This is a genomic window from Pseudoalteromonas phenolica (assembly GCF_001444405.1).
Classification (GTDB): Bacteria; Pseudomonadota; Gammaproteobacteria; order Enterobacterales; family Alteromonadaceae; genus Pseudoalteromonas; species Pseudoalteromonas phenolica.
This window is the reverse complement of record NZ_CP013187.1, coordinates 2,998,917-3,114,259: the sequence shown is the minus strand read 5'-3', so window position 1 is coordinate 3,114,259 and position 115,343 is coordinate 2,998,917. Positions and strand designations below refer to the sequence as shown.

107 protein-coding genes, 11 tRNA genes and 1 riboswitch (2 of these 119 cut by a window edge) are annotated in these 115,343 nt (G+C 41.9%); of the genes, 64 read left to right on the top strand and 54 right to left on the bottom strand.

Annotation, left to right across the window (positions count from 1 at the left end):
* The 12 genes from PP2015_RS13910 to ung form a co-directional block, all read left to right on the top strand.
* Nucleotides 1-746: the 3' portion of an FAD:protein FMN transferase gene (locus PP2015_RS13910; RefSeq protein WP_058030884.1), read on the top strand. Its footprint begins 271 nt before the window's first position; only the last 746 of its 1,017 coding nucleotides appear in the window; its start codon lies beyond the left edge, outside the window; its stop codon occupies nt 744-746.
* A gap of 123 nt (nt 747-869) precedes the next feature.
* A complete protein-coding gene (nqrM, locus tag PP2015_RS13905; protein WP_058030883.1) occupies nt 870-1,082 on the top strand; it encodes a (Na+)-NQR maturation NqrM in 213 nt (70 codons plus the stop codon).
* Between the two features lie 67 nt (nt 1,083-1,149).
* A complete protein-coding gene (locus tag PP2015_RS13900) occupies nt 1,150-1,752 on the top strand; it encodes a histidine phosphatase family protein (protein WP_058030882.1) in 603 nt (200 codons plus the stop codon).
* An 11-nt stretch (nt 1,753-1,763) separates the two neighbouring features.
* A riboswitch (cobalamin riboswitch) is annotated at nt 1,764-1,885 on the top strand.
* A gap of 86 nt (nt 1,886-1,971) precedes the next feature.
* Complete coding sequence (locus PP2015_RS13895; protein ID WP_083496595.1) at nt 1,972-2,787, top strand: ABC transporter ATP-binding protein; 816 nt, start codon at nt 1,972-1,974, stop codon at nt 2,785-2,787.
* Complete coding sequence (locus PP2015_RS13890) at nt 2,784-3,773, top strand: FecCD family ABC transporter permease (protein WP_058030881.1); 990 nt, start codon at nt 2,784-2,786, stop codon at nt 3,771-3,773. The genes PP2015_RS13895 and PP2015_RS13890 overlap by 4 nt, the downstream gene beginning before the upstream one ends.
* A 3-nt stretch (nt 3,774-3,776) precedes the next feature.
* The gene (gene cobT, locus PP2015_RS13885; RefSeq protein WP_058030880.1) at nt 3,777-4,838 is read left to right on the top strand and encodes a nicotinate-nucleotide--dimethylbenzimidazole phosphoribosyltransferase; all 1,062 of its coding nucleotides are present in this window, start codon (nt 3,777-3,779) and stop codon (nt 4,836-4,838) included.
* Nucleotide 4,839: 1 nt separating this feature from the next.
* Entirely contained in the window at nt 4,840-5,613 is a 774-nt protein-coding gene (locus PP2015_RS13880; RefSeq protein ID WP_058030879.1) for an adenosylcobinamide-GDP ribazoletransferase, read from the top strand.
* A gap of 18 nt (nt 5,614-5,631) precedes the next feature.
* Nucleotides 5,632-6,165, top strand: a complete 534-nt coding sequence (gene cobU, locus PP2015_RS13875; RefSeq protein ID WP_058030878.1) for a bifunctional adenosylcobinamide kinase/adenosylcobinamide-phosphate guanylyltransferase — start codon at nt 5,632-5,634, stop codon at nt 6,163-6,165.
* A gap of 9 nt (nt 6,166-6,174) precedes the next feature.
* Nucleotides 6,175-7,647, top strand: coding sequence for a cobyric acid synthase (locus tag PP2015_RS13870; RefSeq protein WP_058031650.1), 1,473 nt, complete (start codon nt 6,175-6,177; stop codon nt 7,645-7,647).
* A 10-nt stretch (nt 7,648-7,657) separates the two neighbouring features.
* A complete protein-coding gene (cobO, locus tag PP2015_RS13865; RefSeq protein WP_058030877.1) occupies nt 7,658-8,251 on the top strand; it encodes a cob(I)yrinic acid a,c-diamide adenosyltransferase in 594 nt (197 codons plus the stop codon).
* A complete protein-coding gene (locus PP2015_RS13860) occupies nt 8,251-9,135 on the top strand; it encodes a cobalamin-binding protein (RefSeq protein ID WP_058030876.1) in 885 nt (294 codons plus the stop codon). The genes cobO and PP2015_RS13860 overlap by 1 nt, the downstream gene beginning before the upstream one ends.
* On the top strand, nt 9,135-9,794 hold the full coding sequence (gene ung / locus PP2015_RS13855) for a uracil-DNA glycosylase (RefSeq protein WP_058030875.1): 660 nt from the start codon (nt 9,135-9,137) through the stop codon (nt 9,792-9,794). Before PP2015_RS13860 ends, ung begins: the two co-directional genes overlap by 1 nt.
* A gap of 85 nt (nt 9,795-9,879) precedes the next feature.
* Here the strand turns inward: ung and PP2015_RS13850 are convergent, their stop codons facing one another.
* Nucleotides 9,880-10,071 carry a DUF3545 family protein gene (locus tag PP2015_RS13850; protein WP_058030874.1) on the bottom strand — a complete coding sequence of 64 codons (192 nt, stop codon included), beginning with the start codon at nt 10,069-10,071 and terminating at the stop codon, nt 9,880-9,882.
* 235 nt (nt 10,072-10,306) lie between these two features.
* A complete protein-coding gene (gene tal, locus PP2015_RS13845) occupies nt 10,307-11,257 on the bottom strand; it encodes a transaldolase (RefSeq protein ID WP_058030873.1) in 951 nt (316 codons plus the stop codon).
* 247 nt (nt 11,258-11,504) lie between these two features.
* On the opposite strand from tal, the gene yaaA reads away from it, so the two are divergent.
* Together yaaA and PP2015_RS13835 are read left to right on the top strand one after the other, a co-directional pair.
* Complete coding sequence (gene yaaA, locus PP2015_RS13840) at nt 11,505-12,284, top strand: peroxide stress protein YaaA (RefSeq protein WP_058030872.1); 780 nt, start codon at nt 11,505-11,507, stop codon at nt 12,282-12,284.
* A gap of 95 nt (nt 12,285-12,379) precedes the next feature.
* The gene (locus PP2015_RS13835; RefSeq protein ID WP_058030871.1) at nt 12,380-13,537 is read left to right on the top strand and encodes an MFS transporter; all 1,158 of its coding nucleotides are present in this window, start codon (nt 12,380-12,382) and stop codon (nt 13,535-13,537) included.
* A gap of 16 nt (nt 13,538-13,553) precedes the next feature.
* Here PP2015_RS13835 and PP2015_RS13830 read toward each other — a convergent pair whose 3' ends face one another.
* Both PP2015_RS13830 and srmB read right to left on the bottom strand, forming a co-directional pair.
* Nucleotides 13,554-14,339, bottom strand: coding sequence for a hypothetical protein (locus PP2015_RS13830; protein WP_058030870.1), 786 nt, complete (start codon nt 14,337-14,339; stop codon nt 13,554-13,556).
* A 69-nt stretch (nt 14,340-14,408) separates the two neighbouring features.
* On the bottom strand, nt 14,409-15,641 hold the full coding sequence (srmB, locus tag PP2015_RS13825; protein WP_058030869.1) for an ATP-dependent RNA helicase SrmB: 1,233 nt from the start codon (nt 15,639-15,641) through the stop codon (nt 14,409-14,411).
* A 68-nt stretch (nt 15,642-15,709) separates the two neighbouring features.
* Between srmB and PP2015_RS13820 the strand changes: the two genes are divergently transcribed.
* On the top strand, nt 15,710-16,420 hold the full coding sequence (locus PP2015_RS13820; protein WP_058030868.1) for a tRNA1(Val) (adenine(37)-N6)-methyltransferase: 711 nt from the start codon (nt 15,710-15,712) through the stop codon (nt 16,418-16,420).
* A gap of 122 nt (nt 16,421-16,542) precedes the next feature.
* Complete coding sequence (locus PP2015_RS13815) at nt 16,543-17,106, top strand: phosphoribosyltransferase (protein WP_058030867.1); 564 nt, start codon at nt 16,543-16,545, stop codon at nt 17,104-17,106.
* Between the two features lie 66 nt (nt 17,107-17,172).
* Here PP2015_RS13815 and PP2015_RS13810 read toward each other — a convergent pair whose 3' ends face one another.
* Nucleotides 17,173-17,784 (bottom strand): TIGR04211 family SH3 domain-containing protein, encoded by a 612-nt coding sequence (locus tag PP2015_RS13810; protein ID WP_058030866.1) that lies wholly within the window; start codon nt 17,782-17,784, stop codon nt 17,173-17,175.
* Nucleotides 17,785-17,949: 165 nt separating this feature from the next.
* Here PP2015_RS13810 and PP2015_RS13805 point away from each other — a divergent pair, with 165 nt between their 5' ends.
* The 3 genes from PP2015_RS13805 to PP2015_RS13795 are packed head-to-tail and all read left to right on the top strand — an operon-like array spanning nt 17,950 to nt 21,044.
* Nucleotides 17,950-19,470, top strand: a complete 1,521-nt coding sequence (locus PP2015_RS13805; RefSeq protein ID WP_058030865.1) for a CYTH and CHAD domain-containing protein — start codon at nt 17,950-17,952, stop codon at nt 19,468-19,470.
* A gap of 2 nt (nt 19,471-19,472) precedes the next feature.
* Nucleotides 19,473-20,147, top strand: a complete 675-nt coding sequence (locus tag PP2015_RS13800; RefSeq protein ID WP_058030864.1) for an SRPBCC family protein — start codon at nt 19,473-19,475, stop codon at nt 20,145-20,147.
* A gap of 51 nt (nt 20,148-20,198) precedes the next feature.
* On the top strand, nt 20,199-21,044 hold the full coding sequence (locus tag PP2015_RS13795) for an HDOD domain-containing protein (RefSeq protein WP_058030863.1): 846 nt from the start codon (nt 20,199-20,201) through the stop codon (nt 21,042-21,044).
* A gap of 282 nt (nt 21,045-21,326) precedes the next feature.
* On the opposite strand, the gene metK is transcribed toward PP2015_RS13795, so the two are convergent.
* Nucleotides 21,327-22,514, bottom strand: a complete 1,188-nt coding sequence (metK, locus tag PP2015_RS13790; protein ID WP_058030862.1) for a methionine adenosyltransferase — start codon at nt 22,512-22,514, stop codon at nt 21,327-21,329.
* 263 nt (nt 22,515-22,777) lie between these two features.
* Here metK and tkt point away from each other — a divergent pair, with 263 nt between their 5' ends.
* Together tkt and PP2015_RS13780 are read left to right on the top strand one after the other, a co-directional pair.
* Nucleotides 22,778-24,772, top strand: a complete 1,995-nt coding sequence (tkt, locus tag PP2015_RS13785) for a transketolase (protein ID WP_058030861.1) — start codon at nt 22,778-22,780, stop codon at nt 24,770-24,772.
* Nucleotides 24,773-24,836: 64 nt separating this feature from the next.
* Nucleotides 24,837-25,286, top strand: coding sequence for a GNAT family N-acetyltransferase (locus PP2015_RS13780; protein ID WP_058030860.1), 450 nt, complete (start codon nt 24,837-24,839; stop codon nt 25,284-25,286).
* On the opposite strand, the gene PP2015_RS13775 is transcribed toward PP2015_RS13780, so the two are convergent.
* Nucleotides 25,283-26,155, bottom strand: a complete 873-nt coding sequence (locus PP2015_RS13775; RefSeq protein WP_058030859.1) for an AraC family transcriptional regulator — start codon at nt 26,153-26,155, stop codon at nt 25,283-25,285. The genes PP2015_RS13780 and PP2015_RS13775 overlap by 4 nt on opposite strands.
* 166 nt (nt 26,156-26,321) lie before the next feature.
* Here PP2015_RS13775 and PP2015_RS13770 point away from each other — a divergent pair, with 166 nt between their 5' ends.
* A complete protein-coding gene (locus tag PP2015_RS13770) occupies nt 26,322-27,476 on the top strand; it encodes an iron-containing alcohol dehydrogenase (protein WP_058030858.1) in 1,155 nt (384 codons plus the stop codon).
* A gap of 73 nt (nt 27,477-27,549) precedes the next feature.
* Here the strand turns inward: PP2015_RS13770 and rdgC are convergent, their stop codons facing one another.
* Both rdgC and PP2015_RS13760 read right to left on the bottom strand, forming a co-directional pair.
* On the bottom strand, nt 27,550-28,461 hold the full coding sequence (rdgC, locus tag PP2015_RS13765) for a recombination-associated protein RdgC (RefSeq protein WP_058030857.1): 912 nt from the start codon (nt 28,459-28,461) through the stop codon (nt 27,550-27,552).
* Nucleotides 28,462-28,576: 115 nt separating this feature from the next.
* Nucleotides 28,577-30,340: a sensor histidine kinase gene (locus tag PP2015_RS13760; protein ID WP_058030856.1), complete on the bottom strand. Its 1,764-nt coding sequence runs from the start codon at nt 30,338-30,340 to the stop codon at nt 28,577-28,579.
* A gap of 224 nt (nt 30,341-30,564) precedes the next feature.
* On the opposite strand from PP2015_RS13760, the gene PP2015_RS13755 reads away from it, so the two are divergent.
* The 14 genes from PP2015_RS13755 to PP2015_RS13690 all read left to right on the top strand — a co-directional run bounded on the left by PP2015_RS13755 (nt 30,565) and on the right by PP2015_RS13690 (nt 46,494).
* Entirely contained in the window at nt 30,565-30,930 is a 366-nt protein-coding gene (locus PP2015_RS13755) for a response regulator (RefSeq protein WP_058030855.1), read from the top strand.
* A gap of 297 nt (nt 30,931-31,227) precedes the next feature.
* A complete protein-coding gene (gene thrA / locus PP2015_RS13750; protein ID WP_058030854.1) occupies nt 31,228-33,642 on the top strand; it encodes a bifunctional aspartate kinase/homoserine dehydrogenase I in 2,415 nt (804 codons plus the stop codon).
* Nucleotides 33,643-33,651: 9 nt separating this feature from the next.
* Complete coding sequence (gene thrB, locus PP2015_RS13745) at nt 33,652-34,590, top strand: homoserine kinase (RefSeq protein WP_058030853.1); 939 nt, start codon at nt 33,652-33,654, stop codon at nt 34,588-34,590.
* 3 nt (nt 34,591-34,593) lie between these two features.
* Entirely contained in the window at nt 34,594-35,877 is a 1,284-nt protein-coding gene (gene thrC, locus PP2015_RS13740; RefSeq protein WP_058030852.1) for a threonine synthase, read from the top strand.
* A 253-nt stretch (nt 35,878-36,130) separates the two neighbouring features.
* The gene (glyA, locus tag PP2015_RS13735) at nt 36,131-37,387 is read left to right on the top strand and encodes a serine hydroxymethyltransferase (protein WP_058030851.1); all 1,257 of its coding nucleotides are present in this window, start codon (nt 36,131-36,133) and stop codon (nt 37,385-37,387) included.
* Nucleotides 37,388-37,470: 83 nt separating this feature from the next.
* Nucleotides 37,471-37,920, top strand: coding sequence for a transcriptional regulator NrdR (nrdR, locus tag PP2015_RS13730; RefSeq protein ID WP_058030850.1), 450 nt, complete (start codon nt 37,471-37,473; stop codon nt 37,918-37,920).
* Nucleotides 37,920-39,038 (top strand): bifunctional diaminohydroxyphosphoribosylaminopyrimidine deaminase/5-amino-6-(5-phosphoribosylamino)uracil reductase RibD, encoded by a 1,119-nt coding sequence (ribD, locus tag PP2015_RS13725; protein ID WP_058030849.1) that lies wholly within the window; start codon nt 37,920-37,922, stop codon nt 39,036-39,038. Before nrdR ends, ribD begins: the two co-directional genes overlap by 1 nt.
* A gap of 5 nt (nt 39,039-39,043) precedes the next feature.
* Nucleotides 39,044-39,700, top strand: coding sequence for a riboflavin synthase (locus tag PP2015_RS13720; protein ID WP_058030848.1), 657 nt, complete (start codon nt 39,044-39,046; stop codon nt 39,698-39,700).
* A gap of 23 nt (nt 39,701-39,723) precedes the next feature.
* Nucleotides 39,724-40,836 (top strand): bifunctional 3,4-dihydroxy-2-butanone-4-phosphate synthase/GTP cyclohydrolase II, encoded by a 1,113-nt coding sequence (gene ribBA / locus PP2015_RS13715; protein WP_058030847.1) that lies wholly within the window; start codon nt 39,724-39,726, stop codon nt 40,834-40,836.
* A gap of 153 nt (nt 40,837-40,989) precedes the next feature.
* Nucleotides 40,990-41,454 (top strand): 6,7-dimethyl-8-ribityllumazine synthase, encoded by a 465-nt coding sequence (ribH, locus tag PP2015_RS13710; RefSeq protein ID WP_058030846.1) that lies wholly within the window; start codon nt 40,990-40,992, stop codon nt 41,452-41,454.
* 11 nt (nt 41,455-41,465) lie between these two features.
* A complete protein-coding gene (nusB, locus tag PP2015_RS13705) occupies nt 41,466-41,876 on the top strand; it encodes a transcription antitermination factor NusB (RefSeq protein ID WP_058030845.1) in 411 nt (136 codons plus the stop codon).
* A gap of 44 nt (nt 41,877-41,920) precedes the next feature.
* Nucleotides 41,921-42,883, top strand: coding sequence for a thiamine-phosphate kinase (gene thiL, locus PP2015_RS13700; RefSeq protein WP_058030844.1), 963 nt, complete (start codon nt 41,921-41,923; stop codon nt 42,881-42,883).
* Nucleotides 42,884-42,891: 8 nt separating this feature from the next.
* Nucleotides 42,892-43,377: a phosphatidylglycerophosphatase A family protein gene (locus PP2015_RS13695; RefSeq protein WP_058030843.1), complete on the top strand. Its 486-nt coding sequence runs from the start codon at nt 42,892-42,894 to the stop codon at nt 43,375-43,377.
* Between the two features lie 24 nt (nt 43,378-43,401).
* Entirely contained in the window at nt 43,402-46,494 is a 3,093-nt protein-coding gene (locus PP2015_RS13690; RefSeq protein ID WP_058031649.1) for a diguanylate cyclase domain-containing protein, read from the top strand.
* An 80-nt stretch (nt 46,495-46,574) separates the two neighbouring features.
* On the opposite strand, the gene dxs is transcribed toward PP2015_RS13690, so the two are convergent.
* The 3 genes from dxs to PP2015_RS13675 all read right to left on the bottom strand — a co-directional run bounded on the left by dxs (nt 46,575) and on the right by PP2015_RS13675 (nt 49,679).
* Nucleotides 46,575-48,434, bottom strand: coding sequence for a 1-deoxy-D-xylulose-5-phosphate synthase (gene dxs / locus PP2015_RS13685; RefSeq protein WP_058030842.1), 1,860 nt, complete (start codon nt 48,432-48,434; stop codon nt 46,575-46,577).
* Nucleotides 48,435-48,539: 105 nt separating this feature from the next.
* Nucleotides 48,540-49,427 carry a (2E,6E)-farnesyl diphosphate synthase gene (ispA, locus tag PP2015_RS13680; RefSeq protein WP_058030841.1) on the bottom strand — a complete coding sequence of 296 codons (888 nt, stop codon included), beginning with the start codon at nt 49,425-49,427 and terminating at the stop codon, nt 48,540-48,542.
* Nucleotides 49,428-49,436: 9 nt separating this feature from the next.
* Nucleotides 49,437-49,679, bottom strand: coding sequence for an exodeoxyribonuclease VII small subunit (locus PP2015_RS13675; RefSeq protein WP_058030840.1), 243 nt, complete (start codon nt 49,677-49,679; stop codon nt 49,437-49,439).
* 326 nt (nt 49,680-50,005) lie between these two features.
* On the opposite strand from PP2015_RS13675, the gene pomA reads away from it, so the two are divergent.
* From pomA to PP2015_RS13660, 3 genes are all read left to right on the top strand, one after another.
* The gene (gene pomA, locus PP2015_RS13670; RefSeq protein ID WP_058030839.1) at nt 50,006-50,773 is read left to right on the top strand and encodes a flagellar motor protein PomA; all 768 of its coding nucleotides are present in this window, start codon (nt 50,006-50,008) and stop codon (nt 50,771-50,773) included.
* A 1-nt stretch (nt 50,774) separates the two neighbouring features.
* Nucleotides 50,775-51,704: a flagellar motor protein MotB gene (locus tag PP2015_RS13665; RefSeq protein ID WP_058030838.1), complete on the top strand. Its 930-nt coding sequence runs from the start codon at nt 50,775-50,777 to the stop codon at nt 51,702-51,704.
* Nucleotides 51,705-51,917: 213 nt separating this feature from the next.
* On the top strand, nt 51,918-52,418 hold the full coding sequence (locus PP2015_RS13660) for a hypothetical protein (protein ID WP_058030837.1): 501 nt from the start codon (nt 51,918-51,920) through the stop codon (nt 52,416-52,418).
* A 27-nt stretch (nt 52,419-52,445) separates the two neighbouring features.
* Here the strand turns inward: PP2015_RS13660 and PP2015_RS13655 are convergent, their stop codons facing one another.
* The 15 genes from PP2015_RS13655 to leuS form a co-directional block, all read right to left on the bottom strand.
* Nucleotides 52,446-53,309: a hypothetical protein gene (locus PP2015_RS13655; RefSeq protein WP_128724916.1), complete on the bottom strand. Its 864-nt coding sequence runs from the start codon at nt 53,307-53,309 to the stop codon at nt 52,446-52,448.
* Between the two features lie 56 nt (nt 53,310-53,365).
* Entirely contained in the window at nt 53,366-54,571 is a 1,206-nt protein-coding gene (locus PP2015_RS13650; protein ID WP_058030835.1) for an aromatic amino acid transport family protein, read from the bottom strand.
* A 183-nt stretch (nt 54,572-54,754) separates the two neighbouring features.
* A complete protein-coding gene (gene lipA / locus PP2015_RS13645; protein WP_058030834.1) occupies nt 54,755-55,720 on the bottom strand; it encodes a lipoyl synthase in 966 nt (321 codons plus the stop codon).
* Complete coding sequence (gene lipB, locus PP2015_RS13640) at nt 55,717-56,370, bottom strand: lipoyl(octanoyl) transferase LipB (protein WP_058030833.1); 654 nt, start codon at nt 56,368-56,370, stop codon at nt 55,717-55,719. The genes lipA and lipB overlap by 4 nt, the downstream gene beginning before the upstream one ends.
* A gap of 9 nt (nt 56,371-56,379) precedes the next feature.
* The gene (gene ybeD, locus PP2015_RS13635) at nt 56,380-56,658 is read right to left on the bottom strand and encodes a DUF493 family protein YbeD (RefSeq protein ID WP_058030832.1); all 279 of its coding nucleotides are present in this window, start codon (nt 56,656-56,658) and stop codon (nt 56,380-56,382) included.
* A gap of 133 nt (nt 56,659-56,791) precedes the next feature.
* On the bottom strand, nt 56,792-57,952 hold the full coding sequence (locus tag PP2015_RS13630; RefSeq protein ID WP_058030831.1) for a serine hydrolase: 1,161 nt from the start codon (nt 57,950-57,952) through the stop codon (nt 56,792-56,794).
* Between the two features lie 47 nt (nt 57,953-57,999).
* On the bottom strand, nt 58,000-58,761 hold the full coding sequence (locus tag PP2015_RS13625; RefSeq protein WP_058030830.1) for a septal ring lytic transglycosylase RlpA family protein: 762 nt from the start codon (nt 58,759-58,761) through the stop codon (nt 58,000-58,002).
* Entirely contained in the window at nt 58,758-59,864 is a 1,107-nt protein-coding gene (gene rodA, locus PP2015_RS13620; protein ID WP_058030829.1) for a rod shape-determining protein RodA, read from the bottom strand. The genes PP2015_RS13625 and rodA overlap by 4 nt, the downstream gene beginning before the upstream one ends.
* The gene (mrdA, locus tag PP2015_RS13615) at nt 59,864-61,735 is read right to left on the bottom strand and encodes a penicillin-binding protein 2 (protein WP_058030828.1); all 1,872 of its coding nucleotides are present in this window, start codon (nt 61,733-61,735) and stop codon (nt 59,864-59,866) included. The genes rodA and mrdA overlap by 1 nt, the downstream gene beginning before the upstream one ends.
* 10 nt (nt 61,736-61,745) lie before the next feature.
* Nucleotides 61,746-62,216, bottom strand: a complete 471-nt coding sequence (gene rlmH / locus PP2015_RS13610) for a 23S rRNA (pseudouridine(1915)-N(3))-methyltransferase RlmH (protein WP_058030827.1) — start codon at nt 62,214-62,216, stop codon at nt 61,746-61,748.
* 2 nt (nt 62,217-62,218) lie between these two features.
* Nucleotides 62,219-62,536 (bottom strand): ribosome silencing factor, encoded by a 318-nt coding sequence (gene rsfS, locus PP2015_RS13605; RefSeq protein WP_058031648.1) that lies wholly within the window; start codon nt 62,534-62,536, stop codon nt 62,219-62,221.
* Nucleotides 62,537-62,592: 56 nt separating this feature from the next.
* Nucleotides 62,593-63,222, bottom strand: a complete 630-nt coding sequence (gene nadD / locus PP2015_RS13600; protein WP_058030826.1) for a nicotinate-nucleotide adenylyltransferase — start codon at nt 63,220-63,222, stop codon at nt 62,593-62,595.
* Between the two features lie 5 nt (nt 63,223-63,227).
* Complete coding sequence (gene holA, locus PP2015_RS13595) at nt 63,228-64,265, bottom strand: DNA polymerase III subunit delta (protein WP_058030825.1); 1,038 nt, start codon at nt 64,263-64,265, stop codon at nt 63,228-63,230.
* Nucleotides 64,265-64,777 (bottom strand): LPS-assembly lipoprotein LptE, encoded by a 513-nt coding sequence (locus PP2015_RS13590; protein ID WP_418054968.1) that lies wholly within the window; start codon nt 64,775-64,777, stop codon nt 64,265-64,267. Before PP2015_RS13590 ends, holA begins: the two co-directional genes overlap by 1 nt.
* Nucleotides 64,761-67,349, bottom strand: coding sequence for a leucine--tRNA ligase (leuS, locus tag PP2015_RS13585; RefSeq protein ID WP_058030824.1), 2,589 nt, complete (start codon nt 67,347-67,349; stop codon nt 64,761-64,763). The genes PP2015_RS13590 and leuS overlap by 17 nt, the downstream gene beginning before the upstream one ends.
* A gap of 268 nt (nt 67,350-67,617) precedes the next feature.
* On the opposite strand from leuS, the gene PP2015_RS13580 reads away from it, so the two are divergent.
* The 6 genes from PP2015_RS13580 (at nt 67,618) to PP2015_RS13555 (ending at nt 75,502) form a co-directional block, all read left to right on the top strand.
* The gene (locus tag PP2015_RS13580; protein ID WP_058030823.1) at nt 67,618-69,753 is read left to right on the top strand and encodes a TonB-dependent receptor; all 2,136 of its coding nucleotides are present in this window, start codon (nt 67,618-67,620) and stop codon (nt 69,751-69,753) included.
* Nucleotides 69,754-69,950: 197 nt separating this feature from the next.
* Nucleotides 69,951-70,409, top strand: a complete 459-nt coding sequence (locus PP2015_RS13575) for a zinc ribbon-containing protein (protein WP_058030822.1) — start codon at nt 69,951-69,953, stop codon at nt 70,407-70,409.
* A 38-nt stretch (nt 70,410-70,447) separates the two neighbouring features.
* Nucleotides 70,448-72,859 carry a Lon protease family protein gene (locus tag PP2015_RS13570; protein WP_058030821.1) on the top strand — a complete coding sequence of 804 codons (2,412 nt, stop codon included), beginning with the start codon at nt 70,448-70,450 and terminating at the stop codon, nt 72,857-72,859.
* 5 nt (nt 72,860-72,864) lie between these two features.
* A complete protein-coding gene (locus tag PP2015_RS13565) occupies nt 72,865-73,347 on the top strand; it encodes an FKBP-type peptidyl-prolyl cis-trans isomerase (protein WP_058030820.1) in 483 nt (160 codons plus the stop codon).
* A 336-nt stretch (nt 73,348-73,683) separates the two neighbouring features.
* Entirely contained in the window at nt 73,684-74,007 is a 324-nt protein-coding gene (locus tag PP2015_RS13560; protein WP_058030819.1) for a hypothetical protein, read from the top strand.
* 313 nt (nt 74,008-74,320) lie between these two features.
* Nucleotides 74,321-75,502: a DUF5009 domain-containing protein gene (locus PP2015_RS13555; RefSeq protein WP_058030818.1), complete on the top strand. Its 1,182-nt coding sequence runs from the start codon at nt 74,321-74,323 to the stop codon at nt 75,500-75,502.
* Between the two features lie 105 nt (nt 75,503-75,607).
* Here the strand turns inward: PP2015_RS13555 and lnt are convergent, their stop codons facing one another.
* Genes lnt through miaB form a run of 5 tightly spaced genes read right to left on the bottom strand, consistent with a single transcriptional unit; the run spans nt 75,608 to nt 81,084 of the window.
* Entirely contained in the window at nt 75,608-77,104 is a 1,497-nt protein-coding gene (gene lnt / locus PP2015_RS13550) for an apolipoprotein N-acyltransferase (RefSeq protein WP_083496651.1), read from the bottom strand.
* Between the two features lie 58 nt (nt 77,105-77,162).
* Complete coding sequence (corC, locus tag PP2015_RS13545) at nt 77,163-78,041, bottom strand: CNNM family magnesium/cobalt transport protein CorC (RefSeq protein ID WP_058030816.1); 879 nt, start codon at nt 78,039-78,041, stop codon at nt 77,163-77,165.
* Nucleotides 78,042-78,084: 43 nt separating this feature from the next.
* A complete protein-coding gene (gene ybeY, locus PP2015_RS13540) occupies nt 78,085-78,546 on the bottom strand; it encodes an rRNA maturation RNase YbeY (protein WP_058030815.1) in 462 nt (153 codons plus the stop codon).
* Nucleotides 78,547-78,551: 5 nt separating this feature from the next.
* Nucleotides 78,552-79,595: a PhoH family protein gene (locus tag PP2015_RS13535; RefSeq protein ID WP_058030814.1), complete on the bottom strand. Its 1,044-nt coding sequence runs from the start codon at nt 79,593-79,595 to the stop codon at nt 78,552-78,554.
* A gap of 55 nt (nt 79,596-79,650) precedes the next feature.
* Nucleotides 79,651-81,084, bottom strand: a complete 1,434-nt coding sequence (gene miaB, locus PP2015_RS13530; protein WP_058030813.1) for a tRNA (N6-isopentenyl adenosine(37)-C2)-methylthiotransferase MiaB — start codon at nt 81,082-81,084, stop codon at nt 79,651-79,653.
* Nucleotides 81,085-81,318: 234 nt separating this feature from the next.
* Between miaB and PP2015_RS13525 the strand changes: the two genes are divergently transcribed.
* Nucleotides 81,319-82,482, top strand: a complete 1,164-nt coding sequence (locus PP2015_RS13525) for an FAD-dependent oxidoreductase (RefSeq protein WP_058030812.1) — start codon at nt 81,319-81,321, stop codon at nt 82,480-82,482.
* A gap of 147 nt (nt 82,483-82,629) precedes the next feature.
* Here PP2015_RS13525 and PP2015_RS13520 read toward each other — a convergent pair.
* The 17 genes from PP2015_RS13520 to lolB all read right to left on the bottom strand — a co-directional run bounded on the left by PP2015_RS13520 (nt 82,630) and on the right by lolB (nt 89,041).
* A tRNA-Leu gene (locus PP2015_RS13520) sits at nt 82,630-82,714 on the bottom strand.
* Nucleotides 82,715-82,736: 22 nt separating this feature from the next.
* Nucleotides 82,737-82,811 (bottom strand) — tRNA-Gln (locus tag PP2015_RS13515).
* A gap of 46 nt (nt 82,812-82,857) precedes the next feature.
* A tRNA-Leu gene (locus PP2015_RS13510) sits at nt 82,858-82,942 on the bottom strand.
* 79 nt (nt 82,943-83,021) lie between these two features.
* Nucleotides 83,022-83,096: transfer RNA gene (locus PP2015_RS13505), tRNA-Gln, on the bottom strand.
* A 40-nt stretch (nt 83,097-83,136) separates the two neighbouring features.
* Nucleotides 83,137-83,221 (bottom strand) — tRNA-Leu (locus tag PP2015_RS13500).
* A gap of 5 nt (nt 83,222-83,226) precedes the next feature.
* Nucleotides 83,227-83,301 (bottom strand) — tRNA-Gln (locus PP2015_RS13495).
* 43 nt (nt 83,302-83,344) lie between these two features.
* Nucleotides 83,345-83,429, bottom strand: a tRNA-Leu gene (locus PP2015_RS13490).
* A 20-nt stretch (nt 83,430-83,449) separates the two neighbouring features.
* A tRNA-Met gene (locus PP2015_RS13485) sits at nt 83,450-83,526 on the bottom strand.
* A 3-nt stretch (nt 83,527-83,529) separates the two neighbouring features.
* Nucleotides 83,530-83,604 (bottom strand) — tRNA-Gln (locus PP2015_RS13480).
* 38 nt (nt 83,605-83,642) lie between these two features.
* Nucleotides 83,643-83,727: transfer RNA gene (locus PP2015_RS13475), tRNA-Leu, on the bottom strand.
* A 47-nt stretch (nt 83,728-83,774) separates the two neighbouring features.
* Nucleotides 83,775-83,851 (bottom strand) — tRNA-Met (locus tag PP2015_RS13470).
* Nucleotides 83,852-84,075: 224 nt separating this feature from the next.
* On the bottom strand, nt 84,076-85,167 hold the full coding sequence (ychF, locus tag PP2015_RS13465) for a redox-regulated ATPase YchF (RefSeq protein WP_058030811.1): 1,092 nt from the start codon (nt 85,165-85,167) through the stop codon (nt 84,076-84,078).
* A gap of 43 nt (nt 85,168-85,210) precedes the next feature.
* Nucleotides 85,211-85,795, bottom strand: coding sequence for an aminoacyl-tRNA hydrolase (pth, locus tag PP2015_RS13460; RefSeq protein WP_058030810.1), 585 nt, complete (start codon nt 85,793-85,795; stop codon nt 85,211-85,213).
* A gap of 19 nt (nt 85,796-85,814) precedes the next feature.
* Nucleotides 85,815-86,426, bottom strand: coding sequence for a 50S ribosomal protein L25/general stress protein Ctc (locus PP2015_RS13455; RefSeq protein WP_058030809.1), 612 nt, complete (start codon nt 86,424-86,426; stop codon nt 85,815-85,817).
* A gap of 149 nt (nt 86,427-86,575) precedes the next feature.
* Nucleotides 86,576-87,523, bottom strand: a complete 948-nt coding sequence (locus PP2015_RS13450) for a ribose-phosphate pyrophosphokinase (protein WP_058030808.1) — start codon at nt 87,521-87,523, stop codon at nt 86,576-86,578.
* Nucleotides 87,524-87,606: 83 nt separating this feature from the next.
* On the bottom strand, nt 87,607-88,455 hold the full coding sequence (gene ispE, locus PP2015_RS13445) for a 4-(cytidine 5'-diphospho)-2-C-methyl-D-erythritol kinase (protein ID WP_058030807.1): 849 nt from the start codon (nt 88,453-88,455) through the stop codon (nt 87,607-87,609).
* The gene (gene lolB, locus PP2015_RS13440) at nt 88,448-89,041 is read right to left on the bottom strand and encodes a lipoprotein insertase outer membrane protein LolB (protein WP_169792727.1); all 594 of its coding nucleotides are present in this window, start codon (nt 89,039-89,041) and stop codon (nt 88,448-88,450) included. Before lolB ends, ispE begins: the two co-directional genes overlap by 8 nt.
* 85 nt (nt 89,042-89,126) lie before the next feature.
* On the opposite strand from lolB, the gene hemA reads away from it, so the two are divergent.
* The 11 genes from hemA (at nt 89,127) to rlmM (ending at nt 99,257) form a co-directional block, all read left to right on the top strand.
* The gene (gene hemA, locus PP2015_RS13435) at nt 89,127-90,386 is read left to right on the top strand and encodes a glutamyl-tRNA reductase (RefSeq protein ID WP_058030805.1); all 1,260 of its coding nucleotides are present in this window, start codon (nt 89,127-89,129) and stop codon (nt 90,384-90,386) included.
* A gap of 4 nt (nt 90,387-90,390) precedes the next feature.
* The gene (gene prfA, locus PP2015_RS13430; RefSeq protein ID WP_058030804.1) at nt 90,391-91,476 is read left to right on the top strand and encodes a peptide chain release factor 1; all 1,086 of its coding nucleotides are present in this window, start codon (nt 90,391-90,393) and stop codon (nt 91,474-91,476) included.
* 2 nt (nt 91,477-91,478) lie between these two features.
* Nucleotides 91,479-92,330, top strand: a complete 852-nt coding sequence (gene prmC / locus PP2015_RS13425; RefSeq protein WP_058030803.1) for a peptide chain release factor N(5)-glutamine methyltransferase — start codon at nt 91,479-91,481, stop codon at nt 92,328-92,330.
* 31 nt (nt 92,331-92,361) lie between these two features.
* Nucleotides 92,362-93,915 (top strand): DUF3369 domain-containing protein, encoded by a 1,554-nt coding sequence (locus tag PP2015_RS13420; RefSeq protein ID WP_058030802.1) that lies wholly within the window; start codon nt 92,362-92,364, stop codon nt 93,913-93,915.
* Nucleotides 93,916-93,919: 4 nt separating this feature from the next.
* On the top strand, nt 93,920-94,294 hold the full coding sequence (locus PP2015_RS13415; RefSeq protein ID WP_058030801.1) for a SirB2 family protein: 375 nt from the start codon (nt 93,920-93,922) through the stop codon (nt 94,292-94,294).
* Nucleotides 94,295-94,466: 172 nt separating this feature from the next.
* Nucleotides 94,467-95,267 carry a tetratricopeptide repeat protein gene (locus tag PP2015_RS13410; protein ID WP_058030800.1) on the top strand — a complete coding sequence of 267 codons (801 nt, stop codon included), beginning with the start codon at nt 94,467-94,469 and terminating at the stop codon, nt 95,265-95,267.
* Between the two features lie 94 nt (nt 95,268-95,361).
* Nucleotides 95,362-96,216, top strand: coding sequence for a 3-deoxy-8-phosphooctulonate synthase (gene kdsA / locus PP2015_RS13405; RefSeq protein ID WP_058030799.1), 855 nt, complete (start codon nt 95,362-95,364; stop codon nt 96,214-96,216).
* Nucleotides 96,217-96,268: 52 nt separating this feature from the next.
* Nucleotides 96,269-97,165 (top strand): transcriptional regulator GcvA, encoded by an 897-nt coding sequence (locus tag PP2015_RS13400; protein ID WP_058030798.1) that lies wholly within the window; start codon nt 96,269-96,271, stop codon nt 97,163-97,165.
* The gene (locus PP2015_RS13395; protein WP_058030797.1) at nt 97,162-97,788 is read left to right on the top strand and encodes an alpha/beta fold hydrolase; all 627 of its coding nucleotides are present in this window, start codon (nt 97,162-97,164) and stop codon (nt 97,786-97,788) included. The genes PP2015_RS13400 and PP2015_RS13395 overlap by 4 nt, the downstream gene beginning before the upstream one ends.
* A complete protein-coding gene (locus PP2015_RS13390) occupies nt 97,781-98,149 on the top strand; it encodes a DUF423 domain-containing protein (protein WP_058030796.1) in 369 nt (122 codons plus the stop codon). Before PP2015_RS13395 ends, PP2015_RS13390 begins: the two co-directional genes overlap by 8 nt.
* Before the next feature lie 22 nt (nt 98,150-98,171).
* Complete coding sequence (gene rlmM, locus PP2015_RS13385) at nt 98,172-99,257, top strand: 23S rRNA (cytidine(2498)-2'-O)-methyltransferase RlmM (protein WP_058030795.1); 1,086 nt, start codon at nt 98,172-98,174, stop codon at nt 99,255-99,257.
* 75 nt (nt 99,258-99,332) lie between these two features.
* Here the strand turns inward: rlmM and PP2015_RS13380 are convergent, their stop codons facing one another.
* Together PP2015_RS13380 and PP2015_RS13375 are read right to left on the bottom strand one after the other, a co-directional pair.
* Nucleotides 99,333-100,058 (bottom strand): SIR2 family NAD-dependent protein deacylase, encoded by a 726-nt coding sequence (locus PP2015_RS13380; protein ID WP_058030794.1) that lies wholly within the window; start codon nt 100,056-100,058, stop codon nt 99,333-99,335.
* An 11-nt stretch (nt 100,059-100,069) separates the two neighbouring features.
* Nucleotides 100,070-102,073 (bottom strand): spermidine synthase, encoded by a 2,004-nt coding sequence (locus tag PP2015_RS13375; protein WP_058030793.1) that lies wholly within the window; start codon nt 102,071-102,073, stop codon nt 100,070-100,072.
* A 210-nt stretch (nt 102,074-102,283) separates the two neighbouring features.
* Between PP2015_RS13375 and PP2015_RS13370 the strand changes: the two genes are divergently transcribed.
* A complete protein-coding gene (locus PP2015_RS13370; RefSeq protein ID WP_058030792.1) occupies nt 102,284-103,612 on the top strand; it encodes a hypothetical protein in 1,329 nt (442 codons plus the stop codon).
* 79 nt (nt 103,613-103,691) lie between these two features.
* Here the strand turns inward: PP2015_RS13370 and cysZ are convergent, their stop codons facing one another.
* The 3 genes from cysZ to PP2015_RS13355 all read right to left on the bottom strand — a co-directional run bounded on the left by cysZ (nt 103,692) and on the right by PP2015_RS13355 (nt 107,197).
* Nucleotides 103,692-104,423 carry a sulfate transporter CysZ gene (gene cysZ, locus PP2015_RS13365; protein ID WP_058030791.1) on the bottom strand — a complete coding sequence of 244 codons (732 nt, stop codon included), beginning with the start codon at nt 104,421-104,423 and terminating at the stop codon, nt 103,692-103,694.
* Between the two features lie 115 nt (nt 104,424-104,538).
* Entirely contained in the window at nt 104,539-104,889 is a 351-nt protein-coding gene (locus tag PP2015_RS13360; RefSeq protein ID WP_237113194.1) for a hypothetical protein, read from the bottom strand.
* A gap of 235 nt (nt 104,890-105,124) precedes the next feature.
* Nucleotides 105,125-107,197, bottom strand: coding sequence for a TonB-dependent receptor (locus tag PP2015_RS13355; RefSeq protein WP_058030789.1), 2,073 nt, complete (start codon nt 107,195-107,197; stop codon nt 105,125-105,127).
* A gap of 278 nt (nt 107,198-107,475) precedes the next feature.
* On the opposite strand from PP2015_RS13355, the gene PP2015_RS13350 reads away from it, so the two are divergent.
* From PP2015_RS13350 to msrB, 6 genes are all read left to right on the top strand, one after another.
* Nucleotides 107,476-108,222: a TrmH family RNA methyltransferase gene (locus PP2015_RS13350; protein WP_058030788.1), complete on the top strand. Its 747-nt coding sequence runs from the start codon at nt 107,476-107,478 to the stop codon at nt 108,220-108,222.
* A gap of 204 nt (nt 108,223-108,426) precedes the next feature.
* Nucleotides 108,427-111,819, top strand: coding sequence for a chromosome segregation SMC family protein (locus PP2015_RS13345; RefSeq protein ID WP_058030787.1), 3,393 nt, complete (start codon nt 108,427-108,429; stop codon nt 111,817-111,819).
* 17 nt (nt 111,820-111,836) lie between these two features.
* Nucleotides 111,837-112,523 carry a cell division protein ZipA gene (gene zipA / locus PP2015_RS13340; protein ID WP_058030786.1) on the top strand — a complete coding sequence of 229 codons (687 nt, stop codon included), beginning with the start codon at nt 111,837-111,839 and terminating at the stop codon, nt 112,521-112,523.
* 70 nt (nt 112,524-112,593) lie between these two features.
* The gene (gene ligA / locus PP2015_RS13335) at nt 112,594-114,612 is read left to right on the top strand and encodes an NAD-dependent DNA ligase LigA (protein WP_058031646.1); all 2,019 of its coding nucleotides are present in this window, start codon (nt 112,594-112,596) and stop codon (nt 114,610-114,612) included.
* A gap of 99 nt (nt 114,613-114,711) precedes the next feature.
* Nucleotides 114,712-115,197, top strand: a complete 486-nt coding sequence (locus PP2015_RS13330; RefSeq protein ID WP_058030785.1) for a DUF2919 domain-containing protein — start codon at nt 114,712-114,714, stop codon at nt 115,195-115,197.
* A gap of 3 nt (nt 115,198-115,200) precedes the next feature.
* Nucleotides 115,201-115,343, top strand: partial view of a peptide-methionine (R)-S-oxide reductase MsrB gene (gene msrB, locus PP2015_RS13325; protein WP_058030784.1) — the 5' portion only. The gene runs 298 nt beyond the window's last position; only the first 143 of its 441 coding nucleotides appear in the window; its start codon is at nt 115,201-115,203; its stop codon lies off the right edge, out of view.

The following is a 115,343-nucleotide window of genomic DNA, read 5'->3' as shown; positions in this document are numbered from 1 at the left end:
TTATGCCTATCAGTGATGACTTTAAGTCAGTTGTGAAAGAGTCAGTTCGTTTAGGTGTTTCAACAACAACACTAGATGTCACCATGGGCCCACTCATAGATTTATGGGGGTTTGGCCCAGATAAACGCCCAACAAAAACACCTTCACAGTCTCAACTTGATGAAATGAAGGCTCACATTGGTGTTGATAAGCTGGTGTTAACAGACGAAGGGTTAGCGAAAACCATTGACGGTTTAGAGTTATCTTTTTCAGCGACAGCTAAAGGCTTTGGTATCGATAAAGTTGCTGAGCTTCTAGAAGCCAAAGGGATGACAAATTACATGGTTGAAATTGGTGGTGAGCTTAGAATTGCCGGCACTAAAGCGCAGTCACAACCTTGGCGTATTGCGATTGAGCAGCCAGATGCGCCAGCAGGGCAGAGGCAAGTGCATAAAGTTATTGAACCAGGCAATAACGGCATGGCGACTTCAGGTGATTACCGTATTTTCTACGAAATGGATGGCGAGACCTATACGCACTTGATTGATCCAGGCACAGGCAAACCAGTTAAGCATGATTTGGTGTCTGTGACCGTTTTACACCCTTCTGCAATGACTGCTGATGGCTTGGCAACAGCACTTACTGTCATGGGCACAGAGCGAGCAAAAGCTTACGCAGAAAAGCACAATTTAGCTGTATATTTAATTAGTAAAAGTAATGAAGGGCTAGTGACCTATTCAAGCCCGGCTTTTGCGCCTTATTTGTAAATAAGGCAATTTTGATTAATTAGTCGAAATAGTACACTAAGCGCGTTATAATGACGGCTGTTTAAATGCCGTCATTTGGTTCAGATATATTGAGCCGTTAAACTGTTTTTAAGGGGCCTGTGCATGTCACTATTTTTCCTAACTTTTGGGTTACTTATTTTAATTGTTGCAGCTATGGCTGTCGGTGTAATCGTGCAAAAGAAATCTATGGCAAGCAGCTGTGGCGGTTTAGGCGCGGTTGGTATTGAAAAGTCATGTGATTGCGATGATCCATGTGACCGACGTAAAAAGCGTATGGCGAAAGAACAAGCTTGGAAAGAGAACCAGATTCTTTAAGATAAACTAAGCAAGTAATCTTTAATCAAATGCGAGCTGAGGCTCGCATTTTTGATCTGAGGCTAAAATGACGAAGACATGGTATTTCCTAAGGCACGGTAAACCTGTTACTACAGGTATTCTCACTGGTTCTAAAACTGACGTTGCCGTGTCTGAGTTAGGGGTAGCAGCGATGGAGTCTGCTTTACCAAAAACAGTCCAATTTGATGCTTGCATTTCTTCCCCCATGCAGCGTTGTCTGAGCTTTGCTAGAAAGCAATCCAGGCAATCAAACTTACCACTGGTGATAGCAAAGCAACTTCAAGAAATGGATTTTGGGGATTGGGATGGTCGAACTTATGAGTGGCTTTGGGAGAACACTCAGAATCCAAGTATAGGTGAATTTTGGCAGGCGCCTTGGCAACATACACCGCCAAATGGAGAGTCCCTTTGTGCTTTCAGGTCTCGAGTTAAGCAATGGTGGGAGGCTGAGCTATCAACCCGGCATACCACACACAACCTAGTGGTGACTCATGCCGGTGTTATCAAACAAATTTTAGCTGAAGTCATTAACTTACCTTTAGATTCTCTGTCCTCTATCAATAGTTTAGAAGTTGGCTATGCTAAATTGGTAAAGATTGAAGTTTACTTTGATGAAGCATATAAGCCGTGGCCTAAAGTTGTGTTTTAGACATCTAGACTTCATAATATGGTTTTTCTGATTAATCTTGGGAATAAGCTGAAACTGCTTAACTGTCCCCGCAACTGTGAAGTGCATTTAAATGCACGAAGTCAGATACCAAGGTCAGAAAAATCCTCTTGAGCGGGCGTACTCAAGAGCACACAATTTTAGCCGTAATTCGGTTAGGACTGTGCGTTTGTGTCTGCCCAACCGTTAGTAAGGGTACGAATGCAATCAGCTTGTCAGCACTCTAAATTTGCACTGCAAGTTTCAAACTTAGATTTGGTACTAGATAAACATCAAATATTACACAACATCTCTTTTGATGTTGCTGAGGGGCAGTTTATTGGTTTATTGGGTCCTAATGGGGCTGGTAAGTCATCGCTGCTTCGTTGCCTTTACCGTTTTTTTACCCTTTCAAGCGGACAAATAACCCTTTTTAACAAAACGATTTCAAGTTTCTCGCATAACGAATATGCCCAACAAGTTGCAGTGGTTCTGCAAGAAATGCCTGAGCATTTTAATCTATCGCTTTATGATGTGGTTGCAATGGGTATAACACCTCATAAAAGTTTATTTTCACCATTAAATAAAGCTGATCATGAACTAATTGCAAAGTCTATTGAACAGGTTGGTCTGACACACAAAATCAACGAGTCATTTGCTCACCTTTCTGGTGGTGAAAAACAAAGGGCACTGATCGCTAAAGCCATGGCACAAAAACCTAGGCTATTGATCATGGATGAGCCAACCAGTCACTTGGATGTGAAATACCAAATACAAATTATGGAGCTTGCCAAGGCAATGGGGATCACTGTGGTTGCTTCTTTCCATGACTTAAACCTTGCGGCAGCTATGAGCGATAGCTTGTTGGTGCTCCAACAGGGGGAGCTATATAAAAGTGGAACGCCAACTGATGTGCTAGATGCGCAATTACTCAGTGATGTATTTGATGTCTGTGCTGAGGTCACGCAAGTACCTTGCCCGTATAGAGACAAAACCCATATTCCTCATATCCGCTACCACTTTGGATATCAACTATGAAGCCGCTTATTTCGCTGTTAATTTTGCTGATAAGCTGCTTTTTTAGTGCTTTAGTTGCCATTAAGCATGGCGCGATTGATATTAATGCGAGTGCTGTTTGGCAAACTTTATTTGCTTATGATGCCAAGGCCTTTGAGCAAAAAATTGTTATGGAATTACGTATTCCCAGAGTGATTTTAGCATTTGTTGCTGGTAGTGGTTTGGCGTTGGCGGGCATTATATTGCAAACCGTGACTCGTAATCCTTTGGCAGATCCCTACCTTTTTGGTATTTCATCAGGCGCGTCATTTGGTGTCGTGTTACTCATCACATTTACAGGCATCACAGCTGGCTGGGCGATGTCAGGGGCGGCGTTTTTAGGCAGTGCGCTGGCAATGACCCTATTATTGTTGATTGCTTATGGACAAAGGGCGAGACAGGTAGAAGCGATGTTACTCGCCGGTGTTGCCTTGTCTTTTTTATTTAGTGCATTTACCAGTTTGCTGCTGTATTGGAGTGATCCACAAGCCGTGAGTGCCATTATGTTTTGGAACTTAGGTAGCTTTAGTCGCGCTGATTGGCAATGGTTGTGGTTGCCCTGTTCAATTGTATTGCTATGTATGGCTTGTATGCTGTTGTTTAGGCGTGGTTTAAACGCACTATTACTGGGTGATGAAAGCGCTGCAACATTAGGTATTCAGGTGGCTAAATTACGTTTAGTCATGTTGCTATTGAGTTCATTGCTGACCGCTGTATTGGTTGCTATGTGCGGTGGCATTGGCTTTGTCGGGTTAATGATCCCGCATTTGGTACGTTTTTTCATTTCACAGGCAACTTCAATTGGCCTGCTGTGTACTGCTTTAAGTGGTGGGTTGATGATGATATGGGTAGATTTATTTGCCCGTACTATTCTTGATAATCAAGAGCTTCCCATTGGTGTTATCACTGCTGCAATAGGCAGTGTGTTCTTTTTAACTTTACTGACTCTCAAACAAAAAAGGCCTTAGCGTATGTTCTCAGTTAAAGCACTTGATACGCGTTCTCGCGAACTTATCGAAAAAAAAATAAACCTGAAAACTAAGCCTTTGGGTGCGTTAGGTGAGCTAGAAACATTGGCTAAACAGCTGGTGACTATTTTCTCTCAGGGTATAGAACCTGAGCAGCTTTCAGCATTTCGACCACAAATCAGCAAACCCACTCTAACAGTGTTTGCAGGCGACCATGGTATCGCTGCAAAAGGTGTATCTATCGCGCCTAGTGAAGTAACAGCCCAAATGGTAGCGAATTTCGCGTCAGGAGGCGCTGCAATTAATGTTTTCAGCAAACAATTAGGGTGGCAACTCGAGATAGTCGATTGCGGTATTCTAAGTGAACCCGACCAGGCCTTAGGTGTTACCTCACAGCGTTTGGGATCAGTTACGCGTTCATTTGATGAATGTGAAGCGTTAACCCAAGCTCAAGAAGCGCAAGGTTTTGAGTTTGCTAAGAAGCTTGTTCATAAACAATATCAGCAAGGTTGTAACACTTTTGCATTTGGTGAGATGGGCATTGGCAATACCAGTGCAGCATCGGCTATTTTTAGCGCGTTGAGTGGGCTCTCTGCTGAATACACGGTTGGGCTTGGCACGGGCGTCTCAAACGAAGTGGTAGATAAAAAAGTGGAGCTGATTAATACCGCGCTTAACTTACACCGAGATAAACTGAATGACCCACATGCAATCTTACGTTGTTTGGGTGGGTTTGAGATCTGTCAAATGGTCGGCGCCATGTTGGCTGTTGCGGAGTTACAGCAGGTTATTATTATTGATGGATTTATTGCAACGGCCGCGGCATTACTGGCTATTCGTATTGAGCCAAACAGTCAAAGCTATATGGTGTTTGCCCATTGCTCTTCTGAGCAAGCGCACCTGCAAATGTTAAATTCAATTAATGCTAAGCCTCTTTTAGATCTTGGTCTTAGATTGGGCGAAGGGACGGGGGCGGCATTGAGCTTACCCTTGTTACAAAGTGCTCTGGCGTTTTATAACGACATGAATAGTTTTGATGACGCAAATGTCACGAAAGTTGTTTAACATGAATAAGCAGCACTTTTTATTGGCTGTGAGCTTTTTAACTCGTGTGCCTGTACATTTTGAACAAGAGATTGAAAACAATGCACTCAGTGAAGCAAGTGGCTATTTTGCCTTAGTTGGTTTGTTGTTGGGGGTTACCTTAGCTGCTGTATATGGTGTTGCGTCTTTGATTTTTCCGCCAAGCGTTTGTGTGATCCTTACCCTCTCTCTGGGTATTTTAATTACTGGCGCATTTCATGAAGATGGTTTTGCCGATGTCTGGGACGGTTTTGGTGGCGGTTGGACTGTCTCGCAAAAGCTGTCGATTATGAAAGACAGTCGTTTAGGCACGTATGGTGCCAGCGCACTTATTTTATTACTGTTATTAAAGTTTCAACTACTGAGCCTACTGAGCAATAGCTTTACACAAGTGCTTTGTGCACTAGTTTTAGGCCATACTCTTAGCCGTGCAATGGCGACGAGTATCATTGGTAAGCTTGCTTACGTGCAAGAAGATGCGCAATCAAAGGTAAAGCCAGTCGCCATGTCGCTTTCTTCTCATGCAAAAGACTTCCTTGCTTTAACCTCACTGTGTGCGCTATTTGTGCTTTGGCTTTTTACACCGTTGTCTTTAATGGGTGTGATTATTTTAGTGGCTGTTTTATTTTTAACTCGCCAGCTGTGTATAAACTGGTTTAAGCAACAGCTTGGTGGGTATACGGGAGATTGCTTAGGCGCTGCGCAACAATGCTGTGAAATCATGATTTATTTAACTTTAGTGGCGCTCTGGGTGTAATGAGGCAAGTGACTAGCTATGACTCAAAATAATATTCATCTCATTTTAGGTGGCGCACGCTCTGGAAAAAGTAGTTTCGCAGAACAAACGGCATTGGATTTATATACTTCAGGTAAAGTGAGTAAATTTGTATACATCGCCACGGCAGAAATTAAAGATGCTGAGATGGCTCAGCGCGTATCTCATCACCGCGCCACACGAGATAAACGCTGGCAAGTGATTGAAGAGTCATGGTACCTAGCCGACATATTACAAAAGTTTGGTCGCGACACTTGCGTATTAATCGACTGTTTAACCTTATGGTTAACGCATGGGTTATGTGAAAAATCAGAGTCTGAATTACAAGTACAAAAGCAGCGTTTGCTCGAGGCATTACAACATACACGAGCATCTGTTTTGCTAGTCAGCAATGAAGTAGGTCATGGCATAGTGCCCCTCGGCGAGTTAAGCCGGGTGTTTGTCGACCAGTCTGGCTGGTTAAATCAAGATATCGCTAAAGTTGCACAGCGTGTTGACTTTATCATGGCTGGCTGCCCGCTAAGGATTAAATAAGTGAGTAAGATGAAAACGTTAATGGTGCAGGGCACTACATCTGATGCGGGTAAAAGTACCTTGGTTGCGGGGTTATGCCGCGTGCTTGCAAGGCTTGGGGTTAAGGTTGCGCCATTTAAACCTCAGAATATGGCACTCAATAGTGCGGTAACCCCTTGTGGCGGCGAAATAGGCCGTGCTCAAGCACTGCAAGCCATCGCTGCGAAACAGCCTTTAAGCACTGATTTTAATCCTATTTTACTCAAGCCCAATAGTGATACCGGTGCGCAAGTTATTATTCATGGCCGCGCCATAAGCAATATGGAAGCGGCAAAATACCATGATTATAAAAAAGTTGCGATGCAGGCTGTGCTCGAATCGCATCAAAGATTAGCGTCTGATTTTGATGCCATCATGGTAGAAGGCGCGGGAAGTCCTGCGGAAATCAATCTACGCGAAAATGATATCGCTAACATGGGGTTTGCTTGTGAAGTAGATTGCCCTGTGATCATCATTGCTGACATTGATAAAGGCGGCGTGTTCGCACACCTTGTCGGCACCTTAATGTTACTCAGTGAGTATGAACAGTCCTTGGTGCAAGGCTTTGTGATCAACCGCTTTCGTGGCGATATTGCTTTGCTGCAGTCGGGTCTTGATTGGCTCGAAGAAAAAACGGGTAAACCTGTGTTAGGTGTGTTGCCCTACATGCATGGCTTAAACATCGACGCTGAAGATGCCGTCGCAATGAATAATGTAGTGACAGACAAACAACTCACGGTCAGTGTGTTGTTACTGCCGCATATTAGTAATCACACTGACTTTGATAGCCTGCGGTTAAACCCTCAAATTGATTTACGTTATGTAAAACATACCGAGCAAATCGGACAAACTGATCTGATTATTATCCCGGGCAGTAAAAACGTCATCAACGACTTAGCTTTCTTGCAGACGCAAACATGGCAAACCGAAATAAAGCGTCACTTACGTTATGGCGGTAAGGTGCTAGGCGTGTGTGGTGGTTTACAAATGTTAGGCAAACGCATTTGTGACCCTGATGCTATAGAAAGCTCTCAATCTGAAATCACAGGATTGGGGTTAGCTGATTTTGAAACAAAACTTACGCAAACCAAAACCCTGACTCAAGTGCAGGGTAAGTGCGTTATCAATCAGCAAAGCGTGGACATTAAAGGCTATGAAATTCACTGCGGGCAAAGTAGTGGTCCCGCCCTTGAAAGGCCATTTATGTATTTTTCTGACCATCCACAAGGTTTTCTGAAAGATGGTTTTATATCAGATGATAACCTAATTGTTGGTACTTACTTACATGGTTTGTTTGATGAGCCCAAAGCGGCTGCAGCCATTTTAAACTGGGCAAGTAATGGCAGGCTAACAGAAACGAATTTTAGTCTAGATGAGCACCGTGAAAAACAGCTAGAGTGGCTGGCAGATGAATGCGAAGCGCATTTAGATATGAACAAAATTAAAGCATTAATCAATTTATAGGGTGTGAATTATGAGCGAACAAGATAGACATCAACAGAGGCAACAAAAAGTTAAAGAGAAGGTGGATGAAAAGGTCGCTGCTGCCAATATCGAAAAGGGCATTTTTCAGGTCATCACAGGGAATGGCAAGGGGAAATCGACGTCTGGTTTTGGGGTTGTGACGCGTTGTGTCGGTCACGGTCAAAATGCAGCTGTAGCTCAATTTATTAAAGGTATGTGGGACTGCGGTGAGCGTAACTTACTTGAAAAAGTAGGTGTCCCTTTTGCGGTAATGAAAACCGGCTTTACATGGGAAACGCAAAACCGTGAAACAGACACGGCTGCAGCGGAGGAAACTTGGCAGCAAGCTAAAAAGTGGTTAGCAGACGATAGCATAGATTTAGTGTTACTTGACGAGCTGACCTATATGGTGAGCTACGATTATTTAGACTTAGATGAAGTTATCAGCGCCATCGAGAATCGTCCGAAAATGCAGTCTGTGATCGTGACTGGTCGTGGTGCACACCGTCGTTTAACTGAGCTTGCTGATACAGTAAGTGAAGTGCGAAACGTGAAGCATGCTTTTGAATCTGGTGTTAAAGCACTAAAAGGATTTGACTACTGATGTGGTTAAACAGGACTTTATTGATCAGCTTTCTGCTGCTTACAAGTCAATATGTTGCAGCAAATCAATCACATAACTCGTCACAACCAGATATTCAACATAAAGCACAACGTATTGTGGCTTTAGCGCCGCACATTGTTGAAAACTTATTTGCCATAGGTGCGGGCGGTAAAATTGTCGGTACCGTTGAATATGCAGATTATCCAGAGCAGGCGCTTGAGATCTCAAGAATTGGTGGCTATCACGGTATTCAACTTGAGAAGTTATTGGCTTTAAAGCCAGATTTGGTGATCGCGTGGCAAACTGGCAATAAAAAAGCCGATCTTGAAAAAATCGAGAAGCTAGGCATTAGAGTGGTTTATAGTGAAACCAATGACTTAACTAAAGTATCTGAGCAACTAATAAAGTTTGGTAAGCTAACAGGTCATCAAGCACAAGCCAAACAAGTGGCTAAAGAATTTGATGCGCGTTTAGCCAAGCTACAGAGCCAATATCAAGATGCAAAGTCGCTGGATGTATTTTATCAACTTTGGCCTGAGCCTATGATGAGTGTCAATAAAAACACCATGATCCATCAGGTATTGTCAATTTGCCAAGTGAATAATGTGTTCGCTCAAAGTCGAGCGGATTATCCGCAAATTAGTATTGAAAATGTACTCAAGTTTAAACCGCAAGTAATTGTATTACCTGAGGAGAAAACAAAGAAAGACGTACAGCATACTAATTGGCAAGACTGGCCTCAGATCCCGGCTGTTGAGCATCAGCAGTTTATTAGGGTAAATGCCGATCTATTACACCGATTTAGTGTACGCGCGCTCGATGGAGTTGCTGACTTATGTGATAAACTGTCGCAATCTCGCCGTTACTATCAAGAGCAATCATAATGAAGACTTGGTCAGACTTTATCGCTGAACAAAGCCAGCAACCCTACCTTAAAGACACGCTAGAGTATGTCGCTCAAAAGCGCAGTGAAGGTGTGACTGTTTTCCCCCCCGAGCAACAGGTATTTTCAGCATTTGATGCCACGCCTTTTGAGCAGGTTAAGGTGGTCATTTTGGGCCAAGACCCTTATCACGGACCAGATCAAGCCCATGGTTTATGCTTTTCGGTGTTGCCGGGTATTAAACCGCCTCCGTCACTGGCAAATATGTATAAAGAGCTGGTGCAGGACATAGAAGGGTTTAATATTCCTGATCATGGTTATTTAATGTCATGGGCTGAGCAGGGTGTGTTATTACTTAATACTGTATTGACGGTTGAACAAGGACAAGCACATTCGCATAAACATCTAGGTTGGGAAAAGTTCACTGATAAGGTGATTGATGAAATTAACCAACATAGAGAAGGCGTCGTGTTTTTACTGTGGGGCGCCCATGCTCAGAAGAAGGGCAAAAATATAGATAAAAACCGCCATCATATTTTACATGCACCTCATCCTTCCCCTTTGTCTGCACACAGAGGTTTTTTCGGCTGCCAGCATTTTTCAAAGACCAACGAGATACTTGATAGTATGAGTAAAACTCCAATTAACTGGCAAGTGTAATATCAACCTCTTAATCTAAGTATTAATGAGGGTTGCTATTAGTTCACTGAAAAAAACGAAAAATGGCTCCATAAGGAGCCATTTTTTAAATTAAATCTAGTTCTTCTAGATCTAAATTGTCTGCAAAATAATCGAGATCTTGTAGCTCTTTACGAAGACGTTGTTTGTCTTTAAAGGCTTCAATTTCGCGCCATTTTCGTTTTTGTTTTTTTGAAGAGGTGCGTTTTGTTGTTTCAGGACTTTCTAATACTGCAATGATATCGTCTAGGCTATCCATGATGTTCTCCCATTGATTATTGACCTCAAATGACGGTTTTTCGTCAGCTCTGTATATTTGATATACGTTTTGAGCAACTTCGGTATACCATAACTCGCTTAAAAATAAAACAACTATGTGTTGCTTTTGTTACAGTAAGGTAACAGTTTGATGAAGATGAAACGCGGGGGAACATAGCTTTTGGGCATAAAAAAACGCCGCATAATGCGGCGTTTATATTGAATATGTTTATTAACTATAGTGCTTTAAAACGCGCTTCTAGTGTTTCTTGTGCCTCAGCAAAAGCACGAATACCTTCAGCAAGCTTTTCAGTGGCCATAGCATCTTGGTTATGCTGCCAGCGGAATTGCGCTTCGGTTAATGGCGCAGGCTTAGCTTGTACTTCATAGTCGTTTTCAAGTAAGTACTCTTGTGCATCGGTAAGCTCACCAAGCTCTTCAAGCAGTGCAGGGCTAATGGTTAGCTTGTCACAACCCGTTAATGCAATGATTTCACCAGTATTTCGGAAGCTAGCACCCATTACCACAGTATTATAACCATGCTGCTTATAGAAAGAGTAGATGCTGCGAACAGACTGCACACCAGGGTCTTGCAGTGGATCAGTTGGTTTTTCTAAGCCGTTAGCAACGTGCCAGTCAAGAATACGACCCACAAATGGTGAGATTAGGAAAACATTGGCATCAGCACATGCACGGGCTTGTGCACTGCTAAATAATAGCGTTAGGTTACACTTAATACCTTCTTTCTCTAGCTGTTCAGCCGCTTTGATACCTTCCCAAGTCGATGCAATCTTGATTAAAATTTTGTCTTGGCTGATACCTTGCTCTTTGTACAGTGCAAGTAAGGTTTTGGCTTTAGCAATCGTCGCTTCTGTATCAAAAGATAAGCGCGCATCTACTTCAGTTGAGATGTAACCCGGGACAATATTGGCAATCTCTTTACCAATTAATACGGCAAAGTAATCACACGCTAATTCGACTTGTTTGTCTGCGTCAGACTCATTCGATTTTGCGTAATCCCAAGCTTGTGTTAAATAGGCTTGATAGGCTGGCATTTCAGCTGCTTTTAAAAGCAGTGAAGGGTTAGTGGTTGCATCTTCTGGTTGATGCTTACGAATGGCTTCAATGTCACCCGTGTCGGCAACGATTGATGAATGCTGTTTTAGCCTATCTAATGCTGATGTCATTATGTTTCCTCATTCCTCTTACAGCTTATGGGCAAACTCTACTTCTCCTATGTTGCAATAGCGTGAATGGCATGAATAGGTCAATTGTCCTTATTTGACACTCACAAGTTGAGAATTAAATAAATATTCAAAGGAAGAAGAAGAGCACATATCCCGCTTTACTTGCTACTTAACAATCTTCACTTGCAGTAACAAAGGGATAGTGTTGAAATTGACACTAATTAATTTTTAAGTCAATAGGTAAGCCATGATCACAGTGATCTCTCCCGCGAAAAACTTAGATTACGATACGCCAGCGCATATCGACACTTTCACGCAACCTGAGTTACTTGAACACTCAGAAGAGTTAATGACCGTGTGTCGTGAATTATCACCGCAGCAAATTGGCAGTTTGATGAAAATTAGTGACAAGCTTTCAGGCTTAAATGCCGCACGTTTTAGCGAGTGGGAACAGCCTTTTACACCTGAGAATGCGAAACAGGCTGTACTGGCATTCAACGGCGATGTATACACTGGGTTAGACGCTGCTTCATTAAATGAAGACTCGTTAAACTACGCGCAATCACATTTACGTATTCTTTCTGGTTTATATGGCGTACTAAAACCGCTAGATCTGATGCAGGCCTATCGCTTAGAAATGGGTACTAAGCTTGAAAATACCCGAGGCAAAAATCTTTATGAGTTTTGGGGCACAGTGATCGCTGAAAAGCTGAATGAAGCGTTAGCCGCTGAAAGTGCGACGCAATTAGTAAATCTTGCCTCGAACGAGTATTTCAAAGCCGTTAACAAAAAAGCGCTTAAAGCAGACATCATCACCCCAGTCTTTAAAGACTGTAAAAATGGTCAATACAAGGTGATCAGCTTTTATGCAAAGAAAGCCCGCGGCATGATGGCGCGCTATATCATGGAAAACCAAGTGACATCGCTTGCAGCGTTAAAAGAATTTGACGTAGCTGGTTACTATTTCAGTGCAGAAGCAACTCAAAAAGAAAATGAGCCGGTTTTCTTACGCGCTGAACAAAACTAAGAAACAACTCATAATGCACTGACCTGTGCGGGCTAAACACCGCTCGCACTGTTACCCCTTTATGACAACTTACCTTTATACAATGCAGAGTAACAATGAATAGAAACGTCCTTTTGTTGGCTATCTGTCAGGGCTTAATGACCACAGGTAATATCTTATTAGTGACGATTTCTGCGCTTGTAGGCCAAGCATTAAGTCCATCGAGTGCACTCACAACTTTACCGGTAGCAACACAAATGCTGGGGCTATTACTGACAACGGTTCCCGCCTCATTACTCATGGCGAAAATAGGCCGTAAAAAAGGCTTTAGCTTGGGAAATCTTATCGGTATCAGCGGTACCGTTTTAGGGTTTTATTCATTATTGAATAGCCAGTTTTGGCTATTTGCGTTAGCCACTTTCTTTATCGGCGTTGGTATTGGCTTCGCAACTCTATATCGTTTTGCTGCCATTGAAGCGAGTGACAACCCTGCCACTGCAATTTCTGCGGTGATGGCCAGTGGTGTCGTGGCCGCGGTGTTAGGTCCAAATTTAGCGGTGTGGGTGAATAATCATTACCCTGAAATTAATTATGCCAATGCTTTTGTTGCCTTGATGGGGCTGTATATTTTGGCTTTGTGTTTATTACAGCTTGTGAAGTTTAATGAACTCAGTCAAGCAAGTTCAGATAAACCTCAACGGCCTCTATCTGAGATTATGACGCAGCCTAAGTTTTTGCTCGCAGTACTGATTGCGATGATCAGCTACACCACAATGAACTTATTGATGACCGCCACACCTTTGGCGATGCACCGCCATGGTTATGATCTTGCTGAATCAGCACTTGTGATTGAATGGCATGTTTTAGGGATGTTTGTACCTTCATTTTTTACCGGTAAGCTAATTAATCGCTTTGGTCAGAGCAATATCATGCAAGCGGGTGTAGTCATTGTATTGCTATGTTGTTTGGTGAATTTAATGGGGCTAAGCCACTGGCATTTCTTAGTTGCATTGTGTTTATTAGGGGTTGGCTGGAACTTTATGTTTATTGCCGCGACTCAAATGGTGAGCGAGAGCTATTTGCCTCATGAGCGGGCTAAATCACAGGCCAGTAATGAGTTTCTCGTTTTTAGTATGGTAACGATTTCCTCACTGGGGGCAGGCTGGCTTGAAGCTGAAATAGGGTGGCAGTTATTAAATATGTTCACTATCCCTGTGATGCTTTTAGCTGCGGCTATTATTTGGCGATTAAAGCCTAAATTAACACCCATATAGCCTGTAGCGTAAAAACCTATAGCGTAATTGCAGCTGGTAACTTAAAAAAACTACTCACTATGCTATCGCGTTGCTTTAAATCTTTGGCTTTATTTTTATATTGTTCGATAAACTGCTCAGGCAATCCCGTTTTTTGTAATAGCGACTCAGTATCACATATTGTCAAGCTGCGCCATTTATTTATGGCTTGTTCTGGGCATGGAGGTAGCAAAGACAATATATGCTTACTCTGATTAAATTCGCTACTCATAGCGAGTTCCAACATTTCATTGGTTGCTGCCCCAAACCAGCAACTGTTATTTTCGCCGATACATACAATCGGGAAGTAAGGCGCAAGCGCTGGAAAAACATCATTTCTGTAGAGTGTTACTTGCCAATACCTTTTCGCAATAGTACAGAACTGTTCGAAGCTGGTGATGGCAGAGAAGCCTGAATTAGCAACTGGTGTTATCTCAACCCTAGGTTTATTCGGGTTAACGGTATCGTTAGCAACATCAATATAGAGATCATCGACTATCATGGCGTTTTGAAAGTATTCGTCTCTTAAAGAGCCCCATACTTGTTTAATTTCATGACCTGCTTGTAGCTTTGTAATTAGCGGTGATAGAGCTTGATGAGAGTTTGAAGCCAATTCTTTTTTCAAAACCTTAAATACGGCATTGCGAATTTCTTTACAGCGTCCAAGTGGGTAAGGTTTGCCTGAAAAGTGTGGATAATCTTTTATAAGATCAATATCGGCCTTAATGCGCAGGTGAGCTAAATACTCCGCTAATTCAGTATGCTGTTGCTCAGTTAAGGTCATAACAATATCCTTATTGGAAATTAAAAAGGGTCCATTCTCGGACCCTTTTACTATAAGTTAATTGTAGAGCTATTTCTTCTTTTTAACTTTGGCTTTTGCCTTTTTCTTCGCTTTTATTTTCGCTGGGTCTTTTTTCTTCTTAGGTAGCTTAGCTGGTTTATTCTTTGGTTCTAAGCCTTTAATAACGCGTGATTTTAGTTGCTGTTCAGTGTAGCGCTGAACTTTGCCTAAAATTGCCATGTCGTGGGCTTCAACTAAAGAGATTGCTGTGCCTTTTTTACCTGCGCGACCTGTACGGCCAATTCGATGTACATAAATGTCAGCAGTACGCGGCATATCGAAGTTAAATACATGGGTAATGTCTTGAACATCAATACCTCGCGCGGCAACGTCAGTCGCAACAAGGATACGCGTACGACCTGCTTGGAAGTTGGCCATGGCTGTCATGCGTTTGTCTTGAGGCATCTCACCCCGGAGCCAAGTGGTTTTAATATCGTGAGAGTATAGCTCACCAACCAGCTTCTCTAGTCGCTCACGGGTTTTAACGAAGACAATGGCTTTTTGAACTTCTTCTTCGTTTTTCAGTAATTCAACAAGTAGTTTTAGCTTGTGATTATAGTCATCAGCTAGGTGCACCCATTGATGAATTTTTCCTTTCTCTTTGCGCGATGGCTCAGCTTCAAGTAAGGCTGGGTCATTTAGAATGCGATCTGCGAATAACTCAACACTGTCGCCTTCAAGGGTGGCTGAGAATAAGAAACACTGACGGCGGTTTTTAGCTTCATCACAAATACGTAGCATTTCTTTTTTGAAGCCCATGTCTAGCATGCGGTCGGCTTCATCAAGAATAAGTAGTTCCACGTTTTCTGCGTGGAAGTTTTCTGTTTCAAGATATTCCATCAAACGACCCGGCGTCGCAATTAGGATATCGTTGTTTTTTTCGAAGATTTCTTTGTGGCTGCCGTAGTTAATACCACCGGTTACTACACCAATTTTAAGGTGAGTATTTGCCGCAAGTAACTGACATTGTTCGTGTACTTGGTAAGCAAGCTCACGGGTAGGCGTCATAATTAATACACGTGCAAAGCCTGGATCGCGACGTGGAAAGTCTAACAAATATTGGATTGCAGGAATTAAAAACGCAGCTGTTTTACCCGTGCCTGTCGGTGCTGAGGCAAGAATATCTCGACCCATCAAACCCTCAGGAATAGAAAGTTGTTGAATGCTGGTGGCGGTTTTGAATCCCATTTTATCAATAGCTGAGAGGACTTTACCGTCTAGATCAAATTCAGAAAATTGCATAGTGCATCATAAATAAAGGACAATGTGCTCAATTATACGCGTGATAGTGAATTTGGAAAAGCGAGATTATGGCAGGCTTTGTGTTTAAGCAGTTTTGTATTGAGCAAGAGAATACCGCAATGAAGGTCTCAACCGATGGAATTTTGCTTGGTGCCTGGGTGAATTTGTCAGGGGTAAAAAGCATGTTAGATATCGGTGCAGGTACGGGGCTGTTGTCTTTGATGTGCAAGCAACGTGCTGAGTGCTTAGCTGTGACAGCCGTTGAGATTGAATCTGGCGCGTTTCAAGATGCAAATTTGAATATTCAAAACAGCCCGTGGGAGGATGATATTTTTGTACATCAATCTGCTATTCAAAATTTTCAGAGCGATATTCAATATGATTTAGTGATCAGTAATCCACCTTATTTTAACGATAGCTTAAAAGGTCCATCGGCATCGCGAAATTTAGCGCGTCATACGGATTCATTGAGTTTCAATGCGTTACTGAATGAATTTAAGCGTTTATCTCATTCTAGAAGTCGTCTGGCTGTAGTCTTACCTTATCAAGAAGGAACAGAGTTTATTGAGCTGGCGCAAAAACAAGACTTGCATCTTGTGCGTAAATGCGAGGTGAAAACGACAGAACGCAAAGCGATAAGTCGATTATTGCTCGAGTTTGAGTATACAGCCAACAGCGGTTTTGTTGAACCTGAGCATACGTTGTTATGTATTCATGAAAATGGTCAATATAGTGCGGATTTCATTGTGCTTTGTCGTGACTTTTACTTAAAAATGTAAAGTTGTTCCTTTATTGGGTAGTTTGCGCATTTTTGATTTAGATGCGCTAGAATACAAGGTTATATCTAGCTATTTTAATTGCTGGATACCTTTTCTTTTTATAAATATTTCACGGGGTTTGTATGTCAGATAAGTGCTATATCACAGCACAGCAGTTGCTTGAGGATTCTTTTCGTTTAGCCGCGCAAGTTTATGATGACGGTTTCCGTCCTGACTTCATTATTGGTATTTGGCGAGGTGGTGCACCTATCGGTATCGCTGTACAAGAGTATTATGATTACAAAGGCATAGAGACAGATCACATTGCTGTGCGCACATCTTCTTACTACGGTATCGGCAAGCAATCTAAAGAAATTAAAGTGCATGGTCTTCATTACATCATCGAAAATGCGAATGCAGATGACTCACTATTAATTGTGGATGATGTTTTTGATTCAGGCCGCAGTATTTTCGCGTTAAAAGAAAAGCTTTCTGAGCTGATGCGTTTAAATTTGCCTAAAGACATTCGCACAGCGTGCCCTTATTACAAGCCAAAGAATACCAAGGTACCTATGAAGCCTGATTATTTCATCCATGAATCAGATGAGTGGTTAGTGTTCCCGCACGAACTATCAGGTTTAACCCCAGATGAAATTGCAGAGGGCAAATCAGATTTGAGTAATATCAGTGAGTTATTCACTAAATAATTTTGCAGATAAAAATAAAAAAACCGCATTTTGACATGCGGTTTTTTTAATATTTATTTAGTTGAACTAAGCCCAACCATCGTAACGTTTCCTACGTGATAAGAATAGGGTTAGTACAACCCCAATGAGTAATCCACCAACACCAACACCGCCGCCGTAGGTGAGCATTAAATGTTGTTCTGCTTGTTCAGAAGAGAGCGCTTTTTGTTTTTCATCTGTCACCGCCTTTTCTAAACGCTGAATAGTTTGCTGTAAGTTTTGATTTTCAGCTTGTAAATCTTGATTAAGTTGTTGCAAGCGAGGTAAGTCAGTTTGGGCATCGTTGAGTGCTTGCTGTGATTGTTGTAGTTGTTGACCTAGCTCATCCAATTGGTGTGCAAGCCCAGGTTGGGTTGAAACAAATTGGGTTTCAACCCATACCTCACGGCCCTTATCATCGGTGATCTGTTGAAAGCCATTTTCATTACCCGCCATAATTTCAATTTGGCTGCCAGCATTTACAGAACCAACAATACGGAAGTTTTTACCCGGTCCAGAATGTACATAAACGAATAAGCTATCTGAGATATATGCTGTATTTTCGCTGCTGTTACTATTTTCTATGGTTTGAATGTCTTCAGCGAGAGAATAGTGTGAAAAAAGTGCGAAAAGTGTCGGCACCAAGATACGTTTTAACATCCGTGACCCTTTATAGAGAGTTATTTGTTGAGATAGTATGAATTTCAAGGAGTAATATCAAGTGAAGCACTAAACTTCCTTGAACTTGCTGCAAAAAGATTGCAAATACCCGCTGCTTTGTATATTTTTACCGTTCTACAATTATATAGGTAATGACTTGCCCTAATGGACACTGAAATAGAACTGAAGTTTTTACTTTCAGATAATGAAGTTCCTCTTATTCCAGGACTCATCATGCAGTTTGCAAAAACTGTGAAAAATAAACCCGCCAAGAATCTAAAAAACGCCTACTTTGATACACCAAACCGTGAGCTAAGAGCATTAGATATCGGTTTAAGAACACGTTGTTGTGATGAACAATGTGAGCAAACAATCAAGTTGGCAGGGCAAGTAGTCGGTGGTCTTCATCAGCGTCCTGAATACAACTTACCTATTGATACGCCGCGTCCAAATATTTTGGCGTTTAAACAAGAAATCTGGCCACATGGCATGCAGATCACAGCCATTAGTGACAACTTATTTCCAATTTTTAGCACTAATTTTATTCGTCGAACTTGGCTTATTGAAACAGAGCATGGCTCAAAAATTGAGGTTGTACTCGATAAAGGTGAAATTGTTGCACAGGGTCAGGTTGAAGTTATTTCTGAGTTAGAGATTGAACTCGTTGAAGGTCAGCGTAGCGATCTATTTTTACTTGCCGAGCATTTAATTAGCTTAGGCGGATTGCGACTAGGTTTATATTCAAAGGCAGCTAGAGGTTATCGCCTTGCTGACGATAAGCCATTGAAGCCTAATAAATACATTGGTGTTGTGAAGTTAAATCGTCATGCAACGCAAGAACAAGCGCTTGTGCAGTGTGTGAACTATGGTATTGAGTTCGTGCAAAAACATGAGCAGTGTTACTTTAATAAACCAAGTTTGAAGACACTTAAACGTGTCATAGACGGCATTAACCTGATTAAACATGCATTTAAATTATTCGAGCCCATTGTTGAAGGCCATGCTACGGAGCGCTTACTCGGTGAAATGAATTGGCTTCTAAATGAGCTAGATTGGGTCGAAGATGCGATTCATCTAAAAACTTACACGTCAAAGCGTCATGCCTATTATAAAAAAATAAATAATGCGGATGAATTAGCAACACTTATTGATGATTTAAAAACACAGCAGCCTAGCATCACAGATTTAGAAGACTTATTCCACAGTCCACGCTATAACAAGCTATTGTTAGCTTTAACTCGTTGGTTAGTTGATAAAGGATGGCGTCAGGAGTGGAGCCAGCATGCAGTATCCGCGGCTGAGTTGCCTATCAAAGAGGTGGCGACAGCAGCTTTTGAGAAAGACTGGAGAAAACTTCAATCAGAATTGCCTGAGGGCAAAGATTTATGCACGCAAGATTATCTTTCGCTGCGTTCTTTGTTAGATTGCGCTTTGCTGAGTGGTAATTGTTTAGGGTCTTTATATGACAAAGAAACAAGACAAGCATTCCGAACACCTTGGATTGATATCGCCTATGGCATCTATGAGCTAGAGACATTGTCTTACTTAAAAACCCTCTGCGAGCAACAAAACCTCCCTGAGCTTGAAGAAATAGAGTTATGGCTTTCTAAAAAAGCAGACTTTCTTGTTCAAGCGATGGAACAAAGCCGCAGAGCTTCGCTCAATAGCATGCCGTATTGGCGTTAATTATGAAAATGCTCCATAAATACCTTTTGTGGAGTTTGCTCTTATTGCCTTCCTCACAAGTCTATGCCAATTGGCAAAGTTGGTATAGCAAAGACAATCTATCTATCAGCTATCAAAAACAGGCGTCTGGCTTAATCGCAATTAAGGCTCAAGCCAGCTTCACTAACACAAATCGTCAAGCTTTTTTAAACCTTCTAAACGATACAGATAATGCGCCCGAGTGGTTAAGTAATGTCGAAAGTGTTAAATCCCTTCCGTTGTTTAAAAAAGCTGAAAATATAGTTGTTACTAGATTGAATGCGCCTTGGCCTGTGAAAGATAGAATAATGCTCACACACTCTTGTCATCAACGCGTATCAAAGACGACATCTAAGTTATTGATAAAGTCCGTAGACGAGCTGAAAAGAGCGCAACTTTTGCCATTAGAACAATTTAAGAAATATATCTTTGTTTCACCCATAGAAGGAAGTTGGTTACTTGAAGAAACTTCAAATACCTTGCTTATAAGACATCAAATTTATGCTGATCCACAAGGTAAAATCCCCACTTGGTTGAGCAACAAAACCGCACTTAAAGGGGTAAAGAAGACCTTTCAAAATATGGCTAAGCAAATCTATAAAAAAGAGTATCAGGCTGAGAATAACTTTATCACTTCTTCTTGTTCGACTTTTGAGTAATCACTTCTCCTCTACTACACTCAGCTAACCTATAGCGAAAAGATTCCACCTATGATCGACATTGATGACAAGGTATTGGCAGATCTGAAATCTGGTTTTAGTTTGCCTTCAAAGCCTGAAGTACTGCAAAACTTACAAAATGAATTAAATAGTGATGAACCTGAGTTGGGGAATATCGCAGAAATCATCAGTGAAGATGTAGGCACTGCGGCAGCCGTATTAAAAGTGATCAACTCTCCCGCATATGGTATGTCTCGAACAATTACCGATATTCGACAGGCGGTGATGTTTTTGGGGGTAAACTGTATTACACAATTAGTGACGGGGCACTTACTTAAAAATGCCTTTAAACAAGAGGATTGTTGTATTTCATTGCAGCGATTCTGGGATCATGCCAGCGATATGTCTCAATTAGCTATAGCGATAGGAAAACAAATTAAAGCAACTGTACCACTCGAAAACCTGCAGTTACTTGGTTTATTCCATGACTCTGGTATACCCGCAATGGCGATGCGATTTGGAAATTATAATGAATTAATGTCGCGAGCTTATCAAAGAGGTGAGCAAAGTCTCTTATACTACGAAGAGCAAATTTATCCAGTTAGCCACACTATTGTAGGGTATTATTTGGCAACGTCATGGCATCTTCCTAAGCCTATCTGCCAGATGATTCTACGTCATCATGATGAGTCATATCTAAAGGAAGAAACGGACCCTACACTGAAAGCGACTTTTGCGACGATGAAACTCGCTGAGAATTTAGCTTTCGAAGCAAAATACTTTAGGCCGTGTGGTGATTGGCATGTATTTAAAGATTTAGTGATGATTGCATTAGAACTGAGTGATGATGAATATGTTGATTTGAAAGAAGACGTAGAAGAGTATTTTATTCATTAATACCAATCCGCTTAATTAAATGGTCTATTTCGAGGCAAGAAAGCCTTGTTGGTAACATCGTTCACGTGTCCTGCTATCGCTGAGGTACCTACATCTATGTAGGCAAGGCAAATATTTCGTTATTTAGTTGTTCTAAATGAGAAATCTTTAACGCAGCTATCATCAGGTTTAATCCCTCGAAATGATTAAGTGTTATTGCGGATTGGTATAAGTAAATTAATTACAGACATTAAAAAAGGCGCTCCTTTTCAGGTAAGCGCCTTTTTAACAGATGACTTAAAATTATAAGCCAGCAGCTGCTCTTAGTGCGTCTGCTTTGTCTGTTTTTTCCCAGCTAAATGCTGTGAATGTGTCATCACCAACCGTCATTTCAAACGGCTCACGACCGAAGTGACCGTACGCAGCAGTCATTTGGTACATTGGGTGAAGTAGGTCTAGCATCTTAGTAATGCCGTAAGGACGTAGGTCGAAGTGCTCACGCACTAACTCAACTAACTTCTCTTCAGACACTTTACCAGTACCAAATGTATCAATTGTTATTGACGTTGGTTCAGCTACACCGATAGCATAAGAAACTTGGATTTCACACTTATCAGCAAGGCCTGCTGCAACAATGTTCTTAGCAACATAACGACCAGCGTATGCTGCACTGCGGTCAACCTTTGATGGATCTTTACCAGAGAAAGCACCACCACCGTGACGTGCCATACCACCGTATGTGTCAACGATGATTTTACGGCCTGTCAGACCACAGTCACCTACTGGACCACCGATCACGAAACGACCCGTTGGGTTAATGAAGTATTTAGTATCTTCAGTTAATAACTCTGCAGGTAGCGTGTGTTTGATGATGTTTTCCATAACGGCATCAACTAGTGCATCTTGCTCGATGTCTGGGTTATGCTGAGTTGAAAGTACAACTGCATCGATAGCAACAGGTTTACCATCTTCATATACGAAAGTTACCTGAGACTTAGCATCAGGACGTAACCAAGGTAGGATACCTGATTTACGCGCTTCAGCTTGACGCTCTACTAACAAGTGTGAGTAGTAAAGAGGCGCAGGCATAAGCGTTGGTGTTTCGTTCGTTGCATAACCAAACATTAGACCTTGGTCACCCGCACCTTGCTCTTCAGGCTTAGAGCGGTCTACACCTTGTGCAATTTCAGGTGATTGTTGACCGATAAGGTTCATGATGCCACATGTGTCGCCGTCAAAACCTACATCAGAAGACGTGTAACCGATATCTGTGATTACTTTACGCGTGATTGACTCTAGGTCTACCCAAGCATCTGTTGAAATTTCACCAGAGATGATCGCAACGCCTGTTTTAACCATAGTTTCACAAGCAACACGTGCGTGTTTGTCTTGCGTAATGATTGCATCTAGTACCGCGTCAGAGATCTGATCAGCGATTTTATCCGGATGACCTTCAGAAACAGACTCAGAAGTAAATAAGTGTTTTGCCATTGTATCTATGCTCACAAATATTGCGCTTCACGAACATCGGGGATAGCGCGAAAAAATAAGGGGCGTATTCTATCTAAAACAAATTAACTTGCCTAGTTTTTTTACGCCTAGACGTCTGAATTAGATTTTTTCAATTGCAGATCCTGAAATATACAAGTTTAGCCCTCGTTTTCTCAGGTATATACGTTGCAGTAAGTACCATAAATGAGTCAGAATGAAGGCACTGACATTTCAGCGCAACACAATTAAAGGTAGGAGAATTCATGCCGTCACGCAAAGAACTTGCAAATGCCATTCGCGTTCTGTCTATGGACGCAGTACAAAAAGCTAAGTCTGGTCACCCGGGAGCACCTATGGGTATGGCTGATATCGCAGAAGTACTATGGCGCGATTATTTAAAGCACAACCCAAGCAACCCAGAGTGGGCTGACAGAGACCGCTTTATTCTGTCAAATGGCCACGGCTCTATGCTTATTTATTCTTTGTTGCACCTGAGCGGTTATGATCTTTCTATTGATGATCTGAAAAACTTCCGTCAAATGCATTCTAAAACACCGGGTCACCCAGAATATGGCTATGCACCAGGTGTAGAAACAACAACTGGCCCACTTGGTCAGGGTATTACTAATGCGGTAGGTATGGCGATTGCTGAAAAAGCACTTGCAGCTCAATTCAACCGTGACGAATTTGATATTGTGAACCACTTCACTTACACCTTCTTAGGCGATGGCTGTTTAATGGAAGGTATTTCGCATGAGGCTTGTTCATTAGCCGGTACACTAGGCCTTGGTAAGCTTATCGCATTCTGGGATGACAACGGCATCTCAATCGATGGTGAAGTAGAAGGCTGGTTCAGCGATGATACACCTAAGCGTTTTGAATCTTACGGCTGGCATGTAATTGCTGACGTAGATGGTCACGATAGCGATGCAATTAAAGCGGCAATCGAAGCGGCACGTGCAGAAACTGACAAGCCAACACTTATTTGCTGTAAGACAGTGATTGGTTATGGTTCACCAAACAAATCAGGAAGCCATGATTGTCACGGTGCACCATTAGGTGATGAAGAAATTAAAGCAGCACGTGAATTCCTTGGTTGGGATCACGATGCGTTTGAAATCCCTGAAGATATCTACGCGAAGTGGGATGCTTCTTCTCGTGGTCAACAAGCACAAAGCCACTGGTTAGTGAAATTCACAGAGTACCAAATGGCATACCCTGAGCTTGCGGCTGAGTTTGAGCGTCGCATGAAAGGCGAACTCCCTGCAAACTGGCAAGCTGAAACTGAAAAGTACATTGCAGAGCTTCAAGCAAATCCAGCTAACCCTGCGACACGTAAAGCGTCACAAAATGCATTGAATGCATTTGGTCCAATTCTACCTGAGTTTATGGGCGGCTCAGCTGACCTTGCAGGTTCTAACCTTACACTATGGGAAGGTTCGAAGGGCTTAACGGCTGATGATGCATCAGGTAACTACATCTTCTACGGTGTACGTGAATTTGGTATGTCGGCAATCATGAACGGTATTGCACTGCACAAAGGTTTCGTACCTTACGGCGCAACTTTCTTAATGTTCATGGAATACGCGCGTAACGCGGTACGTATGGCAGCATTAATGAAGCAGCCAAGCATCTTTGTTTATACTCACGATTCAATTGGTCTGGGTGAAGATGGTCCGACGCACCAGCCGGTTGAGCAAATTGCCAGCATGCGTTTAACACCTAACCTAGTGAACTGGCGTCCATGTGACCAAGTTGAGTCAGCTGTTGCTTGGCAGCAAGCGATTGAACGTAAAGATGGTCCAACGTCACTTATCTTTACTCGTCAAGGTTTAGAGCAACAAGCTCGTGATGAAGCACAAGTTGCTGCAATCAAACAAGGTGGTTATGTACTTAGCTGTGACGGCAACCCTGAGCTTATCTTGATTGCAACAGGTTCTGAAGTACAACTCGCTGTTGATGCAGCAAAAGCGCTTCGTTTACAAGGCAAAAAGGTACGTGTTGTGTCTATGCCTTCTACAGATGTATTTGATGCACAGTCAGCTGAATATAAAGAAAGCGTTTTACCAGCAGCAGTAACACGTCGTGTTGCGGTTGAAGCGGGTATTGCTGACTACTGGTTCAAGTATGTTGGCTTAAATGGTGCTGTAGTGGGTATGTCAACATTTGGTGAGTCAGCACCTGCTGGTGAGCTATTTGAGCACTTCGGCTTCACAGTTGATAATGTGGTAGCACAAGCTAACCGTTTATTTGCTTAATCTATAAAGCATATTAAGTAATTTAAAACCCGCACATGTTGCGGGTTTTTATTTAGGAAAAATTATGTCACAGCTGAACATTAAACTGTTTCCAACTCTTGCAGCGCATTTAGATGATTTGGTGGCGTGGGAGCAGCAGGCTGATGTGGGCGAATTTATCTTGGCTAACTCCAAAGAGCAGCACTTGAACAGTATGGAAGAGCCCACAATTCAATACTTGTCAGTTTTTCAAAATGAACAGTTGGCTGGTTTTATTATTCTCGCTTTAGAGTCAGAAACAATCGTTGAATTTAGGCGCATCGTCATCGGCCAGCGTGGTGCAGGGATAGGGCAGTTGGCGATTCAAGCTATGGAACAATATTGCCTTGAACACTATGCATGTCAACGGATCTGGTTAGATGTGTTTGACTTTAATGAGCGAGGGCAACACATCTATCGTAAGCTTGGCTATCGAGAATTTAAGCGCTGTCGGCATGGTGAACATCAGTTACTATTTTTCGAAAAGCACTTTTAATTCGCTTTGGCATAATCGCTGGGTGAGATACCAAAGTAGCGAGTAAATTCGCGGCTAAACTGGGTGGCGCTTTCATAACCTACTTGCGCAGCAGCTTGTTTTACTTTGATCCCTTGGTCTTGCAGTAAATCTTTCGCTTTAGATAACCGAAGCTTTTTTACGTACTGAATAGGTGACGAGGCCGTTATCTGTTTAAAGTTACGGTGAAACGTTGAGGCGCTCATATTTGCCATACTGGCGAGTTGTTCAACATCTAGCTTGTCATTATAGTTATTATGTAGATGTTTTAGCGTGCGCTCCATTTTAGACATGTGCGTATTGTGTGAGACGAGATCAAATAAAGGCGACGCTTGTGGGCCTTGCAATACATGAAAAAAGACTTCCCGTACCAATCCTTTTCCAATAATGTCAGATTGTAACTTTGAGCTTAAACAGTTAACTAATCGAGTGAGCGTGCAAGATAAAGCATCCGTATTTTCGCTGACGAATAGGCCCTTTGCATTGCTCATTTTATCACTGCTATTCAGTTTTCCATGTTCATCAAAAACTCTTACTAATTCTCCGAGTACAGGTATGTCAAAATCGATGATTAATGACAGTAATGGGTTGTTGTTTGTGAGTTGTGTTTCACATTCAGCAGGTAAAGGTACGGTGAGCACTAAATAATTATCTGGGTTATAGGTATAGATCTGCTCATCGAAAAAGACCCTTTTTTGGCCTTGCAAAACAAAAATAATGCCTTGGCTATAACACAGAGGCGTTCTTACTGCGCTTTCACTACTTTTATAGATACCAACACCATGAATGAAGGTGTGATTATAACCCTCAGAGGGCGCCAATTGTTCAAGTTGTGTAATGAGTGATTGCATCGTTTGTCACCAAGTTATTTGATGGATTTAGTATAGCAAGTGGGGAAGTGTTTTTAACTAAACTTATCAAGAGTGAGAGTTTTAGGCATGAAATTGATGGTTTAAGTCATTTTAATAAAGCTATGAGTTGCTATTCTGTACTTAACAAAACACATAGGGGCACATTATGCAAAACTTTGATTTTTACAATCCGACTCGCATCGTATTTGGTCAAGATAGACTGGGTGAACTAGATAAACTTATCCCAGCATCGGCAAAAGTACTGGTTTTATATGGTGGTGGGAGCGTTAAGCGCTTTGGCACCCTAGAAAAAGTGATTAGCAATTTAGGTGATCGTGAAGTAATAGAGTTTGGTGGTATTGAGCCAAACCCACAATTTGAGACTTTAATGAAAGCCGTAAAAGTGGTGAAAGAGAACGACATCGACTTTTTACTTGCTGTTGGTGGTGGCTCAGTGATGGATGGTACAAAATTCATCGCTTTAGCAGCGAGTGCTGATAAAGATCATCATACGTTACTGTTCCACGGCTTTAATCCGGTGCCAGTTGAAAAAGCGGTGCCACTAGGTTGTATTGCAACACTGCCTGCGACGGGGTCAGAAATGAATGCATTTTCTGTGGTGACCTACAATGAGCAAAAATATCCAATCACATCGCCATTGGTGTATCCTCAATTTTCAGTATTAGACCCAGACTTTACTTTTTCTTTACCGAAAGAGCAGGTGGCGAATGGCGTAGCAGATGCATTTGTGCACGTGATAGAGCAATACCTTACTCAGCCTGTCGGCGCTAAAGTGCAAGATAGGTTCTCTGAGGGGATTCTAAAAACCTTAATTGAAGATGGCCCAATTACTTACCAAAGTGATGATTTGGCGGCACGTAAAAACTTTATGTGGTCAGCTACATCTGCTCTGAATGGTATTATCGGTGTTGGTGTACCACAAGATTGGTCTACTCACATGATTGGCCATGAGCTGACTGCGATGTTCGGTATTGCGCATGGTCGTACACTTGCCATTGTTCTTCCTAGCCTATTAAGAGCACGTAAAGCGCAAAAGCATGACAAGCTAGTTCAATTTGCTGAGCGTGTTTGGGACATCACAGACGGCACTGAAGACGAGAAAATTAATCAGGCGATAGATAAGACAGAAGCGTTCTTCAACTCGTTAGATATTGTGACTGCATTGTCTCACTATGGTATTGATGATGAAGGCATTGATACGGTAGTAGCTAATATGGAAAAAATGGGATTAACTCAATTAAGTGAAACCGGTGATCTAACGTTAGATATCGTTAAAGAGATATTGTTAGCAGCGAAGTAAATTCATCTTATAAAAAAGGAGCCGTAAGGCTCCTTTCTAGTTTAAGAATTCATTTTGTACTTTGAATAAAAGACTAAGCTAAATCTTCTTTATCGCCTAACCCTGCAGTGAGTTCTTCAAGTAGCTCTTTAATTTCTTCTGTGATTAAGATGAAATCGGCATCTAACTTAATGGCCATATCTTCTTTTGGAATATCGGCATTTTGCTCTTTTAGCGCATCAGCATAGCTTAAGCGCTTTAATGTACCGTCATTTTGTAAAATGAACTTCACACGTTCACGCCAGTCAAGTGCAAGTTTAGTTACTCGCTTACCATTTTCTAGGTGGGTTTTGATTTCATCGCTGGCTAAATCATGTTGTTTTAATTTAACTTGCGCACCGTTGTCGTCAGGTTCTTGTAGCTCTGCATCTGAGCCAATCGCGAAGCCATCAGGGGCGTTAAAGTGAGTCAGCCAATCAGTTAAGAATACATCTAAATCATAGTTAGCAAACGCAGGCACGACAGGCAGGGTGCCTAATGATTTTCTAAGTAGTGCGAGTAGCTCTTCGGCTTTATTAAAGCTTGCACTGTTTACAATAACCCAGCCATTTACTTGATCAATAAAAGCAAATTGTAAGCTCGATTTTTTGAAAGCTTGAGGAAGCAATGTGCTTAAGATGTTTTCTTTAAGCTCATCTTTTTCTTTCTTCTTAACTGGACGGTTTTCTTCGCGTTCAATTAATTCAATTTTTTCAGCCAGCATGTCGTTGATGACTGAAGCTGGAAGTACTTTCTCTTCACGTTTTGCGCAAACTAAAATGCTTTTTTCAGAGAAGTGAGATAAAGTTTGACCGTGTTTTCCAAATGCTTTTGTCCAGCCAAAGGTATTCATTTCTTGACTACCACAAGGGCGGAATACGTCTTGCTCTAAGGCTTTTTCAAAGTCTTCTTGATTATATGAAACGTCTTGTTTGAATCTGTAACAGATCAGGTTGCTGAACCACATATTGTTATTATCCACTGATTTTAATGTTGGCTATGATAGCAATATTTATTTTACTTGGGGGATAAAATTAAGCCCCGAATAATCAGGGCTTAACTCAGTCTTAGAAAGCTGTATTTTAATCGAACATATTAGCCGATTGTTGTAGCGTTTTTGGGAATCGGATCATATAGCTCAAGCCTTTTCCTTCTTCGCTGCTCACTTCTATTTCACCGTTTAAAGTCTGCTTCACCAAGTTCAAGGTGATGTGGGTGCCTAAGCCACTGCCACCTTGATCACGTTTTGTGGTAAAGAAAGGGTCGAATAACTTTTCAAGTTGAGTTTGGCTAACACCACGACCATTGTCTTTGTAATGAATAACCACATCGTCATTATCGTTTTTAATTTCAATGTTAATCTCGCCCTGATCAATGCCTTCAAAGCCGTGAATAAGTGAGTTCATAATCAAGTTGGTAAAAATCTGGCTAATTGCGCCAGCAGGTAAATTCAGCTGGAGATCTTCAGGGCATTCAACATTGATGGCATGTTTGGTTTTCTTTAATTTAGGGTGCAGTGAACGAATAACCTCAGCAAGATACTGCTTCAAATTGATATTGCGCACCGCTTCACTAGCTTGGTCTACGGCAATTTGTTTAAAGCTAGCAACCAGTTCAGATGCTCTATCTAAATTAGTGGTTAATAAGCTGGTACTTTGCTTGGCATCGTTAATAAACTCTTCTAACGCTTTTGGAGAAAGCGTTTTGTCTTTATAGGCTGCTTCGATTTGTTCTAACCGTTCTTGCAAGAACGAGGTCGCGGTTACGCCAATACCAACTGGTGTGTTGATATCGTGAGTAATACCTGCAACTAAACCACCAAGCGCAGCCATTTTTTCTGAGCCAACGAGACGCTCTTGTGCCATGTTTAGTTCATCCAAGTAACGCTCAAGCTCTTTTTGCTTAGTCAGTAACTCTTGTTCAGTTTGACGACGTAAATCGATTTCTTCTGTGAGTGTGAGCTTTTGTTTCTCAAGCTCATATTTTTGCTGCTGCAAATCCATCATGGCTTGGCTGAGATTTGATGTTTTGCGAGCAACTTCTTGCTCTAATTGCAAATTGTGTTGGTCTAACTTCTCGTTGCTAATAAGTAATTCTTTTTGAGTGTCATCAAGTTGGTTTCGATAGTCACTGACTTTATCTATCAATTTATTGAAAGCTTCCTCCATGACTTTTAACTCATTGCGCTCAGTTGTACCTATATCAATGCGTTGGCCATCAATGTCATCATTTAACTCAAATGCTTCTATCTGCTCAGTTAGGTCAGTAAGGGGCTCAGTGAGTAATTTTCTAAAAGCGATTAAAAATAAAATGATTAAGAAAGTGGTTTTAACAACGGCATTACCAAGCAAGAAGTAAATCGATAACATAATACGGCTAAGTACCACTTCTCGGCTTGAAAAGAGTGTGACATCGCCAACTTGGGTTGCTCTACCAGAAAACTCGAAAATTAATGGAAAGGTATAACCAAACAAGCCTGAAGGAGTATCTTCGATGATAACTTCTTCTTGAACGAGTTGCTGACTATACAATTCATGAATATCAAGAGAGCGACCCAATTGAGAAATAATCTCGCCACTATCGTCACGTACGATAATGCCTTCAATCATAGGTATTGCAAGTAGGCCTTCAGCGGTAGTAACAGTTTGCTTGGTGTTTAATTCCCAAATAGCGCGCGTTAAACTGCGGCTAAAGGTCTTTTGCAACATGGTTAACTCGTTCTGAATATAATTTTTAGTATTTATATACTCAGTAATTACTTGACCACATGTGACAAGAAAAGTTAACAAAAAGTAAACCGATAGCACATTCGTAAGTAGCTTTTTTGATAGGCTTTTTTGTAGCATGAATGAAGCTAGGCTCCCTGATTTTGTTTAAAGCGATACGTCTGTATTTAAACTTAGCTAATAAAGCCGTAAAAATAAATATTTATCTGCCATTATTGTTTACAATGCCATTGTTTGGTTAGATATTATATCGATCTCATTTAGTGCTTTAAGATGAATATGTTATAAGACATTTTAAATAAGGTGCTAGCAGTAGGTTAATTTCGAGTGAATGAGTTTATAAAATGAGCTTTACTATTTTGGTCTGTGATGATTCTGTTGTTGCCCGCAAACAAGTGATTCGCTGCTTGTCATCTGCATATGACGCAACAATTTTACAAGCTAAAAATGGAATTGAAGCCCTAGAGGTTTTAAACAGCCATCAAGTAGATTTACTCTGTTTGGATTTAACTATGCCAGAATTGGATGGTGTAGGGGTTTTGCAAGCTGTAAAGTCACAAGTCATAGAAACTTTTGTTATTGTCATCTCAGCTGATATTCAACCAGAAATGAAAGCGCGAGTTAAGCAACTTGGTGCAATTTCATTTATTGAAAAACCCGTTAAGCCTGACGTGTTGCTAAATATTTTGCATACTTATGGGCTTAGGTAAGTCCTCATTCCCCTTTTTAAATTCTTCTTTTTATTTCAATTACGTTACATCAAGGTCTATTTTTACCACTAATTCGATTTCAACTTGAGTTTTTTGCATAATAATTTCAATAAAGACGGTTGCATGCTGTCTGATTTTCGGGCAGTCTAATAATTATGAAAACAATGAATTCAATTACGACCATTATTACAACCACCATCCTGACTGGATAGTGGCATAGGTCGTTGCGCATTAGAAAAAGGCCTGTGTTCACTTAGAACACAGGCCTTTTTTCGTTTTTGGAATGAGGAAAAAATTATGCGAGTTTTAAAATTTGGCGGCTCTTCGCTCGCCGACTTTGATTGTCTCAAACGGGTCAAGCAATTGATCGAGTCTCAAGCAGGCGAGCAAGCCTTAGTGGTGCTTTCGGCCCCAGGCGGTATGACTGACCAACTTGTTGAGTTAGCTAAGCTTGCTGAGCAAGGTGTTGACTACAGTGTTCAGTGGCAGGCTTTGCTAAATCGTGCGGACAGTTTAAAGCGTGAAGTCGAGCAGTTAGACTCTGTTGTCGCTCATTGGCCAAGCTTTGCTGAGCTAAGTGATAAGCTAGCAGGGGTTAAATTACTTAAGCATTGCCCAGAGCAAGTTAATGCCTTTGTGATCAGCTTTGGGGAAAGAGTGAGTGTTGCACTAATGGTTGCCATGCTAGGTCAAAGGGCTACATACCTAGAAGCAACGCAATGTATCGAGACTCAGGGCGGGCATCTTGATGCTGAGGTAAACCTAGTTGCGAGCGAGCTGCGCTTTTCAGAAGTTCTAAAGTCGCAACCTGCTGATTTCTATATTATGCCGGGCTTTACAGGGGTTAATAACCAAAGTGAACTAACAACCTTAGGCCGCAATGGTTCAGACTATTCTGCAGCTGTAGCAGCGGCCTGTTTAAAAGCCGAAGTCTGTCAAATCTGGACTGATGTTGATGGCGTTTATAATGCCGATCCGCGTTTTATCAAAAAAGCCAGCAAGGTAGACAGTTTATCTTATAAAGAGGCGATGGAGCTGTCATATTTTGGCGCTAAAGTTCTGCATCCAAAAACGATCTTACCGTGTGCGAAAGTTGGCGTGCCATGTGAAATTAAAAATACTCATAATCCTGATGTGCCAGGTTCTGTGATCTCAAATGAATGCCAGAGCGACGAAACTGTTAAAGCCATTTCATCGCTAGAGAATTTGGCGATGTTGACGGTGTCTGGCCCAGGCATGAAAGGCAAAGTTGGCATGGCTGCACGTGTTTTTAGTGCGCTTGCCAATGATAATGTTTCTATTGTTTTGATCACGCAATCATCGTGCGAATTCAGCATCAGTTTCTGTGTGCATGAAGAAGATTTGAATTTAGCCTTAAGCGCGCTTGAACAAGCATTTGAACTTGAGTCGCAAGCTGGGTTGATTGAACCTGTACAAGTACAACGCGAACTGGCTATTGTGACTTTGGTCGGTGATAACATGAAAGCACACAAAGGACTTGCTGCTAAGTTCTTCGATTCACTGGCGCAAGCGCAAGTTAATATCGTGGCCATTGCTCAAGACTCTACTGAAAGTGCAATCTCAGCTGTGGTAGATGGTGCACTGTGTAATGATGCGGTAAAAGTCTGTCACGAAAACTTCTTCACTCATGTACCTTCAATTGATGTGTTTTTATTAGGTTGCGGTTTAGTCGGTCAAGAACTGGTTAAGCAGCTTGAAAAACAGCAAGATTGGCTAGCACAGCGTAATGTCAAGCTTAACCTTTATGGTGTGGCAAATTCACGCAAGCTTTTACTGGATGCAAACGGCATTGAATTTGGTGCATGGCAAGATCAATTGGAGCAACAAACTTCAGGTTTTGAGCTGGCTAAAGTAGAGCAGTTTGTTAGAGAGAATCACCTTATTAACCCTGTGCTGGTGGATTGTAGCTCGTCACAACAACTAGCAGATCAATACTATGACTTTTTAGATGCGGGCTTCCATGTGGTTGCTGCAAACAAAAAAGCCAATACAGGGAGTTTTAAATACTATCAGTCTTTAAAAAGTGCAGCGCAAAAACGTCAGCGCAAATTCTTATATGAAACAAACGTGGGCGCAGGCCTGCCGGTACTAGACAACTTACAACTGCTTTTTGGTGCAGGTGATGAGTTATTGTCATTTAACGGTATTCTTTCTGGTTCACTCTCGTATATGTTCGGTGTACTTGAAGATGGTTTAAGTTTGTCAGAAGCGACTGCAAAGGCGAAAGCGAATGGCTTTACAGAACCCGATCCGCGAGATGATTTATCAGGAACGGATGTCGCGCGTAAGCTTTTGATCATCGCTCGTGAATCAGGCCTTGAATTAGAGTTGTCAGATATTGAAGTTGAAGCGGTTGTTCCTGAGTCATTTGCGCCAGGTACAAGTGTTGATGAGTTTATGGCTAAGTTACCTGAACTTGATGCGCCATTTGCTGACAAAATTCAAAGTGCCGCGAGTGAAGGTAAGGTGTTGCGCTATGTCGGCAGCATCGAAAACGGTAAATGCAAAGTGGGTATAGAAGCGGTTGATAAGCAACATGCACTTTATGATATCCGTGATGGTGAAAATGCTTTGGCAATTTTGAGTCAATACTATCAACCACGCCCATTTGTTATTCGCGGATATGGCGCGGGTGCTGAGGTGACGTCAGCGGGTGTGTTTGCAGATATCTTAAAAACACAGTCGCGTTAAGGAGTCGTTATGATTAGTTTTTATGCACCAGCGTCTATCGGCAACTTTTGTGTTGGTTTTGATTCACTAGGCGCTGCACTTGCGCCAATAAGCGGTGAATTACTTGGTGATGTGGTAAATGTTAAAGCTGCAGAGCAAGACACGTTTGTTTGTTCAGGCCCTTATGCCGATAAATTACCGGGTGAGGCCCATGAAAACTTGGCCTATCAGTGCTTAGTCCATTTTCGTGAACATGTGGCACCAAGTATGCCGTCGGTTTATCTCGAGCTTGAAAAACGTTTACCAATTGGTTCAGGTCTCGGTTCGAGTGCCTGCTCTGTGGTAGCGACTTTTGCTGCTTTGAATGAGTTTGCGCAAACAAATTTAAGTCAAATTGAGCTGATTGAATTAATGGCCGATTTTGAAGCGAAAGTCAGTGGCGCTCGCCATTATGACAACATCACGCCTTGTTATTTAGGTGGTTTGCAATTGACCGCTGACCTTGTGCCTAACAAAGCTTTGTCTGTGCCTGTTGATTCCGATTGGTACTATGTCGCAGCTTATCCTGGTTTTGCATTAAATACTGCAAAAGCGCGTTCTGTATTGCCAAAGCAAAGAAGCAGCTCAGAAGCCATTGAATTTGCACAGCGTTTGTCGAGTTTTTGTCTTCTTATGCAAACAGAGCAATTCGATTTAGCGCTCTCTCTGATGAAAGATGATATGGCAGAGCCGTATCGACACGCTTTAATCGCTGGGTTTACACAAGCTAAAACAGCGCTACCTAAACTTGGCGCTGAGCTGGTAAGTATTTCAGGTGCAGGTCCCACACTCTTTACGATTTGTAAAACAAAACAAGCGGCAGAGCAGTGTCAAGCTTGGTTAAACGAATACTATATTAATGAACACGGTTTTAGCCATATTTGTAAGCTAGACCATAAAGGCACGCGTGCCATTTCACAAGGAGAATAATCAATGCAACTTGTAAACTTAAAAGATGCCACGCAGCAAGTGTCTTTCACTACGGCTGTTAAAACAGGTCTTGGTCGTAACCAAGGGGTATTTTTCCCAAAGCAATTAAGTAAATTAGAAAATATCGATGCGCTGCTTGAAAAACCATTCGTAGAAAGAAGTGCCGAAGTATTGAGCCACTTAATTGGTGATGAGCTACCAAAAGATACGTTAGCTGAAATGGTTGCAAGTGCTTTTAACTTTCCAGCACCGCTTAAGCAAATTGGTGACAAACAATATTGTCTAGAATTGTTCCATGGCCCAACGTTGGCATTTAAAGATTTTGGCGGACGTTTTATGGCCGAATGTATTGGTTTATTTAACCAAGGTGAGCGTGTCACAATTTTAACTGCGACCAGTGGTGACACTGGGGCTGCGGTGGCACATGCTTTTTATAACAAGCCAAATGTCGATGTCGTTATACTTTATCCTGAGGGTAAAATCTCGCTCGCTCAACAAAAGCTATTTACGACGTTAGGTGGAAATATTCATTGCTATGCGGTTGAAGGCAGCTTTGATGATTGCCAAGCGTTGGTTAAGCAGGCGTTTTTAGATGATGAAATGAAAGAAAAGCTGGGCTTAAACTCTGCCAACTCTATCAATATCAGCCGTCTAGTTGCGCAAGTGTGCTATTACTTTGAAGCCGTTGCGCAATTACCTGTAGAGCAAAGAGGTAACGTGCATGTTTCTGTACCAAGTGGTAATTTTGGTAATGTGTGTGCGGCTATGATCGCTGCTGCTTTGGGATTACCTATTGCAAACTTGTCTGCAACTACCAATCAAAATGACACTGTACCTCGTTATATGGCGTCGGGTGAATGGTCGCCAAATGCCACATTAGAGTCGTTATCAAATGCAATGGATGTGAGTAAACCTAATAACTGGCCTCGAGTTGAAACTATGTTGGATCGCGGTGATTTTGATAAACATGAGTTTTATTCAAGAAGTGTCTCAGAAAGTCGCACGCAAGCGGTAATGAAAGAGATTGCAGCATCCGGTTACGTTATGGAACCGCATACCGCCATTGCGCTAGAAGGTCTGACTTTAGATAAAACTGAAAGTGCTGTGGGGATCTGCTTGGCAACGGCGCACCCTGCGAAGTTTAAATCTTCAGTAGAAGAAGTGCTCGGGCAAGAGATAGCAATGCCTAGCGTGTTACAAGATGCCTTAGACAAAAAGTGTTTAGCGGAGCCAATGAAGGCTGATTATACGCAATTGAAAGCGGCTGTTTTTGCTAAATTACTGTAATATTTAATCGCCAAGGGCGAGCTGTTGCAAACTGAAAAAGTTTACCAAACTCGCCCTATATAAATAACACTTATTTATTCTTATCTTATTCATTTGTTTTTTTAATATTTAAATAAAAAAATATCATTACATAAACACTGTGAAATAATTTCAATCCCTGTTTAAATATGTTCAAGCCGAAATTATAGGCATCAGACGCATAACTGCGTACAATACAGCTTTTACTACCCTAAACGTGTACCTAGGAGACCCCATGTTAGAACGTAACATGAACATTGCAGATTTTGATCCTGAATTAGCAAATGCGATTGCACTTGAAACAACTCGTCAAGAAGAGCACATCGAGCTTATCGCTTCTGAAAACTACTGTAGCCCACGTGTTTTAGAAGCTCAGGGTTCTCAATTAACGAACAAATATGCTGAAGGTTACCCAGGTAAGCGTTACTACGGTGGTTGTGAGCACGTTGATGTTGTTGAGCAACTGGCTATTGACCGTGCTAACGAGCTTTTCGGTTCTACTTATGCAAACGTACAACCTCACGCGGGTTCACAGGCAAACGCGGCAGTATTCCAAGCGCTTCTTCAGCCACATGACACTGTATTAGGTATGAGCCTTGCGCACGGTGGTCACTTAACGCATGGTTCTCACGTAAATTTCTCTGGTAAAACGTACAATGCTATCCAGTACGGTCTTAACGAAGAAACTGGTGAGATCGATTACGCACAAGTTGAAGCATTAGCACTTGAGCACAAGCCAAAAATGATCATCGGTGGTTTCTCAGCATACTCAGGTATCGTTGACTGGGCTAAGTTCCGTGAAATCGCTGACAAAGTAGGTGCTTACCTATTAGTTGATATGGCACACGTTGCAGGTCTTGTTGCTGCTGGTGTTTACCCAAGCCCAGTACCTCACGCACACGTTGTAACGACTACGACGCACAAAACTCTAGCGGGTCCTCGTGGTGGTCTTATCATCTCAGCTTGTGATGACGAAGACATCTACAAGAAGCTAAACAGCGCAGTATTCCCTGGTGGTCAAGGTGGTCCTCTATGTCACGTTATCGCTGGTAAAGCGGTTGCTTTCAAAGAAGCACTACAGCCAGAGTTCAAAACTTACCAAGAGCAAGTTGTTAAGAATGCACAGGCAATGGTTGCTGTTCTTCAAGAGCGTGGTTATAAAGTTGTTTCTGGTAAAACAGACAATCACTTATTCTTATTAGACCTAATCGACAAAGACATCACAGGTAAAGATGCTGATGCGGCACTTGGTCGTGCTAATATCACTGTGAACAAAAACTCAGTACCAAACGACCCACGCTCACCGTTTGTAACGTCTGGTCTTCGTATTGGTTCTCCAGCTATCACGCGTCGTGGCTTCAAAGAAGCTGAGTCAGCAGAGCTTGCAGGTTGGATCTGTGACGTACTAGACAACATCAACGATGAGTCAGTACAAGCTGAAGTAAAAGAGAAAGTAAAAGCTATCTGCGCTAAATTACCAGTTTACGCGTAATTTCGCTCACAAAATCAAAGAATTTTGTTATGATTGAGGCCGCATTTGCGGCCTTTTTTATATTTTTTCACAAGTGATTATCTATGCATTGTCCATTTTGCACCGCTAAAGAAACAAAAGTCATTGATTCCCGTTTAGTCGGCTCCGGTCATCAAGTCCGTCGTCGCAGAGAATGTGTGTTATGTCATGAGCGCTTTACGACGTTTGAAGGTGCCGAACTAGTTATGCCTCGGGTAATTAAACAAGATGGTTCTCGAGAGCCATTCAATGAAGACAAACTATTAAATGGTCTGCACCGCGCACTAGAAAAACGCCCGGTTAGCACTGAGCAAATTGAAGAAGTCGTACATCAAATTAAATCGCAAATTCGTGCTACGGGTGAGCGTGAAGTGGCAAGCCATATGATTGGTGAATGCATTATGGAAGCGCTGAAAAAGCTCGATAAAGTGGCCTATGTCCGCTTTGCTTCCGTATACCGCTCATTTGAAGATATTAGAGAGTTTGGCGAGGAAATCGCGAGGCTTGGAGATTGATGTTTAGCGAGCAAGATAAAGAATTTATGCAGCAGGCCATCTCGCTTGCCGCAAAAGGCCGTTTTACCACTTCACCTAACCCTAATGTGGGCTGTGTTATCGTAAAAGATGGCAATATAGTTGGTCAGGGGTATCACCAAAAAGCGGGTGAAGGTCATGCCGAAGTTCATGCATTAAAGATGGCTGGAGACAAGGCACTAGGCGCAACCGCTTATGTTACCTTGGAGCCATGTAGCCATTATGGTAGAACCCCGCCTTGTGCAAAAGGCCTAATCGATGCTGGAGTTAGCCGCGTTGTTGCAGCCATGGTCGATCCTAACCCAGAAGTCGCAGGTCGCGGCTTGCGCATGTTAGAAGAGGCAGGCATTGAAACCGCTTCTGGTTTGTACGAACAGGCTGCAAGAGATTTAAATCCTGGTTTTTTAACTCGAATGGAAACGGGCTTACCTTATATAAGTTGTAAATTGGCTGCGAGTCTAGATGGCAAAACCGCATTAAAAAATGGTGAGAGTAAATGGATCACCTCAAGTGCAGCTCGTCAAGATGTGCAGTTTTTACGTGCTGAGCACTGCGCCGTGTTATCGGGGGCTGATACTGTGCTGTTTGATGATGCTAAATTGAATGTACGACTTTCAGCAGAGCAGCTTGAGCTTGCAGAAGGGATGTCGGTTCGCCAGCCTATTCGAGTCATTATCGATTCTCAAAACCGTTTATCTCCAGATTTAGCATTATTCTCAATTAATAGTCCTATTATAATTTTAAGAACAAAAGCAGATACAACACACCAGTGGCCTGAACATGTCACAGAGCTGGTGGTTGATTCCATGAATGATAAGGTTGATATCAAAAAAGCGTTAATGCAATTAACTGCGTATGGTATCAACAGTGTATTCGTTGAAGCTGGCGCGACGCTTGCGGGTAAGTTTCACGAATTAAATCTTATCGATAATTATATTCTTTATTTAGCACCTAAAATTATGGGTCAAGATGCGCGAGGTTTATTTAACGTGCCAGAGTTGACGCAGATGGCAGATGTACAGAGCCTACAATGGCACGATATTAAGCAAGTTGGCGATGATATTCGTTTAACAGCATGCAAAGTAGCGCAAAAAGGTTAAGTTTTATGTTTACAGGTATCATTGAAGCAACCGGTAAGTTGACTGAGTTGACACAAAATCAAGGCGACCTAACGGTTCGTGTAAGTAGCCCAAATTTAGACATGGGTGATGTACAGTTAGGCGACAGCATCGCAACAAATGGTGTGTGTTTAACGGTTGTTGAAAAATTTTCTGATGGTTTTCGTGCTGATGTTTCAAATGAGACCTTGAAATTGACGCAATTTGCTCAATATAAGCTAGGGCAAACAGTTAATTTGGAAAAAGCATTACAGCCAATTTCGCGCTTAGGTGGTCATTTAGTCTCTGGCCACATTGATGGCATTGCGACAGTCGTAGCGATTTCACCTAATGCCCGCGCAACAGAATATTGGTTAGAAACGTCCAGTGAGCTGATGAAATATATTCCATATAAAGGCTCAGTAGCCATTGATGGTATCAGCTTAACTGTAAATGAAATTAAAGATTGTCAGTTTAAGCTGACAATTGTGCCGCATACAGCACAAGAGACAACCATTGCTGAATTTAAAGTGGGCAGTAAAATTAACTTAGAAGTGGATCAAATTGCACGTTATTTGGAACGCTTAGTACTTGGAGCTCAAGAGCCTGCACAAAGCTCTACTCTCACAATGAACTTATTGGCAAACGCAGGCTTTATTAAGTAGCGAATTAATTAAACAGGTAAATTATGAACTTGAACAGCGCACAAGAGATCATCGAAGACATTAAAGCCGGTAAAATGGTTATCTTGATGGATGATGAAGACCGAGAAAATGAAGGTGACTTAATCATCGCAGCCGAGCATATTTCAGCGGACGCCATAAACTTCATGGCAACCCACGGCCGTGGTTTAATTTGTTTAACTATGACTCAAGAGCGTTGTCAGCAAATTGATTTACCATTAATGGTGAGAAATAATGGCGCGCAATTCTCAACTAACTTCACTATGTCTATTGAAGCAGCAAAAGGTGTCACTACAGGTATTTCTGCTGCTGACCGTGCTCGTACAGTACAGGCAGCTGTTGCTAAAGGTGCAGTGCCAACAGACATCGTGCAGCCAGGTCATATCTTCCCAATTATGGCGCAACCTGGTGGGGTATTAACTCGTGCTGGTCATACAGAAGCAGGCTGTGATTTAGCGCGTTTAGCAGGTTTAGAACCCGCTTCAGTCATTGTTGAGATCTTAAACCCTGACGGTACCATGGCACGTCGTCCGCAGTTAGAAGTGTTTGCTAAAGAACACGGTTTAAAGATTGGTACTATCGCTGACCTAATTGAATACCGTAACTTAAACGAGACAACTATCGAAAAAGTTGCGCAGTGTAAGTTACCAACTGAATATGGTGAATTCGATTTAGTTACTTATAAAGACACCATTGATAACCAGCTTCATTATGCTTTACTCAAAGGTGAGGTTTCAGAAAGTGATGCAACGCTCGTGCGTGTTCACTTACAAAGCACCTTTAATGATGTCTTACTATCAGACAGAGGCGCTGATCGAAGCTGGAGCTTGCATGGTGCGATGAAGCACATCAGCGAAAATAACGGTGTGCTGGTTATTCTGGGTAAACAGGAACAAACTGAAGACATCGAGCACATGGTAAAAGCATTTGCTGCGCAAGATGCGGGCGAAACTGTGAATCAGCGCAAATTCCAAGGTACGTCTCGTACAGTTGGTGTTGGCTCGCAGATCTTAGCTGATTTAGGTATTCAAAAAATGCGCCTAATGAGTATGCCGAAAAAATATCATGCACTTTCAGGTTTCCACCTAGAAGTCGTTGAATACGTAGAGCCTAAATAATTGAATGAAAAAGCCCGTTGATGACAGCGGGTTTTGTTATTTGGGGTTAACCAAAACTGTGCTATTATGCGCGCCAATTTGGCAATTGCTTATTGCGTACTCGGCGCACTTTGATTGCAAAGTACGAAACATTAAGAAGATTAGGACCATCTAATGAAGATTATTGAAGGTAACAAATACGCTCCTGGCAAAAAATTTGCCATTGTTATTTCACGTTTTAATGATTTTATCGGTAGCAGCTTACTTGACGGTGCTGTTGACGAGCTAAAGCGTGTTGGTGGTGTTAAAGAAGAAGACATCACAGTGGTATATGTACCAGGTGCCGTTGAGTTACCATTAGCAGCTAAGCGTTTAGCGATGAAAAAAGAGCACGATGCAATCATTGCATTAGGCGTTATCATCCGTGGTGGTACACCACATTTCGACCTAGTTGCTAACGAGTCAAATAAAGGACTTGCAAGCGTTTCATTAGACTATGATATTCCGGTAGCATTTGGTGTATTAACCACGGAAAGCATTGAGCAAGCCATTGAACGTGCGGGCACTAAGATGGGCAACAAAGGCGGCGAAGCAGCCCTTGGTGCACTAGAAATGGTGAACGTGCTAGAGCAAATTTAAGAGGATCCTCAGTGAAACCAGCAGCAAGACGTAAAGCACGTATATTAGCGCTTCAAGCCGTATACTCTTGGCAATTAAGTGGCAACCCGATTGCCGATATTGAGCAACAAATGTTGATCGAGAATGATGTATCTAAAGTAGACGTAGAATACTTTAAAGATCTTGCTCGCGGTGTTGCAGTAAACGTAAAACAATTAGATGAGCTTGTTAAGCCACATCTTTCTCGCCCGTTTGAAGACTTAGATGAAGTTGAGCGTGCAGTATTACGTTTAAGTGCATACGAACTTAAGTTCCGTGAAGATGTACCATACAAAGTAGCAATCAATGAAGGCATTGAACTTGCGAAAATCTTTGGTGCTGAAGACAGCCATAAGTTTGTGAACGGTGTTTTAGACAAAGCAGTTAAAGCAGTTCGCAAATAAAGGCAAACAATTTGGAGAGCCGGCTTAGGCCGGCTTTTTTATGTATGAAGGAATTTGAGTTAATCAATCGATTTTTCACCGGCCGTGGCATTACTCGACGTGATGTAGACTTAGGCATAGGTGATGATTGCGCCCTAGTTACTATCCCTGAAGGCTGCCAATTAGCGGTCACCACAGATACGCTGGTTGAAGGCGTTCATTTCTTTTCTGATATTTCTCCTAAAGCCTTAGGACACCGAATTTTAGCGGTAAACTTAAGTGATTTGGCTGCAATGGGGGCAGAACCAGCTTGGATATCCATTGGCTTGACGCTACCTAATGTTGATGAAACTTGGTTGGAACAGTTCACTGAAGGTATGCACGATATTGCTGAATACTATAACGTGCAACTGATCGGTGGTGACACCACGCAAGGCCCATTAACGATTACCGTGTGTGCTAAAGGTATTGTACCAAAAGGTAAAGCGTTAACTCGAAGTGGTGCTAAAGTGGGTGATTGGTTATATGTGACTGGTGACCTAGGAGATGCCGCTTTGGCAATTGAAGCACGTAAACAAGGCTGGGAACTCAGTGATGAAGATCGCAGTTATGTTCAGAAAAAGTTTGATTATCCTGCTCCGCAAGTTGCAGCTGGTCAGGTTTTACGTGGTTTAGCAAATTCAGCCATTGACATTTCTGACGGTTTACTGGCTGATTTGAATCATATCCTGACCCACTCAGGTGTTGGTGCGACTATCCATGCGGATAAAGTACCGGTGTCAAATGCACTTAAAAACTTACCAGATGAAGAAGTACGTTTAATGCTGGCAATGGCCTATGGTGATGATTATCAATTGTTGTTTACTGTGCCTGATAGTAATAGAGTAGCAGTTGAAAAACGCTTGGCGGAATATGGTGTCACACCAACCTGTATCGGGCAAATCAACGCAAATGCTGGCGATGTATCGCTACTTTATAAAGATAAACCTTGGCCATTTCCCGCAACTGGCTTTGAACATTTTAGTTAGGAGTCAGTTTGGCTAAGCAGTACAAATTTGATATTCGTAAACCTCACCAATTCTTTGGTTTGGGTTTTGGTTTAGGGCTTGCCCCGTTTGCCCCTGGCACATTTGGTACCTTAGGTGCGTTACCGCTTATTTTCATTACAGCTAGTTACCCATTATGGCTGCAATGTGTTTTTGCAGTTGTGATCAGTGTATTTGGTATTTGGGTTTGCGGACAAACGGCTAAAGATGTTCAAGTTCATGATCATCCAGCAATTGTTTGGGATGAAGTGGCTGGCTTTTACATTACGATGATAGGCGCAGCATTATCTTGGAAAGCACTTTTAGTTGGCTTTTTATTATTCAGATTTTTCGATATTGCCAAACCAGGTCCCATTAGAATGTTAGACAAAAAGCTGCATGGTGGCTTCGGGATCATGGCTGATGACATTTTAGCGGGTATTTTTTCGTTGATTTGTGTACAAGCTTTGTTTAAAACTGGTTTCTTAGTAGCTTAATCAATAAAAGATTGTGAGAGTATGATCAAAAAAACCTTGCTAGTGTCTTGGCTGTTTATACTGATGAGTTTTTCAGTTTCAGCGGCTATTAATGACTATATTGTGAAGCAATGGAATGTACAAAATGGCTTACCCTCACAATCAATTAAAAGCTTGGTGCAAGATCAACAAGGCTATGTTTGGCTTGGTACTCAGTTTGGCTTAAGCCGATTTGACGGCTTTCAGTTTCGAAATTTTACAACGCAAAACACGCAATTCTTACAAACCAATGCTATTCATAAACTACTGTTAGACAGACACGGTAAGTTATGGATTGGTACCAAGCGCGGTTTACACCGTTTAAACCCTCATACACTTGATGTTTTGTCATTCAATATTAAAGGTCCTATCCTCGATATTGTTGAAGACAAACAAGGCGATATCTGGGTTGCAGGAAATGGCTTATTTTACATTGGCAATGACAGTCAAGCACAACGCGCTTTTGATGCAGCTGAAGACAATAAAAAGTTTCCTGTTAATCGAATTAATCAGATTGTTGGCAGCGTATCCAAAATAGCGCAAGGCACAGATGGTTTATGGTTGGTGAATGAGCGTAACCTTCTCAAAATAACCAAATCTGCCACAAATCGCAGAGATGTTTTTCGCCTTGAGCTTGGTTTTAGGTTAGCCTTGCCTGAACAATTAGCGCAAACAATCGTACATGATTTAGCTTGGATTGAAGGGCGTTTATACCTAGCGTCTGAACTTGGTGCTTATTTCTTAGATATTGACCAAGTATTGAGACGGTATACTGAATTAGGTAATGGTGCAGTCTATAAATTTATGAATGACCCTGACACAGGGTTGTGGGCGTCCACATCAACTCGTTTGATGTTTAGAGAGGGAATATCTGACTGGCGCTATGTTGAGCCGATTCATGCAGACCAATCGATTTGGTTCTCAGACATGTTTAAAGATGCAGAAGGCAATATTTGGTTAGCCAGTTTGAATGAAGGTCTTTGGTTCGCGCATACCGGTAATATTGCTCGGCATATGATTGACGACAACACTCAGCAGGGCATAACTGCAACGACTAAAGATAATCAAGGCAGAACTTGGATAGCGTCTAGAAGTGGTGTGGGATACTTAAATAATGATGACTCTTTACAAGTGGTTATTACCCCTGAAGCATTAAAAAACAGTACAGTATACGAGCTTGAATTTAGTGGCAATAGCCTATTTATAGGCACTGAGCGTGGTGCTCTGATATATGAGCAAGGGGTGCTGCGATTATTACCGTTTCGAGAGTTACGACAAACCCCTGTGTTAGCCATTACCCCGTCACAACGTGGGGGGATTTGGATAGGTACAGGTAGTGGTATGTACCGTCTTGAGTATTCGGGTCTAACGCCGTTTGCTTACAATGCTTTTTTAGGCAGTCAATTCGTCACCTATATCAATGATCAACCGAATGTAGGGTTTATAGGCACCAATAAAGGAGCTTATCAATTCAATCAAAAGGGAATCGAGAAACTCGGTGGGCAAACATCTCTTGAATCCGCTTATGTTACCAGTATTTTGTATATTCAAGGTGTAGCTACTTTGGTTGGCTCGTGGAATGATGGCTTATTCTATCGCACTGCAAAAGGGGATTGGTTTCAACTAGATGCATCAAATGGCCTTCCTCACGGTTCAATTTCTTCTCTTTACTATGATGAACAGCAGGCACTTATTTGGGTCAGTACCCGTAAAGGGGTATATCGCTTACCTGCAGCGCAATTTACCCACCCTATCAGTAACTTAAAAGTGGAACAGGTTATTAGCCAGTTTGACCGCCAACTAGATGGTAAGGTTGGTCGTTGTTGTTCTGGATTTGGCGGCGATGCGGTATTAGAAAAGCAGGGGGCAATTTGGTACCCAAGCTCTCAAGGGGCTGTTGAAATTCCCAAAAATGTGGAGTTATTTGGTTCAAAAGAGTTATCCCCGAAACTTGAAGAGGTTATTACGCAAGATAGAGCGATAGTCGCGAGTAAATTTTCTGAATTACTTAAATTAGACACCAGTGAACGTGATATCACGATTAATTACACTGCAATTGATTTTTATGCACCGACGAGTATTGAGTTTAGATATCGTTTAACAGGAAAAGAAAATACCGAATGGCGGGAAGTATTTAATCGCCGAGAAGCGATATATACGAACTTAGAGCCAGGTTTGTATAACTTTGAGTTACAAGTTAAGCGAAAAGGTGAAGGCTGGCAACAGGCGAGAAGTACTTCACAGCAAATCGAGATACCGAGACGTTTTGATGAAACTGTGTATTTTAGGTTATTAATTACACTTGGGTTTGTCCTATTGTTTTATGTATTCTTTTGGATTTTTAGAGCCCAAGAGAGACGTAAGCAGCAAGCGCTTGAATCTTTAGTGGCAGAGCGTACCATGGCACTGCGTCAAGCGAACGACAAGCTTAACCAAGTAAACACTCAGATGAAGCTAGTTAGCCATACAGATGAGCTCACAGGTCTTAAGAGCCGTCGTTTCTTATTCGATCAACTTCCTAAAGATGTTGAACATTACCAGCGTAATTCAAAGTCATTACAACAACAGAATAAGCGCTTGGTCCTGTTGATAATCAACGTTGATAACTTTAGTAAAGTAAATGATGCCTATGGACCCATTGGTGGAGATAGCTGCTTGCAACAGCTTGCAACCTTATTAAATACCAGAACGCAAGGCTCAGATTATGTAGCACGTTGGAGTGGCGATGAGTTCTTATTGTTGCTTCGTGACTTTAAACGTGACGCAATCGAAACTTATATAAAAGAGCTGTGCCGTGCCATTGCTGAATGTGACTTCCAATTACCCAATGGTAAGTCGATTAATATGACGGTGTCTATGGGGTGGTCATTTTACCCTCTGCCTCTGCTGGGTGGGCAAGTGATAAGTTGGGAGGCCTCAGTGAATTTAGCGGATGTCGCACTTCATCAAGTTAAGCAACGTGGCGGTGATGGCGCTGCAACTATCACATTTGATGACCAGTTGGATGCGTTTGAGTTTGAGCAAACAAGTAATGTTGAATCACAATTACAAACATTACAGGCAAATGGGCTCGCAGATGTGAAAATTTGGATGCGTTAGTTGTTTATACTGGCTCTTCACTAATAATTTAAAAGCATAAAAAAAGGAGCCTAGGCTCCTTTTTTAAGCTTCAGTGCTTCTTAAAGTAGCGCGTTAATACGCTGCTCGATTGAATTAGCACATAAGCCCATTTCTGCATGCATTTCATCTTGCGTACCGTGCTTGATGAACTCATCAGGAATACCAAATAACGTCACAGGCGTTTGTATACCTTGTGAGCCAAGAAACTCCATAACAGCACTGCCAGCACCACCGGCAATGGCATTATCTTCAAGACAAACAAAGCGGTCATGAGTTTTGCTTAGCTCAACAAGTAAAGCTTCATCAAGCGGCTTAACAAATCGCATATCAACTAAAGTTGTATTTAAGTTTTCAGCGGCTTGCTTGGCATTATGAAGAAGTGTGCCAAAGCTTAAGATGGCCACTTTCTCACCTTTACGGATCACATTGCCTTTACCAATTTCATATGCTTGCATCTGAGTTTGTACATCACTGTCACCGGCACTACCGCGAGGGTAACGCACCGCAACAGGCTGGTTACACTGGTAACCTGTGTAAAGCATCTGACGGCATTCGTTGGTATCACTTGGTGCCATGATGATCATGTTTGGAATACAGCGCATAAAGCTTAAATCATAAGCACCTTGGTGAGTTTCACCGTCAGCGCCTACAATACCTGCGCGGTCAATTGCAAACAGTACTGGTAAATTTTGTAGCGCGACATCGTGAATAAGTTGGTCATAAGCACGTTGTAAGAAACTTGAGTAGATAGCAACTACAGGTTTAAGGCCTTCACATGCGAAACCTGCACCTAGTGTTACAGCATGCTGCTCTGCAATGGCAACATCAAAATACTGCTCAGGAAACTCTTTTGAGAAACGCACCATACCTGAACCTTCACGCATCGCTGGCGTAATCGCCATAAGCTTAGGATCTTGCGCTGCCATGTCACATAACCAATCACCAAATACTTTTGAAAAAGTAGGAGCGCCTGGTTTAGACTTTGGCAAGCTGTGCACGCTAGGATCGAACTTTGGTACGCCGTGGTAACCAATTGGGTCGGCTTCAGCTGGTTTGTAACCTTTACCTTTTTGCGTCTTGATGTGCAAGATCTGAGGGCCTTTCAGATTACGCATATTTCTTAGCGTATCAACCAACATATTGACGTCGTGACCATCAATTGGACCAATGTAATTTAAACCAAGCTCTTCGAAGAAAGTACCAGGTATCACCATGCCCTTTAAATGCTCTTCCATACGGCTGGCAAGCTCTTTAACAGTCGGTACACCAGAAAGAATTTTCTTACTGCCTTCGCGAATATTTGTATAAAAGCTACCAGAAAGAATGCGTGCAAAGTGGTTGTTTAGTGCGCCTACATTTTCAGAGATAGACATCTCATTATCATTTAAGATAATCAGCATGTCGGATTTTATATCTCCGGCGTGATTCATGGCTTCGAACGCCATACCAGCGGTGATCGCACCATCACCTATCACTGCAACGGTTTTACGGCCTTTACCTTCTTTCTGTGCAGCAATTGACATACCTAATGCAGCTGAAATCGAGGTACTTGAATGCCCAACACTGAAGGTATCGTATTCACTTTCTTCTCGGAAAGGAAAAGGGTGTAACCCATCTTTTTGACGGATCGTATGCATAGCATCACGACGACCGGTTAAGATTTTGTGTGGATACGCTTGATGGCCTACATCCCAGATTAATCTATCTTCAGGTGTGTTATAAACGTAATGTAAAGCCACAGTCAGTTCGACGGTGCCTAAGCCTGAAGCCAAGTGACCACTGCTCTGAGAAACCGAATTAAGTAAGTAATCTCTTAATTCGTCGCTCAGCTTACCCAGTTGGGGCTGTGGTAATTGACGTAATTGCGCCGGTTCATCAACCAAGGCGAGTAATGGGTACTTGCTACTGTCCAGTTTCATTCTTTCAACATGTGTCCTACGCAAACCTCGTTCGATTATATACAAAGGTTTACTTAATTTTTATAAATTTTGCTTTGTTCGTCATCAATACGTCATAAAAGAGTACTAGTGATCACGCTCAATTATATATTTCGCCAGCTCTGCCAATACATCGGTATTATGAGGTATTTCATCAAGTGCAAGCAGTGCATCAGCTACTAATTGATGTGCTTTTTGTTTTGCACCATTAAGGCCGAGTAAAGCTGGATAAGTTGACTTGTGATTATCTAAGTCAGAACCTTGTGGTTTACCTAACACCGCAGTATCGCCTTCGATATCTAAAATATCATCTTGTACCTGAAAAGCGAGGCCAAGGTTTCTACCATATTTTTCAAGGGCGGCAATAATGCTTTCTTCGACATCCGGAGCACACAGGGCGCCTAACTGAATTGCGCATTTCAAAAGTGCGCCAGTTTTAAGCCTATGAATACGCTCAAGCTCTATTAGTGTAATTGACTTGTCTGTAGCTGCAATGTCAAGTGCTTGGCCGCCCACCATGCCTTGCAAGCCTGATGCAACGGCAAGGGCATTAATCATTTTGATTTGTTGCTTTGCAGGTACAGAAAACTCATGAACACTCAAAAACTCAAATGCTAAGGTCTGAAGTGCATCACCAGCTAAAATAGCTTGGGCTTCATCATAAGCGATATGACAGGTTGGCTTACCACGACGCAGATCGTCATCGTCCATAGCTGGCAAATCATCGTGGACTAAAGAATAACTGTGAATGCATTCAATCGCAGCTGCGGCGACATCTAGATCGGATTCCTTAGCACCTAATAGCTTGCCTACCGTGTAGACCAAAAAGGGCCTTAACCTTTTACCACCGTTATTAATACTGTAAAAAGTTGCTGATTTCACAGTATCATCGGTATCTAGAGGTATAGAAAAGTAGTTGCTGATATAACTATCTAAGCGGTTTTGTGCCGTACTTATATGCTCAAGTATATTCACTGCGAGGTCTTAATCTAATTCATTTGGCATTGGTGTTACAGGTGTCTCTGGGTCGTTACCCATCAATATTGAGACTTTTTGTTCTGCACTGCTTAACTTTTCATTAGAGGCATTGGCTAATTGAACACCACGTTCAAATTGCTTTAAGGATTGTTCCAAAGTCAGACTACCTTGCTCCATAGCCTGTACAATGCCTTCTAGTTCGGTCATTGCCTCTTCAAAACTTAGATTTTCAGGTTTTTTTGCAGCCATAGTACATCTTGCTCAGCAATTTATTTTAAAGGTAGCAATTTTAGGGGGATTAGCGACTCAGGTCAAAGCTTGTTGCGGGCAATCGTTGCGAATCAGTTTATTTTTTGCCTAATGTGGGCTTTAATCGAATTTTCACAACGTAATTGAGTTAAGATATTCAAGATGTTGCCGATAAAAGTCTTACTGAAAGCTAAGCTTTTCACTGTAACATAGGCACAAGGTTTGCAAATATTCGAATTAAGCATGATATTTGTAGTTGCCACTCAAAAAATTGACTTCGAGTGTCAGAATAAAAAAGTAATGATAAGTATTCTCTGGAGGGGATAGTGGATTTAGCAACCGTTATCGGAATAGTAGGTGCAATAGGTTTGGTCATCATGGCAATGTTCATGAGTAGTAATGGTGACTTGGCCATGTTTGGTGATGGCCCATCTACCGTCATTGTATTCGGTGGCTCTATTTTCATCGTACTCTCAAACTTCACCATGAGCCAATTCTTAGGCATTGGTAAAGTCGTCGGCAAAGCCTTTATGTTCAAGATTGAATCTCCGGAAGAGCTCATTGAAAAAGCAGTTGAATTGGCTGACTCTGCTCGTAAAGGTGGCTTTTTGGCCTTGGAAGAAGCTGAAATACCTAATGCATTTATGCGTAAGGGCGTTGATATGTTAGTAGACGGTCATGATGCTGACGTTGTGCGCGCCACTTTGTTAAAAGACATTTCACTCACCACGTCACGGCATGAATTAGGTGCTAACTTATTTAAATCCTTGGCAGACATCGCGCCTGCAATGGGCATGATCGGAACGCTAATTGGTCTAGTTGCCATGTTATCAAACATGGACGACCCAAAAGCGATTGGTCCTGCAATGGCGGTAGCACTCCTTACAACGTTATATGGTGCGTTCCTTGCCAACGTAGTTGCTATTCCTATTCAGGCGAAACTTGAGTTGCGTAAAGATGAAGAAGAACAAAATCAACGTTTAATCTTGGATGCAATTTTGGGTATTCAAGATGGTCAAAACCCGAAAGTAATCGAAGGTATTTTGAAGAACTACCTACCTGAGTCGAAACGCGGCAGCGACAAGGAGGAGTAGTATGTCAGACGAACAAGAATGTAAATGTCCTCCTCCCGGGCTACCCGCTTGGATGGGAACATTTGCCGACCTCATGTCACTTTTGATGTGCTTTTTCGTTTTGCTGTTAGCCTTCTCTGAGATGGACGTATTGAAGTTTAAACAAATTGCAGGCTCGATGAAGTTTGCATTTGGTGTACAAAACAAAATAGAGGTAAAAGACATTCCTAAAGGTACCAGCGTAATTGCAATGGAGTTTACACCAGGTAAACCTGAACCTACACCCATTGAAACTATCCAACAGCAGACCGTAGAGATGACACAGCAAATGTTAGAGTTTCAGGCTGGTGATGAGGCCTCTGCGGGGGGGCGTCAAGAGCAGCGTGGTAATAAGCGGGGTGGTGAATCGCAAAGTACCTCACAAGAGCAATCTATGGAGCAGGCTATTTCTGCTGCTGATCAAGAGCAGGTGAATGAACTGGTTAAGAAAATTGCCCAGCAAATGGAAAAACAAATCATGGACGGGGCAATTGAACTTGAGTCTCTTGGACAGCAAATCATTATTCGTATCCAAGAAAATGGCGCATTCCCCTCTGGTAGTGCATTTTTACAGCCCAAGTTCAAACCAATTATTCGTGAAATTGCAGAATTATTAAAAGATGTACCAGGTGAAATAACGGTCTCTGGTCATACTGATGATTTTCAGGTTACCAATGAGCTTTACTCTAATAACTGGGATTTATCAGCAACCCGTGCTGTTGCAGTTGCCAGCGAAATGGTTAAAGCATCTGGGTTTGATAAAAATAGAATGGTTGTCGTTGGTCATGCTGATACGCGCCCGTTAGTACCGAATGAAAATGATACAGATAGACGCCGAAATCGCCGAGTAGAGATTTCTATTTTACAAGGTAAAGCAAAAGAATCTGATCCTATTGAATTGCGCGGTAACTAATTTTTTCATTCTTTAGGATTGTATTTCTTGATAGATGATTCGAATTCAGCTAATTTGAAGATGAATTATCTATCAAGGAGAAATACCATGTCTATTTTAAGTAAATATGCTTACATTCCAGGCAATAACGGTGATGGTGCTGATGACAATGATGAGCCACCAAAGTCAAAAGAGAAGTCGTTAGATTAATCATTTAAAGACTAACTTCACAATATGTCATTCGATTTAAACAGTTCTTATTTTAATCAGTTTTTATTATTAATAAGAGATCATGCGACGTTATTGACATTTATTTCGGTTGCTCTGTTTGCATTATTAAGAGATGACAAAGCGCTTCGATATGCGGCACTGTGTGCCGCATTTTATGTTATTGGCTATTTTTCTTTTCCTTTGATCAAGCAAGTTGATGCTGATTTGTATGTTATCCGCTACGTATATTGGGCCTTTAGTGACATTGTTTTTATGGCGATATTAGCTGTATGGGCATTGAAAGATAAGGTTTATCTGTGGCAAAGCATACTTGCACAACTTATTGTGCTTCCAGCCCCAATCATGCAGTTATTTAGGTTAGTAGATAGGCACTATTTAGACTTGAGCTACTCTACTTACCTTTATAAAAGTATTTTGCCTTTGGTCAATATCCTTACTGTGATCCTGTGTTTTTTACCTGTGGTATACGTTTTAAAAAAACCAAGTAAATCAGTTGCAAGCTAAGTAATAAACTCTCAACTGATTGTTAGGTTAGTTGATATTGATATCAGTGAGTTCAACATTGATACCCGTATCTGAGTTTGCACTGGTTTTAGCTGCTAATTTAACAAATGTTTTACTGCCTTGGCTATTTGGGATAATAATGTCTGTCATGGCAAATCTGCAGCTTTGAATTAAGTTTTCTTGTTGTACTGAAGCGTTTAAACAAGCTGTTTTTGTAACGTTATTACTACGTACTTCTTCACAATAAGCAGGATTTAAACTGCTACTCAGCTGTTCATCAACATCATCTAAAGAAAGTAAAATTCTAAAATCGTTATTGTCACACTCCAAAGGCACGATTTTTTGATTGTTAGATAAATCACCTTGCAAAAACCTTTGTTCATCAGAGTTTTGATACCAGACTGTTAAAGTGCTTTGAAGTAAGTTTGTGGGCATGGATACAGGACTTCCTTTAGCGCGCCAATCAGCCAAAGAAGATAGTTCGGGTAAAGCAAATGACACACTGAGTTCTGGTGTGTATTTGAATTGTTGACCTGTTTTGATTGAGTTGTTGTCAGAACCTTGCCAAGTATCAGTCACGTCTGCACCAAAGATATTCGCAACTAGCTCACAAAGAGGAGTTGTTCCTTTATAAGATGTTTCTGCAAGGCTACTTGATCTATTAGTAAAGTAAGTCACTTGAGGTTTTGTCTGAAGTGTATCACCTTCGATTTGCCAATAAGCAATATTAGTTTCTTGCTTATTGAAATGTCTTTGCGCCGAGAAGTTACCACCACATTGCGCACTATCATCCACGGCGGGCGCTGTGTTGTCCTTTGAGAGAGGCTCACTGCCTCCACCACCACATGCAGTTAAAAAAGAGCATGAAAGAAAGAGTAAAGGGTATTTCATGAAACTACCTTGATGTTGAGTTATCAGGCTTGCATGATAACTCAAACTTTTAACCATTAACCTAGCGCAGGAATAACGCCAAACATTTGCAAGCCTTGTGCAACTATTATGACAACGCCACAGCAAGCTGCAAGGCTTAATCCAAATCGCCCACCTTTAACTTGGTATCCTTGATCACTTGAGTGTTGCGCTCTTTGCACCCAGACCATAGCAACGGGTAGAAATATAGCCAACACCACAAGTGCAATGGCGGCGTAACCTAATGCTGTAATAAATCCTTGAGGATAGAATAGAGCGAAGCCTAGTGGAGGGACAAAGGTAATTAACGCCGTTTTTAATCGAGCGATTTTGTTGTCACCTTGTTTGAAAGCATCTGCAAAGAAATCAAACAGTCCAAGACTCACTCCGAGAAAAGAGGTTGCTAGAGCTAGGTCTGCAAAAATAGTGATCGACGTACTGACTTGTGTGCTATTTACTAGGCTTGAAATGTTGCCAATGAAGCCTTGCAGACCTTCAGCTTGTAGAAGTTGGGATTGGCTCATCATACCTTGGCTAATTAGTTGCCAGAAAACATAAATGATTAAAGGGACAGATGCACCGAAAATCATGACCTTTCTGAGTGAACGAATATCAACACCGACGTACTTTACAATTGATGGGATCGAACCGTGAAAGCCAAATGATGTGAAGATAACAGGTATAGCAGAAATAAGTAGCCCTTGCTCTAATGGCATCTCTAGTAAATGTTGGCCTTGGACATAAGGGGTCAGAACAAAGAATAGGCTGCCTAGTACGACTACTTTAATTGCAAATAATACTCGGTTCAGTTTATCAACCGTTGAAGTACCCATTGTAACTATGGTTGCGACCAAAACCGCTACCAGAATAGAGCCGACTTGCGGAGCGACATCGAGATTGAGCGCAGCATTTATTTTTGATTGTAATTGCGCACCTCCACCTGCTATGTAAGCCGCACATAGCGCGTAAAACAAAAAGACCATTGCGAAATTGGCGATATATTGCCCACGTTTACCAAGCAGTGTCTTTGCGAGTGTATTAAGTGTGGCATCTGAACTGGCGAATTGGTGAAGCTCTAGCATTAATAACGCGGTGTAGGTCATTAAAAGCCAAGTTAATAAAATTAGAATTAAAGATGCACTAAAGCCAATACCTGCAGAAGCAATTGGCAGGGCTAGCATGCCTGCACCTATGGTTGTGCCTGCGACAATTAGCATACTGCCAAGGGTTTTATTCTTTATCACATTTATGCCCCGTTAAGTGTGAGAGAGCAGGCAAGATATAACGCAGAGCAAAAAATTGAAACTCCTTTGTTATAAATCAAGATACGTGTTTGTAATATATGTTTTACATTCTGCTGCACTGAACCGAGATTTAGACATAAAAAAACGCGATGACTCGGCATCGCGTTTTTTCAAAAGTGATGATTACTTCACTTCTTTACCAGCCGCTTGTTGATCGGCATGGTAACTTGAACGTACAAACGGTCCGCACGCTGCGTGTGTGAAACCAATTTCATCAGCGTAATCTTTTAAAGCATCAAACTCTGCAGGCGGTACATAGCGTTTTACCGGCAGGTGGTGCTTAGATGGTTGTAAATATTGGCCTACAGTAAGCATGTCAACGTTGTGTTCGCGAAGATCGCGTAACACTTCTTCAATCTCAGACATTTCTTCGCCTAGACCCACCATTAAGCCAGATTTAGTCTTAACATTCGGGTGAGCTTCTTTGAAGCGACGAAGTAGTTCTAAAGACCACTTATAATCTGCACCTGGACGAGCCAGCTTATACAAACGAGGTGCAGTCTCTAAGTTATGGTTGAATACGTCAGGTGGCGTTTCAGTTAAGATCTCTAATGCTTTTTCCATACGGCCACGGAAATCAGGCACTAAGATCTCAATGGTGATTTCAGGATTATGCTTACGAATCGCTTTGATACAGTCAGCAAAATGTTGTGCACCGCCATCACGTAAGTCATCACGGTCTACAGACGTGATAACCACATACTTTAGCTTCATGTCTTTAATGGTTAAAGCCAGTTTTTCAGGCTCTTGTGCGTCTGGTTTTAACGGGCGACCATGTGCTACATCACAGAAAGGACAACGACGAGTACAAATAGCACCTAAGATCATGAATGTCGCTGTACCATGATTAAAGCACTCAGAGAGGTTAGGGCATGATGCCTCTTCACACACTGAGTGTAACCCGTGGTTTCGCATTGCTTGCTTGATGCCCTCAATGCGCTCACTTGATTTCGGTAAACGGATTTTAAGCCATTCAGGTTTTCTTAGCATTTCATCGCGTTCAGTTGGCATCACCTTAACTGGGATCAATGCCATTTTTTCAGCATCGCGAAGCTTTACCCCTGGCTCCATTTTTACTGGTTTACTCATTCGTTCTCGAACCCTTCTTTGTGTTCAACATGCTCAGCGTTAAGACGTTTAAGCATATGTTTAACAAGACCTTGCGCAACTTCATCAAGTTGCGACGGGCCATTTAATTCACTTGTTTGCACCATGTTCATACCGGCATAGCCACATGGATTTATGCGCATAAACGGGCTCATATCCATGTTTACATTCAGTGCCAGACCATGAAACGAACAGCCTCGGCGAACGCGCAGGCCCAAAGATGCAATTTTACTGTCGTTGACGTAGACACCAGGTGCATCCGGTTTGGCGTAAGCATTAATGTCGTATTCTTTAAGCATATCGACAATGCATTCTTCTAACCAAGTTACTAGCTCTCTTACGCCAATTTTAAGACGACGGAGATTAAACAGTACGTACATCATTTGCTGACCAGGACCGTGATAAGTCACTTGACCACCGCGGTCAACTTGAATAACAGGAATGTCGCCCGGTGCTAAAACATGCTCTGCTTTACCTGCTTGCCCCTGAGTAAAGACAGGCTCATGTTCAACAAACCAGATCTCATCGGGACTGTTATCGTCTCGGGTATCAGTGAAGTCTTGCATCTTTTGCCAAATAGGCTGGTAACTTTGTAAGCCTAACTGGCGAACTATCACGGTGCTTTGAGTCATGACTTGCCTTTACAGTACGTAACGTACGTCTTCGATGTTGCCAATTTCTGTATAGATTTGCTCAATATGCTCTTTTGAAGTGACGGTCGCGACCAGCGTCACCGACTCGTAAGTACCTTTGCTACTCGGTTTTACTTTTGGCGCATAGTCACCTGGTGCAATTGTTTGCAGCTTTGCAAGGATCTGATCAGTCAGATTTACATTTGCTAGGCCCATAATCTTAAACGTGAATGGGCAAGGGAACTCTAAGTATTCGTCAAACTTAGTATTTTTAACTGGTTGAACCATGAAGGTGTCCTCATCGCAAATGGTGTGGTGTGTTTTTATTTCACACACGCTCAATAATGGCGGGCATTCTATCATTTTTGCGGCAAAAAAAAACGCCTCACTCAGGAGGCGTTGATGACTAATAAATCAATTATTACATGATCTGTAAACGTAAATAGTCATAGATCTTGCTAAAGAAGCTACCTTCTTCAATTTCTTCAAGCGTAACTAATGGATACTGAGAGATTTCTTCGCCATCGAGCTCTAGGAATAGTGTGCCTACTTTAGTGCCTTTGGCTAATGGCGCTTCTAAAGTTTTATCTAACTCAAAGTTAGCTTTTAAATTTTTGCGTTGACCACGAGGGATAGTAATGGGTGTGTCTTCTAGAATACCTAAAGAAACCGTCTCTTTATTACCCATCCAAATACGCTGATCTGCAAAGCTATCGCCCGCTTTATATGGTGTGATTGTTTCGAAGAAACGGAAGCCATAGTTGAGTAGTTTTTTGCTTTCGACTTTACGAGCACGCTCACTGTCTGTACCCATAACAACTGCAATTAAGCGCATGTCGTCTTTAGTTGCTGATGTCACTAGGCTGTAACCAGCCTCTGATGTGTGACCTGTTTTAATGCCATCAACGTCAAGGCTTGCATCCCAAAGCAGTGAGTTACGGTTATACTGTTTAATACCATTGAAGGTAAAAGACTTTTCTTTGTAAAGCGCATACTCTTCAGGTACGTCACGAATAAGCGCGGCACCTAGCGTCGCCATATCACGTGGAGTTGTGTAATGTTCGTCTGTATCTAGACCGTGACTGTTAATGAAATGCGTATTTGACATGCCTAGCTTCTCAGCGTGTGCATTCATGAGATCAGCAAATGCACTTTCACTTCCCGCGATGTGCTCAGCCATCGCAACACACGCATCATTACCTGATTGAATGATGATGCCATGGTTTAGGTCATCAACACTGACTTGCTTGCCAACTTCTATGAACATTACTGATGAACCTGGGAAGTTTTTCGCCCATGCTTTTTCACTGATGGTAACCATATCGGTCGGCGAGATATTACCAGCTTCAATTTCGACGCCAATCACGTAACTGGTCATCATTTTCGTTAAGCTAGCAGGTGCCAGTTTAGTATCTGGTTCACCTTCCGCAATGACTTTGCCAGTTGTGTAATCCATTAAGAAATAACCTTTCGCATTGATCTGTGGTGCAGAAGGTAGGATCTGTGCGGAAGCTGAAAAAATGGTTGCTGAGCATACCAGCCCGCAAATTTTGGTAAATAGTTTGGTTTTTAGTAAAGTCATTATGTTCTTTTGTCGATAAAATTAAAAATTAGTCAGCTTTTTCTATTCTAAAGTCGTTGTTCACTGTAAAGCAAGAAAGCCTGGCGAAATTCACCAGCTTGCAAGTTTTCTAACAATGATTGAGCGTGATTATCATTGTCTAATGGGCCTAAGCGCAATTTATGTAAACCGCCTTCTTCTGCAATATTTGTATCAATTGCAAATTGACTCGCGAGCTTTTGTGCTAGGAGCTCAATATTAGTCTTATTACTGCTGGCAACGACTTGAATATAGGTTAATCTGGGCACAACGCGATCGAGTGTAATCGCTTCAATCTGAACCTTTGCTGTACCTTGATTATGATAGCCCAGCTTATAGGCTGCGGCATACGATAAATCAATGATCCTATCATCATGAAATGGGCCGCGGTCATTGACTCTGACAATGGCCGATTTGCCATTTTCTAAATTAGTTACTTTAACAAAACTCGGAAGTGGTAGCGTTTTGTGAGCTGCCGTCATGTCGTACATATTAAAAATTTCACCGTTAGAGGTATAATACCCGTGAAACTTTTGCCCATACCATGAAGCGGTCCCCTGCGCTTTGTAGCCTTTTTCATCAGACATAGGGTGATATTGCTTGCCAAGCACAACATAGGGACGTCCGGCGCTGACACTCTTAGGCTCTGCTTTCACTTTCGCATCACGCATTTCGTATTCGGTAGGAATACGCATTGGCGCAGTATCTTGGCGTGTATGGTAGCGGGAGCTACAGCCACTCACAATAATGACGACAAGGGCAAGCAAGTAAGCCTTATTCAACTTAGTCATGATTTAAGTAACATCCTCTTATCTGTCGAAATTGACATAATGATGCCGAACCCTGCCATTAGCGTAACCATGGACGTACCCCCATAGCTAATGAGAGGAAGTGGTACACCCACAACAGGTAAAAGGCCCGACACCATGCCTATATTCACAAATACATATACAAAGAAAGTCAGTGTTAAGGCGCCAGCTAATAGTTTGCTAAATGCATCTTGCGCTCGTACTGCGATTAACAGACCTCTGCCGATGATAAATAAATATAAACTGAGCAATAACACCACACCCATTAAACCAAATTCTTCACTTAATACCGAGAAGATAAAATCTGTGTGTCGCTCAGGTAAAAACTCTAATTGAGATTGTGTGCCATGCAGCCAACCTTTGCCTTCAACACCACCTGAACCAATGGCAATTTTAGATTGAATAATGTGGTAGCCAGCCCCTAAAGGGTCACTTTCAGGGTCGAGAAGCGTCATAACGCGTTGCTTTTGATACGCGCGCATACCGTAATGCCAAAATGCAAACACTGCGGGGATCATTAATAGTAATGCTCCTCCAATAAGCCGCCAGCTTAATCCTGCTAGAAACAAAACGAAAATGCCTGAGCTGGCAATAAGCAAAGAAGTACCTAAATCCGGTTGTTCTTTAATTAAGAAAGTAGGCACACTTAGTAAAACGAAACCAACGAACAGATTTGTAAATTTAGGGGGCATACGATGCTGAGAAATATACCAAGCAACCATCATAGGAACTGCAAGTTTCATAATCTCTGATGGTTGGAAGTTCGTGACGCCAAGATTCAACCAGCGTTTAGCACCATTGATTGTTATACCAAAGAAAAAAACAGCAATCAGCATAGCGAGACCGACCAAATACAGTGGTATTACTAAACGTTTTAGTGTGATAGGCGGAATTTGAGCGAATATTAGTAGGGCAAAAATAGCACTTCCCATTCGAATACCATGTCTTAACATCATATCCATATTTTGGCCGCTGGCACTGTAAACGATGGTTAAACTACCAAGCATCATACAAGCAAGCGCTATCAATAGAGGCACGTCTAAGTGTACTTTTTGCCAAAATGAACGTTTATGCCCAAGCACCATTAATCCGTTCCTTGCTCAAGAGGGTTAGCTGTAAAGTAATAATCCATTAATTGACGTGCAATAGGGGCCGCGATTTTACTGCCGCCACCTTGGTTTTCTACTACCACAGTCACAACAACACGCGGGTCATTATAGGGGGCAAAGCCTGTGTAAATGGCGTTGTCTCGATGGCGCTCATCCAGCTTTTCTGCATCATACTTTTCGCCCTGAGCGATACTGACAATTTGCGCAGTACCAGTTTTACCTGCAGGATCGTAATTAGCTCCTTTAAATGCTTTATGCGCAGTACCTGTGACCTTAGTTACAGTGTTGTGCATGGCTTCCAGGGCGACGCGCCAATGGTCATGATTTTTGAGCACAATAGGCGGGCGCTCTTCGGTATACATTGGCGTGATTTCATCAAACTGCTTTTTTACTTGTACAAGGTGTGGCTGGTAATGTTCGCCTTTATTTACCATGATAGTAACAGCGTTGGCTATTTGCATTGGCGTCGCAGTCCAATAACCTTGTCCAATCCCAACTGAAATGGTGTCACCAGGCCACCAGTTTTCTTTGAAGCGTTCTTTCTTCCAAGCTACGGTAGGCAGAATAGCGGTTGTCTCTTCATGAATATCAATGCCTGATAAATCACCAAAGCCAAACTTATTCATAAAATTACTGATTTTGGTAATACCAGACTTATAGGCAATCTCGTAATAAAAGGTATCACAAGACTCTTCAATGGCTTTATACACATCAACATGGCCATGTCCCCAGCGTTGCCAATCACGCCATCGGTGATCAACATTCGGAATTTGAAAAAAGCCCGGGTCCCACATGCGAGTTTGCTCAGTGATAATGCCTTCTTCTAAGCCGAGAATTGCTAAATGTGGCTTGACGGTAGATGCAGGCGCATAGCGACCTTGAGTCGTTCTATTGATTAAAGGTCGATCTGGATTTAATAAGGCACGATAATCTTTACCACTGATCCCATGTACGAATAAGTTTGGGTCGTAACTTGGATTCGAATAAAGCGCGAGAATACCGCCATCTTTTGGGTCCATAACAACGATCGCGCCACGCATGCCTTCAAGGGCTTTTTTCGCCACTTGCTGTAAGCCTATATCTAACGTAAGAACTAAATCTTGCCCTGGTGTGGGCGCGTCGACGCTTAAAGTACGGATCACTCTGCCTCGGTTATTCACTTCAACACGTTGTGAACCAACGATGCCGTGCAGTTCTTTTTCGTAGAATTTCTCTATGCCAAGCTTACCAATGTCATGGGTTGCTCGATAATTTTTGGCTTCACCAGCGAGCTCTAACGCAGTGAGCTCTTTTTTATTTAATTTGGCAACATAACCAAGCGCATGGGTGAGTGTTTCGCCGTAGGGGTAATATCTGGCAAGGCGAGCTTCAATATTAAAGCCGGGAAATTTATGCTGATTAACCGAAAATAAGGCGACTTCTTGCTCGTTTAAACGCGCTTTAATAACACGGCTTTTAAAGCGCTGTTTACGGCGAATATTCTTTAAAAAGCTTTCTTGGTCTTCTACAGAAATATTCAATAAAGCGCCAACTTCAGCAAGTTGCTTAGCGATATCATCTACTTGCTCAGGGATCACTTCTAAATTATAAACAGGGCGGTTTTCTGCCAATAACACCCCATTTCGGTCGTAGATTAAGCCTCGGTTTGGTGCGACGGGGATTACTTTAATACGATTATCATTAGAGCGTGTTTTATGGGTGTCGTGCTCTGTGACTTGTAGCTTATAGGCGTTACTGAGTAGCAAGCCAATGAGTAAGGTAACAAATACAAAACCAACAAATGCGCGACGAGCAAATAAATTTGCTTCAGCTGAATGGTCACGAATTGTTGGTCTTTTGTTTATCATCTGAGTTGTATTATTCTCTGTGGTATGGGTGGTTGTTATTTAAACTCCACCCGCGATACAAGCTTTCAGCGACAATAATGCGCACGAGTGGGTGCGGTAACGTCAATGCCGATAGCGACCACTTTTGCTCAGAAGCGGCAATACACTCAGGTGCAAGGCCTTCAGGCCCACCAATTAATAAGCTGACATCTCGACCGTCAAGCTGCCACTTTTGCATATGATTTGCGAGTTGATGGGTATCCCAAGGCTTACCTGTTACTTCTAGCGTCACAATTCGGTTGCCTTTCGGAATAGCGGCTAAGGTTTTTTCACCTTCCAACTGCAAAATACGCTTGATATCGGCATTTTTACCACGCTTTCCTGCTGGGATCTCAACCAGTTCTAACGCCATATCTTTTGGAAAACGACGCTGATACTCTTTAAAGCCTGTCTCAACCCAAGCTGGCATTTTTGTGCCGACAGCAACCAATTGAATTTTCAAAATTAGCCCCAGAGTTTCTCTAAGTCATATAAGTCACGAGTTTGGTCTTGCATAACGTGCACAACCACATCGCCTAAATCAACCAGTACCCACTCACCCACATCTTGTCCTTCAATGCCTAATAGGTCTTCACCAGCATGACGCGTTTCTTTAGCAACGTGTTCAGCAATAGACTGTACGTGACGTTTTGAGTTACCTGAGCAAATGACCAAATAATCCGTTACAGAGCTCACTTCTTTTACATCTAACTTAACAATGTCACGGGCTTTCATGTCGTCAACTTTGTCTAATGCAAAGTCTAATAATTGTTCAGAATTCAAATCTTGTATCTCTATGCTCAAAAAATAAGGCGCGTATAGTAGCACAGCACATTGCTTTATTCAGCATAGAGCTGATGAGTACGAATGTAATCTATGACCGAAGACGCGAGAAATTGTTCCATAGGTTTTTGATTATTTATTAGTTTTCTTATATCGCTGGATGCGGCATCAAAACTAGGACCGGTTAAAAAATGACAATGACCTGCTTTTTTCGTGAGTAACAGCTCGCTTGTCTCAACGTGAGCTTGTGCCACATAGTCAGCAAGCGCTGGATTTGGCACATAAATTTCGCCAGGGCGCTGATAAACCACGATGTGGCAAAGCTGTGTAATGGCTTGCCATTCATACCAAAACGTTAAACTATTGAAGGAATCCATACCCATCAAAAAGATGATGGGGGAATTAGGCTGCTCGTCTCGGTATTCTTGCAGCGTTAACAATGAATAAGAAGGCCCTTGGCGCTCAAGCTCTCGTTTATCAATGGTAAATGCTTCATTACCTTGTGTTGCTAACTCGAGCATGTTGAGACGGTGTGTGTCAGTGATCTTAGGCTGTGCTTTGTGCACAGGTATGGCACAGGGCAAAAATCGTAATTCAGACAACCCTAGTTCAGCAACGCATTGCTCGGCCATGTTTAAATGTCCTAAATGGACGGGATCAAAAGTACCACCAAAAAGTGCAATCATATTGTTTAATCAGTGTGGTTAATGGGCAGGCCAATTGGAATATGGTAGCAAAAACTCAGTGCGCAATGCAGTAAGGCTTGATAAGGCGCAGTGAGTTCTCCGCGTTTATAGCCACTGTCTATTTGTGCCAACAAAAAACCTATTTGCTCAAGCTGATGCAAAGGCAATCTATCAAGTGCTTGCTGAGTTAAAGGCTGTTGGTTTTTCCAAATGTTATGCTGTTTATAGAGGGCAGTTATATTCTGTCCCTGTTGTAAACCTTTTTTAATTGATATTAAGGTTTGCTGCTGTTTATTCAGTGCCCAAATAAGAGTATTTGGCTCAGTGTTATCTTCAGCTAACTTAACCATCACTTTAGTTATTTTTTTTGCTTGGCCGGCAAGCGTTGCATTAGTCAGGTCAAAAATATCAAATTTACTTTGATTAAGCAGGCCCGCTAAGATTTGCTCATCATTGACGGTTTGCGAAGGATAAAGCAGCGCCAGTTTTTCTAGCTCTTGATGTGTTGCGAGTAAGTTGCCCTCTGTGGCCAGCAAAAGTTGCTTTTTTGCATCTTGTGTTAGAGCGACTTTTAACTGCTTGGCTTGCGAATCAAGCCAGCGCTGCAAGTGTTGGCCAGTCAATTCATAACAAGGCACATATACGCCTTGCTTTTCTAAGCCTTTAAACCAAGCACCACGTTGGATCTCTTGGCTGGCTTTTTGACCTTTCACAATTAACACGACATCAGGGTTCGGTTGAGCAGTCAGTTGTTTAAACGCATCACTCCCGGCTGTACCGGGTTTTTGCTGGTTCAAGTCAAATTCAATGAGTGTGCGTGCGCTAAATAGCGACATACTATTGTATTGAGCAAGTAATTCCTGCCAATCAAAGCCTGGCAACAAACTAAATTTAATGACTTCGTCGAAGCCTTGTTGTTTTGCAGCCTGTTTTATTTGCTGCACACATTGTGCTTCTTGAAAAGGTTCTTCACCTAAAACCAAATAGAATGGAGCTAGGCCTTTTCGTAAAGTATCGGGAAGTTGGTTAGCGTAACAGCGCATTAGAGTTGCGACAGCTCTCGAACAATACGTTTACTTGCCTGTTTGCGCAGCTCGTTAAGAATAATATCAAGCTCTTTGGCTTTAGCGAGTGCGTTGTCAGGGTCATCTTGATAATTGCGGTAAATCTCAAACCCTTTATCTATAGGCTCAAGACCTGGACGTGTCACTCTATATGAAACAGAATAAGCCAGTTCGTATTGCGCAACCTGACCATTTCTAAACAAGCTTAACGTTTGGCGTGTTAGAGAGTCACGATACAGATGAAGCTCAGGAACTTGTTTGTTTCTGTTGTCACTAATGGTGACTTGAGATGCGACGAGATCTTTGCGAAGTAATGAAAACAGCTCAGACTTGCTATCATCACCCGACAGGTGAAGTGTTTGTAATTCTTTTGGTAAATATGAGGCTTGCTTTAAATGAAAGCCACAACCAGATAACAAAACACAGGCTAGCAAAAAAGCTAGCCCATGCTTATTTGAATGCGATAAATGCATCTTAGTTTGCAACCACATTAAGTAGTTTACCTGGTACGTAAATCACTTTACGGATTTCTTTGCCTTCAATGAACTTAGACACATTCTCTTCAGCAAATGCCAGCGCTTCAACTTGTTCTTTCGTTGAGTCGGCAGCAACCGTTAGCTTAGCACGCAGCTTACCATTCACTTGTACAACGATAAGTTTCTCATCTTCAACAAGTGCAGCTTGGTCAACCACAGGCCATGTTGCATCTAACACGTCACCTTCGTGACCTAGGTCTTGCCATAATTGATGACACATATGTGGTGCAATCGGTGCAAGCATAATGACGATCGCATTAAGTGCTTCGTTTGCTAACGCAATATCTTGTGCATCTTTTAGCGGTGCTTTTGCAAGCTTGTTAGATAGCTCCATGATAGCAGCAATCGCAGTATTGAACGTTTGGCGACGCTCAACATCATCAGTTACTTTTGCAATGGTTTTGTGGATCTCACGACGTAGCACTTTTTGGTTGCTGTTAAGTGCTGCTAGGTCAAGCTCAGCTGTACCTGCTGCATTGACATCTACTGCGTATTTCCAAACACGTTTAAGGAAACGAAGTGACCCTTCAACACCCGAGTCAGACCATTCTAGAGTTTGCTCTGGTGGCGCTGTGAACATCATGAATAAACGAACTGTATCTGCGCCGTATTGCTTGATAACAGTTTGAGGATCAATACCGTTGTTCTTTGATTTAGACATTTTAGACATACCAGCAGACTCTACTGGTTGACCGTCGTCTTTGTGCCACGCTTTAGTGATACGACCTTTATCGTCAGTTTCAGTTTCAACGTCAGTTGGTGAAATCCAAACATCACCGCCTTTTTCGTCTTTACGGAAATAAGTTTCAGCTAATACCATGCCTTGACATAGTAGACGCTCGAACGGCTCATCTGAGTTTACTAAACCACAGTCACGTAAGAGTTTGTGGAAGAAACGCGAGTAAAGTAGGTGAAGGATCGCGTGCTCGATACCACCAATATATTGGTTTACTGGTAGCCAGTAATTCGCTGCACCTGGCTCTAACATACCTTCGTCATAACGAGGGCTACAGTAACGCGCGTAGTACCATGAAGATTCCATGAAAGTATCGAACGTATCTGTTTCGTGGAATGCAGGTTCTCCGTTCACTGTGGTTTTTGCCCACTCAGGGTCTGCTTTAATTGGTGAAGTTACACCGTTCATTACCACGTCTTCTGGTAGGCGAACTGGCAGCATATCTTCAGTTGCAGCAAGCTCTGAACCGTCTTCTTTATTTAGCATTGGGATTGGTGAGCCCCAGTAACGCTGGCGACTAACACCCCAGTCACGTAGACGGAAGTTAACTTTACGCTTACCCGCGCCAATGCTTTCAAGTTTGTCAGCAATGGCGTTGAATGCTGCTTTAAACTCAAGACCGTCAAATTCGCCAGAATTAATCAGCGTACCTTTTTCAGTAAATGCTTCTTTTGAAAGGTCAGCTACAAGCTCAGAACCTTCAGCAGGTGCAATAACTTGTTTGATCTCAAGACCATAAGCTGTCGCAAATTCATAGTCACGTTGGTCGTGACCTGGTACTGCCATTACCGCACCTGAACCATAGTCCATTAGTACAAAGTTTGCAGCCCATACAGGTACTTCTTCACCGGTTAGAGGGTGAATCGCTTTAAAGCCCGTGTCGATGCCTTTTTTGTCCATGGTTGCCATATCAGCTTCAGCAACCTTAGTGTTTTTGCATTCTTCAACAAATGCAGCAACGTCTGGGTTGTTCTTAGCAGCTTCTAACGCAATCGGGTGACCAGCAGCTACACCAACATAAGTTACACCCATGAAAGTGTCAGGGCGAGTAGTGTAAACTGTGAAAGTTTCACCATTATCAGCACGTTTGAAATCGATTTCTAAACCTTCAGAGCGACCAATCCAGTTACGCTGCATGGTTTTTACTTGCTCAGGCCAGTGTTCAAGCTTGTCTAAATCGTCTAATAGCTCTTGTGCATAATCAGTAATTTTGATGAACCACTGAGGAATTTCTTTTTGCTCTACAAGTGCGCCTGAACGCCAACCACGACCGTCGATAACCTGCTCGTTAGCCAGTACTGTTTGGTCAACTGGATCCCAGTTTACGGTAGACATTTTCTTGTAGACTAAGCCTTTCTCGTAAAGCTTAGTGAAGAACCACTGTTCCCATTTGTAATATTCTGGGTGACATGTTGCGATTTCACGATCCCAGTCGTAACCAAAACCAAGCTGTTTTAGCTGACCGCGCATGTAATCAATGTTTTCGTATGTCCACTTAGCAGGCGCTGTGTTGTTCTTAATTGCGGCATTTTCTGCAGGTAGACCAAACGCATCCCAACCCATAGGTTGCATGACATTTTTGCCTTGTAAGCGCTGGAAACGAGATACCACATCACCAATGGTGTAGTTACGCACGTGACCCATATGCAGTCGACCACTTGGGTAAGGGAACATAGAGAGGCAGTAATACTTCTCTTTGCTCTCGTCTTCTACGACTTTAAACGTCTTGTTTTCTTCCCAATACTGTTGGACTTTTGACTCAATGTCTTGCGGGTTATATTGCTCTTGCATCTATGTTTCCAGACTTCTTGCAAATTAATAAAAAATTGTTCGATAGCATAACCGAATTTGCCATTTAATCACAGCATCTAAGCAGCAAATATTTGCGCTGTTTAAGTGCTTTAAAAACTTTGACCCGACTGAATAAAAATTTAATTTCGCACCTACATTATGAAAATATTAATTTAATTGATATTGATTATCATTTGCGTTGATTCTAGGCGCTTTTGGATTTAACATGCGCCGCGAAATTTAAGTTCCAAAAATATCAAGGATATTCATGTTTAGAAGTTCGTTTACCTTAATTGCTATGGCTGTTAGTTGCGCATCAATGGCTAATGAAGTTAGTCAGTCAGAATCAAACACTAGTGAAATAGAACAGATAATTGTTTCTGGAAGCCGTGTTTTTGAAAGTATTGATGAAGTACCGGCATCAATTACTGTGATCACACAAAAGCAAATTGAAGACCACCTCAAGGTAAACCCAGAGCTTCAAAACTTACTGGCGCAAATAGTGCCTGGTTTAGCACCTGATACAGGTAGCTCTAGTAACACAGGCCAAGGGCTTCGCGGTCGAGCGCCATTGGTCATGATTGATGGCGTGCCACAATCAACACCACTGCGAAATGGTTCGCTTGGTATCAGAACATTGGATGCAAGCGCTATTGCCCGCATTGAAGTGATCAAAGGTGCAACATCTATCTACGGTAATGGTGCGTCTGGCGGGATTATTAACTACATCACAAAGCAAGCTCAAGCTGATGGACAGGTAGAAGGTGAGGTGAGTCTTTCTAGTCGTTTCAGTGCGGTTAAACTGGCAGAAAGTGGCGGTGCTCGTATATCAGCGGCAATTAATGGTCGTGCCGACAAATTTAGCTACCTTGCGACTATAGGTTATGAAGAAAATGGCGTACAACGCGATGCTGAAGGCGATATCCTTGGGCTGCAATATGGTTTGTCAGATGCCGTAACAGAAAATTACTTTACTAAACTGGGATATGATTTTGATGAAGATAAGCAATTGCAGTTTAGTTACAACTATTACAGTTCACAGCAAAAAACTGATCTAGGCGATGTGTTTGGAAATATTAATAGTGGCGAAAAATCATATGCCCAACACGTTGCTCCGGAATTACAAAAAAAAGGTAAGCCTCAAGGTCCTGCGGGTAACGAAAATATCACGTTAAAATACACTGATTATGCGGTCTTTACGAACACACAACTTACGCTCGATGCATATATGCAAGACATTGAGAATATATTCTTCTTTTCTCCAAATTTAGCTAACCCAGAGGCGGGCTTTACTGGTGGCCAATCAGTAATCGTTTCTGAAAAACAAGGTGCCCGAGCAACATTTAATACAGCTATAGACTTTGATAATGTAGCGGCAACACTTATTTACGGTATTGACGCGCTAAATGACGTGACCTCACAGCCGATGGTTGATGGTCGTATTTGGGTACCAGAAATGGATATGCAAAGCTTGGCGGGTTATCTTCAAACTAAGTGGGTGATTGCTGATGACTTAGTGTTAAAAGCGGGTGTGAGACAAGAGAGCATTGACATTGAAGTTGAAGATTACACCACATTAAAATTGTGCCGAAGCGCAGATCAGTGTTCGGTACCTATGTCGGTGAAAGGCGATACCATTAATTATGATGCCGCTACTTTTAATTTTGCTATTAAATACAATGGCTATGAACAGTTCAGTCCATTTGCGAGTTACTCTCAAGGCTCGGATGTATCTGATATTGGTAGGTTACTCCGAACAGCTACTGTAAAAGACATAGGCCTGATCCAAACCGATGCTTCTATTACTGATAATTATGAAGTTGGTTTCAACTCGCAATTAGAAAATTTGCGTTTTGAATTTGCTTTATTTAAGAGCACCTCAGAGCTTGGCACAAGCAGTGTTTTCAATGAAAAAACTGGCGTCTATGAGCCAGTTCGTGCACCACAAAGAATCTGGGGCTACGAAGCTTTAGTTGATTACAAGCTTTCACAAACACTCGATTTAAGAGCAACATATAGTTTTGTAGAAGGCAAAAATACCGCTAACAATACTTATTTAGGCGGAAGGCAAATCGCGCCACCTAAGTTCACAGCATCATTAAACTGGCAAGCTAATGACACGCTCTCTATGGCGTTAAATTGGCTATATGTTGGCGATAGAAAACGTTTTGAAATGAACGATAAAAATCAATATGTTGCCGATCAAGGGCCTATTGATAGTTATAATGTGTTAAGCGCATCTGCAAGCTACCAGTTATCACATAATTTCAATACGTATATGGGTATAGAAAACTTATTAAATAACAACTATTACCCTGCAAGAGCGCAGGCATACGCTTATGGTGGCTATAATGTGAAAGGGTTAGGGCGAACAATTACGTTAGGCGTAAAATATAGCTTCTAAAGCTACTTTCTATTTTGCTGAGCGGCTATTTTTAACCGCTCAGCGACCTACCTGTAATTTGTTCGTTCATGTCCGCAAGTCTCCAAAAATATCCCATATCGTCTACACTTAGTATTAATCATAATTTTCAATATTCGTTGGTTGTTTATAACGTCGATAGACGTATTTTGATTAAATAACGCGCAAGAGAGGATGTTATGGCAGGTTATAAAAAATGGTTAGATGACTTCTCTTACTGGCTGAAAGATATAAAAGATCATGAAGTAGAAGACTTAGTAAACCAGTTTGTTGAAAAACAGCAGGCCTTAAAAACTTTCAGTGAAGAAAAGCTAAAAGCGTATAGCCATTATTTGAAGCGGGATTTAAAGCATTTAGAAGATGAGTATAGAAACCCAGACGATATCGCTTGGCAAGAACTAAAAGCGGGTATTTTGTTTGAACTAGCTCAGCTTGAAGACCGCACACAACTAGAGTGGCAGGCGCTATTAAAAGATTTTGAGCATGATGGTGTTTACAAAGCGGGTGAATGGATAGCCATGGGCCAATTAGTATGTAAAAATTGTCACCATACTACAGATGTACTTTATGCCTCTGAAATAAAAGCGTGTAGCCAATGTGAGCATCATGAATTTAGCCGAAAAGCATTGTCTCCATAGTCTAACCAATTTGGTTAGATAATAAAAAGAAGTTAGGAATGACAAATAAGATAGCACCTTTACCTATTCAGGCCTTAGCGCCAACCGTTTCTCTTGCGCATGTTGAATCATGCATGCGTAACCCTTATCCCGAGTCGCTGACATTTATTGGTCAGCAACGTGCCCAAAGCGCTTTAGATTTTTCACTGGGTATGGACTTGCCGGGTTATAACACTTTTGTAATGGGTGAAGCGGCATTAGGCCGCTTTACTATGGTAAAAGATAAGCTTGAAGCGCACAGTAAAACAAAGCCAACACCAAATGAGTGGTTGTACGTAAATAACTACGACGATCACCGTAAACCTATTGCGCTATTTATGCAGCCGGGTCAAAGCAAAGAGCTTGCTGATGACATGGATGAGTTTTTAGATGAAGTAGCTGATACTTTTCCTGCTGCGTTTGATAACCCAGGTTATCAACGCAAAAAGAAGTCCATCGACAAAGAGTTTGATAACAAGTATGACGCTGCCATTACCGCAGTTGCAGAGCTTGCAGCTAAAAAAAGTGTGGCATTAATAGAAGAAAGCAATCAGGTAGCCTTTGCACCAGTCATCGATGGCAAACAATTAGATGATGCTGAATTTGCTGCACTTGATGAGAAAGTTCAGGAGCACTTTTTTGATGCCATTGATAAGCTAGAAGATGATCTGATTGAAGCCTTAATTGAGCTGCCACGTTGGAAGCGTGAGTCATCTGAAAAACTGAGAAACTTAAAAAAGCAAACTGTTGAAACTGCGACTAAGCCTTTACTGAAAAAGTTAGAACTGAAATATGCCAGCCACATTGGTGTCATTCGTTATCTAAAAGATGTCCGTATTGAAATTGTTGATGCGGTGCTAGAGTGGTTAGATGACAGTGGCAGCGAGGAAAACAAAGACGAGTTTGATCACCGCGGCATGCTGAATGACTTCTTTGCTCCAAATATTCTGGTTGAATATAAAGATGGAGAAGCTGCACCTGTGGTGTACGAGCCAAACCCAACTTTTGGTAATATTTTTGGTAAGGTTGAATACGCCACTTCACAAGGCAACTTAATCACGAGTTATCGCTCAATCCAACCGGGTGCATTACATAAGGCCAACGGTGGTTATCTGATCATGGATGCCGATAAAGTATTGGCTAACTCGCAAGTGTGGGATGGTCTAAAGTTGTCGCTTAAAACCCACCAGATAAAGAATGATTTGCCGTATCAAGATAGCTCAGTAGGCAGCAGTTTCACGCTTCGCCCTCAGTTAATTCCACTTGATGTGAAGATCATTTTGTTGGGTTCACGTGATTTATATTATGCCATCAGTGATTACGATGAAGAGTTTGCAGAGCTATTTAGAGTGTTGGCTGATTTTGATTACTATTTGCCAAGTAGCGATAAACTTCAGTATCAGTTCATTACTAAAGTACTTGAGTACTGCGATAAAACTTTAAACTGTGGTATTTCGGCGTGTGGGCTTGCGCGTTTACTTAAGTTTAGCTATCGCCAAGCAGAGCATCACACCAAGCTGTCAGCACGATTTGCAGATGTGCTCGAGTTAGTTGCAGAAGCAAGTTTTTATGCAAAACAAGATAATATGACAGAGGTTACCGCAGAGCATATTGATGAAGCCATTGCTGGTAAGCAGTATCGCACCGGCCAGCTTAGTGAAAATATGCTGAGTGATATAAAAGAAGGCCACACACTGATCGAAACTGACGGTGAAGCGATTGCTAAGATCAATGGTCTGACGGTATTACATATTGGTGACACGGCATTTGGTACGCCAGCGCGTATTACGGCTACGGTATATGCAGGCTCAGATGGCGTCATTGACGTCGAACGTGAAGCAGACTTAGGTAAATCGATTCACTCTAAAGGTGTGATGTTATTAACGGGTTATCTAGGTAACAAGTATGCACAAAACTTTAGCTTAACACTCAGTGCCAATATCGCGATTGAACAAAGTTATGGCTATATCGATGGCGATAGTGCCTCGCTTGCAGAATTATGCGGCTTAATCTCAGCTATCACTCAACTACCCATTAATCAGTCGTTAGCGCTGACAGGTTCAATTAACCAGCATGGTGAAGTGCAGGCGATTGGTGGCGTAAACGAAAAAATAGAAGGTTTCTTTAAGCTTTGTAAAATGCGTGGTTTAACTGGTCAGCAAGGTGTGATCATTCCTCAGTCTAACCGTGTTAATTTAGTCTTAGATGACGAAGTGTTACAAGAGGTAGAGCGTGGTCGCTTCCATATTTATGCGGTTTCAAACGTGGATGAAGCATTGAGCTTATTAATGAATCGTGACGCCGGAGAGCTAGTTGGAGGTGAATATCCTGAGGGCTCTATTAATGCGCTAACACTCGCTCGACTTCAGCAAATTGCTGATGTGGTCAGTGGCGATAATGAAAAAGAAGAAACAGAACAAGATAAGGAGTAAGTAGCGTGTCTACAACCAATGTAATTTTAGTAATTGTCATCGTGATTTTGGTGGTACTGTTTTCTCGTGCGTCGCAAAAGAACAAAGCAGCTGCTGGAGAGAACCGCATTAAAGCAGCTGAGTTTTTGGCAGAAAATGCAAAAAAAGACACTGTGGTGACAACTGATTCTGGCTTACAGTACGAAGTGCTTACGCAGGGGGAGGGGGATGCAAAACCTTCTGCCACCAGTAAAGTAAAAGTACATTACCATGGCACACTTACTGATGGCACCGTATTTGATAGCTCAGTAGAGCGAAATAGCCCGATCAGCTTTGGCTTAAACCAAGTTATTCCAGGTTGGACTGAAGGTGTGCAGCTAATGACTGAAGGCAGTAAGTTCAAGTTTTATATCAGTCCTGACTTAGGTTACGGAGACCGCGCTGCAGGTAAAATTCCTGCCGGCTCATTGTTGATTTTTGAAGTTGAGCTTTTAAAAATAGAATCGTAAAGTGAGGGCGTGTTTATCTTTGATGTATGAATTTTGTTCAAATCAAAGGCTTTCAATACGCGAAATGAGCTACGTAGCATAATAGGTTATGTGAGTTGCGAATGACAAAGTAGTGGAAGCCTTTGGTTGAACTCTTCGAGCAGCGCGAGTTGAACATTTATTCAGCGTTATCGGCTGACTTACATAGAATAACTATGCTACGCAGCCTCTGCCTTGTCTAAATACCCAACTCACTGCTGCAAAAACAAACAGCAAAGGTCAACACGCCCTATTATTAATTTAGAAACATGAAAGGGGGCTAAGCCTCCTTTTTTATACATAATGTAAGGAGAGAATATGTATATGGGTCTTGTAATCACTACATTAATGGTACTTTTTGTTTATTTCAGAGCTAAGCATGTCAATGAAATAAAAGCGCATGTTGCCGAGACTTACCCAGAATTATTTGCACGTCTATCAAAAGATAAAATGAAAATAGGGGTTAATAATTTGTTTATGATCTCCCTAGAAGAGTCTCTGAAATTTGGCGAGCTAAGTAAAACACAGGATAAGCGTTTGCATCTATTAACAAAAAGAATGCGTGACTTTGATACGCGTTTTATGGCGATTTCAGTGATCGTTATGTTCGGTTATATCTTTTCTAGTCTAACTTCTATATAACGGAATGAAAATCTATCATGCACTACATACTTTAGTTACTGATCTAAAAGATAAATCTCATTTTTCATCATAAGAAAATGAGATTTATCTGTATTCATTGAGTCTTACTCTATCTAATACTCTACTCAAGAGCTTATTAATTAAGTTTTCCATCAATGTATCATTCACTCTCCATGGATACTTGAAAAGCCTTCAACTAATTTATCAAACGATTCATAATTTTCGGTTTATTTTATTTGCGATTTGTAGTGTTTAATTGCAGCTTTGTTTTGCTTTAGGTAGCTTTGAGCGGCTATTGATAAGAGAGAAATAAATGACCGAGCACAGCTTACCTAACCGTCGCATTTTGGCTATCGATGTTTTCCGTGGTTTGACGATCCTCACCATGGTATTTGTGAACGAACTTGCCGCAATCAAAAATATTCCTTCTTGGATGACGCATATGCCAGCCGATGCGAACGCCATGACATTTGTAGATTTAGTATTCCCAGCATTCTTATTTATTGTGGGCATGTCTATTCCATTTTCAACACAAGCAAAAACTGTAAAAGGGGCGAGCTCAAAACGTTTATTGATTGATTCAGCCTTCAGAGCGCTCGGATTAATCGTAATCGGCTTGTTTATGGTAAACACCATATATGGTTATGACGAAAGCAAAATGCTGATATCTATGCCGCTTTGGACTTTGTTGATGTACGCCTGTGTACTACTCATATGGAGTCACTATCCAAAACACCTTTCAAGTGTATTAGTCAAAGGCTGTAAATATTTAGGCATAATTGGTCTTATTGTGTTGGCATTTATTTATGACGGTCCTTATGGTGGTATGACACCTCAATGGTGGGGGATCTTAGGCTTAATTGGCTGGGCGTTTTTTTTCAGCGTGGCAGTTTATTTATTTACTAAACAAGATGTCATCAAATTGATTGCAGCCAGTCTTGCATTTGTCGCGTTATATTTTGTTATAGAACACTTAAGCGGTATTAACGGTGTGCTTGACCGACTTGTCGAAGATAACCGAAACCATACCCATGCGACGATAGTGTTAGCAGGTGTGGTGATGAGCTTAATTTTTTATCACGCTAAATTAATTGATAAAAAGTGGTTCAACTATTTTGCTTTTGTAGTTATTAGTGGCGCACTTACCTTGTTGAGCTGGTGGCATTGGCCAGTTTCTAAGATATGGGCAACGCCAAGTTGGGCATTCATGAGTATCTTCTTCTGTGCACTGATCTTTGGTGTTATTTATTACATCGTTGAGTTAAAGGCACAGACTGATTGGTGCAAGGTATTTGAACCAGCGGCAAATAACCCATTATTAATCTATATCTTGCCCTATATTTTAATTGCAGCGCTACAGTTGCTATCAATTCCAGCAAGGCCTGAGTTTATGAGCAGTGGCTTAATGGGGATTCTGTGGAGCCTAGGGTTTGCAGTGATGATGATGTTTGTTGTGACTGGCTTAAACAAGCTTGGTGTGAGATTAAAGCTTTAAAGCTCTAGCAAAGCCCTAACTCAAAGGCGGCTTATTAGCCGCCTTTATTATGTGATACTAACCTCTTAATTAAGGGATCTATTTTGAGGAATTGTATGATGTGCTTTAGAAAAAATTCCTTTCAAATTTGTTTGCTATGCTTGTTTTCAAACGTGGTAAAAAGACACAAATAGATAAAAGCCCGACCAAAATCCAGATAGGCAAATGGCCATATTTACTAAAAGGGCTCAACCCTTTAATCAGCTGTAAGTCAGTTTTGAGCACCGTCGCTTCAAACTGCGGTATTGTTTGCTCAGTTTGAGAGATGGGGTCATAGACGCCCGTAATACCGTTATTGGTCACGCGAACAAGCGGCCTTTGCAGTTCTAGGGCACGCATTCTTGCAATTTGCATATGCTGATGGGGGCCGTGAGAATCCCCAAACCAAGCGTCATTACTGACTGTAAAGAGAATATCAGATTGCTCTGTGAAGTTGTCGCGAACTAAATCGCTAAATACGATTTCGTAGCAAATAGCCGGCAGAATATGTAAGCCATTAGCTATGAGGTTGTTTTGTACGCGCTCACCACGAGAAAACGAGGACATAGCGAGGTTAAACAAAGGGGCTAACGGCCTGAGAATATCTTCAAATGGTACAAACTCACCAATAGGAAGAAGCTGATGCTTTTGATATCTGTTTGAATGCAAATAATTGTAGTGACCATCACTTGAGTCTGAGTATTTCTTACCTAACACAATAAGCGTGTTGTAGACTGCCTTGGTATCAAATTGATAATCAGGGATACCAGTGATAACTGCGGTATTGTTAAATGCGGCAGCTTTATCTAGCCCTTCTAAGAATGGTGCCGCTAAATCTTCTATTTCTGGAATAGCAGCTTCAGGCCAGACGACTAGGTCTGTGTCATGCCATTCAACCCGGGTCATATCTCGGTATTTTGACATGGTTGGCCAAAACTGTTCTGGCTCCCAACGCAAACTCTGTTGAATGTTACCTTGAACAAGTAAAGTTGAAATGCGCTTATCAGAGTGCGTAGTAGATACCGTGAAGTTACTCGTAAGGTATAAACACAGCAAAGCACCAAATGTATAAAGAGAAAAAGAAGCATGTTTTTCTTTAATACTGTAATAAATGCTACTAGCAATAAACACAGTCAATAAAGTTAAGCCAAACTCGCCAATTAAAGGCGCAAAGAGATTAAGTGGTGAATCAGTAAACGCATAACCAAAACTGAGCCATGGAAAGCCAGTTAGTAACTTGCCACGTAAAAATTCGGTAATAGCAAAGCCGACTATTAATAATGCGATCCTTTGCCACGCGCTTTGGCTAAACCTAGTTGCAAATGCAAAAGCCAGCGCAGGGTAAATTGCTAAATAGGCACAGAGCAAACCCATCAGTAACAAAGAAACTGGTAAAGGTAATCCACCAAACTGAGCTATAGAGACATGCACCCAGCTTATACCAAGTGCAAACCAGCCAAAACCAAAAGCAAAGCCATATTTGGCTGCGCTTCGGGCAGACTGTTTATCGGTTACATAACAAGCCGCAACGAGTGCAAAAATAGCAATGGGCCATAGGCTAAATGGCGCATAGCTAAAAGTCATGGCAAGGCCTGCAAAAAATGCAAGCCAAGCATGTTTGTTAGAAAAGAGGGAAAACAGCTTACTCAACGTGATCTTCGGTAGTTTCAGTCTTTGGTACTGTTACTTGAAGTTGAATAATACGACGATTATCAGAGTTAGTGACTTTAAACTGTAGCGGTTCGATGTCGATTGTTTCACCACGACTCGGCATATGACCAAAGGCATGAAGTATAATACCGCCAATGGTATCGGCTTCTTGTGTATCGTAATCAGTATTAAAAAACGAATTAAATTCATCAAGAGGCGTTAAAGCTTGTACAGTGAATACATGCTTTGACAACTGACGAATATCGTCGTGCTCTTCATCGTCATCATGCTCGTCTTCGATTTCGCCAACGATGGTTTCTAAAATGTCTTCGATGGTTACTAAACCTGATACGCCGCCATACTCATCGATAACAATAGCCATATGGTAACGCTTTTGGCGAAACTCATTTAGCAAGGTGTCAACACGCTTACTCTCTGGTACCACAATAGCTGGGCGAAGATATTCTCTTAATGCAGGTAGGGCATCAGATTTATCCAAAATCAGCGGCAGTAAGTCTTTAGCCAGTAAAATACCTTCAACATGGTCTTTGTCTTCACAGATCACAGGAAAGCGAGAGTGTGATGACTCAACCATAATCGGTAGTTGATGCTCTAGAGACTCATCTACATCTAAAGTAATCATTTGAGAGCGAGGGATCATGATATCGCGAACTTTAAGTTCAGAGACGCTTAATACGCCTTCCATCATGTCTTTGGTCTCAGGGTCGATGAGTGCACGCTCTTGCGCATCAGCGATGACTTCAACCAGCTCTTCTTTATTTTGGGGTTCTCCTTGCAGCATCTGGGTAATGCGTCCTAGCCAGCTTTTGCCAGCAGAACCCTGACTACTTTGCGAGTTATCGTCGCTCATTTCTTTTTATATCTCCAATTAAATAAAATTCTGTTAGTCGAATTTAGTAAGCATCATCGCGATAAGGATCGTCTATGCCCAATTCGGCTAATAATGTTTTTTCGATGCCTTCCATCTCAACGGCGTCTTGTTCATTTATATGGTCAAATCCAAGTAAATGCAAGCAACCATGAATTGTCATATGAGCAAAGTGCTCATGAAAGCTTTTTTCTTGCTCTATAGACTCTGCTTTCACAACTTGTGGGCAAATAATTAAGTCGCCAACAAGAGGAAGTTCAATGCCTGGAGGCGCATCAAATGGAAAAGATAGCACATTAGTTGGCTTGTCTTTGCCACGATACTGGCTGTTAAGCTCTTGGCTTTCAGCTTCATCAGCAATACGAATCGTTAATTCTGCATGTTCACGATACGCAGATAGGGCTTTGTCAGCCCATAATTCAAACTGTTCATGTGAAGGTAAATCTTCAAACTCACAGGCAATTTGTAAATCTAATTCAACGCTCATGTTCGTTACTCAGCTTGATTCGCTTTAGCTTCTTTACGAAGGCGTTCTTTTTCGGCCTTTTCTTTTCGCTCAGATTCTTCTTTCTTCTCGTATGCTTCAACAATACGTGCCACAACTGGGTGGCGAACAACATCATGTGACTTGAAGAAATTAAATGAAATCTCATCGACATCACTCAGTACTTCAATAGCATGACGAAGACCAGAGCGCGCACCACGAGGTAAATCAACTTGCGTAATGTCACCTGTGATCACCGCTTTTGAATTAAAGCCGATACGCGTTAAGAACATTTTCATTTGTTCTGTGGTGGTGTTTTGGCTTTCATCCAGAATGATAAAGGCATCATTAAGCGTTCGACCACGCATATAGGCAAGCGGCGCAACTTCTATGACATTTTTTTCTATTAAGCGTTCAACTTTTTCAAAACCAAGCATTTCAAACAATGCGTCATAGAGTGGACGCAGGTATGGGTCGATTTTTTGTGTTAAATCGCCAGGTAAGAAACCAAGTTTTTCACCTGCTTCAACCGCAGGGCGAGTTAATAAGATGCGTCGAATTTCTTGACGTTCTAGTGCATCTACAGCAGCGGCAACTGCAAGGTAGGTTTTACCAGTACCAGCAGGACCAATACCAAAACTGATATCATGACGAAGAATATTAGCCACATACTGACTTTGATTCGGATTGCGAGGCTTAATCACACCACGGCGGGTTTTAATATAAACCTCTTCGTTCCATACACTCGGTACATCTTGCTCTAGACAATTTGCTTCAGTGATCGCTAAGTGCACGTTATCAGGTTCAATTTCATTTACTTCGCCACGAACAGGCAGAGTATCAATGTATAAACCTTTTACGATATCGGTTGCGGCTTTAGCTTGAACAGGTTGTCCAGTCACTTTAAACCAGTTGTCTCTGTGTGTGATTTCAACCCCTAGGCGACGTTCTATTTGTTTTAAATTCTCGTCAAAAGGGCCGCAAAGTGATGAAAGGCGAACGTTGTCGGCGGGCTCTAAATAAAACTCAATATTCTTTAGTTGACTGCTCAAAATTGCTTCCTGTAACAACCGCGCCAGCAAAAGTGCTGGCGCAATCTGTATTTAACTAAGGTGTAAAGGTTGCAACACCTAACTCATCGGCTTCGGGTTCCGACGGCGCACGATTTAAAATATCGGCAGGTGCAACATCTTTCCTTAAATTCATTTCTGATTCTGTACGAATTAGCTCACCACGTAAAGAGTTAGGTAAAGCTTCGGTAATACGTACATCAACGAACTGACCGATCACTGAATGAGGACCTTCAAAGTTCACAACACGGTTGTTTTCGGTACGACCGCGCAATTCCATTGGGTTTTTCTTCGATGGACCTTCAACCAAAATACGCTGCTCAGTATCAAACATCTTACGACTGATGTCTTGAGACATCTGGTTGATACGGTTTTGAAGAATGTATAGACGCTCTTTCTTCTCTTGTTCAGAAACATCATCAGGCAAATCTGCCGCAGGGGTACCTGGGCGCGCTGAATAGATAAAGCTGAAGCTCATATCAAAACCAATGTCATTGATCAGATTCATTGTTGCTTCAAAGTCAGCACTCGTTTCACCCGGGAAACCAATGATGAAGTCAGAAGACATTGACAGGTTAGGGCGGATCTTACGAAGCTTACGAATGGTTGATTTGTATTCTAAGGCTGTGTGACCACGTTTCATAAGATTAAGAACACGGTCAGAGCCACTTTGTACCGGTAAGTGTAAGTGGTCTACCAGCTCTGGTACATCCGCGTACGCTTCAATAATGTCAGGCGTGAATTCAACTGGGTGAGATGTGGTGTATCGAATACGGTCAATACCATCAATGGCAGCAACGTAACGAAGTAGATCTGAGAAGTAACAGATTTCACCGTCGTGCATTTCACCGCGGAATGCATTTACGTTTTGGCCAAGTAGGTTAACTTCACGTACACCTTGCTCAGCAAGCTGTGCAACTTCTAGTAATACGTCATCTAACGGACGACTTACTTCTTCACCACGAGTGTAAGGTACAACACAGAAAGTACAGTATTTAGAACAGCCTTCCATAATAGAAACGAATGCCGTAGGGCCTTCCGCTTTAGGCTCAGGTAGACGGTCAAACTTTTCAATTTCAGGGAATGAAATATCAACAACTGCACCTTGCTTGCTTTGTACTTGCTTGATCATCTCAGGTAAACGGTGCAATGTTTGCGGGCCGAATACGATATCAACAAACGGTGCGCGTTGACGAATCGTGTCGCCTTCTTGCGATGCTACACAACCACCCACACCAATAACTAGATCTGGGTTGTCATCTTTTAATAGCTTCCAACGACCCAGTTGATGGAACACTTTTTCTTGTGCTTTTTCACGAATTGAACAGGTGTTGAGTAAGATAACATCAGCTTGTTCAGCTTCTTCGGTTACTTCATAACCATTGGTTGCATCTAACAGGTCAGCCATCTTCTGCGAGTCGTACTCGTTCATCTGACAACCCCAGGTTTTAATATGCAATTTTTTACTCATTGAAATATTGCCTCGTTTTCAATTCGGACTCTGATTTAGGCCACTTGCTTAGACCTAAAAAGTATACGCACAACTTAAAGGACGCGTATTTTATATGACCAAGCACATCTAGCCAAGTATAGTTTTTAACTTTGCAAAGCGTGATCAAATTGAAACGTATTTTGCGCATTACAGTCAGACAAATTAGTATTGCTTGCGGTACAATGCTGGCATTGTTTTTAAGAGGCAAAATAGATGAAAAACAAGGTGGTTATAGTCGGTGGCGGCATGGTCGGTGCAGCTACAGCAATTAAGTTAGCAAAACAGGGCGCATCGGTAACAATTTTAGAGCAACAATGTATCGACCCTCATGCTGTGCTTACGAGTGAAAAAATTGATATTCGAATTTCTGCCATCAACCGCTTTTCAGAAGCTTTACTTGATGAGTTAGGTGCAATGCCTTTACTCAGAGAAAATAGAATTGCCCCTTATACCCAACTAGAAGCCTATGAGTCTGTACAAAACTCATTGTTATTTGATAGTGAAGAAGTGGGCACGAGTCACCTTGGTCACCTTATTGAGAACAGCTTAACACAAGCCAGTTTATGGGCGCAGTTTGAGCAATGGCAAATACAAGTTGAGCAAGTTGATGGTTTACCAATGAGCATAACGCAATCTGATGATACCGTTACACTGCACTATAAAAACAAAACTTATACCGCTGATTTACTTGTTGCCGCTGATGGTGGTCGCTCACAGGTAAGACATTTAGTTGGAATAGGTGTTACAGGCTGGCAATATCAACAAAGTTGTATGGGTGTACTAATCAAAATTGATGCTCCGCAGCAAACAAAAACATGGCAGCAATTTAAACAGACTGGCCCAATTGCGTTTCTGCCTATGCACGCACCGTATGCCAATTTAATTTGGTATCACGATAGCGCTGAGCTTGCTCGATTGAAACAATTATCGAATGAGCAATTAAAAGCTGAAATTCAGTCAAACTTCTTTGCGTTGCCTGGCGATTTTAGTGTTGAAGAAAAGGCGGTATTTCCGCTTTCTAGGCAACATGCTAATACTTATTCACAAGGTAGAGTTGTACTTGTGGGAGATGCAGCCCACACGATTAACCCATTGGCAGGACAGGGAGTTAACCTAGGCTTTAAAGACGTCGCTGCACTAGCCGAAGCATTAGAATCGACAGACGATTTCGGTTGCCCTTTAGCTTTGCATAAATATGAGAAAAAACGTCGTTTAGATAATTTGGCGATGATGAGCATGATGGATGCGTGTTACTTTGGTTTCTCGAATGATATAAAACCATTAAAGCATCTTCGCAATTTAGCATTAAAAGTGGCTGACAATGCAGGTGTGCTAAAGAAACAAGTGTTAAAGCATGCCATGGGCGGTGATTTTTAAGCTGTAAATTTCTTTGATTGAAGCGGACTAAGGTTCGCTTTTTTTATGCGTGTAAAAAATATGCGAGAAAAAAGGTATAAAACATAAATTGGGAAATTATTGATGATTTATTTAAAGGGTAGGATAACTAGATTATTTTAGAAAACATGGTGCGGAAGGAGAGACTTGAACTCTCACATCCGAAGATACTGGAACCTAAATCCAGCGCGTCTACCAATTCCGCCACTTCCGCAATGTTTTTTCTCGTAAGAGATTGGCTGGAGTACCAGGATTTGAACCTGGGAATGGCGGGATCAAAACCCGCTGCCTTACCGCTTGGCGATACTCCAACATCAAGGATAAGATAAGTTATTTTCGTTCAAACTTACAAGAACATGGTGCGGAAGGAGAGACTTGAACTCTCACATCCGAAGATACTGGAACCTAAATCCAGCGCGTCTACCAATTCCGCCACTTCCGCAATATTATCTGGAGTATTTTGGAACCTAAATCCAGCGTCTATTTCAAGACATCTGCCAATTCCTCAACTTCAGAAAAGTTGGCTGGAGTACCAGGATTTGAACCTGGGAATGGCGGGATCAAAACCCGCTGCCTTACCGCTTGGCGATACTCCAACTAAAGGTAGTTTGATTATTTTAGTTCTAATCAAGAACATGGTGCGGAAGGAGAGACTTGAACTCTCACATCCGAAGATACTGGAACCTAAATCCAGCGCGTCTACCAATTCCGCCACTTCCGCAATGTTGGCTGGAGTACCAGGATTTGAACCTGGGAATGGCGGGATCAAAACCCGCTGCCTTACCGCTTGGCGATACTCCAACTAAAGGTAGTAAAAGCTTTTTTAGTTCAAGCTTTAAGAACATGGTGCGGAAGGAGAGACTTGAACTCTCACATCCGAAGATACTGGAACCTAAATCCAGCGCGTCTACCAATTCCGCCACTTCCGCATATTTTCTTTAGAAGAAAATGGTGGCTATGCCCTGATTTGAACAGGGGACCCCATCATTATGAGTGATGTGCTCTAACCAGCTGAGCTACATAGCCATTTGGCTGGAGTACCAGGATTTGAACCTGGGAATGGCGGGATCAAAACCCGCTGCCTTACCGCTTGGCGATACTCCAACTAAGGTAGTTGATTGTTTTAGTTCTAATCGAGAACATGGTGCGGAAGGAGAGACTTGAACTCTCACATCCGAAGATACTGGAACCTAAATCCAGCGCGTCTACCAATTCCGCCACTTCCGCACTACAGGGTAGTTAGTTTTATAGTTGCTAATCAACTCTAAAAAGCATGGTGGCTATGCCCTGATTTGAACAGGGGACCCCATCATTATGAGTGATGTGCTCTAACCAGCTGAGCTACATAGCCATCTCTTTTTAGTGTGTCACCATCGCTGGTGCGGGGCGTATTATGCTGATATGCTCCAAACTCGTCAACACCTTTTTTGCAAAAAAGTTGTCATTAAAGTTCTTTTGCAGATTAATTGCGCGAAATGGCTGAATATGAACCATAAAAAGATAAAAACTTAGCTGTTTTTAGGAAACAAAAAAGGAGACATCAAGTCTCCTTTTCAAAACACTCAGTTAAAATGATTAAACGTTGAACAGGAAGTTCATTACGTCACCATCTTTAACAATGTATTCTTTACCTTCTTGGCGCATTTTACCTGCGTCTTTCGCACCGCTTTCGCCTTTGAATTCGATATAATCGTCAAAACCAATTGTCTGCGCACGAATAAAGCCACGCTCGAAGTCTGTGTGGATCTTACCTGCAGCTTGTGGTGCTGTTGCACCTACAGGGATAGTCCATGCACGTACTTCTTTTACACCAGCAGTGAAGTAAGTCTGCAATTTAAGTAGCTCGTAACCACCACGGATCACAAGGTTAAGACCTGGTTCTTCAAGACCAAGATCAGCCATAAACTCTAACTTATCTTCTTCTTCTAGCTCTGAAAGCTCAGATTCAATTGCAGCACACACTGGGATCACAACAGCATCTTCGTTTGCAGCAATCTCACGAACTTGCTCTAAGAATGGGTTATTTTCAAAACCATCCTCAGTAACGTTCGCAATATACATGGTTGGCTTAATTGTTAAGAAGTTGAGCGGCTTAATAGCAGCGAGTTCTTCTTTACTAAGCTCTAAAGAACGCAGTGTTAAGCCTTCATCTAAATGGGCTTTCACTTTTTCTAGTACTTCGTTCTGGAATTTTGCTTCTTTATCGCCGCCTTTCGCTTTTTTAGCATTACGTTGAGCAGCGCGATCCGCAGCTTCCATGTCTGCTAAAACAAGTTCTGTGTTGATAACGTCAATATCATCAGCCGGATTTACTTGGCCAGATACGTGTACAATGTTTTCATCTTCAAAACAACGAACAACATGACCAATGGCATCTGTTTCACGAATATTAGCAAGGAATTGGTTGCCTAAACCTTCACCTTTTGACGCGCCTTTTACAAGACCTGCAATATCAACGAACTCCATGGTTGTTGCGATTGTTTTTTGAGGATTAACAATCTCAGCCAGTTGGTCTAAACGGGGATCTGGCACGGCAACAACGCCTGTGTTTGGTTCGATTGTACAAAACGGAAAGTTTGCGGCTTCAATTCCCGCTTTAGTTAATGCATTAAATAGGGTTGATTTACCAACGTTAGGTAAACCTACAATGCCACATTTAAAACCCATAATTTTGAACCTTCAGTTAATCAAATTGTTGCCGTAAGCGATCTTACGGCTTAAATGAATGTAGTCTGTTTTGTGCTTTTAACACACCGTCTTTTGCTAAAATTTCCATACAGCGAACAGCTTCATCAACCACAGCGTCGATTTTTTCTTGGTCAGCTTGAGGTGCTTTACCTAAAACCCAGCCTGTTACTTTATCTCTGTGACCAGGGTGACCAATACCAACACGTAAACGCATAAATTCTTTGTTATTGCCCATTTTAGCAATAATGTCTTTCAAGCCATTGTGACCACCGTGACCACCGCCTTTTTTAATTTTGGCGATCCCCGGTTCCATGTCCATTTCGTCATGGGCAACTAAAATATTTTCAGCTGGGATTTTATAAAAATTAGCAAGGCTTGATACCGCTTTACCACTTAAATTCATATAAGTTGTAGGAATAAGCAGTTTGAATTCTTGGTTGTTGATTATGACTTTGCCAGTAAGGCCGTGATGCTTTGAGTCAGGTTTGAGGATGCAATTGTAGCGTTTTGCCAGTTCTTCGATGAACCACGCACCGGCATTATGACGGGTTTGAGCATATTCGGGGCCTGGATTAGCCAGGCCCACAAGCATTTGAATAGTATTCAAGGTGCTAACACCTTAGAAATTATTCTGCAGCTTCTTCAGCTTCTTCAGAAGCAGCGCCTTTAGGAGCGTTTACAGTAACAACTGCTTGGTCGTGGTCTGCACCTTTAGCTAGTTCTACTGAAACAACACCTGCAGGTAGAGCTACATCAGAAAGGTGTACAGTTGCACCAACTTCGATTGCAGCTACGTCTACTTCTACGAACTCAGGAAGTTGAGCTGGTAAACAAGTGATTTCGATTTCAGTTACGTGGTGAGCGATAGTGTTACCACCTTTCGCAGCAGCTTCTTCGTTGATGAAGTGTACAGGAACCTTAGTGTGGATCTTGTGAGCAGCGTCAACACGTTGGAAGTCTAAGTGAGTTACTTTAGGCTTGAACGGGTGACGTTGGATGTCTTTAAGGATCGCTTCAACAGACTCACCACCGATGTTTAGTGTAAGGATGTGAGTGTAGAAACCTTCATCTTCTTGTGCTTTGATTACTTTGTTGTGGTCAAGCGTTAAAGCAACTGCATCTTTACCAGCACCGTAAAGGATCGCTGGTACTTTATCAGCGTGACGTAGGCGGCGGCTCGCACCAGTACCTAAAACTTCACGTACTTCTGCTTCTAAAGTGTATAATTCGTTAGACATGGATGTCTCCAAAATAAAAGTTAAATTAATGATTAGAGGACTCGCGACCAAATCCTCTACCTTAAAAAGGCGCGCTACTATACCACCGCTGGATGGTAAATTAAACAAAAAAAGCACCCGAAGGTGCTTTTTGTTAAAGTGGGCGTTGTTTAGTGTGTAAACATTGCCGAGATTGACTCTTCGTTGCTGATGCGGCGAATTGTTTCAGCCAGCATGTCTGCAAGGGTCAATACTTTAATTTTATCGATTGAACGAAGCTCATCACTTAACGTGATTGAGTCAGTTACGATAACTTCATCAATAACAGAGTTGCGAAGGTTTTCTGCCGCAGCACCAGAAAGTACAGGGTGCGTTGCATAAGCAAATACGCGTTTAGCGCCATGCTCTTTAAGTGCTTCTGCTGCTTTACATAACGTACCACCTGTGTCGATCATGTCGTCAACGATGATACAGTCACGGCCTTCTACATCACCAATGATGTGCATAACTTGAGATACGTTTGCTTTCGGACGACGTTTGTCGATGATAGCAAGATCAGTATCATTTAGTAATTTTGCAATTGCACGAGCACGTACAACACCACCAATGTCTGGAGATACAACCACAACATCATCAAATTCACGAGACTTCATGTCGTCAAGTAGTACAGGGCTACCAAACACGTTGTCTACAGGCACATCGAAGAAACCTTGAATTTGTTCTGCGTGCAGGTCTACAGTCAATACGCGGTCAACACCAACGCTTGAAAGGAAGTCTGCTACTACTTTAGCTGTGATTGGTACACGAGCTGAGCGAACACGACGGTCTTGACGGGCATAACCGAAGTAAGGGATAACAGCTGTAATACGACCTGCTGATGCACGACGCAAAGCGTCAACCATCACGATTAGTTCCATTAAGTTGTCGTTTGTAGGGGCACAGGTTGATTGAATAATGAAAACATCCGATCCACGTACGTTTTCATTGATTTGAACACTGATCTCGCCGTCACTAAAACGACCAACAACAGCATCACCTAACTCGATGAATAAACGTTTCGCAATTTTTTGAGCTAACTCAGGCGTTGCGTTACCAGCGAAGAGCTTCATGTCAGGCACGGTAGGGTTCCTCAGGCACTGAAATTTTTTGGACTAACATGCTATGACGTTGTCAAAACAGGCTAACTTAAACAATTTTACTTCTACTCTTTAAGCCATGACGCTAACTGGCGATGGGCCAGTGATACAGCATGGCTTGGGGCGATAAACCCTTGCCAAGCATTGGGTAATTCAGAGAGTACACGCCGTGCGCTTTGCTCAGAGTCTAGCTCGACAAAACAACACGCTCCCGTCCCAGTCATTCTTGACGGCCCGTATTTTAGCAACCACTGCAGGGTCTTTTCAACCTCGGGGTAGAGCTTTTTAACCAGAGCTTCACAATCGTTGCTTGTATTTTGTATGTACCACTGGCTTGTTAATTTAGGGGTATTTCTTGGTAAATCAGGGTGTGTAAAGATTTTTGCAGTACTGATATGAACATTTGGAAACACCACACAGTACCATTTATGTTCAATCTCAACTGTGTCGAGTTTTTCACCGACTCCTTGGGCGATTGCGGTTTTACCATTGATGAATACAGGTACATCGGCACCCAGAGTTAAGCCAATTTCAGCTAAAATTTGTAGGTCTAAGTGACATTGCCATAATGAATTTAACGCCAATAAAGTAGTTGCAGCATCGGATGAACCACCACCAACACCACCGCCCATAGGCAAGCATTTTTTTAAACTAATCGTCACGCCTTGATTTTTTTGCTTATATGGTAATAAGGCTTGAGCCGCTTTAAAGATTAGATTGTCTTCGGTTTTAATGTCATTGGTATCACCAATAATACTAATTTGGTCATCATCCGTTAAGTTGAACTCTAATTCATCGCCAAAATCTAAAAAGGTAAACAGACTCTCTAATTCATGATAGCCATCTTCACGTTGATTATTGATATGTAAAAACAGATTAAGTTTTGCTGGAGCCGTAAGAGTTAAGTTATTCATTATTAAACTGCCATGAATTAAGTTGAATCTTTATTCTTAATTTATCTTGTGAAAGTGAAATACGTTTTGGGACCCAAAAGTCATCAACCCTTTGATAACTTTGATAGTTGATAAACCATGTTTTACCTTGTTCATCTGTCCACTTTGCAGACTTAAGGCGTGATTGAGGGTCGTACTGGTTATTATCACTACGAATCGCACCGGTTAGCCAAAGTGGTGCTTTTTCAAAAGGTAATTGAAAACCACTCAAGCGAGCAATCAGTTCACTGCTGCTTTGATCAATATATTGCTCATCTTGATAGGCCATTTCACTGTGATTTTCATGCTCGACTAGCTCAAGTAATTGCGTGCCGATAAAACTAGATAAAATAAGGTGTTGACGACCACTTTTAAGCTGCCAATTGAAATTGACTGACTGTCTGTCATTAGGTGCAATAAATGCGACTTTACCACTGGCTTTCCAGTTTTTTTGTGCCTCTAATTGCGACCGCCAATCAGTTTGGGGTGCGTCCTGCTCTGTTATTCGTTGGGCACAGCCACTGATAAATAAAAAAAACATGAGCAAAATCAAATGAATTTGTTTCAAATGTTGTTCCTTCCTTTCCATATTTGCAGGATGTTTGATAAAATTCTCGGCTTTCTAGCAGGGCTCGAGCAATTTATTGGTAGCTATGACCATTATCGCACTTGGTATTAATCACAAAACAGCATCAGTTGAATTACGCGAAAAAGTGGCGTTCTCACCTGAGCAATTATCAAACGCATTGTCGCAATTGGCGAGCTCTGAGCAGTTTAAAGAGACCGTGATTGTCTCGACCTGTAACCGAACTGAGTTGTATTGTAGCCTTGAGCATAGCAATTCCCAAGCGCTTCTCAAATGGTTAGCTGATTTTCACTGTATCGACACTGAACAACTTGAAGATAATGTCTACATTCACCAAAACCAAGACGCCATAAATCATTTAATGCGCGTGGCTTGTGGTTTAGATTCTTTAGTGCTGGGTGAGCCACAGATACTTGGACAAATCAAACAGTCTTATAACAGTGCAAAACAGCATGACTGTGTGTTACCTACTTTCGAGCGTTTATTTCAAAAAACCTTTTCAGTTGCAAAGCAAGTAAGAACTGAGACCGATATTGGTGCCAGTGCTGTATCTGTCGCTTACGCAGCAGTAAATTTAGCAAAGCATATCTATGGTCAACTAGATAAAACCAAAGTGCTATTAATCGGTGCTGGTGAGACTATCGAATTGGTAGCCAGACACTTATATCAACAGCACCCAAAAGCCATCACGGTTGCCAATAGAACGATTGAGCGTGCTAAAAATTTAGCTGAAGAGGTTGAAGCTGATGTAATTTCATTGGCTCAGTTGCCTGAAAAACTGCATGACGCAGATATTGTTATCAGTTCAACCGCTAGTACTTTGCCGATTATAGGCAAAGGTATGGTTGAGCAAGCTCTTAAGCAACGACGCTATAAGCCTATGTTGTTTGTTGATATTGCCGTGCCGCGAGATATTGAAAGTCAGGTTGGGGAGCTGGATGCCGCCTACCTTTATTCGGTGGACGACTTACAAGCTATCGTTAATGAAAACATGGCAAGCCGTGAGCAAGCGGCAGAACAAGCACAAGAAATCATTCTGCAAAAAACCCATGAATTTGCAAAGTGGCAACGTTCACAAGGGTCGATTGATGTTATTCGACAGTATCGAGACTCGGCGCAAGAAGTAAAAACAGAATTAGTAGAAAAGGCTGTAAATCAGCTACAATCAGGCAAATCAGCCGAAAAAGTGTTGCTTGAACTGGCTAACAAGCTCACGAATCGTTTAACTCACGCACCAACACGGGCAATACAAGCCGCGGCGCAAGAGGGTGATATCGATAAATTGGCGGTGCTTAAACAAACATTAGGAATCGAGCAGGAAAAGTAAATTAATGAAAGAGTCTGTATATCGTAAATTAGAGACCTTAGCCGAGCGCTATGAAGAAGTGCAAGCGATGCTAAGTGATCCAGAAGTTATTGGCGATCAAAATCGTTTCCGTGCCTTATCAAAAGAATACTCAGAACTTGAAGACGTAGTTAAAGCGTTTGCTTCTTACCAGCAAGCCCAAGACGATGTGGCGACAGCTGAAGAAATGCTGAAGGACTCAGATCCTGATATGCGTGAGATGGCGCAAGAAGAATACAAAGAAGCAAAAGCAGCCATTGTAGCACTTGAAGATGAGCTACAAATTCTGATGCTGCCAAAAGATCCGAAAGATAACAACAATGTTTATCTTGAAGTACGTGCGGGTACAGGTGGTGACGAAGCGGCAATTTTCGCTGGTGATTTATTCCGCATGTACAGCCGTTACGCGGAAACTCAAAAGTGGAAAGTTGAAGTTGTTAGTACCAATGAAGGTGAACATGGTGGCTATAAAGAAGTCATCGCGCACATTAGTGGTGAAGGCGTTTACGGTAAATTGAAGTTCGAATCAGGTGCGCACCGTGTTCAACGTGTGCCTGAAACTGAATCTCAAGGCCGTGTTCACACGTCAGCATGTACGGTAGCTGTGATGGCTGAAATCCCTGAAGCCGAAGCGATTCAAATTAACCCAGCTGATTTAAAAGTAGATACCTTCCGTGCATCGGGCGCCGGTGGTCAGCACGTTAACAAAACGGATTCTGCAATTCGTATCACACACATTCCGACAGGTGTGGTTGTTGAATGTCAGGATGAACGTTCTCAGCACAAAAACCGTGCTAAAGCGCTTTCTGTTCTAGGTGCTCGCCTACAGCAAGCTGAAGACGAGAAACGTCAAGCAGCTGAGGCATCTGAACGTCGTAACCTTGTAGGTAGTGGTGACCGTTCAGAGCGTATTCGTACTTATAACTACCCGCAAGGTCGTATTACCGATCACCGCATTAACCTAACACTGTACCGTCTGAATGAGATTGTTGCTGGTGAACTGGGTGCCGTGATAGATCCATTATTACTTGAACACCAAGCTGACTTATTAGCAGCAATGGGTGACGAGTAATCGTGGCAAACCTAACAGTCGCCCAAGCAATCGCTTGGGCAACCCAAACTCTTCGAAATACCTCTGACTCACCTAAACTAGACGCTGAAGTATTACTACTTTATGTGCTTGATAAACCCAAAAGCTATTTATTTACTTGGCCTGAAGCTGAGCTTACTGATGTGCAATTGGGTTCATTTGAGAAGCTGATCGCAGAACGAGAAACAGGCCACCCTGTCGCTCATTTAGTCGGTGTGCGCGAGTTTTGGAGTTTAGAGCTCGAAGTTAATAACTCGACGTTAATTCCAAGACCTGATACCGAGACCCTAGTTGAAAAAGCGCTTAGTTTAGATTTGCCTACCAATGCAAAAATGCTTGATTTGGGGACTGGCACCGGCGCCATTGCACTATCGCTGGCATCAGAGCAGTCTAATTGGCAGGTCACTGCGGTCGATTATTCTGAGCAAGCCGTTGCGCTTGCGAAGCGAAATCAACAAAAACTCGCCTTGAATAATGTCACTATTATGCAAAGCGATTGGTTCAGTGCAGTACCAAATCAACAATTTGATCTTATTGTCAGTAATCCGCCGTATATTGATGAATTTGATGAGCATTTAAGCCAAGGTGATGTGCGTTTTGAACCAAAAAGTGCATTAGTTGCACCAGATAATGGTATGGCTGATATTAAGCTAATCATTGAGCAAGCGCGGCAATATCTGGCACCGAACGGATATTTGCTGATTGAGCATGGTTATCAACAAGCGCTGTTATTACAAGAGTTTTTTGCACAAATGGCGTATAGCAATATACTTACTATAAAAGATATGGCAGGCTGTGATCGAGTAACCATGGCCCAATGGCAAGGCAAGCGATAGTAGAGCCCTGTGTATTAATAGGACCCCGCGTATGGATGATTTTTTGTTTTCAGATGAGCCGAACGATGTTGTTGAGCCCGATAGCAATGGTGTTTGGAAGGTAATTGTTGTCGATGATGAACCTGAAGTTCATGCGGTAACTAAACTTGCATTAAGTGATTTTGAGTTTCAAAAGAAGCGTTTAGAGTTTATCAGTGCATACTCAGGTGAAGAAGCGCGCAAGGTGATCCAAGCGCACCCAGATGCAGCGATTGTGTTACTTGATGTGGTGATGGAAACTGACGATGCAGGTTTACAAGTTGCTAAGTTCATTCGAGAAACTGCTAAAAACAACCATATTCGAATTATTTTAAGAACGGGTCAGCCAGGGCAAGCGCCAGAAAGGCAGGTTATTGTTAATTATGATATCAATGACTACAAATCAAAGACTGAGCTGACAGCACAAAAGCTATTTACAGTTGTGATGTCGAGTCTGCGCTCTTATCGCGACATATTAGCCATTGAGCAATCTCGCCAAGGCTTAGAGAAGATTATTTGTGCTTCTCGAGATATTTTTTCTACACATTCCTTAGATCATTTTATTAAAGGTGTGGTTCAGCAGTTGACCTCACTATTAGGCACAGTTGATGAAGCGATTTATGCGACTTCATTAGTTGCTAGCAATGATTCAACGCACAATGCTGATCAACTGGTTGTATTTACTGGACGTGGCGAGTTTGAATCTTGTGAAGGTAAACCGATCACAGAAGTACTAACTCAAGAGCAACTTCAAGCTTGTTCAACCGCCTTACAAGAAAAAAGCATAGTCTACAAAGACAATTATTTATTCGCATACTGCACCAGTGAGTTTAATCATAGCTCAATGTTATTTGTGTCTGGTATTCCTGATTTTCTAACCGACACACAAAAACATTTAATTGAAATTTTTTCGCAAAATGTGCAATTAGCTTATGAGAATGTGCAACTGCAGGCTGAGGTTGAAGACACCCAGCAAGAGTTAGTTTACAGATTGAGTGAAGCGCTAGAACAACGCTCTACCGAAACAGGCAATCATGTAAAACGTGTTGCGCACATATGTTTTGCTCTCGCTGAGGGGTACGGGCTTTCAAGACGTGATGCAGAATTAGTGCGTATGGCTTCGCCACTTCATGATGTGGGTAAGGTTGGTATTCCAGATGCAATTTTAAACAAGCCAGATAAGCTTGAAGAGCAAGAGTGGCAAGTCATGCAAACACATGCTGAAAAGGGTTATGAAATCTTAAAAGATTCACGCCGTGAAATTGTGAATGCAGGGGCGATTATTGCTAAAGATCATCATGAAAAGTGGGATGGTTCTGGCTACCCCGCTGGCAAGCAAGGTGAAAGCATTCATATTTATGGTCGAATCGTTGCACTTGCCGATGTTTATGATGCACTTCGACATAAACGTTGTTATAAGCCTGCTTGGGAACTAGAACAAGTTGTAGCAGAAATTAATAGTCAAAAAGGCAAGCATTTTGATCCTAAGCTTGTAGATGTGTTCAATAGTATTATTGACGATTTAGAAGCGATTTTAGTGAAATATCCAGATAAGCCGAGTAATTAATAAAATGGAATATATTGCAATCAAACATACTCATGTCATGTTCGCACTGATGAGTATCATTTTGTTCTACACCAGAACTGTATCTCGTTTTATGTCGGGAAAACTAGCAAGTAATAAGCTTGTTTTTGTTGGCAGCCACATTATAGACACTTTGTTGTTAGTTTCTGCCATAGCACTATTAGTTGTTGCGAGTATGAATCCGTTACAACAACCTTGGCTTACTGAAAAAATTATTTTAGTGATTGCTTATATTGGTTTAGGGTTTGTCGTGGCTAAATCAACACAGTTTAAAACTCAAGTTATCGCCCTCACTGCAGCCACTATCTCACTACTACTGATTGGCTATTTAGCGGGAAGTAAAGCATCATTCTTACTTTAAGTTTCTTTGAGTAGGTTTTGCCTACTCAAACTCTCCTCATTTCTATGCGATATAACTCTTTCTAAATCAATTAACAAAAAACTACTTCTATAAGGCGCTACATTAATTCCTATAAAAAATGTTAGACTAGCCGATTAATAAGTAAGAGTAATAATTAAGGTCGTTGGTATTTATGACTGATATCTGGTTCGATGAACAAGACAGTAGTGCAGACTACATACCACAGCATACATTATTTAGATGCATCGACGCTGAGCGTCAGTGGGATGCACAAATAGATCTTGAAGAGAGTTACTGCCAGCTTGCAGAACTTGAATTGGCAGTTGACCAATTGTGTCATGAGCACACAGAAACACATACTTTGATCGACGCGATTTTAGATGCATTTTATACTCGTTGGTTATTCAGCGGTAGTAACCAAAGCGAAGTGGAATACAAGTTAAATAGTGTTAATTATGTCCTAAAAATGCGCACTGGCAACGCTACTTCTCTTGCAATAATTTTAACGCATTTACTGCAACGAGCTCAGTTTGATGTGAATATGGCGTTTCATCAGGGTGATATTATGGTTCACATCGCTTTAAGCGCTGAAGAAGGCTATATTGTAGAGCCATGTGGCGGTAATCAATCTTGGTATATAAATCCAGAAAACGACAATAAAGAAGAGGAGCCTTATGAGCTGCTGCTTGGAGATGAGGCGTTTAAGCTATATCTTGCTCAGCAGAAATGGGCTTTTATCACTGCAGATAAGTTTGGTCACGCTTTAAGTTGTGTTGAACAATTGATGGAGATATTGGGCGATGATCCATATGAGCGCCGCGATAGAGGATATCTTCTTAATCAAATAAACTGCCCTAAATTAGCTAAAGCTGATTTACAGTTTTTTGTTGATGAATGTCCTGATGACCCGACAATTGAGATTATTCAGCACCAAATCGAAGAATTACAAGACTACAATCATGTAGTGCACTAATAAAAAGTCAGGCTAGTAAGGTTTTAAAGTATGCCTTACTGCCTCCTACATAGACACCAATTAGGTGCCTATGATTTAAAGAATTAGGAAAATTATGAATACGCAAATTGTAAAAGTTGCAGATATTGAAGTCGCGAACGATAAACCGTTTGTATTGTTTGGTGGTATGAATGTGCTGGAGTCACGTGATTTAGCAATGAAAATTGCTGAACACTATGTAGAAGTAACCAGCAAGCTAAATATCCCTTATGTATTTAAGGCATCTTTTGATAAAGCAAACCGCTCTTCAATTAATTCTTACCGTGGTCCAGGCATGGAAGAAGGTCTGAAAATTTTCGAAGAGATTAAAAATACCTTCAATGTCCCTGTGATCACAGATGTGCACGAACCATTTCAAGCAGCTCCAGTTGCTGAAGTGGCTGATATTATCCAACTTCCAGCGTTTTTAGCGCGTCAAACGGATTTAGTGGTGGCGATGGCAAAAACTGGCGCTGTGATTAATGTGAAAAAACCGCAATTTTTAGCGCCACATGAAATGCGTCATATCATCAAGAAGCTGAATGATGCGGGCAACGACCAAGTTATTTTATGTGAGCGTGGTAGTAGTTTTGGTTACAACAACTTAGTGGTTGATATGCTGGGCATGGATGACATGAAGCACATGGCACCAGTAATGTTCGATGCAACACACGCGTTACAGCGCCCTGGTGGTCGCTCTGACTCTGCAGATGGTCGTCGTGCTCAAGCAACCGAGCTAGCACGCAGTGGTATGGCGTTGGGCCTAGCTGGTTTATTTATTGAAGCGCATCCAAATCCAAACGAAGCAAAGTGTGACGGTCCTTGTGCATTGCCACTGGCTAAGTTAGAAGGCTACTTAAAGCAGATGAAAGCGGTGGACGATTTAGTGAAAAGCTTCGAACCACTAGATACAAGCGCAGCCGACTTATAATAAATATAAAAGAGCAGCAAATTTGCTGCTCTTTAGTTTGGTTTAAAGAATTATGTCTAGAAGACTCCCGCCATTAAACGCCCTAAAAGCTTTTGAAGCTGCGGCACGCAATTTGAGCTTTACTAAAGCCGCAGAAGAGTTGTTTGTTACACAAGCTGCTGTCAGTCACCAAATAAAAACCCTTGAAGAGCATTTAGGGTTAAAGCTATTTTTAAGAAAAAACCGTTCTTTGCTTCTGACAGAAGAAGGGCAGGGTTATTACTTAGACATAAAAGAGATTTTTAATCAGCTCGTCGATGCCACAGATAGGTTATTAGCGCGTGGTGCAAAAGGGTCATTGACGGTGTGTTTAACACCAAGCTTTGCGATTCAATGGTTGGTTCCGCGACTAAGTAAGTTTCACGAGTTGCACCCCGAAATTGATGTACGTATAAAAGCCCAAGACGATGAAGAAAACTCGTTAACGGATGATGTAGACGTGGCTATTTACTATGGCCGTGGTAACTGGAACGGGGTAGAGGCCTATCAGCTTCACAAAGAATATTTAGTGCCTTTATGTAGTCCATTTCTACTAACCGGCCCTAAGCCGCTCCATGCGCCATCAGATTTAAGTCAGCACACCTTATTGCATGATACTTCTCGTAGACCTTGGAAAGCGTGGATGAAAACTGCTGGGGTACGTGATGTACCTGTGAACCAAGGGCCTATCTTTAGTCACTCATCCATGGTGTTACAGGCGGCAATCCATGGCCAAGGTGTTGCACTGGGTAACAGTGTATTGGCAAAGCCTGATTTAGATGCGGGCCGCTTAGTCATTCCATTTAGTCATAGTTTAGAAAGTAAAAATGCGTTTTATCTAGTGGTGAGAGAGGCGCAAGCTGAACTGGGTAAAATTGTTTCGTTTAAAGAGTGGATGCTCAGTATGGTTGAGCAAGAGGAACAAGAATGATCCAATGGATTAAAGCTGATAACCCCAAAGCACAATTTATTTTTGCCCACGGAGCGGGGGCAGGTAGTGATTCTGAGTTTATGCAAGATATGGCTAATAAGCTGGCTGAGCATGGTATTCAAGTTGGTTTATTCGATTTTGAATATATGCAAGTTGCTAAGCAAACAGGTAAACGTCGCCCGCCTGATAGAGCCCCTAAGTTACTTGCCTATTTTGAAAAAGTATTAGCGTCAGTTAATGCTGATTTACCTTTATTTATTGGTGGCAAATCGATGGGCGGCAGAATGGCCTCATTGTTAGTGACAGAGCATACTTTACCAGTAAAAGGTGTGATTGCTATGGGTTATCCGTTTCACCCACCTGGGAAGCCTGAAAAACTGAGAACAGAGCATTTTGCTGATATTTCTTGTCCATTCTTAGTTTTGCAAGGTGAGCGAGATACCTTTGGTACACAAGCTGAACTAGCTGAAATGTCGTTTGCTAAAGCGCCGACGTTTCAATTTTTTGCCGATGGTGATCATTCACTAAAACCGCGCAAGAAAAGTGGTTTTAGCGAAGACGCACATCGTCTGGACGCTGCAAAAGCCACCGCAGAATTTATAGAGCAGCACCTGAATGACTAAACTATTTTTATTGATAGGCAGCGCATATTGCATGTTATCAGTGATGTTAGGTGCCTTTGCGGCTCATGGTTTGAAAAAGCATGCCTCTGAGTATGCGGTCGATATTTTCAAAACGGCTGCCGAATATCAGATGTTTCATGGCTTGGCTTTGATTTTAGTGGCGATGCTTATTAAACAAGGTTTAAAACTGAATGCATCAGGCTGGTTATTTACCCTTGGCACCACTTTATTCAGTGGCAGCTTATATTTACTGGCGCTGACCGAATGGCGCTTTTTAGGCCCGATCACGCCAATTGGCGGCGTGTGCTTCATTTTAGGTTGGTTGCTTTTAATGGTCAAAGCAGCCAAACATAAATTTTAATTAAAGAGATTTGAGAACACCTATGTCGAGTGTTGTGATTTATTGTCGTAGTGGCTTTGAAAGTGATGCCGCAGCTGAAATTAACCATCATGCAGCCTTACAAGGTGTTGCAGGCTATGTAAAAGCCAAGCCAAATACGGGTTATGTGAGTTTTGAAACCTATGCAGCAAGCGATGCCGAATTGCTCATTAAGAAAATCGACTTTCAAAGCTTGGTATTCGCAAGACAGTGGTTTGCAGGTGTCTTTGTCAGCAAGATGTCGATAGAAGATCGTGTCAGCGAAGTCAAAGCCGTGGTGGCTGACTTCCCATTATGTGGTGAGTTGCGTGTAGAAACCCCTGATACCAATGAAGGCAAAGAGCTTTCAAAATTCTGTAAGAAGTTTTCAACGCCGCTTGCGAAAAGCCTAGAAAAGCAGAACAAGCTGACTCGTGCGGTAAAGAAGAATCGCCCAATATTACATGTGATGTTTTTAGCAAACGATACGGCATTTGTGGGTTACTCTTTCCCGAGCAATAACTCGCCTTTCTTTATGGGTATTCCGCGCCTGCGTATGCCAAGTGATGCGCCGAGTCGCTCAACGTTAAAATTAGATGAAGCTTTTCACGTTTTTGTGCCACCAGAAGAAATGGAGCAGCGTGTACAGCCAGGTATGCGTGCCGTAGATTTAGGTGCGTGCCCGGGCGGTTGGACGTACCAACTTGTTCGTCGAGGCATGTTTGTCGCAGCCATAGATAACGGACCGATGAATCAGAATCTAATGGACTCTGGTCAGGTGAAGCACTTCAGAGAAGATGGCTTTAAGTATTTACCAGAAAAGCGCAATAACACTTGGTTAGTATGCGATATGGTAGAAAAGCCAAAGAAAGTAACAAACTTAATGTTAGATTGGATGGTGAATGGCTTTGCTAGTGAGTTAATCTTTAACTTAAAGCTACCCATGAAAAAACGCTTTGAAGAGGTATATCAGTGCTTAGAGCTAATTCGTGAAGAGTTACCTAAGTACGAGATTGAATATACTTTACAAGCCAAACATTTATACCATGACCGTGAAGAGATCACGGTACAAGTGCAAATACACAAGATCCCACAAAAACTATTCAGTTAACGTTTAAAGCTAAAAATAATAAAGCCCTGACTAATTCAAGTGCAGGGCTTTATAGTATTTGAAGCTTAAGTTATTTTAGCGCGAGATATACTCTTGCGCTGTCATAGCAAAGTACTCAACCTGAGAATGTAAAATATGAGTGGGGTTCGGATCGACCACTTCTACTGGAATATTGTTGTGACGGGCAATCTCTAATGCCATGTTGGTGATATTGACACTAAACGAGGTCCCCATGAATACCATTTTCTCAGCGTCTAGCATCTGCTGTTGCGCTCGGCTGATTTCATATAACTCAGTGTAGTATTCATCAAACAGCAGCACATATGGCTTTAATGATTCATTTAATATTGGCCCATGTTTACCTATTTTAAATAATTCAAGCAGCGAACTTTCGAGGTTTGCGTCATCCACCTCATCCCAAGGGGCTCTAATACGTTCAACATCATCGCCTTGATGATGGAATAAAGTGACTTCATCCAATCGACCGTGAATTGAAATGTAATCAGGATTACCGGCTTTACCGTCTAAGCCATCGATGTTTTGTGTGATCAAGGTTTTGTCTGCAAGCCAATGATGCACTTTATTAGGCCCGTGGTGGCGGTAAGTGGCAAAACGGTTGTAATACCATTTTAAAAACTCACCAGGGTTATGCATATACATATCACGCGTCGCCATTTGCTGTGGTGTATAATTGCGACTACCAATCGTCCAAAAACCATCTTCACCTCGAAAGGTGGGAATACCACTTTCAGCACTGACGCCTGCGCCAGTGATGTATAAAGTTTTGTCAGTCTTCGTCATTTGGTTTACTCCTAAAGTGCTGACAGCAAGTTGCTGTAATCATCGCGCCAAATAAATGTTGGCTTTTGATTTGGCCAAGGACTCTGAAGATGCTTAAAACTTGCAATTGCCTGCTCATCAAAGGTTAAAGTGACCCAGTGTGTGTTGTGTTCATGCGCTTGCTTGGCTTTTGTTTCAAAGAAATGCACTTTGAGTTTTAGCTCGTCAGCAAGGCCGCGCATGAGAGGCGTGAGATCTAAATGACTATTAGAGATATGTATTGCTAAAACACCATTTTCCTTAAGCTGTGATAAATATAGTTGCATGGCTTCAAGCGTTAACAAGTGCATTGGAATGGCATCGCCACTGAATGCATCTAAGACAAGGGCGTCAAATCGATTTGCTTGGCCTTGCTCTTTTTGTTTTTGAAGCTGCACACGACCATCACCAACCACATATTCAACCTGTGCTTTACTGTTATTTAAGTAGCTAAAATGGCTTTGTGCAGTAGCCACAACATTAGGGTTTAGCTCGTAAAATGTATAGTTATCACGATGCTTACCGTATGCTGCCAGTGTGCCAGCTCCTAAGCCGATAAAGCCCACTTGTGCGCCATTGAATTGACTATTAAGCAGTTGAGCCACAGCCGTTTCAAAGCGGTAGTAACTTTGTGGTTGACCTTGTAAGTAAGTCGGTTCAATGATCTCAGTACCGTGAGAGGTGGTGCCATCTATTAGACGGCGTTCCATTTGCCCATTGATAGAGACTTCTTTTACCGACAATAAGCCATAAAAGTTACGTAACCTCAATGTGTCATGGTTGGTAAACTGACTGTTTAGCCAAATAAAAGTCGGGGCAAGTAATACCAACACACCGCCAGCGACAAGCACCATGTTACGGTTTTTTGCAAACTGCTCTGTGCTTATTAAAGAATAAATGAAAAGCGCCAAAACAAGGCCTAAAGCCAGAGGGTACTCATAAAACAAAGTAAATATCTCAGGCGCGATGAAAGTAATCGCTGCAGTGCCTAAAGCGCCACCTAAAGACATCATTAAATAAAACTGCGTCAGTTTAGACTGATGTGGTTTGGTCTTCTCAAGCTCACCATGGCAGATCATACAGGCACTGAATAACACGGTTGAATAGAGCACAATTTGACTGAGTAAATCGAGCTGACTGCCAATAAAGAACAGCATCAATCCAATGAAACTACTGAATGCGAATACCGCTAGCCAAAACCAGCGCTGGTAAACCTTAGCCGAGTGGAAGCATAAAATAAACGTCAGTAAATAGAGCGATAAAGGTAGCAGCCATAAAAAAGGAATCGGCGATACATTCTGTGTCATCGCGCTGGTGGTTGCCGTTAATATGATCACACCACAAGCGCTGAGCAATAGCCATAAAGGCAGACGCTTATCTAATGATGTAGCGATTTCATCTGATTGCACCGCCTGAGTGTAATTGTTTTGTTTAAGTGCTAAGCCAATAAAACCTGCAAATAATAAGACAAACACGCCATAAACAAGGCTCCAAGCCCAAGATTGTGCTGACAGTGTTAACCAAGGTTCAAATACAAACGGGTAACTGAGTAGTGCTAAAAAAGAACCAATGTTTGAGTAACTATAGAGTTTGTACACTTTGCTGTTGAGGGATTGAGATTGCCAGCTTTGTAATAATGGCGAAGTTGCAGCAAGCACAAAATAAGGTAGACCTACGCTCAGTGCAAGTTTAAGTAACAATGCGAACTCTGGAGAAGCTTGTTCCTTAATGTCACTATCAGATAGACCTAAAGGAAGAGCGAGCAAGCTAATGAGCAAAAGACTCAAATGCACAATTTGCTGTTTTTTTATATCAAGAAATTTAACCAGCAAGTGCGCATAACAATAGCCTGCGAGTAAAAAGGTTTGAAAAAACAGTAAGCAAGTCGTCCAAACTTGTGCGCCACCACCAAACACGGGCAGTAAAGATTTAGCTAATAAGGGCTGAACTTGAAATAACAAGAAAGCGCTTATGAATATCACTATAGTGGCTAGCATGCAGAGCCTTTTCTCTTTGGAAAATTAATTATTGCGAACTTTAGAGTGTTGTATTCATAGATGCAAATGGAGTTTAGCTGCTCACAACCCAAGTAATGTTAATTGTCTTTTATAAATGATATTTAATCTCATTTTCTTAAACAGGTACTTCAATATGTATATGATATAAGGTAACATTTGTGTTGTTATATTATCTCTCTGGTGTTTTAAATGAAATTAAAATTATTAAGTAGTGCAATCTTATTAGCCATGCTAAGTGGCTGTGGTAATAGCAGTAAAGTTGAAGAAATCACACCGACTGAACAAGTCGATCAGGGGTCTGGGGAAGGTTCGGGCGAAGGCTCTGGTAGCGATCATGACCATGAGATTGAGTATCCACTAGGTCGACTGGCTGTTTCATTTGCTGATGAAAGTGCAGTATCAGTTTATGACCTTACAAACAATGAACTATTAGAAACTGTTACTTTAACTAACCCTGTTTCTGCACTTTATGCGAGCCCAGAAGGTCGCTATGTGGTTGCAATTCAACGTGATGATAACCATGTTGAATTTATTGATGGCGGCATTTTCTTAGAAGCCCATGATGATCATTTCCACTTAGAACAAGAAAATGTTCAGGCTGTAAGTTTTGAATTAACAGAAACAAAGCCAACGCACTATGTGCCTAGTGGTGAGCATGCATTGGTTTTCTTTGACGGTGATAAAGAGAGCCAAGCAGATGCAGGCTTTGCTTTAATTTCAGACGAAGGCATTACAGAAGCAAAGATAGATGCTGAGCATGAATTTAATACTTACATGCATGGTACAGGTGAAATTCGAGGTGAGTATGTGATTTCAACATTACGTGATGCAGATGCTGAAAGTACGCTACCTGACCGTATTGCATTATTTGAACTACATGATGATCACTTCCATCAAGAGCAAGAATTTGAACACAAGTGTCCAGGACTTCACGGTAGCGTGCAAACAGAAGAGTTTGTCGCTTTCGGTTGTACTGATGGCATCGTTGCGATTGAAGAAGCGTCAGAAGTATTTACTTCAAAGCACATTGCTTATCCTGAAGGTTTTCCAGAGGGTGTTCGTATAGGTAAATTCATTGGTCACCCTGAAAACCACACTGTTATTGGTTTATCTCGTGTAGGTCCTTACTCAGTTAATCTAGAGACTGGAGAAATCAAAGCTTTTGCATGGCAACCAGAAGGCGTTGAAAAGTATCTTGCATACGCAGGTAATGCTAAGACAGGCAACGCATTAGTGCTAGATGATCAAGGTTACTTAAATATTTTCCATGGCGAACACGAGTGGGAAAATGAAGCGCGTATTCAAGTTTTAGAAGAAATTGAAGAAGGTGCTACTGCTAAGATCATTGCAAACATGGCGCACCACATTGTGTACGTCGCTTATGGTGAGCACCTTTATGCGGTAGACACTGAAGCAAAAACAAGCACTGAAATTCAGCACTTTGATAAGCCAATCGCGAACCTTACTTGGGTAGGTGCATTTGAAGCTGAAGAACATGATCATGAGCATGATCACTAAGTAAATCTTATTGTTTAACAGACTCCCACTAAAAATGGCGACCAGTAGGTCGCCATTTTTTTACCGAAATTTAGGTTAGTTAAACTTCGCGATAGTTTTTACGGTAGTTCTCAACCCATAGCTTGGTTGCGCCACAGACCGCAACAGGCATTACGATTAAGTTTACAAAAGGAATTGAGGTGAGTACGAATACTGCAAAACCAAACCCGTACGATAACCCTTGCTCGCTTTTTAGGTCGTCTTTCATTTGCTTGAAATGAATTTTGTGATTATCAAACGGGTAGTCGTTGTACTGTACGTTGTACATCCAACAAGTAAATAGTACCCACATGATTTGCCCAAATACCGGTAATATCCAAAGTAAAATAAAGAAACCAATTGCCCTAGGAAGATAGTAACAAAGTTTAGTCCACTCTCGTCCAAGCATACGCGGTACGTCTTTCAGGGTGTCTGACAACTTATCGTCATTGATGGATTGGCCTGTTAAATAGAGTTCAACTTTTTCACTGAGTAAACCATTAAATGGCGCTGCGATGAAATTGGTTATCACAGTGAACACCATAGAGTAGGAGAATAAGATCACCAAGATAGCAATCGGCCACATTAGCCATTCAAGCCAGCTTAACCAAGATGGCAGTAAGTTATTTATGTAATCAAAACCTTGAACTAGCCAATCATATAAAAAGAATAATGAACTACCGAATAGTAAAACGTTAATAAACAGTGGAATAAATACAAAGCGCTTTAGTCCTTTTTGGGTAATTAACGAAAATCCAGCAATGAAATACTCGATACCTTTGCTCAATTGCACAACTAGCCTCAACAATTATATGTACACAATTTAAGTATAAAGTGTTCCAGAGACAGCGACTAGCGCTTATGGTAACAAACTATGTCAAAGTGAAAGCTTGCGAACAATAGTAAGGTTATTTAGGTAATTCAACGTTATAGCGTTTTGCGTACCACAAAAAGAAAGGCAGCTCGATCACAGAGAAGCTAACCAAGGTAAACCATACCCAGTTAACTTCGGTGAAAACTAAGGTAAAAGTCTGTGATGACCCGAAATAAACAGAACCCACTACTAATAAAGAGATCACCGATGCGATTAAATCTTGAAGAGAAATTTTTTTAAAGTCATTACCTGCATATTTTGGGTTTGCATAAAAATAGGCAACAAACAGAACAATAAAATTAACCGCGATAATTGCAAATTCAGGTGTCATAGTCGATAAACTGTTTAATAAAAACGCGAATAGTGTAGCGTTATGTGGATCCACTGTCCAAATAAAAGAAAGGAAAAAGGCGAGTAAAATAGCTCGCCTTTGTGCTAGCTCAAGCTTTCAATAGCTATTAAACCAGTCCTCAATAATACTCGAACATTTAGAGGGACTAAAATAGACGCTAACTTCGTTTAAAATTTATTATTTAGAACAACTAAATAGCAAAAGTTTCGCCTTGTTATCGCCAAATTTTCTTCGCCTCAAAATAGAACGCTTAATTAAGAGGACTGGTTTAAAACGTATAAGTCGCTGAAATACCTAAAGTGCGGGGGTCGACAATACCTGCGTTGCCATAAGGGTCGCGAGCATTGGCTGGTTGACGCAGTGTTACTGCTTGTCTATCTAACGCATTGTTCACGAAAACATTGAAAAGCCAATTTTCTAACTCATAGTTGGCATGTACTCGAACCAGAGAGTAGTTACCCGCTTTCTTTTCTGGTTCATTAGTAAATGTCCCAAAAAACTCATCAACATAATTACCAGAAAGGCCTACATTGAAGGCGTCATTAATCCAATATTTTAAACCTGCATTGGCGGTGATTTTGGGTGCTGAGTTGAGCTCTTTACCATCTAAATCTTTGAAGGTTTCAGTGCCATCTTTCATTTCTGTCTCAAGAAGACCTAGGCCACCAGTAACCTGTAAATTGTCAGAGAGCATTGCAGACACTTCTAACTCAAGTCCATAAGTATCAACACGCGCTAGGTTATCAATATTTCTGTTAGGGCCTACAGCTTGATAGCCCTGGTAGGCATTAAAGAATACATTGGCGCTGAAGTTAACATTACCATCATTCAGAGAGCTCCTTAGACCAGCTTCGTAGGTGTTAACGTATTCTGCATCGTAGTAATAGTACTGCTGCGTCATCCAATTAAAGGCTCCACCGGCTGAGTTATAGCCACGGCGTGCACTGATGTTTGCGGTATGTTGTTCGTTGATTTTGTATTGCAGAACAACCTTTGGTAAGCGAATGGTGCTATCCTGGTCAAGTACAGAGCGAGAACGATGAACCAGTTGCTCACCTTCCATTGCATTTTCTATATAGTCACGAAACTGTGACTCTTTCTCTACACGTAGGCCTGAAATTACGCTGAATTGCTCATTGATGTTGTAACTGACTTCACCATAGATTGCGCTCGAATCACTATTGTCGTTACCTTGGTATAAAAAGCCCGTATGACTTTGGTAGTCTTGTTTACGCTCAAAATAGGCCAGACCAATAAAGCCCTTAAGCGTTGTATCATTTAACCCAAAGTTATATTTACCATCAAAAGTCACGTTCTTTTCATTCATAATGAGTAGCTGATTTCTAGCTTCAACTAATTCATATGAATTAAAGCCCCATTTATGATCCATGTATGCCCATAGCACATCGACACTGCTGTCTTTATCAATTATGTAGTCGACATTTAATTTTGTTGTACGTGTGTCTGTGTCCATATTTCTTTCGAAATTTGGTACGTAAGCCCAAGGATCGTCATTTCTGAAATAGCGGCGGCCTGAGTTACCTTCTTCACTGTTGCTGTCAAAACTCAGCATAGAAGAAAACCCTTCAAGGGCTCTAGGTTTCCATAATAGCTTCGTGCCATAACGCGTTGTTTTGAGTTTGTCTAAGTCAAACTCAGGGTCATGAGTTGGGTGAATGATGCTGTTATCATAATCATTGCCTTGAAGGTTTTGTGCCGTGAATCTAAACGCTAATTCATCTTCAATAATAGGGCCTGATGCCATCACAGAAGTATCAATATAATCACTTTGATTACGGTATCCAAGTCTACCTGCAGCTTCCCAATCAAAGCTTGGATCTTTGGTTTTAATGAAGATCATGCCACCAATGCTGTTTCGGCCATTAGTCGTTGACTGAGGACCTCTGAATACCTCGATTTGTTCTACATCCCAAATACCAGAATCACCGGTTAAGTCAGCCATATAAGGTTGATAAATGCCATCAACTAAGATTGAAACTCGGCCTTTAGCACCGCCTGTTACACCATTAAAGCCTGCGGCAGCACCATTACCTGATACACCTCGAATGTCAGGTAAAGCACCCGGCTTAACAACAACATTGGCAATTTCAGATACAGCTGATGTTACGCTTAAGTGACTTAATGTTTTAAGTAACTCTTCATTGATTACAGAAACTGAAGAAGCCGTATCTTTAAGCGTTCTATCAGCCTTTTCACCCATGATAATGATGGTTTCCATTGATTCATGTGATGTGTTGTCATCTTCAGCGAAAGCGGTTGTGTTTAAAAATGCACAGGACAGTGAAGCAGCAATTAGGCTTTTGGTATACTTCTTAGACATAATGAGATCCTCTCAATAGCTTTTTTTTGGATATAGTCGGCTTTCCTACCGATACTTGGTATGGATGCGCATGCCGAGCTTGTCGAGTTGAATGTTGAATAAATAAGTGCAGAGAATTCAACAGCGGGGATTATAGGTACATGGCTGGTGAATGTAAATGCAAATAATTATCAATATTTAATCTGAAAGTAAATAAGCAGATTTGACGCTGAACGGTCGCAATCTGTTTGTGTTTATAAATATCAGGTATAATCTCCAGCGACTTTTGTGGGGGAGCTATGATTTCTAAAAACCAACTTAAATTATTGCGTGCATTGGCGCAAAAAAAATATCGCAAACAACATAATTGCTATTTAGTACAAGGAGAAAAAAATATCCTTGAGTTGTTTGCTGCCAATATGCCAGTAAAACAGTTGTTTGCCTCACCAGAATTTATTGCTGCCCATAAGGATAAAATTATTGCTGATGACATCGTCGAAGCTGATGAAGAGAGTTTAAGTAAAGCGAGTACCTTAGTAAGTAACAATGCTGCCGTTGCCATTGTTACTATGCCAGAGCAAAGCTGCATAGATACATCAGGTCTCGTGTTAGCGCTTGATGGGGTATCAGACCCAGGTAATTTAGGCACTATTATTCGAGTAGCTGATTGGTATGGCCTAAAACAAATCGTGGTTAGCCAAGACTGTGCTGATCATTTCAACCCAAAAGTAATTAGTGCGACCATGGGCTCGTTTGTTCGTGTTAATGTAATCCGCACTGACTTGGCGGCATTTTTAGCGGACTGTGAAGGCGATATTTATGGTGCATATCTTGGTGGTCAAAGCGTCCATAAAACGCAGTTTGCTGCAAATGGGGTGTTGGTGATGGGCAGCGAATCTCATGGTATTCGTGAACAAGTTGCGCCGTACATCAACCAAAAGATCACAATCCCTGCTTTTGGTGGGGCAGAGTCGCTCAATGTGGCCATGGCTACTGGTATCATCCTAGATAACATTAAACGCCAAGATTATACCAACCCTCAATAATGCTCAATTATTTTGAGGGACTAAAACTGACGCTAACTTTGTTGGAAATTTCTCATTTAGAACAACTAAATAGCAAAATTTTCGCCTCGTTATCGACAAGTTTTCCTTGCCTCAAAATAGATCGCTTAATTAAGAGGAATGGTATTAATCTTTGAAGATTATTTTGTTATTGTTTTCAGTTAACTAAAGTAACCCTAGCAAATCATGCGGCTGACCCATATTAAGCTTGCAGGCTTTAAATCATTTGTTGAGCCCAGCAAGATCCCATTTCCAGATCAGATGACCTGTGTGGTCGGCCCAAATGGCTGTGGTAAGTCTAACGTCATTGATGCCGTGCGCTGGGTGTTGGGTGAAAGCTCAGCTAAGAACCTGCGTGGCGATGCCATGACAGACGTTATTTTTAACGGCTCAACACACCGTAAACCGGTCTCCCAAGCTTCGGTAGAACTTTTCTTTGATAATACTTCAGGTGTGTTACAAGGCAGTCTTGCTAATCGAAATCAAATCGCCATTAAGCGTCTAGTAACTCGTGATGGTCAGTCACTATATTTTCTCAATGGTAGCAAATGTCGTAAACGTGATATTACCGACATTTTCTTAGGCACAGGCCTTGGGCCGCGTAGCTATGCGATTATCGAGCAGGGGATGATCTCTCGCTTAATTGAAAGCCGCCCACAAGAGCTCAGAGTATTTTTAGAAGAAGCAGCTGGTGTTTCTAAGTACAAAGAGCGACGTCGCGAAACGCAAACCCGTATTCAAAGTACCCGTGATAATTTAGAGCGCTTGCTAGACATGCGCCAAGAGCTGAAAAATCAGCTTGATAAACTCTCGGTGCAAGCAGAGCAAGCCAAACAATATCGTGAGCTTAAGCGAGATGAGCGTTTGCTCAAAGGCCAAGTCGCAGTCATAAAATGGCAAAAGCTAAATGCACAACAACAACAAAAAGCGGCCGAAATTGCTGAACTTGAAAAACAAATTCGCTTTTTTAGTGACGCCCATCAAGGCCATGCTGATGTGCTCTCAGCATTAGAAGCAAAGCTTGAGCAAGACACTCATAAACTAGAAGAAACACAACAACAAAAGCATCGCATTCATACTGAGATAATTCGCTTTGAACAGCAAAAACTCAGTGCACAGCAACAAAAGACGCAACTACAAGCTGATATAGATAAACAAAAGCAAGCATTTAAAGAAGCGCAAGACGCGCTGCAAACCCTTCAACAGGCGCAAACGGAGTTTACCGAGCAACAACAAGCGGCAGAGCAAGGGCTTGAGCAAGTGAAAGACGTGTTATTAAAAGCGCAAAGTGCCTTTGAATCGTCACAGGCTGCTCATAAAGCACAGCAAACGAAGTTAACTGCGGGTCAACATGAGATATCGGAGCAGCGCCAAGCACTTCAGCAAGCAGAGCAAAACTGTAAGCAAGCAGAGTTATCCCTGACTCATTTGCAAGAAAATATAGCAGATGTGGCAAAGCAAATTGAACAGCAGCAAAGTCAATCAGTCACAAAAGAGCTCGATGCAGCAAAAGCCGAGTTTAATCAGCTTGCGAAACAAATGGCAGGGCTTCAATCGCAGGGCAAGCAACTGGCTGTGGCTTTAGATGAAGCACAGACTAATTATACAAAGGCCGAGCTTGAAGAGCGCGAGAGTGCGCAAAAGATCAGTAGCTACAAAGCAAATATCAGTGCGTTAGAGAATGTGCTGAACTCACTGACCGATGACGTAAAGCAGACGTTACTGCAAACCTTATCCGTTAATGCGAGAGATGCAGCGATTGTTGAAAGTGCGCTGCTTGGCATGACTTTATTACCTGTGAGCGAAAGCAGCACTGAGCATGGTGTTTGGGATAACACCAAAGCGCCTCGCGAAGGCTCAGTTGCAAGTTTATTGCAGGGGCAGGTTTACCCTGAATTTTTAAACCAGATCCAATTACTTGGGCAAGCTCAGCGATTTACCCCTGAGCAAGGCTGGTGGATGGCTGTTGATGACGAGGGCAACTTGTATGGAGAGAACTTTAAGGTTAGTAAGTCTAAACAAACCTCTTTGGGCTTATTAACACAGCAAACGCAATTAAACGAACTTAACGACGAATTACCAAAACTAATCGCAGACGTTGAGCAAACAAAAACGCAAAAAGAAGTCTTACAAACACGTTTACAAGCAGCACAACAAGAAATAGAGAGTAATAGTGCCAATATTCACCAAATCGCTCAGGGTATGGCGAAGGCACAAACTCACTCCGAGTTATTAGAAAAGCAACATGCTAATTGGCAGCGAACACTAGAGCAATATCAACAAAAGCAAGACTCGCTTCAAGCACAATTAAATGAGCAAACAGCGCCTATTACCGAACAAAAACAACAGATTGCGGACATAGAAGCTGCTCTTGAGTTACTGCAAGCGCAGCAAATTGAGTTACAAGCTCAGGCCGACGAACAAGAACAGGCATACATTCAGGCTGCAAGTCACTCGCAAACGGCTCAGCAAGCATTGCATCAGGCAGAGCTTGAGTTACAAAAAGTTCAAAATACGTGGCAACTTGAGCAAACAAAACAGCAACACAGTCAAAGCGTGTTAAATAGCGCCCTAGAGCGTCTTGAAACCTTACAACAGCAATTAGAAGATCAACAACTGCCACTGCTAGAGTGTGAAGAGCAGTTGATGGTTTTAGTTGAGCAGCATCAAGAAATCGAAATTCAGCTAGAGCAGTGCCAAACACAAAAAGCACAAGCCCAAAAAGCACTGCAAGATAAACAAGCGAGTTTGCAAGACGCGCAATCGGGCGTAACAAAAAAACAAAATCAGCTTCAACAGCTAAAATTAGCAGAGCAAGAGCTAATGATTAAAGCACAGCTGATGCTAGAGCCCCTTCAAGAGTTGCAGCAAACACTCAAAGATATTCTGACAAGTTTGCCAGAAACCCCTAAGCTGGTGAGCTTCCAGTCAAAGTTACAAAACACCACCAAGCAGTTATTGGACTTAGGCGCGGTTAACCTTGCTGCGATTGAAGAGTATGACCAAGCACTTGAGCGCAAAACATATTTAGACGAGCAATTGGATGATCTAACTGCCGCACTCGAAACGCTTGAAGGCGCTATTCGTAAAATAGACCGAGAAACCAAGCTGCGCTTTAAGCAAACCTTTGATCAAGTAAATAAAGACTTTGCAGGCTTGTTTCCGAAAGTGTTTGGGGGCGGTCAAGCCTATCTTGAGTTGACCTCAGATGACCTGTTAGAAACCGGTGTCGCGATTATGGCAAGGCCGCCAGGCAAGAAAAACTCAACAATTCACCTCTTAAGTGGTGGAGAAAAAGCGCTGACCGCATTATCATTAGTGTTTTCAATATTTAGGCTAAATCCAGCGCCATTTTGTATGCTGGATGAAGTTGATGCACCGCTTGATGACGCCAACGTCGTACGTTTTTGCCGTTTGGTCGAAGAAATGTCACAATCGGTGCAATTTATATATATTAGTCACAATAAAATCGCCATGGAAATGGCGGGTAGACTGACGGGGGTGACCATGGCCGAACCGGGTGTTTCGCGTATGGTTGCCGTAGACATAGAACAAGCAGTGCAAATGGCACAAACGTAGCAAGATAAAGGTGAGTAATGGCCGAAGAATTAAGATGGGCATTAATCGTGATCAGTGCGCTAGTTATTGGCGGTTTATTGATCCACGGCTTATGGTCAGTAAGAAAAAAAGAAACACCAGAACAAACTGATAATACTCCGAAACCACAGCCTAAAGTTGAGCCTGCGGCCCCAGCGACAGACAATGAGCCTGAACTGGGTGATATGAATTTTTCAGCGGTAGATGAAGAGCCTACTGCAGAGCCAGTTGTTGAAGAGCAACAGCAAGACGCTGCGCCGGCAGCAGCCCCTGAGCCACAAGACTTCATTATCTTACACATTGAGATGCCAGAAGGTCTTTCTATGGCGGGCTCTAAGCTATTACCTTGTGTTTTGAGCTTAGGCTTTAAATATTCTGATGAAGGTTTCTTTAATCGTCATGTTGAGCCTTCAGGTAATGGCCCTGTACTGTTCCGCTTAGTAAATATGTTCAACCCAGGTACGTTCGATATTGATAACATGGAGCAGTTCAGTACTGCGGGTGTTAGTTTATTTATGACGTTACCTTGTGAAGGCGATAGTCTTGCAGCCTTTAACATGCTGAACAGCGCAGCTAAGAAGCTGTCCGATGAATTTGGTGCCACGGTACTTGATCATCAACGTCAGCCTCTAAGTGTTGAAACGGTTCGAAGCTATGTTGAAAAGGTTCGCGAATTCACGGCTTAATGAATAGTGCGTTATGGTTTTTTAGGCCACCAAACTGATGTTTGGTGGCTTTTTGTTTTTAGAGGTCGAGATGTCAGAGTCAGTTGTTAAGCAAATTGATGCATTAAAACAGCAATTAGAAGAATATAACTACCAGTATTACGTATTAGATAACCCAAGCGTGCCAGACGCAGAATACGATAGGGTAATGCGTGAATTAATGGCGCTAGAGCAAGCAAACCCTGAATTACTTTCACCTGATTCTCCATCACAAAAAGTCGGTGGGGAAGCGTTGAGTAAGTTCTCACAAGTAACCCATAAAGTGCCTATGCTGTCTCTTGATAATGCCTTTGATGAAGCAGAGTTCACTGCATTTAATCGTCGTATTCAAGAGCGCTTGTTAGTGAGCGAGTCACTGGATTTTTGTTGTGAGCCAAAACTCGATGGTCTAGCGGTATCGATATTATATAAAGATGGCGTGCTAGTACAGGCGGCTACACGGGGTGATGGTCAAGTCGGTGAAAACATCACAGAGAACGTTAAAACCATTCGTAATGTGCCGCTGCGTTTACGTGGTGATGATATTCCGGCAGAGCTTGAAGTGCGCGGTGAAGTATTTATGGATACAGCGGGTTTCGAAAAGTTAAATGAAACGGCGTTTGCTAAGGGTGAAAAAACCTTTGCGAACCCGCGTAATGCGGCTGCAGGTAGTCTACGTCAACTAGATTCTAAAATTACCGCCAAACGCCCATTGATGTTTTATGCCTATTCAACCGGTGTTGTAGAGGGGGTAGAGTTGCCTGATGCGCATTTTGAACAACTCAGTAAGCTCAAAGATTGGGGCTTTCCAATGTGCCCAGAGACCCGCTTAGTGACAGGCACCACAGAAGTGATGGCGTATTATCAAGACATTCTTGAACGTCGTGCTAGTCTCGCTTATGAAATCGATGGCGTGGTGATCAAAGTAAACCGCAAAGATTACCAACAACAGCTTGGCTTTGTAGCACGAGCGCCGCGATGGGCCATTGCTTTTAAGTTTCCTGCGCAAGAAGAAATCACTCAACTGCTTGATGTCGAATTCCAAGTAGGGCGTACTGGCGCAATTACGCCTGTAGCTCGTTTAGAGCCAGTTTTCGTTGGTGGCGTAACCGTGTCAAACGCAACGCTTCATAATCGCGATGAAATAGAGCGCCTAGGCGTAAAAGTCGGTGATACCGTCATTATACGCCGCGCAGGCGACGTAATACCTCAAGTAACACAAGTGGTGTTAGATCGTCGCCCTGATGATGCCAAAGACATCGTTTTCCCTGAAAATTGTCCTGTATGTGACTCACACGTCGAGCGAGTTGAAGGTGAAGCTGTGGCCCGTTGCACAGGTGGCTTAGTGTGCCAAGCGCAACGTCAGCAGGCGATTAAGCATTTTGCATCACGTAAAGCATTCGATATTGATGGGCTAGGCGATAAGATTGTTGATCAGCTTGTTGATAGAGAGTTGATTGAAACACCTGCGGATTTGTTTACTTTGAAGCAAGGCCATTTTGAGTCACTTGAGCGTATGGGACCAAAATCGGCATTGAACCTAGTTAACGCCTTAGAAGCAGCAAAGCAAACCACTTTGGCAAAGTTCTTATATGCTTTGGGTATTCGTGAAGTGGGCGAAGCGACAGCACAGAATTTGGCAAACCACTATTTAACTTTAGAAAAGGTAATGGCAGCCAGTACGGATGACTTACAAACGGTCAGTGATGTGGGCGTTGTGGTTGCCAAACACATTCATGCTTTCTTTAATGAGCCGCACAACCAAGCTGTTGTGAACGCGCTACTTGAAATTGGTATCAATTGGCCGCAAATAGAACAGAAGTCTGCGGATGCACAGCCGCTTGCTGGGTTAACGTATGTTTTAACCGGTACATTGAGCCAGCTAAATCGTAACGATGCGAAAGCGCGTTTGCAAGCACTCGGCGCAAAAGTGGCAGGCAGTGTCTCTAAAAACACCCATGCGCTTGTTGCAGGTGAAAAAGCGGGTTCTAAGCTAACCAAAGCCCAAGATTTAGGTATTGAAATACTCGATGAAGATGCCTTAATCGCTTTGTTCGCTGAACATGAGTAATGCTGAGCTGTAATTTGTAGAAAATACATTTGTAAGAAACGCGGTCTAAAACGACCGCGTTTTTGTAGTAGTTCCTCTGCATAGAGGGGTAGGACATTTATGAAACATTATGGCCCAGAGTATTGGGATAAATATGGCGTGTATCGTACACCTTTGGCATTCAACTTGACGCTGGTGGTGTTGCTGCGTGCTTATTTTTTATGGACTTTCTCTGCATTGGCAAGGCGCCCCGATATCGATTTTATGTCGCTGTTTTTTGTTTCAAAATTCCACTTCTTTACGGCGTTAGGCATTGGGGCCATCGCCATTGTGCCGACTGTAATATATTCACTTCGCCGACCAAGCAGCTCTCAAAAATTAGCCAAAATCTGGCGACATATGCGTTGGCCGTTATTGCTTTGTGCATGCTTAGACTTAACTTGGTTGATCTATCAAGCGTCACAGGCGTATTACCAATTTTCGATGTTTTTAGCAGTACAAATGGTGCTCTTGTTGTGGGTGATATTGTATTTGCTGAAAAGTCGCTATTTAAGCTACTTTTTTAATGATTGGCCTGAGCCTGAAAAACAAGATAACAAGGGGTAAATTATGCTGACCTGGCAAGATGTTTTAAAGTACGCGAACGCTGGTAATCCAGAGCCGAAAAATCGAGTTGAGAAAACAGCTGAACAGTGGCAGCAAGAGCTAGACCCAGAAGTCTTCTATATTACCCGTAACAAAGGCACCGAAAG

What these genes read in the sequence shown, in the direction of transcription:
- nqrM (WP_058030883.1), top strand. Translation starts at nt 870, where the DNA reads ATGTCACTATTTTTCCTAACTTTTGGGTTACTTATTTTAATTGTTGCA.
- PP2015_RS13900 (WP_058030882.1), top strand. Translation starts at nt 1,150, where the DNA reads ATGACGAAGACATGGTATTTCCTAAGGCACGGTAAACCTGTTACTACA.
- PP2015_RS13895 (WP_083496595.1), top strand. Translation starts at nt 1,972, where the DNA reads ATGCAATCAGCTTGTCAGCACTCTAAATTTGCACTGCAAGTTTCAAAC.
- PP2015_RS13890 (WP_058030881.1), top strand. Translation starts at nt 2,784, where the DNA reads ATGAAGCCGCTTATTTCGCTGTTAATTTTGCTGATAAGCTGCTTTTTT.
- cobT (WP_058030880.1), top strand. Translation starts at nt 3,777, where the DNA reads ATGTTCTCAGTTAAAGCACTTGATACGCGTTCTCGCGAACTTATCGAA.
- PP2015_RS13880 (WP_058030879.1), top strand. Translation starts at nt 4,840, where the DNA reads ATGAATAAGCAGCACTTTTTATTGGCTGTGAGCTTTTTAACTCGTGTG.
- cobU (WP_058030878.1), top strand. Translation starts at nt 5,632, where the DNA reads ATGACTCAAAATAATATTCATCTCATTTTAGGTGGCGCACGCTCTGGA.
- PP2015_RS13870 (WP_058031650.1), top strand. Translation starts at nt 6,175, where the DNA reads ATGAAAACGTTAATGGTGCAGGGCACTACATCTGATGCGGGTAAAAGT.
- cobO (WP_058030877.1), top strand. Translation starts at nt 7,658, where the DNA reads ATGAGCGAACAAGATAGACATCAACAGAGGCAACAAAAAGTTAAAGAG.
- PP2015_RS13860 (WP_058030876.1), top strand. Translation starts at nt 8,251, where the DNA reads ATGTGGTTAAACAGGACTTTATTGATCAGCTTTCTGCTGCTTACAAGT.
- ung (WP_058030875.1), top strand. Translation starts at nt 9,135, where the DNA reads ATGAAGACTTGGTCAGACTTTATCGCTGAACAAAGCCAGCAACCCTAC.
- PP2015_RS13850 (WP_058030874.1), bottom strand. Translation starts at nt 10,071, where the DNA reads ATGGATAGCCTAGACGATATCATTGCAGTATTAGAAAGTCCTGAAACA.
- tal (WP_058030873.1), bottom strand. Translation starts at nt 11,257, where the DNA reads ATGACATCAGCATTAGATAGGCTAAAACAGCATTCATCAATCGTTGCC.
- yaaA (WP_058030872.1), top strand. Translation starts at nt 11,505, where the DNA reads ATGATCACAGTGATCTCTCCCGCGAAAAACTTAGATTACGATACGCCA.
- PP2015_RS13835 (WP_058030871.1), top strand. Translation starts at nt 12,380, where the DNA reads ATGAATAGAAACGTCCTTTTGTTGGCTATCTGTCAGGGCTTAATGACC.
- PP2015_RS13830 (WP_058030870.1), bottom strand. Translation starts at nt 14,339, where the DNA reads ATGACCTTAACTGAGCAACAGCATACTGAATTAGCGGAGTATTTAGCT.
- srmB (WP_058030869.1), bottom strand. Translation starts at nt 15,641, where the DNA reads ATGCAATTTTCTGAATTTGATCTAGACGGTAAAGTCCTCTCAGCTATT.
- PP2015_RS13820 (WP_058030868.1), top strand. Translation starts at nt 15,710, where the DNA reads ATGGCAGGCTTTGTGTTTAAGCAGTTTTGTATTGAGCAAGAGAATACC.
- PP2015_RS13815 (WP_058030867.1), top strand. Translation starts at nt 16,543, where the DNA reads ATGTCAGATAAGTGCTATATCACAGCACAGCAGTTGCTTGAGGATTCT.
- PP2015_RS13810 (WP_058030866.1), bottom strand. Translation starts at nt 17,784, where the DNA reads ATGTTAAAACGTATCTTGGTGCCGACACTTTTCGCACTTTTTTCACAC.
- PP2015_RS13805 (WP_058030865.1), top strand. Translation starts at nt 17,950, where the DNA reads ATGGACACTGAAATAGAACTGAAGTTTTTACTTTCAGATAATGAAGTT.
- PP2015_RS13800 (WP_058030864.1), top strand. Translation starts at nt 19,473, where the DNA reads ATGAAAATGCTCCATAAATACCTTTTGTGGAGTTTGCTCTTATTGCCT.
- PP2015_RS13795 (WP_058030863.1), top strand. Translation starts at nt 20,199, where the DNA reads ATGATCGACATTGATGACAAGGTATTGGCAGATCTGAAATCTGGTTTT.
- metK (WP_058030862.1), bottom strand. Translation starts at nt 22,514, where the DNA reads ATGGCAAAACACTTATTTACTTCTGAGTCTGTTTCTGAAGGTCATCCG.
- tkt (WP_058030861.1), top strand. Translation starts at nt 22,778, where the DNA reads ATGCCGTCACGCAAAGAACTTGCAAATGCCATTCGCGTTCTGTCTATG.
- PP2015_RS13780 (WP_058030860.1), top strand. Translation starts at nt 24,837, where the DNA reads ATGTCACAGCTGAACATTAAACTGTTTCCAACTCTTGCAGCGCATTTA.
- PP2015_RS13775 (WP_058030859.1), bottom strand. Translation starts at nt 26,155, where the DNA reads ATGCAATCACTCATTACACAACTTGAACAATTGGCGCCCTCTGAGGGT.
- PP2015_RS13770 (WP_058030858.1), top strand. Translation starts at nt 26,322, where the DNA reads ATGCAAAACTTTGATTTTTACAATCCGACTCGCATCGTATTTGGTCAA.
- rdgC (WP_058030857.1), bottom strand. Translation starts at nt 28,461, where the DNA reads ATGTGGTTCAGCAACCTGATCTGTTACAGATTCAAACAAGACGTTTCA.
- PP2015_RS13760 (WP_058030856.1), bottom strand. Translation starts at nt 30,340, where the DNA reads ATGCTACAAAAAAGCCTATCAAAAAAGCTACTTACGAATGTGCTATCG.
- PP2015_RS13755 (WP_058030855.1), top strand. Translation starts at nt 30,565, where the DNA reads ATGAGCTTTACTATTTTGGTCTGTGATGATTCTGTTGTTGCCCGCAAA.
- thrA (WP_058030854.1), top strand. Translation starts at nt 31,228, where the DNA reads ATGCGAGTTTTAAAATTTGGCGGCTCTTCGCTCGCCGACTTTGATTGT.
- thrB (WP_058030853.1), top strand. Translation starts at nt 33,652, where the DNA reads ATGATTAGTTTTTATGCACCAGCGTCTATCGGCAACTTTTGTGTTGGT.
- thrC (WP_058030852.1), top strand. Translation starts at nt 34,594, where the DNA reads ATGCAACTTGTAAACTTAAAAGATGCCACGCAGCAAGTGTCTTTCACT.
- glyA (WP_058030851.1), top strand. Translation starts at nt 36,131, where the DNA reads ATGTTAGAACGTAACATGAACATTGCAGATTTTGATCCTGAATTAGCA.
- nrdR (WP_058030850.1), top strand. Translation starts at nt 37,471, where the DNA reads ATGCATTGTCCATTTTGCACCGCTAAAGAAACAAAAGTCATTGATTCC.
- ribD (WP_058030849.1), top strand. Translation starts at nt 37,920, where the DNA reads ATGTTTAGCGAGCAAGATAAAGAATTTATGCAGCAGGCCATCTCGCTT.
- PP2015_RS13720 (WP_058030848.1), top strand. Translation starts at nt 39,044, where the DNA reads ATGTTTACAGGTATCATTGAAGCAACCGGTAAGTTGACTGAGTTGACA.
- ribBA (WP_058030847.1), top strand. Translation starts at nt 39,724, where the DNA reads ATGAACTTGAACAGCGCACAAGAGATCATCGAAGACATTAAAGCCGGT.
- ribH (WP_058030846.1), top strand. Translation starts at nt 40,990, where the DNA reads ATGAAGATTATTGAAGGTAACAAATACGCTCCTGGCAAAAAATTTGCC.
- thiL (WP_058030844.1), top strand. Translation starts at nt 41,921, where the DNA reads ATGAAGGAATTTGAGTTAATCAATCGATTTTTCACCGGCCGTGGCATT.
- dxs (WP_058030842.1), bottom strand. Translation starts at nt 48,434, where the DNA reads ATGAAACTGGACAGTAGCAAGTACCCATTACTCGCCTTGGTTGATGAA.
- PP2015_RS13675 (WP_058030840.1), bottom strand. Translation starts at nt 49,679, where the DNA reads ATGGCTGCAAAAAAACCTGAAAATCTAAGTTTTGAAGAGGCAATGACC.
- PP2015_RS13665 (WP_058030838.1), top strand. Translation starts at nt 50,775, where the DNA reads ATGTCAGACGAACAAGAATGTAAATGTCCTCCTCCCGGGCTACCCGCT.
- PP2015_RS13660 (WP_058030837.1), top strand. Translation starts at nt 51,918, where the DNA reads ATGTCATTCGATTTAAACAGTTCTTATTTTAATCAGTTTTTATTATTA.
- PP2015_RS13655 (WP_128724916.1), bottom strand. Translation starts at nt 53,309, where the DNA reads ATGAAATACCCTTTACTCTTTCTTTCATGCTCTTTTTTAACTGCATGT.
- lipA (WP_058030834.1), bottom strand. Translation starts at nt 55,720, where the DNA reads ATGAGTAAACCAGTAAAAATGGAGCCAGGGGTAAAGCTTCGCGATGCT.
- lipB (WP_058030833.1), bottom strand. Translation starts at nt 56,370, where the DNA reads ATGACTCAAAGCACCGTGATAGTTCGCCAGTTAGGCTTACAAAGTTAC.
- ybeD (WP_058030832.1), bottom strand. Translation starts at nt 56,658, where the DNA reads ATGGTTCAACCAGTTAAAAATACTAAGTTTGACGAATACTTAGAGTTC.
- PP2015_RS13630 (WP_058030831.1), bottom strand. Translation starts at nt 57,952, where the DNA reads ATGACTTTACTAAAAACCAAACTATTTACCAAAATTTGCGGGCTGGTA.
- PP2015_RS13625 (WP_058030830.1), bottom strand. Translation starts at nt 58,761, where the DNA reads ATGACTAAGTTGAATAAGGCTTACTTGCTTGCCCTTGTCGTCATTATT.
- rodA (WP_058030829.1), bottom strand. Translation starts at nt 59,864, where the DNA reads ATGGTGCTTGGGCATAAACGTTCATTTTGGCAAAAAGTACACTTAGAC.
- mrdA (WP_058030828.1), bottom strand. Translation starts at nt 61,735, where the DNA reads ATGATAAACAAAAGACCAACAATTCGTGACCATTCAGCTGAAGCAAAT.
- nadD (WP_058030826.1), bottom strand. Translation starts at nt 63,222, where the DNA reads ATGATTGCACTTTTTGGTGGTACTTTTGATCCCGTCCATTTAGGACAT.
- holA (WP_058030825.1), bottom strand. Translation starts at nt 64,265, where the DNA reads ATGCGCTGTTACGCTAACCAACTTCCCGATACTTTACGAAAAGGCCTA.
- PP2015_RS13590 (WP_418054968.1), bottom strand. Translation starts at nt 64,777, where the DNA reads ATGTGGTTGCAAACTAAGATGCATTTATCGCATTCAAATAAGCATGGG.
- leuS (WP_058030824.1), bottom strand. Translation starts at nt 67,349, where the DNA reads ATGCAAGAGCAATATAACCCGCAAGACATTGAGTCAAAAGTCCAACAG.
- PP2015_RS13580 (WP_058030823.1), top strand. Translation starts at nt 67,618, where the DNA reads ATGTTTAGAAGTTCGTTTACCTTAATTGCTATGGCTGTTAGTTGCGCA.
- PP2015_RS13575 (WP_058030822.1), top strand. Translation starts at nt 69,951, where the DNA reads ATGGCAGGTTATAAAAAATGGTTAGATGACTTCTCTTACTGGCTGAAA.
- PP2015_RS13570 (WP_058030821.1), top strand. Translation starts at nt 70,448, where the DNA reads ATGACAAATAAGATAGCACCTTTACCTATTCAGGCCTTAGCGCCAACC.
- PP2015_RS13560 (WP_058030819.1), top strand. Translation starts at nt 73,684, where the DNA reads ATGTATATGGGTCTTGTAATCACTACATTAATGGTACTTTTTGTTTAT.
- PP2015_RS13555 (WP_058030818.1), top strand. Translation starts at nt 74,321, where the DNA reads ATGACCGAGCACAGCTTACCTAACCGTCGCATTTTGGCTATCGATGTT.
- lnt (WP_083496651.1), bottom strand. Translation starts at nt 77,104, where the DNA reads ATGACTTTTAGCTATGCGCCATTTAGCCTATGGCCCATTGCTATTTTT.
- corC (WP_058030816.1), bottom strand. Translation starts at nt 78,041, where the DNA reads ATGAGCGACGATAACTCGCAAAGTAGTCAGGGTTCTGCTGGCAAAAGC.
- ybeY (WP_058030815.1), bottom strand. Translation starts at nt 78,546, where the DNA reads ATGAGCGTTGAATTAGATTTACAAATTGCCTGTGAGTTTGAAGATTTA.
- miaB (WP_058030813.1), bottom strand. Translation starts at nt 81,084, where the DNA reads ATGAGTAAAAAATTGCATATTAAAACCTGGGGTTGTCAGATGAACGAG.
- PP2015_RS13525 (WP_058030812.1), top strand. Translation starts at nt 81,319, where the DNA reads ATGAAAAACAAGGTGGTTATAGTCGGTGGCGGCATGGTCGGTGCAGCT.
- ychF (WP_058030811.1), bottom strand. Translation starts at nt 85,167, where the DNA reads ATGGGTTTTAAATGTGGCATTGTAGGTTTACCTAACGTTGGTAAATCA.
- PP2015_RS13455 (WP_058030809.1), bottom strand. Translation starts at nt 86,426, where the DNA reads ATGTCTAACGAATTATACACTTTAGAAGCAGAAGTACGTGAAGTTTTA.
- ispE (WP_058030807.1), bottom strand. Translation starts at nt 88,455, where the DNA reads ATGAATAACTTAACTCTTACGGCTCCAGCAAAACTTAATCTGTTTTTA.
- hemA (WP_058030805.1), top strand. Translation starts at nt 89,127, where the DNA reads ATGACCATTATCGCACTTGGTATTAATCACAAAACAGCATCAGTTGAA.
- prfA (WP_058030804.1), top strand. Translation starts at nt 90,391, where the DNA reads ATGAAAGAGTCTGTATATCGTAAATTAGAGACCTTAGCCGAGCGCTAT.
- PP2015_RS13420 (WP_058030802.1), top strand. Translation starts at nt 92,362, where the DNA reads ATGGATGATTTTTTGTTTTCAGATGAGCCGAACGATGTTGTTGAGCCC.
- PP2015_RS13415 (WP_058030801.1), top strand. Translation starts at nt 93,920, where the DNA reads ATGGAATATATTGCAATCAAACATACTCATGTCATGTTCGCACTGATG.
- PP2015_RS13410 (WP_058030800.1), top strand. Translation starts at nt 94,467, where the DNA reads ATGACTGATATCTGGTTCGATGAACAAGACAGTAGTGCAGACTACATA.
- kdsA (WP_058030799.1), top strand. Translation starts at nt 95,362, where the DNA reads ATGAATACGCAAATTGTAAAAGTTGCAGATATTGAAGTCGCGAACGAT.
- PP2015_RS13400 (WP_058030798.1), top strand. Translation starts at nt 96,269, where the DNA reads ATGTCTAGAAGACTCCCGCCATTAAACGCCCTAAAAGCTTTTGAAGCT.
- PP2015_RS13395 (WP_058030797.1), top strand. Translation starts at nt 97,162, where the DNA reads ATGATCCAATGGATTAAAGCTGATAACCCCAAAGCACAATTTATTTTT.
- PP2015_RS13390 (WP_058030796.1), top strand. Translation starts at nt 97,781, where the DNA reads ATGACTAAACTATTTTTATTGATAGGCAGCGCATATTGCATGTTATCA.
- rlmM (WP_058030795.1), top strand. Translation starts at nt 98,172, where the DNA reads ATGTCGAGTGTTGTGATTTATTGTCGTAGTGGCTTTGAAAGTGATGCC.
- PP2015_RS13380 (WP_058030794.1), bottom strand. Translation starts at nt 100,058, where the DNA reads ATGACGAAGACTGACAAAACTTTATACATCACTGGCGCAGGCGTCAGT.
- PP2015_RS13375 (WP_058030793.1), bottom strand. Translation starts at nt 102,073, where the DNA reads ATGCTAGCCACTATAGTGATATTCATAAGCGCTTTCTTGTTATTTCAA.
- PP2015_RS13370 (WP_058030792.1), top strand. Translation starts at nt 102,284, where the DNA reads ATGAAATTAAAATTATTAAGTAGTGCAATCTTATTAGCCATGCTAAGT.
- PP2015_RS13355 (WP_058030789.1), bottom strand. Translation starts at nt 107,197, where the DNA reads ATGTCTAAGAAGTATACCAAAAGCCTAATTGCTGCTTCACTGTCCTGT.
- PP2015_RS13350 (WP_058030788.1), top strand. Translation starts at nt 107,476, where the DNA reads ATGATTTCTAAAAACCAACTTAAATTATTGCGTGCATTGGCGCAAAAA.
- PP2015_RS13345 (WP_058030787.1), top strand. Translation starts at nt 108,427, where the DNA reads ATGCGGCTGACCCATATTAAGCTTGCAGGCTTTAAATCATTTGTTGAG.
- zipA (WP_058030786.1), top strand. Translation starts at nt 111,837, where the DNA reads ATGGCCGAAGAATTAAGATGGGCATTAATCGTGATCAGTGCGCTAGTT.
- ligA (WP_058031646.1), top strand. Translation starts at nt 112,594, where the DNA reads ATGTCAGAGTCAGTTGTTAAGCAAATTGATGCATTAAAACAGCAATTA.
- PP2015_RS13330 (WP_058030785.1), top strand. Translation starts at nt 114,712, where the DNA reads ATGAAACATTATGGCCCAGAGTATTGGGATAAATATGGCGTGTATCGT.